Raw genomic sequence first — 115,343 nt, 5'->3', positions numbered from 1 at the left:
TCTATTATTACGGTTGGTAAACTGAAAGAAAAGTATTTGAAGCAGGGAATTGAGGAGTATTTAAAAAGATTATCGGCCTATGCGAAAGTAGAAGTCGTCGAGGTTGCCGATGAGAAGGCCCCGGAAGAATTAAGTGAGCTGGAAATGGTGCAGGTGAAACACAAAGAAGGTGAACGGATTTTGGGGAAAATTAGTCAGGATACATATGTGATTGCGTTGGCGATTCAAGGGAAAATGCAATCATCGGAAGAGCTGGCAGATACTTTGGATAAGCTTGCGACTTATGGAAAAAGTAAGCTTGCTTTCGTAATTGGCGGATCATTGGGGTTAAGTGATGAGGTGGTAAAAAGATCAAACGAGCAGCTGTCCTTTTCACGGATGACTTTTCCCCATCAGTTGATGAGGTTGATATTGGTTGAACAGATTTATCGGGCGTTTCGGATTAACCGGGGGGAACCTTATCATAAGTAAATGAGGATTGAGATATTAGGAGATAGTATACATAACGAAAAAGCCAATGTTCAAAACATTGGCCTTTTCGTTATGTGTTTACAATGAACCAGGCGTACTCTTATGCTGATTCCTGCTGAAAACAAGGGTCATTGAAGTATACAACTTCAGAAAGAACGTTATAGCCCTTCATTTTTTTGAGAGTCTCTCTTGCTTCTTGTTCTGTTTTAAATTCAAACATAGGAATATTTGAATCTAAATAACGAGTTATAATCCACATAAAAATTCCTCTCCTTATTTTTAAGTTATTTCTGTCCTGCAGACAGAGACTTTTATAAATATGCTCCGTTAAGTTAAACCTTGCTTTCTTAAGGTTTTAAGCCAAGGCTTAAGGAAGTAATTATCAATTGCTACAGACCAATCATAAGGCAATAATGAAAATAAATAAAATGCAAAAAATATATAATATGTTATAAAAAACTTTTATATGTAGAATTTTAAGGTAAATAGTGGATTATCTTGATTGGGTAATACTGAGGTCTACTGGATTTATAGGTGTACTCGGAATAGTTCATAATCTCAAAAGAAAGGCTTGGTAAAAACCAAGCCTTTGTCAGTCGTATAGTTTTGCCTTTTTGTTCATTTTGGAGGACTCCTCTGAAACTGCTGAAAGGACACCATCCGTCATTCGGTAGACTTTGTCGCAATATCCGACAAGCCGAATATCGTGCGTCACTACGATGGTTGTCGTTTGTTTCTGCTTCGTGACTTTTTTCAGCAGCTCCATGACTTCATAGGCACGGTCTGAGTCAAGGGAGGCTGTCGGCTCGTCAGCTAAAATAATCGAAGGGTTGCTGTACAGAGCCTTAGCGATGGCTACACGCTGGCGTTCCCCGCCGGATAAATCGGATGGATATTTCATGAGTAAGTCACTAATTCCCAACTCCTCGTACAGTTGATTCCGCTCCATTTTTGACATATTTCCCTTTTTCACTTTGTCTAATAGTTTCAATTGATTGGCCACGGAGAGGAATGGGACTAGGTTCGACGCTTGTAACACAAATCCGATTTCCTTGAGTCGGATTTGTGAACGGGCTTTTTCATTCAACGTGGTTAGGTTTTGGCCATTGATGACTACATCCCCTGAGGTTGGGGTTAATAACCCCCCGACAATAGTGAGAAAGGTACTTTTTCCAGACCCCGACGGGCCAATAATTGCTATCAACTCGCCTCGGTGGGCAAGAAATTCTGTTTCCTTTAAGGCTTCCACTTTCTTATGGCCGCTTCCAAAACTCTTCTTTACTTGATGTAACTCCAACACTGCCATAGTTTATCCTCCTATCGCTTTCAGCGGATCAATTCGTACAATCGTCAAGACCGAGAAGACAGCACCAGCGGTGGCAACAACCATTAGAATGAGGCCATAGAAGACCATCAAGGCCAGGTCAAATGAAACAGGAACCGCTGCCGGTAAAAAGGCTCCTGAAATGAGTGTGAAGGCAAACCCTGCTGTTGTTCCTATGAATGCTAAAATAAAGGTTTGGGCTATAACAGACCAAGATAAATAAGAGCTGGAAATACCTTGCGCCTTCATAACACCAAACATACTAATCTTCTGCACGGTCAACACATACAAGAAAATGGCGACAATGACGGAAGAAATAGCAAAGAGGAAGTAAATCATGAAATTTAAGGTGAGTTTTTGTTCAGTGTAACCCGGTAAATTTTGAATGAATGATTCAATTTCAATGGAATTTAGATCATCATTTTGGGTGAGATTTGAAATAGAAGCATCCTGAACAACAATTCCGTTAACTTGATCTTGTTTCTGATCGGCTGCTTCACCGAACTTGACTTGGTGGAAGGTTGCAAGATTTGCATATAGAACAGGTGCAGCATTAAATCGGGCATGGTCTGTAAATCCAACGATTGTTAATTGTTGATCACTGGACGACAGGGATAATGTATCACCTAATTTGAATCCCTTGTCTTTGAGTGAATCGTCAGCAATCACTTCATTTGCTTTTTTAAAAGCTCTGCCTTCCTCCACATTTGGCATTAGAAATTCCTCTTTGTTAATACCAAAGAGAGAGATATTTTGCTTGTTATCGCCGTTGCTGGCAATTGCATTTAGCTGACCGATTACCGCCGTTTTTTTCGCTTTAATGTCGTTTAGCTGATCGATTGACATGGATGATTGGTACAAGCTTTTATCTGATTCCTCGGTAAGGATAATCGCTGTCGCTCTCCATTTATCAACCGCCTCCCTATTCAGACTGGCGAGACCAGTTGCAAGTCCAGAGAGAAAAAAGACAAGATAGGAAACGAGCATTAAAATCCCTGTAATCAAAGTGAAACGAAGTTTATTTTTTTTAATTTCCTGCCAGGCTAAAAACACCCCGTCACTCCCTTTCTCGAAAGTATTAAATTCCAATTTTACTTAATTATTAACGGAGATAATCTTTTTGTCAAATGTTTGTATAATAAAATATAGAAAACATTATACAGGTGTTCCGGGGTTTTATAATAACTGAGGGGACTTTTTATCTTCAATCTTTGTATAATGTTTATGGGGTAACGTTGTACAAAGTATAGAGATTCGATATACTAAGTATGGCTATGGGGGACGGACCAGGTATTAAGGGGATGAAATGGATGTATCAATCTGATGAAAAAGGACTATTTGCAATTCAACAAGTTGCAGATATGACCGGATTATCAAAACAAGTGATTAGAAAATGGGAAGAGCGTTATGGGGTTATTCAACCGAAGCGATTGGAGAATGGTTATCGAATATATAGCCAACAGGATGTCAAAACGCTTTTAAAAATCAAACTACTTTCGGAACAAGGCCACTCGCTAAAACAAGCCGCCATGCTTGCAAAAGAGATTGATGAAGACCCAGTACCGGTACAAATGGAGAATTCCCCCCGTTATGAGCAATGGAATGAGTATGTCCTTCAGCTTCTGGAAAAAGGCAGGCACTGTGATGAAATAGAATTAAATTTTATCTTAAAACAAGCGCTTCATCATGTAGGGATAGAGCGTTTTCTAACCACTATCGTGGTACCTTTTTTAAAAGAGGTAGGAAGAAAGTGGGAGAGTCATGAGTGGGATGAATATCAGGAATCTGTATCGAGTCTGGTAGTACGAGATTTCTTGGTTCAAATTCGACGAAATTATCAATATCGGGAAAATGTTCCATTCGTTCTCGGAGCATGTCTGCCAACTGAACAACATGAAGTACCACTGCATCTGATCCTATTGCGTTTCATGATGAAGGGATGGAAAACTCAGTTAATCGGGGCTTCTCCTGCACCAGGTGCGATTGAATCATTGGTTTGCAAGTTAAAGCCGGATGTCGTTCTGTTGTCCGCTACAACCGCTATACCATTTGAAACAGATCCTCAACTGCTGCAGAGATTAGATCAATTTGCTGAAAAGCAAACCGACATTGCCTTTTACCTCGGCGGTCAAGGGGCAGTCACTTATCTCTCAGACTATAAACCACGGGCGATTCATGTGACAAATTCCATTGATGACATATTAAAATAAAACACTTTTTATTACCATGAAAAGGTAAAATCAGAGGCCCTATCCAAATAAAAACTGGATAGGGCCTTTGTTTTAGTGATTAATGTTTGATTAAAAACCGCTGCTTGCTTATCGCGTCTGAAGGAGTCTTTTGCCGAACAAATTTACTTATTATTTAATCAACTATTTTCGTTCTTTAGGCTATAGTGCTGCGCGCTTCTTTTATTGCCTTGTTGCATTTCAGCTTCCTTTTTTAGGCCTGTCAGCAAGGAGTAGCACATGGCGAGCATGATTATGGCAAATGGAAGTGCGGCTGCAATGGAAGCAGTTTGTAAAACCTCCAAACCGCCCGCGAGCAGCAGAACAGCAGCTAAAGCAGATTGGATGACACCCCATGTCATTTTTATTTTGTTAGAAGGATTAAACGTTCCACCTTCACTAAGCATCCCCAATACAAAGGTCGCGGTATCGGCAACAGTTATATAATAAATAGCTACTACCGCGAAACCTAAAATGCTTAACAAGGAACTTAATGGAAGGTGGTCGAAGAAAATAAATATGGACAAGGACACATTTTCGGCGATATGTTTTGCCAAATCATGGTTTCCAGAATGTTGAACAAGCTCAAGTGCTGAACCGCCAAAAACGGACATCCAAAGACAGGTTCCAAGTGTCGGAACAATCAAAACGCCAATAACAAATTCCCTTATTGTCCTCCCTCTGGACACCCGGGCGATAAACATGCCGACAAATGGCGCCCAGGCTATCCACCAAGCCCAGTAAAACAAGGTCCACGAAGCAATCCATTTCTCGCCTTTTCCAAAAGGACTTAACCGTAAACTCATATGTATAAAGTCACTTAAATACAGGCCTGTTGTATTAAAAAAGACTTTAATAACGGTTAGGGCTGGACCGACAAACATAATCAGCACAAGGATTGCCACTGAAAAGATGATGGCTGCATTGGATAAGTATTTAATTCCTCTTTCCAGGCCTGTATTAATGGAAATAATAAAAAGGACTGTTGCGACCACAATGACAATCAACTGGATAAATAATGTATTAGGAATGCCAAATATGTCATGCATACCTGCAGTAACCTGCATCGCCCCAAGCCCCAAGGAGGTTGCAATCCCAAAGACTGTTGCAAAGATGGACAGGATATCAATCGTTTTGCCAATCGGGCCGTAAATCCTGTCGCCCAAAATGGGATGGAATGCTGAACTGATCGCTGCAGGGAGCCTTTTATTATATTGAAAAAAAGCAAGGGCTAACCCAATAACAGTGTAAATGGCCCATGGGTGCAGGCCCCAATGGAAAAAAGTATATTTCATTGCGGTGTTGGCTGCGTCAATCGTATAACCTTTCCCGTACGGAGGAGCTGTGTAATGGGTTACTGGTTCAGCGACGCTCCAGTATACAATTCCGACCCCCATACCCGCACCGAACAGCATGGCCAGCCAAGAAGCGGTAGAGAAATCAGGCTTATCAGTTCTCCTTCCCAGCCGGATATTCCCATACTTTGAAAACAACAAGTAGATAGAAAAAAAGACAAAGAATAGAGTGGCACCGAGATAAACCCAACCCAGATAATCAATGGAGCCATTATAAACGGCGTTGGTAACTTTGGTAAGATTATCTGTAAAAAAAACTCCCCAGATAATAAAAATGAGGGTCAGCAATAAAGAGATAATAAATACACTATTTTCTTTAAACTTTTCCATGGAAACCTCCTGCAATTGATGAATACTTATTTAAATAGATTTAGCTCGGTCAGTTATTAAAAGGGTTGTATTGAAATTCCCACCTATCCGTATTCATCAACTCTTCATGCGGCACCTCTAACCCGCCGCCAAGATAAATGGTTTGCCCTTTAATCGCGATCACCATAGCCTCTATTAATACATCACTATCCTTCTTTTTATAAATGTCTCCCAACTGTGCCGATAACTCCCCATATGGATGAACAATTTGCGGGAGGGTGTCATCCAAGCCTTCTTCAAGATTTGCAATGTCTTTATAATCGATAGGATGACTGTCGGGTGCACGGCCAGGTACCATCAATAAATATTCGTTATGCTTGATACCATCTAAATCGCTTGTAATGACCCCTTTGTTATCAACAGTTTCAACCACTTCAATTTCATTTAAAGAGTAATGATCCAGGGTATCAGGGGCGGGATTATTAATTAAAATATAGTCTCCAACTTGAGGTCTTTGATTGTTCCGGAGTGTGTATACTTTATGATCAAAAATAAAACTGTCATTTTCCTTCGGTATATATCTCTCCACACTCGCTGCATTGGTTATATGCTGTGTTAAATCTCTTAGCTTTATAAGATGAACGGAGAATTTATACATTGGTTTTACACCATATACCTTGTGTAGCTCATTGTTATAGTACACAAATTGCCCTTTTCTTACTTGATACAGTTTCACAGCTAAATCTCCCTTCAATTGTAGGTAGTATAAGATTCATAAAAACACGGAACTTGGAAGCAGCGTTTTCTTCTTTAGGATGGCTTTTTTTAGAAAAAACTATTATCTATGTAAAATAGAAAAGGCTGAACTATGGGGGGAAAGAAGGGGAATGAATTGCACGGGGACGATTATTCTGCTTTGGGGCAGAATATCCGTCCCTTTGTTTTATTTATGAAGGGCCTTATTTTTTTAACCAGGATCACTTATGTGTCTTAATAAGTGCCTTTTCAAGTACCAATGAATAATACGAAAGTACCATATAAACCTTCTTAATATACCATTTGGACCTAGTCGAAAGTCTTAGTTAATTTAATTCAAACGAAACAGAAAGATTACCCTGCAGTGGGGCGAAAGTGTTTGTGGAAATAGTTAATATTGGAAGTGAGGAAAGGGATTAGCTGCAAATCAGCTGAGATTCAATTTCTATTGTTAGGTTGTTCTTAATTAAGAATTATATAACTCATGAAAAGAATGGTCCGACCTTTAAAGAGGATATTACCAAATCATTTAAAAACGAATGATTGGGAGTGAGAACAATCAGATTTACCAGAATGAGAAAGTTTAGAAAAAGACATAGAAAGCTTTTGATTATATGTAATGCAGGCCTTATCTGGTACCTTTTTATGTTTGCTTTGATAAACCTTACATCTAATACAAATGCAATATTCACATCACAAGCCAAAAACACCTCCACCTTTCAGGCAAAAGCCAGCTGGGTGTGGGATAAAAGTTCTTTAGCATTTACAAACAATTATGGTGGGGATTGCAGTGGAATTTTTGCTTATATCCAAAATGGGGGAACAGGTGATATGGCTATCCCCTCTAAGTACTACGTCTATTATGATCCAACTGAAAACCCAGTAAATCCGCAAGGCGTAAAAGGGGAACTGGTGTTCAATGAAGGGATTATCCCAAAAATGGCTTCAATGAGTTCACCCGTAAAACTAACCTACAAGCCTCAAAAAGCAGGTGTATATAAGTTCGTTGCATTCCAACACCCTCTCAAGCCTGGTGATAATGGATCGGAACTATCAATTGAAGGAATTCCGGTAACCTTTAGTAAGTCCATCATGGTTAATCAATGTACTAATAAATAGATTAAAAGGATGGTTGAGTGAATGAAAAGTACAAAAAAATGGATTAGTAGGATTTCGGGGATTTTTATCTATGGTGTTCTTCTTTGCATGATACTTATGGTGATTTCTTCGAAGATGGCTGGAGACGGAGGTACGCCTAAAGTTTTCGGACATGAATTTATGACTGTGCTATCAGGTTCAATGGAACCGGGGATTAAAACTGGTTCAATCATTTCAGTTACACCGGTAGCAGACCCCACCAAGTTTAAAAAGGGGGATATTATTACTTTTAAATCAAAAGATGATTCCAATAAATTGATTACTCACAGAATTATTGAAGTTCAAAAGGTACAATCATCTGTCCAGTACATTACCAAAGGGGATAACAACGATTCAAAAGATCCAGACCCAGTGACGGTTGGGAGAGTTGTAGCTCAATATGATAACTTCACTATTCCATTTGTAGGTTACGCGCTTAATTTCATGAAATCAAAAATGGGAGCTGTTTTATTGTTAATTATCCCTGGTGTTCTTATTGTTGGCTGGTCAATTCTATCAATTTGGAAAACTATTTCATCAATTGAAGCAAAAAATGAAAATCCATCTGCTTAACTGGTTGATTCTTTCTTGAATTTCAAGGAAGTTCAATATAAATTATTTTATTCCTGGTACATACCAAGGAAAAAAAGAGGAGGAAACATTCATGAGTCTTAAAAAGAAAATCGGGGGAGCAATTTTATCAACAGCATTGGGGGCAACATTAATTGGTGGTGGAACGTTTGCAATCTTTACTAGCTCTGCAAGCAATACTAATAACACATTTGCTGCGGGTACCCTAACAATAAACCTTGATCAACAGGATCCAACCGGTGCAGGATACTTTACTGTTAATAATATGGCTCCTGGGGATAAAAATGGTGTTTTTGATGCCACTAAACCAGATAATGGCTTAAAAAGGATTACTGTATCGAACAGCGGATCACTTGAACTTCGTTACGATATTGCAACTACTTTAACAGGAGCGCTTGCAGAACAAGATCCTGATGGAGATGGACCTACTACTGGTGATGGATATCCATTGACAATTACTATTTATGATAAGGATGGGAATGTTATAACTCCTAACACTGATAATAATCGAGTTCTAGCACCTAGTAGTTCGGAGGATTTATATGTAAAATATGAACTTCCAAAAGATGCAGGAAACGGTTACCAAGGTAAATCAGCTACTTTCGGAATCACTGTAAATGCAGAGCAAACTGCAAACAACTAATTTATTTAAGTAACCGACTAATTATAAGGGTGGCAGTATAGCCACCCTTATTAATTAAGGTAGGAAGGAGGCAAAAAGATGAACATTAAGAAAAAACTAGCTCTTCTATCGGCATCTGGAGTATTGGGTCTTAGCCTAATTGCTGGTGGAGCTACTTACGCTATCTTTACAAGTTCCGCTCAAAATACAAACAATTCATTCTCATCGGGGACCATTAGTATTACCGCTAAAAAAGATGATGTTCCAAATAATGGCCCAATGTTCTATACAAAATCACCAGATAATGGAGTGGTACTTGGCGGGATGCCAACGGGTTATTGGGCTCCAGGTGATAAGAATACACGCGGATTATTTTTAGAGAATACTGGAACACTTGATGCGAGGTTAAAAACATTATCAATTTTCCCAACTAACTCATCAGCAGTTGAAGTCTCCTCTGGAGATGATTACGATAATGCATTGCTATTTGCCAGACAATCGAAGGTAATTGTTTGGAATGTCAAAAAAATTGATGTCGATGGAACTGCCGGACCTATTAAGGCAGTAAATGCTACTTTTATGGATACTATTATGAATTATATTAATTTTGGCTATAGCCAGTGGAGAAATGATCATCCAGCAGCTAGTTTGGAAGATCAACAAACAGCAGCTGATTTGATGAACTATACTAATAGCTATTTAATAAGTCAAATGAATAATTTGCCAAGTGATGGGACAGATTCTTCAGGAAGATTTGAAGTTAAAAACATCTATGAAGCTGACCTGTCCTCTATGGTAAATAATCAAATCAATTTTAAAGCAGAAAATATTAAAATAGCAAAAGACGAAGCTGCTTTATTAGGTTTCACTGTTGAATTTTTGAAAGATCCACCTGCAGGATCAGGTATCAATCCTAATGATATGCAAGGAAAATCGGTATACTTCACTTTTAAAACTGATTGGGAACAAGATAAAAATAATCCGTAATTTTTGCCTAAACCGCGGTTTTATACTTCCGCGGTTTAGGTCCTGCGAGGGATTCATTTGAGAAAAAAAAAGATGTTTATTCCAATTGTAGTTATTATTCCTATTATTATCCTCTTGGTCTTTTTAATGAATATTAGAGGAACGGAAGCCGACCAAACCGTTTACAACGTAGATATTTCCACCTCCCCATCCAACGGATTCCTTATAGCCGATAACCTGGCTCCAGGAGACAAGAAAACCTCCGTTTTAAAGATATCCAATAATGGGAATTTGGATTTTAATTATACCGTTAGCTCACGTCAGGAATCCGGGGATTTAAATTTGTATAACCAAATTCAGTTATCGATTTATGATGGTCAGGGTAAGCTTTATGAAGGACCGCTTAATGGATTAAGTCAGTTTGCACTGGGTACTATTGCAAAAACCGATAGCAGAGATTTAACATTTACGGCACAACTTCCTTTATATGTCGGCAATGATGCTCAAGGGAAAACAACCTCGGTAGCTTTTGATTTTACAGCCATTGGCCATGAGGAGGAAATTCCCACCGACGGCTGTTTTGAACCGCCTTTCAGTAATCGGAACTATACGATGCAGCAAAAATCAACGACGCCAATAAAGTTCCATTTAAGGGATAGTGACGGTAATTTAGATGTAACTCAACATCAAAATGTAAAACTAATCATTTCCGGGTCTGGGATTAAAACCACTTCCGGAAGCTATATTTTCTCACCAGCCGATGGTACCTTAAAATTCCCCGAAAATATCGATGAACCTCATTATCAGGTCCGGTTTTCAACATGGGATTATCCTGTAGTAAGTGGGAATACTTACTCAGCAAACGTTTATGTTGAGGAAAATTTAGTTTGTAAAAAAGACTTTATAGTTTTAGATAATGGAAATAGATCAAATGCACCGTAGATATCGAATTATATGGTTAGTAAGTCGACTTAAAGAAGAAGAACGTTTATAGGCGTCTGGGCCAGTAGAACCCTTCACCTATAAACGTTTTAAAAAATTAACTTTGAAAAATCCTCTGTAACTTCCTTTTTTTCTTTCTAAGCACATTAAAAGTCCTTCTTCTCATTTTTCTATCAATAAATGGGTAAATCATTAGCGGCAGCCCTGGTACAATCGAAACAATGACCAATGCAAGCCAATAGCTTTTTTTGGCAAGGAAATAGATAAATGAAGAGGGTAAAAGTGGATAAAATATTCCAACTTTAATAGTTGATTTATATTTGCCGGGACTTTCAGCAGTTACTGTGTAGGTAGTATCAATCTGCTGTCCCTTTAAAATAGTCAATTTTTTATGGCTTAATTTTATTTGCTTGTCGTTGGTAGTGATTACTCCTATTAATGGAAAGATCCCCTCGTTTTTTATCTCAGATAATGGTCGGGAAACAGTGTCACCAACCTTGAGCATTCCAACATCACTGCCCATTATGACACCTTGACTCTGTTCAGATACTTCATAAGTTTGCTTTAATGTATTTCCGGAAGAAATCATTGTACCGCCCACTATAATAGAAATCGAGAACCCTCCTATAAAATAGATAAGCTGCAGCTCCATTCCGTTCCTTTGTTTTTTGCGTTTTTGTCCGGGCCGTAATTCTCCAATGGCTATAATAATCCCAAGAATTAGTGCAAAGCTGGGTAAAAGGAAAGGATTGCTTTGATATTTTTCCATCCATAATGATAAATAACCTATTTTCTTTAGAACAATTGGATTTTCTCCTATTTTCATAGCTCTTCCAGCTATCCATTTTTGCTCAATCGAGTCTGTGGAGTTTGAATCTTGGTCAGAAAATTTATTTGCATCACCTTTCGTAATGAAGCCTTCCTTTGCATTTCCACTGACTACTCGATGGGCAATCCAACCTTTTGAAGCAAGACTGCCTTTTTCAGCTTTAAAAAATACTATATCTCCTTTATAAATGTGCTCATCCTGATGAAGGTTATCAATAATCACCATGTCACCACGTTCCCAGACCGGGTACATACTATTTGATCTGATGACGGTTAGTAATACAGGTTTTTTCGTAATAGCAGAACCAACTGCAGCAATTAAAGTACATAAAACAAGAAAAACTAATATGACATTTAGAATCTTCGATAATACTTTCATAGCAATCCTCCTCACCCTTCATTTTATTGTAAATAGCGGATGGAATAAGCCTTCTAAAGTAGAATTCAAATGGTACAAAAGTATACCGCTCGTTATCAAAAAGTAGAACGATAGGGTGTAATAAGGCACACCAAGGAACTAGCAAAAAGTAGGATTTTAAGAGTAGACAAAGGATTATGTAAATGCACACTTGAGAGTGACGAAAAGAAATCAAAAACCTCCTATACTGAATTTATAAAGGGACGAACTAGCCAAAAAATAAAGGGAGGCTATATATTTGAAAACAAAAAGAGGATTATTAATGGTCGTGCTGCTACTTGCCATTTCCAGCGTAATGGCAGCTATGTCTTACAATAAGGCAACAGTAACAAATGCTGCAGAATTGAAAATTGTTAATACAGATCAAGCGCTCGTAACCCTTCAAGCGGATGCACCTTGGTCATGGGAAAATAAAATTGGGGCAAAAGATAAAACAACTGTGATGAGGAATGGTGAACTTTTCTTCCAGTTTGGTAAAGGAATTAATGGTGGAAATGGTCAAGAAGAATTTCACGGTCTTCAGCCGAATAGTGTATACCAATGGAACCATGTGTTTACGCTAAGAAACAAATCAGCTGAAACAGTTAAGGTAACCGTTCGTGCGACGGGAGAATATAAGCAATATATTACTTTTGGATCGGGAACTAGAAATACATCTGAACCAGTTTGGGGAACAAAGGGACAGTCCTTAGTGTTTGATAATGTAGGCCCAGAAGTTAAATCTGGTATGCAAAATGTAAGAAGTGTCGCAGTAAAAATTAGCCTTCCGAGTGGAGTTCAAGTGTCAAATAAGGAATTATTAGGATCCATCGTCGTTGAGTCTGAAGCAAAATAAGCAGAAATATAAGAGGAAGAATAAATGAACCACGATTATTCTTCCTTTTTCTATTTTAAAAAAACAGAAATATGAAGACGACAATTATATACAAAAATAGAGACGACTTAACATCATAAACTAACAAAATTATCCAATGCATATAGTTATAATAGACTATGCGAGTGAATATAAGTAATGGAACCTGTGATATACGTCCTATATCTGTCCATCTTTGACGTATGCAATTCTGGTGCTACTAGCCTGAATTAATTTAGACAGTTGTTTAGTTTAATTAGGCTTTCTTCCATGTAAGGAGGAAGTGATGAAATTAATCTATTCTTTATTCGCAATATTTTTTATGATATCTATCCATCTTATTCAGATAAATAGTTTTACAAAGGCTGAAATCTCGAACAAGGCAATTTTATCAATTAGCTCTGAGGAAAATGCACTTATTGCTATTTCCTATCGAAAAAATAATGTATTTGCGATTAAAAATAATACTGGAAATCCTATAGAAATAGAAAGCATTGTGAATCTTGAGCATACTTCTCAAAAAATATCTAATGCAAATGAAGGTTTCCCTAATCTAATACCTCCTGGTAAAGTAAAAGAATTTACTATTATTGGGGAACAAACGGAATTAATCGGAGGGATCTTGAAAATAAATATCCGCTGGGATGGAGGGAGTGCGGAGATTAGATCAAAAATACCCGATGTAAGTTGAGAAAGACAAGTGAGGTGTGAAAATTGCCAGGGACTTTAACGAATATGTTAAAGAGGTATAATAAAAAACTTTATACCATTATTGTAATCTTGTTGGTCTTATCTGTTGGATTAACAATATATACCTTTTTGCAGCCGGCAACTACTACTGTTCAAGTTAATGATAACACTTCACTAATTGAGACCGGGTATGATTATAAGGCTGAGATTATACCAAATATCCTTTATCCAAATGGCGGGACGGTTGATGCAGGGAAAACAATCTTTAAGAAAATTACAACTGCAATACCCTTCAGCTTAAAATCAACGATCCATTCCAAAAGACAAGTTACTGCAAAAGGAACACATGAAGTTCAATTAATAATTAAAGCAGGGGACGTCTGGGAGAGGAGTTTCCAATTAGAACCAAAGCGAAGATTTGAACAAAGTGGCACAGAAATTTCAGTAATTAATGATCCATATAAAATTGACTTAGCGCAAGTCGAAGCTTTCATTTCACAAGTAGAACAAGAAACGGGTATCACCCCGGATCAGTACACACTTGAAGTACTGCCAGATATCCAAGGAACGATTAAATATTCCGGGGTTGAAAAACCCTTTCAGGTGCAGGATAGGCTTATTTTTCAGTATTCTATGGAGGAAATTCCACTAGCCAGTGAAAAAGGTTTTACATCAATGGTCTCATTTACTTCTTCCCAAGTGATGACGAAGAAAATTGAAGCATTTGGCGTACAATTACCTTTACGTTTTGTTCGAATTAGCAGTGCCTTACTGTCAATTTTCCTATTAGTAACCTCCATTTATATGATAAAAAGGTTAAAAATTGATGTCCTCTCAACCGAAACATTAGAAATTGAAATAATCAATAAACGGTATGCAAGCAGAATTATTCCTGTTTCACAGAAAATAAATATCGCACAAAAATCAATTTTTAGCTTAGATTCTTTCAAATCCATCATAAAAATTTCTGATGAGAAGGAACTTCCCATTTTTTTTAATAAAGATCATAAAGAGGAAAGTGCTGTATTTTTTATTGTCGATGGGGACTATTTATATACCTATGAAACCCCTAAAACGAATAATTCAGATATGAAAAAAATAACAGGTAGTGATAAAGCATATGCTAGAGGTTAATAAATTTTATCAGTTTTTAAGAAGAGGCCCTTCCAGCATAGTGAATCTTGTGTTTGTCTTTCGATATATTTCGCTATCCTTAACTTCTATCTTTTGTTTAATAGGTCCACAATCCCCCTTTTATTTTAAAGTGGGAATGGTTGTATCACTATCTGTCGCTGCCTGGATTATTACAGATATACAAAGAAAATATGTTGAGAATATCACAATTATAAAATCGACTGTCCTGGTTGAAATCATTGGATTAACATTACTGCTGATTCCAACAGGTGGTATTTCAAGTCCATTTATCTGGTACGCTCTTAATCCGGTGTTAGTAGCAGCAAGCTTTCTAACGACATTTTTTTGTTGGGGATCTTTGGCCTTCTATCTAGGAAGTGCCACATTCATTACGAATCATCTCTATCACATTGATAATATCGTTATGATCGTGCAGGATAAATCTAACTTTTATCTAGTATGTCTGCTGATAACCATGCTTTTGAGATTATTCTCAGGACTGACCAAAGAATTGTATTTAAAAACATCCCTTTTAAAAGAGCAGCAGTCTGAATTATTAAACGTAAATACGATTCTTACGGATACAAATCAAAAGTATCAACAAACCTTAGAGCATGTTATGTCTCTTTACCATCTTATGGAGAACTTTAATTCCAAGATGAGTATTGAAAAGTTAGTGAAAGAAATAACAATTGCTTTAATGAAATGTACAGAAAGGGATGAAGTGTTCCTTTGGATTACAGATATTAACCAGCAGAATAGCTACATTGGAAATTTGACCAATAATCCACGATTAGAAAATGACCTCATCGACAATTGGCAAAATATTCGCATGAAAAGGAAGGCGTTTACCTGCAAGCTTAATAAGGATACCTATCAAATGAAAATTATTAGAAGCGCGAATAATGTTGGGATTATAGGAATAAAGGACGCTAATGGAAATAATGAGGAGAACACATTTCTTTTAAATCGCCCCTTTGAGTATTTGGCGGAATTAAGCGAAATCATGTTTGAAAAGCTACATATGGACCAGATGATGGATCAAATGATTATCATTGAAGAGCAGAATCGGATCGCTAATGAAATACATGACAGTGTTTCGCAAAGATTATTTGGTATTGTTTGTGCCATGCATAGCTTACAGGTAAAGGGCCAAAGCTTGAACAGGGATGAATTGAATCAAGAGTTTAAATTCCTTTCACAGTCTGCAAATACAACTATTAAAGAACTAAGGTCAGCGATCTATCGGTTAAGTTCGGTAAAGAAAGGAGAGAGGCCATTTCTTGTTCGTCTAAAAAAGTATTTGGACGAATATGCCCGTTTAAATGACATATGGATAAACTATCAAGTTTCTGGAGATGAATCATTAATTTCAGAAAGTTTAAAGCAGGCCCTTTATCGAATAATCTGTGAGGCTTGTGGAAATGCGGTTCGCCATGGGGAGTGCAATGGTATTGAATTAAAATTATCCTTATTGGATGAGAAAACAGTATTAGTTATCCAGGATGATGGTAAAGGGATTAATGTAACCCTTGATACAGATACAGATAAGAGAGAAAAAGGAATTGGCCTAATCAATATGAGGAATATAGTTAGCTCATTTACTGGAACAATCTCTATTAATGGGATAAATGGTGAAGGAACAGAGATTCACATAGAAATTCCAAACATTAGAGGGGGAGAGTTTCTGGAGGTGTCTGGGTAGTGAAAGTTGTGATTGTTGATGACCATCCTTTGGTCAGAAAAGGGCTAACCTCTATACTTGCTTTAGATGAAACAATGGAGGTTCTTGGAGAAGCAACGAATAGCAGGGAGGCAATGGAACTTTTTAATTCGTTAAAGCCTGATCTTGCTTTAGTGGACCTTCGTTTAGCAAATGAATCAGGGTTAGATTTAATCACGAAAGCAATGAAGCAAGGAATTGAATGTAAATTCGTTGTATTAACATCATCCATAGAAGAAAAAGACTTTATCCGGGCAAAAGAAACAGGAGTAGATGGATACGTTTTAAAAGAAGCATTCCCTGAAGAACTGATACATGCACTAAAAGTTGTGGGTAAAGGCCGGAAATACTATGACCCAGGAGTTTTGGATTTGGCTATGAGATCAGGCGAAGCTGTTGATAATGGAGAACTCGAACAGTTAACCCCGAAAGAAAGGGAAGTTTTAATTGAACTAGGCAAGGGGCACTCAAATAAAGAAATCTCAAAGACCTTGTTTATTACTGAATACACTGTTAAAAAACATGTAAGTCAAATACTGGCTAAACTTGGGCTTGTAGATCGGACACAAGCAGCATTATATGCCAATGCAAAAGGTTTGGTAACTTATATAGCTCACCCGAGTGGCTAAAAAAAGAGGTTGAAACTTAAACATTTCAACCTCTTTTTCTTATTTTACTTATTCTGCATCCATAAATGGATAAGCAACCTCTGCAGTTGGTGCAAAGTTTTCTTTGATGACACGAGGACTTGTCCAGCGGATCATGTTAAATACAGAACCTGCTTTATCGTTTGTACCAGATCCACGAGAACCGCCAAATGGCTGTTGATTAATCATCGCACCAGTTGGTTTATCATTGATATAGAAGTTTCCAGCTGCGCCGGATAAGCGGTTTTCTAAGTGAACAATGGCCCCGCGATCTTGGGCAAAGATCGAACCTGTTAAGGCATACATAGAAGCTGTATCAACTGCCTCCAATGTTTCCTCTAATTTATCATTTTCGTAAACATAGATTGTTAATACTGGTCCGAAAATTTCTTCTACCATTGTCTTGAAATTTGGATTTGTTGTCACAATGATGGTCGGTTGAACGAAATATCCAACAGAATCATCATAAGTACCGCCAGCAATAATTTCTGCTTCTTCAGAAGCTGCTGCGTAATCGATATAGCTTGTAATTGAATCAAATGCTGCTTTATCAATAACTGCACCCATGAAGTTCCTGAAGTCGCGGACATCCCCAACTTTAAGCTTAGCCGTCTCTGCCACTAAACCGTCTTTCACTTCTTCCCACAAACTTGCCGGGATGTAGGCACGAGAAGCGGCTGAACATTTTTGACCTTGGTATTCAAAAGCACCGCGAACAAGGTTCGCTACTACTTTGTCTGCTTGTGCCGTTTCATGAGCAAATACGAAGTCCTTACCACCTGTTTCCCCAATTAAACGAGGGTAAGATTTATAGCTTGCAATGTTTTCTCCGACTGTTTTCCAAATCGTTTGGAACGTACTTGTGGATCCAGTGAAATGGAATCCAGACATACGAGGGTCTGTTAATACAACTTCTGATACTTGTGAACCACGAGAAGGTACGAAGTTGATGACACCTTTTGGTAATCCTGCTTCTTCTAAAATACGCATAAAGTAATAGTTTGCTAGAATAGAAGTTGTTGCTGGTTTCCAAACGACTACGTTCCCCATCATCGCAGGAGCTGCTGGCAGATTTCCGCCAATGGCTGTGAAGTTAAATGGAGAAATCGCCAATACAAAACCGTCTAATGGACGGTAATCTGTACGATTCCATACATTCTTCATGCTACTTGGCTGAATTTGATAAACCTGATTTGCATAATCAACGCCAAAACGTAAGAAGTCTACTAATTCTTGGGCAGAATCAATTTCAGCTTGAACAGCTGTTTTGGACTGTCCTAACATTGTCGCTGCATTCATGACATCACGGTATGGTCCAGAGATTAAATCAGCAGCTTTTAAGAAAATAGCGGCGCGGTGTTCCCAAGCCATATTAGCCCATGCTTCTTTCGCAGCCATTGCAGCTTCAACAGCATCACGCAGCTCCTTTTCTCCGGCTTGCGAATAGTTTGCTAAAACATGTTGATGATCATGTGGCATAACCACTTGCTTCACTGTTTCTGTCTTTATATTTTCGCCATTAATAATCACAGGAATGTCGATTACGATACTAGATTGGCGTGTTAATTCTGCCTTTAATGTTTCCCGTTCTTTTGTCCCAGGAGCATAAGTATTGCCAGGTTCATTTGCAGGTGTTGGGATTTTGAAAACTCCGTTACTCATTCTTTCACGTTCCTTCCCGTTTATATATTCTGTTCCTTTATAGACAAAGCTACTTATTTCGACAATTATTATAACATACTTTTTCTGTTCTTTGGCTTTCTATTACAACTTAATGAAAGCGAATTCAAATTCTTATCTCTGGGGTTTAAATTAATTCCAGAGAGTCATTAAAATATTTAAGAGTCATTTATTGTTGACAAAGTAATTTAATACTACTAAAATTAAAAATTATTCAACAATATTATCTAAAAAACTTAATAATTAGCAAGCTATGATTGCTATGGATCACACTATAGCAGGAGCAGCTTCTGGAGAGACCGCGGATTCCGCGGCGCCGAAGGGTTCACAATCTCAGGCAAAAGGACAGAAGAGTACTGAATATATATTTGTCATGCTGACAATTGTCAGCTTAATAAGTATTATTTGTTATTCTTATGACCTAAGAGATTGGAGGACATCCAATCTCTTTTTTTATTGGGTTTTTTAAATTTTAAGGGGGAGTCAAGGTTGGCACAGCAAGAATTAAAGAGGAATTTAGCAAATCGGCACGTTCAACTTATCGCAATTGGCGGCACCATTGGTACCGGATTATTCCTGGGGTCGGGTAAAGCCATCCAACTGGCTGGCCCATCCATTATCTTTGCTTATTTAATCGTAGGTATTGCCTGTTTCTTTGTGATGAGGGCGCTGGGGGAACTCCTGCTGTCTAAGGCGGGCTATCAGTCTTTTACTGACATTGCCGAAGATTACCTTGGACCGCGAGTTGCGTTTGTAACGGGATGGACCTATTGGTTTTGCTGGATTATGACCGCTATGGCTGATGTGATTGCTGTTGGTGTATATGTACGATATTGGTTTGATATCCCACAGTGGATACCTGCAATTGTCTGTTTGGTTGTCTTATTGGGCCTCAATCTATTAACGGTAAAGCTTTTTGGAGAATTGGAGTTCTGGTTTGCCTTAATAAAGGTCATTACCATTCTTGCCTTAATCGGAATTGGGATCATTTTGCTAGTGATGGGATTCAAGACAGATGCAGGGGCGGTCTCTATTAAAAATCTTTGGGAACATGGCGGCCTTTTTCCAAATGGAATGACAGGCTTCTTGCTTTCATTCCAAATGGTCGTTTTTGCATTCGTTGGTGTGGAATTAGTGGGTGTATCGGCAGCGGAAACAGCCAATCCGGAAAAAAATATCCCATCGGCCATTAATAAAATTCCTTTACGGATTTTATTTTTCTACGTTGGCGCATTGATCGTTCTTCTATGTATTAATCCATGGACGGAACTGAATGCAGCTGAAAGTCCGTTTGTCAAAACGTTTAGTTTAGTCGGGATTCCGATTGCTGCAGGAATTATTAATTTTGTCGTTCTAACTTCAGCCGCTTCTGCTTGTAACAGTGGGATGTTTTCAACAAGCCGGATTTTATATAATTTAAGCAATAATAGCCAGGGACCAGCCCATTTTGCGAGACTGAATAAAAATCATGTGCCAAGTAATGCATTATTGATTTCGACTCTTGTCCTGACAGGGGGAGCGCTCCTTAGCAAACTTATTCCGGAGCAGGCTTTTGGAATCGTAACAACCATTAGTGCCATTTGTTTTATTTGGGTTTGGGGCGTCATTCTGATCTGTCATGTAAGGTATAAGAAAACTCGTCCGGACTTACAGGCAAAGTCAAAATTTAAAGCACCATTTACACCATTTGTTAATTATGCGGTCCTAACCTTGTTTGCGGCGATTCTCATTATCATGCTGTTCGCCGACGCTACCCGTCCGGCCCTATTGTTGACACCACTATGGTTTATTCTATTATTTGCTTTGTATTCTTATAGAAGGAAAAAAGAGAAAAAATTAAAATTATCAGCATAGAATCAAATTGGGTAAAAGAAATGGAGCCGGTATTGAAACCAGGCTCCATTTTCATGTAACTTAATTTTTCCTAATTAAATAATCCGAACTGTCACCATTCCAGGAATTTGTTTTACTTTTTCCTCTAATCCTGGAATAACATCACCGTTTACTTTATTATCAATGTCAATAATTGTATAGGCATAATCCCCGCGGCTTCTGTTGACCATATCAGCAATGTTTAAATGATAGCTGGATACTGCAGATGTAATCTGTCCAACCATATTTGGAACATTATGATGGAATGCCGCCACGCGCCGCTTACCAGTATAAGGAAGGCTGGTATTTGGGAAATTCACTGAGTTTTTGATATTTCCTGTTTCTAAAAATTCCTTCACCTGACGAGCTGCCATGATTGCACAATTTTCCTCTGATTCATTTGTGGAGGCGCCTAGGTGCGGAATTGGAACGGTATTTTTCATTTTGAGCACATGTTCATTTGGAAAATCGGTAATATACTTTCCAACTTTTCCGCTTTCGAGAGCGGCAGCCATGTCTGTTTCATTGACAAGTTCACCACGGGAGAAGTTTAAAATATGAACATCAGGCTTCATGATGCTGAAGGTTGCTTGGTTAAACATTCCTCTTGTGTCATCGGTTAGCGGTACGTGAACAGTGATATAGTCTGATTCTGCAAATAACTGTTCAATCGTCATGGCCCGCTGCACATTGCGGGACAAATTCCAAGCGGTATCAACAGAGATAAATGGATCAAATCCGATAACATCCATATCTAAATCCAGCGCATCATTGGCCACAAGTGCACCTATCGCTCCTAATCCAATAACACCCAACGTTTTCCCTTTAATTTCTTTTCCGACAAATTGCTTTTTGCCTGCTTCAACAAGCTTTGGAATTTGTTCGCCTTCACCATCTAACGACTTTGTCCAAGCTACACCAGCAAAAAGGTTACGTGAAGAAGCTATTAATGAGGTAAGGACCATTTCTTTGACAGCGTTGGCATTTGCCCCAGGGGTATTGAACACAACAATACCTTGCTCTGTACATCTATCGACCGGAATATTATTGACACCTGCTCCTGCTCTAGCGATTGCCTTTAAATTTTCACCGAATTCTAACGAGTGCATATTAAAGCTGCGAACAAGGATGGCATCAGGATTTTCACTGCCGTTATCAACCAGAAAGCCGTTCTTATTGAATACGTTTAGCCCTCTTTCCGCGATATTATTAAGGGTTTTGATGGTGTTCACTTTTTCTAAAGCGATCGTGCTCATTTTTCTTCCTCCTTTTATATGCAGAAAGAGGTAAGGGAGTTAATTCCCTTACCTCTGCCCAGGCGAACGGCTTCGACACCGTGTGCTCCCTCGCGGTTATCCGCGTTTCGCCAGTTACACACGGCCTTTTAAACTTATTTCATCGTATCACAAATTTTCATAATTTTCTACCCTAAATGATTTATGGGGACGGTTCTTTTGTTTTAAAGCAAAAGAACCGCCCCCAGGGTTCAGCCTATCGCAGGAAGAGCGTTAGGAGCCCACCAGTTGTGATGAGAATAATAATAATTTTTGCAATCAATGGAAGAGAATTGCTTCCCTTTTGATTAAGCTGTTCTTCCTGTTCGTTCACTACTTTCCGATAGTTTGGGTTACAGCAGCCCATTAGGCCACCTTGTTCCAGCCAGATATATCTTCTTCAAGAGGAAGATTATTGGCACGAGCCTTCTTAGCGGCATTAAAGAATAATGCGAGCAGGATTAATGTGCCGATGACGCCGCCAATCCATGAAACAGTTACGGATAATCCGAATCCGATTGGTGCGTTTAGAATATAAGTGATAACCATCAAAAGCATGAACGTTCCCGGAATCAGCGGAACAAAGTAGTTTTTCTTCGCAATATAGAGATACATAGCGCCGACAAACAAAGCAATGACCGCTGTTGATTGGTTGGCCCAGTTAAAGTATCTCCATAAAATATTAAAGTCGATTTGAGTTAATGCTGCTGAAATAACGAAAAGTGGAACAGCAATCCATAAACGGCTTGATAATTTCTTTTGTGCGATATTTAAGTATTCTGCAATGATCATCCGTGCGCTGCGGAAAGCGGTATCCCCGGAAGTGATCGGCAAGACAACTACCCCAAGGACAGCGAGTGTACCGCCGATTGCACCAAGCAGTGTTGTGGAGGCTTGACTGACCACTGCACCAGGTCCGCCGGCAGCAAGGACTTCCTGTAAGCCATTATAGCCATGGAACATGCTCATTCCGGCAGCAGCCCAAATCATCGCAATAATACCTTCGGTGATCATCATACCGTAGAAAATTTTACGGCCTTCTTTTTCATTTTGCGTTGTACGTGATATGATCGGTGTTTGTGTTGCATGGAATCCTGATAAAGCGCCGCATGAAATCGTGAAAAACAATAATGGAAAAATCGAAGCGCCAGCAGGGTGGAAATTTTTAAAGGAAAGTTCTGGAATTGGCTGGCCGGTAACGACTAAGCCTATTCCTACGCCGATGGCACTGATTAAAAGCAGCGCGCCGAAATAGGGATAAAGACGGCCGATAACTTTATCAACTGGTAAGAGTGTAGCCAAAATGTAATAGAGAAAAATAGCACCAATAATAACTGCTAAAGCCACCTTGCCATCCATCAAGACATTTAAAAGGGCGGCTGGTGTTGTCACAAATACAGTACCGACTAATAGAAGTAGCAAGACAGCAAAGCCATTGACAACGTGTCTCATTACTTTTCCTAAAAATCTACTGGCAAGCTCCGGCAGATGGGCGCCGCGGTTTCGGATGGAAATCATTCCAGTTAAGTAATCGTGGACAGCACCGGCAAAAATACAGCCAACCACAATCCAGATAAAGGCGACCGGCCCATATAAAGCACCTAAAATGGGTCCATAAACTGGTCCAGTTCCGGCAATGTTTAATAATTGAATTAAAGAGTTCTTTGGTGTACTCATTGGCAAGTAGTCAACACCATCATTATTGACAAAGGCCGGTGTTGCTCTGCTTTCTTTGACGCCAAACAATTTTTCAACGAATTTGCCATACGTGAAATAACCGATAATTAACAAGGCAATCCCTGCAAGAAATGTATACAAGTTTTTTCCCCCTCTTTACAAACGGATGAATGCGTTTACATAGTTAAGTATAAAAGAGAGAAATCGAGATATGGGTAATTTGCGACTAACAGGTAGGTTTTTGGGATTAACATGTTTTCTTTTAGGTCTAAGATGCTGAAAATTAAAATATTTGCTTATCTGTTTACATATTAAATTTCGAGTCTTGTTCTTAATGCCTTTACATAATTCCTGCTGACAGACAGCATTTCCTTTCTTCCTTCGATTTGCAGCTGATAGGCACCATTAAACCAAGGAGTCAAGCGAGTAACATAGTCAAGATTCACAAGGAAGCTTTTATGAATTCGGAAGAAGCCAAAAGCGGCCAGTCTAATCTCCAATTCCTTAAGCGGGATTTTCGTTTCAAACTCACCGTTGTTCGTGATCAGCCTTGTCCATTTGTCATCCCTGTAAATATAAAGGATATCCTTTGGTTCAATATAGAAGATTTCCCCTTCTGTTTCAATGGCCAGCTTTCCGGATTGTTTGCCTGCGTCCGCATCAGTATCCGAGGGGATGCTCCTAGATTTTAAAATACGGTTCACCGTCTCCTGTAATTGTTCCTCATCATAGGGCTTTAGTAAATAATCTACTGCATTAAAGCGAAAAGCTTCAACGGCAAATTGCGGGTAGGCCGTAGCAAACACGACTAACGGAGCCTTTTTTAATTCCATCAATGCTTTTGCGGTACTCATCCCATTCATTTTTGGCATTTCAACATCCAGAAAAACGACATCTGGCTGAAGCTGAATGGCCTTCATAATTGTCTCCTGGCCGGATTCTGCTTCCCCGACAATTTGAATAGCAGGGAAATTCCCTAACAGGTGTTTAAGTTCATCCCTGCTGTATAGTTCATCATCTACAATCAGGGTTCTAATCAATTGTTCCATTTAGCCCGCCTCCAAACAAGGAATAGAAAGGGAGATTTCTGTCCCGATATTAATTTCGCTTTTTACATTAAGGGCAGCTTCTTCACCAAACACCATCGTCAATCTGCGATTTACATTATAAAGGGCTAACCCGTTTCCAGATTCAGAAGCTATCGGTGCTTTGCTGATCTGCCCGGCCCGCTCCGTGCTCATTCCAACCCCGTTGTCCTCAATTTTTACGTATGCCGACTCTTGCAGTTTTAGAATTGTAATTTTAACAACACAATTACTGACCTTGTCTTTAATCCCGTGCTTTATGGCGTTTTCAACAATTGGCTGCAGAGTCAGGGGCGGAATCTGTTGCAGAAGGGCGTCTTCTTCTACTTCATAGATAACTTTCAATTTATTGATAAATCTTGCTTCTTCAATTGCTAAATAGGCTTTCACATGTCGCAATTCCTGTTCAAGTGTTGTCATGTTTTGAGTTGTGATGGATAGGTTCTGCCGTAAAAAATGCGACAGTGAGACAAGCAGCTCCCGCGCCTTGGCTGGATTGATACGGATAAGTGAGAGAATCGTATTTAACGAGTTAAATAGAAAATGCGGGCTTATTTGCGCTTGTAGGGCCTTAATTTCCGCCTCCTTTGCCAGCTGATAGGATTTATCGGCTTCAGCGATCTCAAGCTGGTTGCTTAATAGCAGGCTTAGTCCAGAAATCAATTCCATGATGACTGGGGTGATTTCTTTTTCTGAGCGGAAGAAAAATTGCAAGGTTCCAATCGTCTCTCTCCGTTGTTTTAAAGGTGCAATGACGACGGCGTCAAGCGGACATCCCTCAGTGTCACAAAGGGTACTTCGCCGTGAAGTGATAATTTCCCCCTTCTTTATAACGTCCTGTATGATGTTGGTTTGAATCGCTTGATGTGGTAAATGATGATCATGGCCTTGGCCGACATGGGCCAATATTTCCACTGAATTTGTCATGGTCACGGCACTCGTATTCATTTCATTATGGAGAATGTGGCAAACCACTTTGGCCGATTCAGTATTGAGCCCATTCCGGAGGAAGGCCAGAGTTTTGTCAGCGATACGCAGTGTTTTTTGGGCTTGCAGTGCCCCTGCTTTCTCTTCTTCATTTATAACACTTTTAATAATGAGAAGGAAAAGAGCACAGCCAATCCCATTTGCAATAATCATCGGCAGGCCAATAATTTCAACTAAATCCCACGCTCTTTCAAACGGCTGGGAGATTAATAGAATGACCAGCATTTGTACAGATTCTGCAAGGGCACCAAGCAGAAAAGAAGACTTTAGTTTTACATGCTTGTCTTTTTTATGGAAGAATCCTGCCAGTATTCCGGTGAGAATCGTGGCAAGCCCGCATGATATGGCTGTAAACCCACCTAATGTAAAGCGGTGCAGCCCGGCAATTAATCCGGCGCCAATGCCGACACGATAGCCGCCCAGAAGACCTCCTAAAACAACACCTATGACCCGGGAATTGGCAATCGCTTCATCCGAATTTAGCTCCGAGATCCAGCGATTAAATTGAAGACTATTTGTACTAAGTGTCAGTCCTGAATACGTGCCGATAATCCCAAAGAAGCCAAAGAAGACTATCGCAAGCACTTGCTGTTTTCGATTCAATTCCTCCCGATAAATCATGTCGCGAAAGAAAGGGAATCTTGTCAACACAAAGGCTATCATCACAAGGATTCCAAGCCGCTCTACCATCGTAACTAATAATTCAAACATGGAAATCCTCCTTTTTTGTGATTTCTAAGAATAACCACCTTTCTCCTATTGTAACAGTATTAATAATATTCGTAATTATTTTTAAAGGAAACTGCGAGACAACTGTCGATTTGTTATAAATACCTTTCCATCATTTTAAAGTAAAAATTTTTTCTATTAATTTTTCTTATAAATTCCCCTAGATTACTAGAATGAAAGCGTTTAACTATTTTTTCGAATAGAAATAAGATTCTAAAAATTCAGTGCAAAATCTTTACATTGAAATAATATTAGTATTTAATAGATATATATAACTAATTTTGTCGAAAAATAGGGGGAAAGAAGGACATGAGAAAAATCCTTAATAAGTCGTTTCTGCTTTTTACTGTTCTTTTACTTGTTATCTTAACAGCATGCAGTAATAATTCAGAAACTTCTGGCAAAAAGGGCGATGCGAAAGAAAGCGGCAAGGCCGTGGAAGCAAAAATCGGTGTTGTTTCCTATTTAACTGGACCTGGAGCAGCTTACGGTGAAGCTATTACTAACGGTTTTAATTTAGCGAAAAAAGAAATTAATGCAAAAGGCGATGTCAAAATTGACCTTGTTGTTGAAGACTCAGCAGGTAAACAGGAACAAGCTTTATCTGCAGCTCAAAAGTTAATGAGTGACGATAGTATTGTAGCCCTATTGGGACCTACTTTAAGTACAGAAATGAATGTTGTCGGCCCTGAGGCAGACTTGAATGGTATTCCAATTATGGGTACATCTACTACTGCTGAAGGAATCCCACAAATCGGTGACTATGTATTTAGAAACTCACTGCCAGAAGCACTAGCTATTCCTGCAGCAGTGAAAAAAGCAGTTGATAAATACAAAGTGAAGAAAGTAGCTATTCTTTACGGAAATGATGATGTGTTTACAAAATCCGGTTATGACACGATGAAAAAGACAGCTGAAAAAATGAAGCTTGATGTAGTAACAACTGAAACCTTCCAAAAGGGTCAGGCTGACTATAATGCACAATTAACAAAAATTAAGGGCCTTCAACCGGACTTAATTCTATGTTCAGCTCTCTATAATGAAGGTGCTGTTATTATGGACCAGGCCCGCAAATTGGGAATTGATGTACCATTTGTCGGCGGTAACGGATTTAACTCTCCACAGGTTATTCAAATTGCCGGACAGGCTGCTGATGGATTAATTGTGGCAACTCCTTGGTTTGGCGATAAGCAAGATCCAAAAGTTCAAGAGTTCGTTAAAAAGTATGAATCCGAATATGGCAAGAAACCAGACCAATTCGCAGCACAGGCTTATGATGCGCTTTATATCATGGCTGAAGCACTAAAAAATGCAGGCGAAGCGGACCGCGATGCACTGCGTGATTCTCTTGCTGAAATTAAGGATTTCCCTGGGATCCTTGGTAAATTCTCCTTTGACAAGGATGGAGACGTTGTGATGGATCCAACCGTTCTTATTATTAAGGATGGGAAGTTCCAAATTTTCGAATAAGCTTGAACGTTCGATAGTTTGAAGGATATCAAACAGAACAATGAATCACTACTATCAGCTGCTCCCCGCTACAGGCTGCCAAAGCCTAAAGGCGGGGGGCTTTAATTACTACTACTGGTTTTTGAAAAAATGGAGTTAGAGGGTGAGATGTTTTGCTATTAGAACAGCTAATAAACGGAATCACGCTAGGAAGCATCTATGCCATCGTTGCCCTTGGATTTACGCTGGTTTTTGGAGTTCTTGGCATCATTAATATGGCGCATGGCGAAATCTTTATGTTTGGCGCTTTTGTAGGCGTCATGGTCACAAGTACATTGGGTTGGCCGATTTGGATGGCATTTCTAGCTGCAATTATTGTCACCGCAATTTTAGGTTATATGCTTGAGCGATTTGCCTTAAGACCGCTTCGCGGAAAAAAGGGCGTATCGCACCTTGCCCCATTAATCAGCACAATCGGGGTATCAATTTTACTGGAAAATCTATCGCATCACTTATTTGGAGCCGGTAACCATCCATTTAAAAATGCGTTTGCTGAAATACATTTTACAATTGGTTCTATCACCATCTATGTGGTGCAAATCGTCATTTTTGTGATTTCAGTTGTGTTAATGATGGCTCTTTCGTATTGGCTGTCCAAAACAAGAGCAGGGAAAGCCCTTCGTGCGACAGCGGAAAATTTGGATACAGCTAGTATCCTTGGTGTCAATACGAGACAGATCATCACCTTAACAGTCGTGATGGCATCCGCGATGGGCGGAATTGCCGGTATTCTTGTTGGGATGGCGTTTAACTCCGTTAACCCGCAAATGGGCTTATCGATGGGGCTTAAAGGGCTTGCCATCATTATCCTTGGTGGAATGGGCAATGTGAAAGGCGCTATGGCTGGCGGATTGATTCTTGGATTAGCCGAAACGCTCATTGTCGCTTATGGAGATTCAGGATATCGGGATGCTATTGCATTCCTCGCAATCATCGTGATTCTTTTAATCCGGCCGCAGGGACTATTCGGCCAAAAGACATCTGAGGGAAGGCCGTGATGATATGCTTGGAGACTTTTTAAATCCATACTACCTTCAAGTCGCTTCGTTTATTATGATTAACATTATTTTAGGCTTAAGTATTTATGTTACCCTATCTTCCGGACAACTCTCTTTAGGGAATGCCGGATTTATGGGGATTGGAGCCTATACATCAGCATTATTAACCATTAACTACGATATGCCCATTGTTGTCAGTGTCATTGCAGGAGCTATCGTTGCAGGACTAGTCGGTATTCTAATCGGAATTCCGTCACTTCGGTTAACGGGGGTTTATTTGGCGATTGCCACCCTTGGTTTCGGTGAAGTCATTCGGGTGTTCCTTATTAATTGGGAATCTCTTACTAAGGGTGCAGTTGGTCTTTCAGGTATTCCGCAAATCGGCAGAGAACTGCTAAAGGTCTCCAGGGATGCTGGATTTAATCCGCTGGACATTGGCTTAAAAAATAATCAGTACGTTTATTTACTGGTACTAATCATATTGGTCATTATCAATATACTTTTAATCTGGTTCCTTGTTAGACAAAATAAATCCCGTGTCGGCCGTGCTTTTGCAGCTATTAAAATGGATGAGAAAGCGGCGGAGGCAATGGGAGTCAATATCACGTATTATAAAGTTTTATCTTTTGTTCAAGGGGCGGTTATATCAGGGTTTGCGGGCGCATTATTCGCCCATGTCATGGGCTATATCAGCCCTGCTGATTTTTCCTACCATCGCGCCGTTGAGATTTTGATTTTCGCGGTATTCGGCGGAAGCGAAGTTATTTGGGGCTCTATTTTTGGTGCCGCCTTTATGACCTTGATGCCAGAGGTATTGCGTTTTATCAGTGAATACCGTTATATGATTTATGGTGCCATTTTGATTTTAATGATGGCGTTCCGCCCGCAGGGAATTATTGATCTTCCCCTTTTACAGAAGCTACAGCTGTCAAAAAGGAGGGGTAAACATGGTTCTAAAAATTAACAACATCACGAAAAATTTTGGCGGTATTTCAGCGTTAACTGATGTTTCTTTTTCCATTAAGGAAGGAGAAATCTACGGTCTTATTGGTCCAAACGGTGCAGGGAAAACGACTATGTTTAATATGATTACGAATATGTTCCCTCCAACGTCGGGCGAAATTACCTTTTTAGATGAAAAAATTACCGGCTTTAAACCACATAAAATTACCAATAAGGGAATTTGCCGGACCTTCCAAAACATTCGTCTTTTCTCTCAAATGACGGTTCTGGAAAATGTGTTGGTTGGAGGGCACACCCGCAGTAAATCAGGTGTCTTTAGCGGTGTACTGAGGACAAAGGGACAGCGTGCTGAAGAAGAAAGATTACGTGTAACAGCGAAGGAGATTCTCGAATTAGTAGGCTTATTGGAGTTTGAGGATGCGATTGCGGAAAACCTAGCTTATGGCCAGCAAAGACGGCTGGAAATTGCGAGAGCCTTAGCAAGCAATCCAAAGCTGTTATTATTGGATGAACCCGCTGCCGGTATGAATGATACCGAAACAGCCGATTTATATCATTTGATTAAAAAGGTCCAGGAGCGAGGCATCACAACTCTCTTAATTGAACATGATATGCCGCTTGTCATGAGGCTGTGTGATCGAATTACCGTTTTAAACTTCGGTAAAAAGCTTGCTGAGGGAACACCGGATGAAATTCAAAATAACCAAGCTGTTATTGAAGCCTACCTCGGATCAGAGGGAGATGATGAAATTGCTTAAAGTATCTGGAATTGAGACGTTTTACGGAAAAATTCAGGCCCTAAAAGGAGTCAGCCTGGAAGTGGAACAAGGGAAAATTGTCACGATCCTAGGGGCGAACGGGGCCGGAAAAACAACAACGATGAAAACAATTGCCGGATTAATTAAGCCGAAGACCGGAACCATTGAGTTTCTTGGGGAAAATGTCACTGGCTTGAGACCGGACCAGCTAGTTAAAAAAGGGATTTCTCTTGTTCCTGAGGGAAGGGCCATATTGTCGGGAATGACTGTCATGGAAAACCTTGATATGGGGGCTTACCAAAGAAAAGATAAAGAGGTTGAAAAGGACCTGGAAGATGTCATGAAAAGATTCCCTATCTTAAAAGAGCGGAAGAATCAGCTTGGCGGAACACTTTCAGGCGGACAGCAGCAAATGCTTGCCATCGCCCGCGCATTGCTGGCACGTCCTAAATTATTATTGCTGGACGAGCCTTCAATGGGACTAGCCCCATTGATTGTGGCGGAAATTTTTAAAATCATCAAGGAAATCAAAGATGCCGGCACTACTGTGCTTGTCGTCGAACAAAATGCGAAACAGGCCTTGAAAATAGCTGACTATGGATACGTGTTGGAAACCGGGAAGGTTATCATTCACGGGAAGGCGAAGGAACTGTTGGAAGACCCAAGAATTGTCGAAGCATATCTTGGCAGAAAATCTAATTAATTTTATTAAAAAAAGGGCCCGACCTCCACTCTGCAAAAGTTTTACGCAGTGGGAGCGGCCCTTTTTCTGTTCCATTTTTCCAAAGTCCGCGGAAAATCTCCCCTACCATACAAAATTTTGGAATCCATCACCTTATTCAACAAAATCATTTTCACAATGCTACAAAATCTCTTAAAGGGAAATGCCCACTTTTTAAGAATTTATATTCTTTAGTAGTTAAGAAAAAAAGGCTAAAGGGGGAATAACGTTGAAATTTTTGAGACGGTTTAAACACATCGTTGGAGTTTCATTAGCTTTAGTTTTGTTATTTGCTGCAGCAATACCTATTCAGGCGGTTGTTAAATACGATGACCAGATTAATACAACAACAGACCAAAATAGTGATTACGCTTTTATTCAATTTGGGGATGCTCCGATTGCATCCTATGAGGGAACAATTAAAGGGTATGACCCTACCAAACCACAGAAGGGGAAGAAATTAGACCTTAATTCACCAGCTGCCAATAAATATGGAAACCGGCTTCAGGCCCAGCGGGAGAACTACAAAAAATGGCTGGCCAAACAGCTTCCACAGGTTAAGGTTGTGACGGAGTATGCGGTAACCTATAACGGACTTGGATTGAAGCTAAATGGTGCTTCTTTAAAGGATGTAAGCCAGGGACCTGGTGTAGTACAAGTAGGATATAGTGGTGATTATCGAAAAGCAATGAGTACGAGCACTGGATTAATCAATGCGGGTCCAATTTGGAATGCTCTTGGCGGGCAGGCAAATGCCGGGGCTGGAATTAAAGTGGGTGTCATCGATTCGGGGATTGACCAAAAGCATCCTTTCCTCCAGCCAAACGAAGGGATGAAAGTGCCGGAAGGGTTTCCGAAAGGTGATGCGAACTTAACAACTGCAAAGGTTATTGTAGCGAAGGTATTTACGCAAAATCCAAAATTAACTGCTCAAGCAGTGGGAAGCCATGGGACGCACGTTTCAGGGACAATCGCTGGGAAGGCCGGAACAACAGCGCCAATGGCAAAGGGTCCGCTTAGCGGTGTGGCACCAGGTGCATACCTAGGGAATTACAATGTATTCCCAGGTGATGTTGAGAACGCAAGCAGTTTGTTTATCGCCAAAGCGGTTGAAGAGGCTGTTAAGGATGGAATGGATGTCCTTAACCTTAGTCTGGGCGGAACGCCTCACAAGGGTGAAGATTTGTTAGACATGACTGTTAATGCAGCTGTTGATGCTGGCGTGGTAGTAGCCATTTCAGCGGGAAATGAGGGTCCGGGGAACTATACCGTCGGGTCACCGGGAACGGCTGATAAAGTTATTACGGTTGCTGCGACAACCAATAGTCATTCGTTTGCGATGTTCTTGGAGTCTAAAGCGTTGGATGGTGGACAGACCATTGCCACTACCGGTAGTAAGGAAGGAGAAGTGAAGGAGGAATTAAATGGTGAGTATGCAGTATGGCCAGGAGCTGATAAACTCGCTTGTACCCCAATCAGTGGAAAACCATTGGAAGGGAAACTTGCCCTCATTCAACGCGGATCATGTACATTCTCAGCAAAAATCAATAATGCAGCAGCTGCAGGAGCAGTGGGTGTAATTATTTACAATAATACTGATGCTGACCCAATTCCGATGGCGACTGATGGGGTTAAAATACCGGCGGTTATGGTTTCAAAGGCTGCAGGTGAAAAATTGTCAGCATGGGAAGGTACTCGTGAAGTTACCATCACCTATCCTCCCAAGGAAATTACAGCAACTCCAAATTTACTTGCTGACTTTAGTTCCTGGGGGCCAACTCCGAATTATACGTTAAAGCCTGATGTAGCGGCACCAGGTGTAAATATATATTCATCCGTGGTGGGCGGTGGATTTGAGGTATATCAAGGTACATCTATGGCAGCCCCTCATGTTGCAGGTGCGGCAGCCCTTTTATTAAAAAACAGTCAAGATAAAAAGCTTGGCTGGGGACCGGCAGAGGTGAAAGCCGCATTAATGGGCACAGCACATAATGTAGATGGAAGTGTTTTAAAAGATGATGATGATGATGTTAATAATCCGCTTAAGATTGGCGCCGGTATAATTGATTTGGGCCGTGCGATGAACCCGTCAGCACTGGCTTTGCCGTCTTCCTTAAGCTTTGGTCTAGTTCGTCCGGTTGGGAACCAGACATATCAGCTGACATTTACTTTAGTTAATCCAACTAATGCCGGTGTAACTTATAACTTAAGTAATGATGAAAACTTAGACTTAAGTCAAACCGAGGTAACCCTTCCTCCTAAGGGAAGCAAGGAGATTATTGTTTCTGTTCAAAATCGTGGCATCAAATTAAGCGGCCAGCAGGGAACACCAGATTTTAAACGTGGATATATTAACGTAACATCTGTTAAGGGAGATATTCGGATTCCATATCTATATGTAATAGACTATAATCGCTAAATGTTAAAAGGGGGATTGCTTGGTGCAATCTCCCTTTTAACAATATACGACTTATCGAACAGTTTTTAACGCGCCGCTCCAAGAATTAACTTGGTCAAGCATAGCATTTACGTTATCAAGGTGTAATGCTTGTGGTTTGAAAACAGATCCGTTTTCAAAATCAGTGAACAAGGATAATGTTGGATGTACGCGAACGTCAGCGATCATTAACTCGCCCATGATACCACGTAAATGTTCAGCCGCACGAGCGCCGCCTGTTGAACCATAGCTTACGATACCTGCAGCTTTGTTGTTCCATGCTTCACGAGCGAAATCAAGTGCATTTTTTAAAGCGCCAGTAATGCTGTGGTTGTATTCTTGAACGATAAATACGAAGCCATCCAAGTTAGCAAGCTTTTCATTCCATTTTGCGATTCCTGGTTCTGTTCCATCAGTTGTTCCTAAGAATGGTAAGTTGAAATCAGCGATATCTACGATTTCATAATTAGCATCGCCGCGTTTGTCAGCAATCCCTTTTACCCATTCGCCAACTTGCGGGCTTACACGTCCTTCACGAGTGCTTCCTAAGATAATACCGATATTTAATTTTTCAGTTGTCATTTTGTTTTCCTCCTTAGCTGAATTGCCAAATAATTTGTCTATAAAACCCATAGCTACTGCACCACCTTGTATTTTCTTGATGTTAGGCTTGTGACCTTATTTTTTTGCTTTATTGCAAAAAATAAAACCTAAATAAACAAAGGTAAATGAAGTGTATTAGGCGCCTTTACAAATCATTTTTCCTTGAATTAAAATATCTTTAATCTGAGATTTATGATAGAATAATGAATGGATATTGTCAAGTAATCAATACTATTAGTAAGTTTTGTTTGCTGCAGAACTTTGGGAGGATACCGCATATGAAGACAGATAATATAAATGAAAATAACGGTATGGAAATTGGCATATATACACTAGGAGACTTGGTACCAGACCCGCAAACAGGTAAAACCATTAGTGCCAGACAAAGGATGGCAGAAATTTTGGAAGCTGCAAAAATGGCTGATGAGGCGGGCCTCGATGTCTTTGGTGTCGGTGAACACCATCGACTTGACTATGCGGCCTCTTCACCACCTGTGATTCTTTCCGCCATTTCTCAAGGGACAAAACGGGTGAAACTGGCAAGTACAACTACTGTCTTAGGGACTGTTGATCCAGTGCGTTTATTTGAAGACTTCTCGACGCTGGACCTTTTGTCGGATGGACGGGCAGAAGTGATTGCAGGCCGCGGGGCCTTTGTGGAATCCTTTTCACTGTTTGGTTATGATTTGGATGATTATGATGGGCTGTTTGAGGAAAACATCGATTTATTTTTGAAGTTAAATTCAAATGAAAGAGTGACTTGGACAGGAAAATTTAGAACCCCATTAAGGGACGCGGAAATCGCCCCTAGGCCTGTCCAAAAGGGGATTCCGTTTTGGGTAGGAGTCGGCGGTTCGCCGGAAAGCGCGATCCGTGCCGGTAAATATGGAGCAGGTTTAACAATGGCGATCCTTGGCGGTGATCCAATGAGATTTAAGCAGATTGTGGAAGTATATCGCAAGACAGCAACAGAAGCTGGGTTTGCGCTTGATGATTTAAAGGTGGCCGTAACGGGACATGCGTTTCTTTCAGAGACGAGCCAACTGGCGAAAGACAATTATTTCCCTTATTACGCAAATTATCGTGGGTTTTTCAATCAGGAACACGGAGTAAATGCCATGGCGCGAGAGGAGTTTGATAAGCTTACTGGACCGGAAACTGCCCTTTTTGTCGGCAGTCCGCAGGAGATTACTGAAAAAATCCTCCGCCAATATGAGGTTTTCGGGCATCAACGTTTCATGGCGCAAATGGATATTGGTGGCATGCCATTTAAAAAGGTAGCAGAATCCATCGAACTTTTGGCGACCAAGGTGGCGCCGGTTGTTCGACGTGAAACAAACAAAGCAGTTAAACAGCCTGTTTCATTGTAAGCATCAGTAGTTGGAGTCCCAAAAAATGGGCTCCTTTTTTTGCGTTTATAAACCAAAAACAGTCATTTTTTACTCCTTGCTAAAGCAGTATAAATGGGAATTCTGGCCATGCTGCTAGCCATTGTGTTCCTAAGTATCTACAGGTCACCCAGTCCGTTGATAAAAATAAACCAGATGACCTACTGCTTGCCTAAAGCCAAAAAGAGAAGCCATGCATATTTTATTGATAGATATTACTATCACAGGATAGTAATTCAATCATTAGCATGATTTATTTTTGCAAAAGGAGGACAGGCTTTGGCACGTACACCATTAGCAGGTATTTTGCAGAAGTCTTTTGCTGTGGCCAGTGCCGCAGTGGAAAAGGAAAAAAGTACTGGACAAGCTAATTTAAAGGAATGTACCACATCACAAAATGCCAATGATATTCCAGAAAAGGAAAAGAAGCAGTTAATTACAAGTAGTGGTGGTTTTCATAAAGCACCAAGGGTAGTCATTGTGGGAGCAGGATTAGCGGGACTCACGAGCGCCTTTCGACTTAAACAAGAAGGAGTTATCTCAACAATTTATGAAGCAGCCAATCGTGTTGGGGGACGTTGTTGGACAAGAAGGGAGCATTTTAAAGACGGCCAAATCGTCGAACGCGGTGGGGAATTAATAGATACAGGTCATAAAGAGATTCAAGAATTGGGAAAAGAGCTTGGCTTGGAATTTGATAATGTAGTGATGGCAGAACCAAAAGGGACAATGCCATTTTATTTTTTTGATGGCTGCTCCTATACCTTTGAGGAAGTCACAAATGATTTTATGCATATTTTGCCTAAACTCAAAAAGGATTTAATAGAGGTTGGTGAGACCACACTTTACAATCATTATACTGAACGTGGGTATGAACTGGATCATCTGTCAGTGTTGGATTATATTAATGAAATTGTACCGGGAGGAATTCAATCAAAATTCGGTAAATTATTGGAAGTTGCCTATACCGTCGAAAATGGAGCAGATGCAAGTCTGCAGAGTGCATTAAATCTCCTCTATATGTTGGGCTTTGCTCAAAAGGATCATTTTCACATATATGGAGACTCAGATGAGTGCTTTCATATTAGAGGTGGAAATGATCAGCTCCCCACCTTATTAGCTGACAATCTTACAGGACAAATCGAGTTAAATTCCCCTCTTATAAAAATTGAACAAACCAGCCAAAATGAAATAAGACTTACCTTTCGAAATCGTATAAAGGAATGGGAGGTTTTGGCCGATAAAGTTATTCTGGCTATTCCTTTTAAGATTTTAAGAACAATAGATTTTGAGAATGCTAGCTTTCGAGACTTAAAGAAAATAGCGATTGAAGAATTGGGAATGGGGGTAAATACAAAGCTCCATGCACAGTTTGCCCATCGATTCTGGAATGACCTTGGGAATAATGGAGAAACCTTTACGGATACTGGCTACCAGCAGACCTTCGAATCCTCACGTACCCAACAAGGCACTTCAGGAATTTTGGTCAATTATACGGGAGGCGAAACAGCAGCCAAACTTTCTGCGTTAACAGTAACAGAAAAGAAGGAGATTGCTAAAAGTTTCTTGGACAAGTTAGATCCCGTGTTGCCAGGAAGTACAAGCAATTGGAATGGTTTAGCCACGGTTGATCACTGGCTTAGCAATCAATGGTCAAAAGGAGCCTATTCTTACTGGAAAGTAGGCCAATACACAAAATTTGCCGGAATAGTTGGAGAGCGGGAAGGCAATATCTTCTTCGCTGGTGAACACACCTCCATTAAGTATCCAGGCTATTTAAACGGAGCAGTGGAATCCGGGGAAAGGGCTGCGAAAGAAATAATGAATGACTTACTATAAAGTGATGCATGGGGACGGTTCTTTTGCATCAGAAGCAAAAGAACAGTCCCTGGTGATATGGATAAATGGATAAGGGGCTTTACCTACGTTAAAGTTAGGCGTCGTAACAATGAGGAGTCATTCTGCTACAGTTTAATGCAGTAAATCAGTGGGGTTCAGCTCTTTTTTTTTGCATTTTTTTATTTTTTCTAGCAAAATCCGACTATCTTTTTTTGGAAAAATAGGATAATCTTAATAATCGAAATAGGATAAAATTACTATATTAATAGTGTTATTAGGACTAAAGTTCTATTTGGAGAAGGGTGATAAAGGTTTATGAAGTCGGTAAAAAAAGTATTCGTAATGTTTACAGTAATCTTCACCTTAGTTATGACAATCATTCCACCAAGTTTTGCAATGGGGGTTCTACAGGATATCACAACAAAGGGTGATACACCCGCTAATTGGCCGGAGGGCTTTGCACCGTATACTAACAGTAGTGGAGTGCCTATTTTTGACCCAGCCTCTGATGTTCATCCGATTGACGTTGATATAACGAGCGGTGTGGACAGAGGAATTGGGAATTTACCGTCAATGTATGTGGCCTCAGATGATACGAATTTCTTTGTTAGGTTAAGACTTAAGGGTAATCCTTATGATCGTAAGGGAGGGTTTTTATCCTCTGTCTGGTTTGTAAAGGTTGCAGTAAATGGAGAAGCTAAAGCGACGATTGGGTTGGATGGGAAATCCCCTCACACCGATTATGTTTATATCGCGAATGCAGACGGAACGAATGTTCAGCCTATTTACAAAACTACAGCGGATGGCAGCACTGTCCCCGGTACGAGAATTACCCCTGCGGAGAATGGCCATTACTTTTTAGACTTTCAGGTGCCGATTAGTAGAATAACAGACATGGTTCCAAGTATTACGGCCTCTACCCCAGTCCAGTTCTTCTTCGGCTCCTCAAAGGCTGCCAATCTATCAGTTATTAATAAGGATTGGATGAACCCTAGTGATGGAACTGGAAACACCGAGGAGTATAGCGGACTAGCTTCAGTCAGTCTTAATACGCAGTATCTTACTGTTTCGATAGATGGTGGGAACAGTAAACAGTATAGTACCACAAATAATAAAGTAACCGGCAGGAGTTCATTAGCGTCCGGAACTGTATCACTTGTAGTAAATAATACACCGGCTGTTTCCGTTCCAATTTCCAACCACAGCTGGAGTTATGACCTTCCAAGTAGCATCACAGCAAACAATGGAATATATAAAGCGTCCGCTACTGTAACGGAGAGCGGAAAAAACTCAGCTGCCACACAGGACATTATGATTCTCGATAACTCTGATACATTGCTCATAAACGGGGGAGCAAATGCAATAACGAACAGCAAAACGCCTGTTTTATCCGGTATATATGCAGGCAGCCATAGCAATAATGTTAGAATTAGAGTTTATATTGATGGCAATGAAATTACCCCAAATACAGGGGCAGATAGAAATACAACTAATTTGACTTGGACGCAATCAGCCAATCTGGTCAGCCCTTATGATGGAAAGGCTTTTTCAGTTAGAGTCGACTGGACAGATACTGGAAATAAAGCCACCTTGTTTGCCACAGCCACTCAACAATTAACCTACAAGGAAGGGATTACACTTTCGCCGGTTTCAGTCAACATTTCTCCGATAACGGGCGATGCCAAACCAGTCATTTCTGGAACATCCGGTGGTTCGGATAAAGTGGAGGTTCGGGTTGATGGAAAAACTGTCGAAATAGCCCAGCCAGACAGCAGTGGCAATTGGAAAGTACCAGCGTTAGAGCAGCCATTATCGATTGGAAATCATATCGTTTCAGCCATTGTTAGGAACTCCGCTGGTAATACAGCGATCGATAGCGAACCGTATACTGTTAGCGGATCAGCCATTACAATTGATAATGGACTGACTACTGCGAGCAATGACCCCGCTCCAACAATAAGGGGAAATACAAATGCAGCTGACGGAAGTAAAGTAACCATTACAATTGATAATTCTAGCAAATATGAAGCAATTGTAAAAAATGGCAGATGGGAGATTCAAGTTCCTAACAATACTCCATTATTTGAAGGCATACATACTGTTGCGGCTGCAGTTAATAACGTGAGTGCATCGCAGCAGCTTACTATTGATACGACAACCATTGTTGAAATTTTAACACCAGACAGTACGACAAAAGATGGAAGACCGCTGTTTAGCGGAACAGCTGAACTTGGAGCAACAGTTGAATTATTGGTAGCTCAAGAAAGCGGCCAGCTAGTTTTTGTAAAAAACCTTCAGGCTGATTCTGACGGAAAATGGCAATTTACGCCGACGGACGAACTTCCAAAAGGTTCTTATCAGATAAGGGCAACCGCCTCTGATTTAAACGGAAACGATGCCGAAAAAACAAGTACATTTACGATTACTGAAGCAACCGTTAGTATTACTAAAATTGATAATATTACTAGAGTTGTAGATTATGGGACAAGCCTAGATGATGCCGTAAAGGCATTAGGTTCAGAAGTAATAGTTTACTTACAGGATGGAAAAACTTCAAAAGTGGGCATAACCTGGAGTAAAACAGCAGAACCAGAATATAAAGGCGATACTCCCGGATCCTATGTATTTAAAGGTGCATTAGGAATGTTACCGGTAGGTGTTGATAACAATAATCTGATTCCCGTACCAACCGGGACGGTTACGGTTAAGGAAAAACCGACTGTCAGCATTAAGTCGGTAACGCCGGTTGAGGCAACTGTAGCCAACGGTACCACTTTAGAAGCGGCTAAAAGCGCACTTGGAAGTACGGTTCCAGTGACTCTGGAAAATGGCGTAACAGTTGATGTTCCAATTACTTGGAGTCCGAAATCGACGCCTGCTTATGATGGAACCACAGCAGGGAAATATGTGTTTACAGGAACTTTTGGCTCACTGTCAAGCACAATAGATAATTTAAGAGATGTAGCCGCACCTTCAGGGACCGTTGAGGTGTTGACTCCTCAGACAGTCAGTATAGAAGGTGTACCCCCTATCACGAAAATCGTACCTATTGAGACAGGGATTGATGAAGCAAAAAAGGCTCTTGGAAACATGGTAGCGGTAAATTTGGCAGGTGGAGGGTCAATAGATATTCCAGTTACCTGGAGTGAAGTATCCGTGCCAAACTATGATGGCCATAATCGCGGTGAGTACGTCTTTGACGGAACGTTTGGGCCGTTGCCAATAGGAGTAGATAATCATAATCAAGTAGCTACCCCCAAAGGGACAATCAAAATTTATAGTAACGCAGCTGATATTACAGCGTTCAGTTTTGCTGAAGAAACCAAACCAGCTCAAATAAATGCCGTTGATAAAACCATACTGGCAGAGGTTAAAAACGGTACCAGTTTGGAACAGCTAAAGGCTTCTTTTACGTTGTCACAATATGCCCGAGGAGCAAATATTAGCGAGGATTCACAAGTAAGCGGAATAACTGCGAATAATTTTTCAACACCGGTGACGTATACCGTGACAGCTGAAGATGGAACAAAGCAAGACTAGGTTATCACTGTTGTTAAACAGGCGAAAACAGCAGCACCTGACGTGACAAGTACTGTTCGGGCAGGCAATCAGCTAATAAATGGTACTTCGGAGCCCGGTGCAGTTATTTCTGTGAAACGCGATGACGATGTGCTAGGTACGACAACCGCAAACGATACTGGAAATTGGTCAATTGAATTAAATAATGGGGTCATGATTTCAAAAGGTGACATTCTTAACTTTACTGCCGAGGTTTTTGGTAAAGCAGCAAGTGACACCCGACAAGTTATTGTTCTTAGTGCCGTTCAATTAGTTTTAGAAGCAAACCCAAGCAGCGTCGTGGGGGATGGAATTTCAACTGCAGTCTTAACTGCCGTGTTAAAAGACTTAGAAGGCAATCCAATCCCAAATGTAGAAGTCAACTTCAAAACAGAATTGGGGACATTATCAGCCTCTAAGGCAATCACGGATGATAAAGGTCAAGCACTTGTTACACTACTTTCTCCAAAAATAGAAGGAACCGAGCCGCTTGAAAAAACAGTCACAGCTTCCGTGGCTGATGCTGCAAGAGGGGTTTATGCGGAGGATGACATCACGATTCATTTTCATCCGCCAATTATTAAAGGTCAGGTCTTAGATGCCAAAGGTAATCCGATTGCCAATGCACGAGTTTGGATTGAGACTGAAAGCGGCAAAATCGAGGTGACAACGGATAGTCAAGGCAACTATAGCATTACTGTCCCTCGCGCCGGTGATTATTATGTTAACATTCAGGCAGTGTCCATGATTAACGGTGAAGAAGTTACTTCTATCTTTACGCAAAAAGCTCAAGTTCAGGCAAGTGGTCAAAGTGAAGAATACAAATCTGAACCAAAGGTTAGTGGCCAATTATTTGTAGGAACGAGAAACAAACAGATTAAATCTTTAAAGGAAATGTTCCCTAATGCCCAGATCAATGTAAGTGTTTTAAATGATCCAACAGGTAATGTGCAGGCGTCCATTGATTCAGAAGGAAAATATGAATTAACTGGATTTGAACTAAGCAAAACCTACGAGGTAGTGTTCAATATTGTAGTGAATGGAGACCGGTTAGCCGGGAAATTAGCTGAAGTGACTGTTGGAACTGACGGCCAAATGATCATTCAGAATGAGTTAATTGACCCATTTGGATTAATCAAGGATTCTGTCACAGGACAGCTACTTCCGGGAGTTAATTTGAAGCTATACTGGGCGGATACGGCATTAAACAAAGGAAATGGGCGCATCCCAAATACCCTTGTTCAATTGCCGGAATTGCCGAATTTCCATCCAAATAAAAATAACAATCCACAGCTTTCGACAGACATGCTGGATAATACGGAACAAGTTGGAAACTATGCATGGATGGTGTTTGCAAATGGTGATTATTATATTATTGGCGAAAAAGACGGCTATGTAACGTTTGACAGCCGTACAGATTTAAAAACCAATAATACACTTGGGGACAGCTGGGTTAAAGATGGCATTATCCACATCGGTCAAACGATGATGCGGTATGACTTTTCAATGGATCGGGTAGCAGCTTTGCCTTCGGAAACAGATGGTAATGGTTCAATACCGTCGAATCCTTCTGGGTTAGATGGTAATAACTCCAATACACCAGCTCCAACTAATACAGGTGAAAACAGTACAGCGGCAACTTCATCTACTGCAGATGAGGCAGACACTTTAAATGCAAAACAACAATCTGCAGAACCAAAGACGCAAAAGGAATCAAAGGTTTTGCCAACAGGTCTGTCTTTGCCTAAAACAGCAACAAATATGTATAATGCAATATTTTTAGGGTTTTTAATTATAGGATTAGGTATACTGCTTTTTTACAAAAATTTTAGAAAAAAAGAGCAAATATAAAACTAGGTGCCTGGTTCCCACTTTGCTAAATTTACGCAGCAAAGGTAGGGACCAGGCTCCTTTTTAATTATTTATTATTAGACAAGAAATTGAAAATATTAGCCTCCCCAGCTCCGTAAAGCGGGTCAACTCCAACTTTACCGAAATCAATGGCGCTTTGTCTGATGGCTGCGGCGACTTGTGCTGGTGAATATTCTGGATGAGCTGCCTTAATGACCCCGGCTACTCCGGCAACCTTTGGCGCCGCCATGGAAGTTCCATGTAAATAAGAGTATCCATGCCATTTTCCGTCACTGAATTGTGTTGTGGCATTACCTCCTCCAACTGGATAAGAAGGATAGGTTGATAATGTACGATACGTGTAATCACGTTTATCTAGATAATTCCCAGCAGGGTCTTGACGATACAGGCTATCATATAAAGGACCATTATCCCCGCCCGGACCGGCAACATCAATGGCATTGCCGTAGTTAGAATAGAAGGCGATGCTTTTATCTGACCACTCATTCGAAGATGAGACTGTAATAACCCCCGGAATTTGCGCAGGTGCTACACGAGATGGGCCTTTAATGTCTAAACCGTAAGTTGCCTTCCAATAGGCTTGCATATCATGCAGGTTGTTTAAATCCTTTGAGTCATTTCCCGCTGATACGACAACGGTAACACCCTTTTGAATGGCATATTGTGCTGCGCGGTGATAAGCAACCATTGAAGCAGAGTCACCTTTGTCCCCATAGTTATGGGCCATCCATCGCCAGCCGCCAATTGACATGTTAATGACCTCAACCCCATCATTAGCTGCGGCCACAATGGCATCGGTAATCCACGATTGCTGCGCTCCACCTGTTGCCCCAAACACACGATAGGCACGAACGGTTAACCCGGGTCCTACACCCTTTACCTTTCCATTTGCTGCAATCGAACCAGCAACGTGGGTACCGTGGCCATTTTTGTCCCAAGCATCTGTTGTGCCAGGAACAAAGGTTCTAGAGCCTGTCAGATCTGCATTATCCTTTAAATCAGGGTGGCTGAAATCAATGCCCGTATCGATAACAGCAACAACTGTATCATGATTTCCATCATTTAATTTATAAGAATCCCCATTATGTGTTAGGCGCTGCATATCCCATTGTTTATCCCAATAGCTTGGAGCATTTGGGTCAAGAGTTACCTTCTGCCCATTAGGTGTACCCGGGGTAAATTGAATAGCGTCATCGGGGTCTGTTTCCAAATAGGCTTCAAGCTCCCTTCCAGCCGATTGAATATTCGTATCCTGTGAAATTTTTGATAGAAAGTCCTGATTAGAGGAGGCAGCTTCAACGATTCCTATTTCTTCTACAACCCGTTCCACTTTTCCGCCAGCCTGTTCAATTTTTGCAGAGAAGTTTGCCGGAAGCTTTCCTTTATAAGCTAACACATAATGTTCTTGTCCCGCTTCTGCCTTAGGCTTGTCTGCCTGCACTCCGGCAAGCAATGAAATTGAAAGAACTGAACAAACCGATAGAACCGCTAATCTTTTTTTCAACCCAATTCCCCCTAGCAATCTGGTAAATTAACGTTTGAGACGTTATGAGTTGATTTTAGGACAAGGTCATAAAATAAAGTGTCGAACGAACAGTTGGACTGTTAAAAATTTATAGACAGATAGGTACAATATGCTTGTACCCTCGCTAAAAATTTTTCCATTTGACGAATACTGCGCTGTCCAATATAGTATTAATATAAAAATAGAATACCCGTATCGAACGGGAGAGGTTCATAGCTGTTACCCTCTATAAAAAACTATGGATTCATGTCAATAAAGCCATGTCCATAAGGATGTGGCTTTTCTGCTTTTATCCCCTTAGTTTGATTAGAATGGTGAAGGACCTCTCTTGTGAAAGTGCTGGGGCACATTTACAGGAGGTTTTTTTATGTCTGGACGTACAGATGAACAAGGTTTAAAGGATTTAACACTGCTCGGAAATCAGGGCACTAAATACTTATTTGAATATTCGCCGCAAGTTTTGGAGGCCGTCGACAACCTGCATCCAAACCGCGACTTTTTTGTAAAATTTAACTGCCCTGAGTTTACAAGCCTTTGCCCGCTGACGGGACAGCCGGATTTTGCAACGATGTATATTTCTTATATCCCCGATCAGAAAATCGTCGAAAGTAAGTCGCTGAAATTATATCTGTTCAGCTTCCGAAACCACGGCGATTTCCATGAAGACTGTGTCAACATCATCATGAATGATTTAATCAAGCTTCTGGATCCACGGTACATTGAGGTTTGGGGGAAATTTACACCGCGCGGCGGGATTTCAATTGATCCATGGTGCAACTACGGTAAACCGGGCACCAAGTATGAAGAAATGGCTCAATTCCGGTTGATGAATCATGACCTTTATCCTGAAAAAGTGGATAACCGATAAGATACAGCTAACAAGAAGATATACTCAGAAATTCCCTCCCTCCTTTGGTCCTAAGGCCATGGGAGGTTTTTTTATTAAAAAACCTTTACAATATTTTCACTTATGTTAGAGAAATAGAAATTTTACAAATTTACCGCTAAAATTTGACAAAATATTCCTCCTTTTCGTGGTACTTTATAATCATCAACAGAATTGGGGAGAGAAATATGAGGAAATTATCGTCTGCGGTTTTAATTTTTGTATTAACTTTCTTTTTCTTTTCAAGCCAATCAGAGGCTGCCACTTCTCAGTTAATTATTATTAATAAGAAGACAAATACCTTAGCATATTACGATGGAGGCACATTAGTAAGGACTTTTAAGGTGGCGACAGGGAGGTCAAGGGACTTAACTCCCGAAGGAAAATTTAGGATTGTTAATAAAATTGTAAATCGCCCTTATTATACAGGCCATATTGCCGGAGGGGACCCTCGTAACCCACTAGGCGACCGCTGGATGGGCCTTGAGGCAAGAGGAACCTATGGAACCACCTATGGCATCCATGGGAATAACAATGAAAGCTCCATCGGCCGGTACGTCAGCTCAGGCTGTGTGCGCATGCATAACTCGGAAATTCGATGGCTCTTTGACCGAATTCAAAATTATACGGAAGTGGTTATTACCCATTCCGGTGACAGTTTTGATACTATCGCCATGGCTAATGGATACGGAGTAACCGTACCGGTTAATGGAGAGAATCAAGGTACGCCGGCACCACAAATTCAAAACGGCTGGGTGCAAGCAGGTGGCAATAAGTATTATTATGAAAATGGAGCGGTAAAAACAGGCTGGCAGACGATAAACGGCAAAAGATATTTCTTTGATAAAAACGGAATAATGAAGACCGGCTGGCTGACGGAAAGCGGCAAGAAATATTATTTGGATAGCAGCGGTGTGTTGAAAACAGGCTGGCAAGAGATTAAAGGGAAGAAATATTATTTTTCAAATGATGGTGTGATGAAGAGCGGCTGGCTGGAAGATGGCGGTCAAAAATTCTATCTTGATAAAGACGGTGCAGCGAAAACGGGGTGGTTGGAAGACGGTGGCAATAAGTATTATTTTGATGCTGCCGGGGCAATGAAAACCGGCTGGATCGAGGATGGCGGAATGAAATATTTCCTTGACCCTGCCGGCGCGATGAAAACGGGTTGGCTGGAGGACGGTGGAAATAGATATTATTTAGATAATACCGGAGCCATGAAGACGGGCTGGCTTGAAGCGGGCGACAAGAAATATTACTTTGCTAGCGATGGTGTGATGAAAACCGGGTGGGTGAAGGACGGAGAAAAATGGTACTATCTTGACCAAATTGATGGCATGAAGACCGGTTGGATCAATTATAAAGGCAAATGGTATTACATTAACTCCAATGGCGTGATGGATAACACCGTCATCAGCAAGCTCGAGGACTTTGATCCTGTTGTTACGGAAAATACCGGCTGGACGGATATTGCCGGGTATAAATACTTTTTAAAGAAAAACCCTACTCTTGTCACTGGCTGGTTGAACTTCGAGAATAACTGGTACTATCTCTACGTTAATGCCGATATGGCAAAAAACTTCCTCAATGATAGTAATAAGCTTGTTCAAAATTAAGAATCGCAAGGAGAAGACACTTTATGAAGTGTCTTCTTTTTTATATGAAAGGTATGATAAGTCAAAGGAAAAGTTTAAAATGTTTGTAGGTGTATAGGAAAGGAAGGAAGTTCAATGTCAGTGCTAAAGAAGTTGCAGTTTAAGGACCAGGGACAGCCGGTGTTCATTGTCAACGCACCGCAGTCCTACGATGAGGCCATTCGAACATTTGAAGGTGAAGTCCACTGCGAGGCGGTAATGGAACGCTATGATTTCGTACAGGTATTTGGGACAAGCAATGAAGAATTGGGGGCTTTGGCAAAGAGCGCTGAGAAATTCGTAAAAGAAGACGGACTTTTCTGGCTATGCTATCCGAAAAAGTCCTCAAAGACCTATAAAGGTTCTGATTGCAGCCGCGACACTGTGATGTATTTATTGGCAGATGAAGGTTACGAACCTGTCCGGCAGATTGCCATTGACGACGATTGGTCAGCCTTAAGGTTTCGGAAGGCCGAGAATATTAAAACCATGAAGCGAAGTTTTGCTGTTACGGAAAAAGGAAAAGAGCGGACGGAAGATTAGGCAAATAAGTCGAACACACTCTTTCATTCCCATATATATTGAAAAGCTAAGAAATGGATTAGGTACTCAAGTTTGAGTATCTTCTTTTTAGTTTCACCTGGAATTTTGTAATAAACAACCCCATGTATACAATGCGTAAACACGTTTACTTTTCGTATACATTTTGTTTACAAATCCGTTTACACGTATACAAAGTTGTTTACATCCTGACGCCTAGCCATGTATACAGCTTTGTAATTTTCGTAAACATTGCCGTATACATTTTCATCTGCGTTTACTCCGGCCCGTGTCAATTTGATGGGAAGTTGAATGTCAGTTCTTAAAAAATTGTAACCAGCGTTCGCCAGTGTTAATTATCAACACATCAATTCTACGATGAGGTTATTGAAACATTTGAAGTTGAGGTCTACCACGTGCGAAAATGTTTGGCAATGATTTTGTGCCGGTAATTAGGACAAGTATAAAGTATTAGTGCCTCTAGCAAATATAGTGCTGAACGGTTCGTAAAACCAGCCGGGCTTTACTGGCTATGCTATCCGAAAAAGCCTTCTAAGACCTATAAAAGTTCAGATTTGCAGCCACGACATGGGGGTGTATTTACAGGTTGATTAAGACTATGAACCTGTCCTTCAGATCACTATCGACTATGATTGGTCTGCATTAAGGCTTCGGAAGGCAGAGTATAGTAAAACTATGTAGTGAAGCTTTGCTGTAACGGAAATTTAAGAACCACCCTATCGCACTTTGTAACCGGATTGAGAGCGATTCGATAATGCAGGTAAAAACGAAAGGAAATAGATTTTAGGGTCCCTAAAAATGGGTCCCCTTTTTTAGTTTCTCTGAAATATTTGTAATAATCTACTATTGTTTACAATCTGTAAACGTGTTTACTTTTTGTATACGTTTTGTATACAAACGTGTTTACATGTATACAAAGTTGTACGCATTCAGTTATTCCGCCATGTATACAGATTTGTTATTTTTGTAAACATTCACGTTTACAAATTTCCCCATGTTTACATCCTGTTTACAATTTTACACTTGTGTTTCTTTTCGGCCAGCCTCATTGAAGAAACTAGTAATCTTCTATACGCTTATAGAAAGTACTAGATTGCAATCCTATTAAATGAAAAGGAATGATGAACATGACTAAATCCAGAATTGCAGCTATCGATGTAGGTAATGACTCCATCAAGGCTATTTTTGGTGAATTAGAATATGAATTAAATATTCCTAACATTATCGCAAGAGACACCGAGGACCGCCCTGTCATAGGCATTGAAGAACTGGACAGCAAAGACCCATTAGATGGGATACATATTAAAGTGCACTCCCCTGCCCTAAAGGAAAATAATATTATCTATCGTGTCGGAAATTTGGCGACAAAAAGCAATAACACTACCGAGCTGGACCCTGGCAGCAGCAAGTCTGAGGAAGACCAGACATTAATTATGCTATTTGCGACATTGGCAATGGATGCCGTAAAAGCCGAATTCCCGCGCACGAAAAACATTATTGATGCCAATTACACATTAGGAACGGGCCTGCCGCTGCGTGAAGTAAAGGAAGGCAAGGATGCCGGCTATCGTTCGAAATTGCTTGGTAATGTCCATCAGGTTGAATTTCTTGTAACTCCAAAATACCAAGGCATTAAAGTTAATATTAGGTTCAATGAAGTAAAGGTTTATCCTGAAGGCTTTGCGGCCTATATCAACCTTGTCATGGATAATAATTTAAAAGTAATTAATAAGGACTTAATCGATAAACGCATTTTAATTCAAGACATCGGCGGCCTCTCCACGGACATCGCCGTCATTAAAAACCGCAATGTCGACGATGACAAGGCGCAAGGGTTTAATCTAGGGGTATCCGAATCGCTAGAAATGATTCGTGAAGAAATTCGCAAAAAACACGGTGTGGAGCTCGACAGCCGCCGCGATGTCGTAGAAATTATTACGAAGAAAAACGACCGCAATCACATTATGGTAAAAGGAAGCCGGACAAGTGTCCATGACATCACCGACCGCATCCTGCTAGACCTTGCGAAAAAGCAATACCGCTTGCTGCGTAATGTCTGGTCTAAGAACTCGCAGACGGAAATCTGCTACTTTGTCGGCGGCGGATCCATCATTTTAAAGGAATATTTAAAAGCGTTGAATAACGGTTTAGATGGTTTTAATATTGATTTCTTTGAGGACGAGAAGGAAAGCATTTGGATGATGTCGAATGCTTATTATAAGTTAATTACGGATTTTGTTCGTAAAACTGAGAGGCAAAAGGCTCCCCAAGATAAAGCACCAGTAAAAAGCTAATTTTAGGGTGATTCTATGAAAAAGGCATCCGAAAACGAAATCAAGAGGGGCCAGGCTTTATCTTTCCGCATCCCTTCTGATACTCCGGATCACATATTAAAACAGCTTCAAAAAATTAAGGAAACAGAACGCCGGAATTTTTCCAGCAAGATTGCTTCATTTGTTATGGAGGGTGTCAGCCAGTCCTTTTCCCGGGAAAAGGAAACGGTAACCATCCCCCTCCCCAAGGGGCTAACGAAAGCACAGCGTGATTGGCTGAAGCACGAGCATTCCGAAGCACTGCTGGGAAGCATTCTTTATCAGTTGATTTCCGACCCAGTAAGGTCGACCGCACTGCTGGCCTCGTTGAACAGCAAGGCTGTAGATATTGATGAGGCGTTGTACCTGCAGGAGACTACGGCCTTCCCTGCCCCAGAGACACATTCTTTTTCGGAGAGCCCTTTTGAAGAAGAAATAGCTGCAGGAATCGACTTGGTTGATGATGATTTGGACGAGTTTGCTTTCGAGACCATCTACCAGGCCATGTCCCCTACTGAGGATGAAGCCGACGAGAAGGACCTTGATGCCGATGACCTGCTGGGCGGGTTTTTGGCGAGTATGAATAAATAAGGATTAAGATGAGGCACCTTGGTGATGAGGTGCCTTTTGCTATGGTTTAGTATCCAATATTACCGGTATTTTATAATTTTAATAGGGTTATAGCTTAAAAGAATAGAAATTAAGTAGATTAGGAGGGATGAAGATTCATATGAAGGTGTGTATACAGGTAATTATGGGGATTATTATTGGCTGGCTCCTGTTCTATGTCATGGGGCTTGAACAGGAGGAATTGTTTAAGTTCGTGTATCAATACATAAATTCGACGGTGTTTTACTTTAGTGTTGTGGTGGGAGTGCTTGTTATTTGCTTTACTGTTCTTCGTAAATTTAAGGTTTTTGGGGTTGCTGTTGCGGTTACGATGGTGGGGGTGTTTATGGTGGTTTATGTAGCGCTGAATACAGGAAGTATTGGGTTTTAGGCATATAAAGGGGTGAAGAAACCACCCCATTTGAATCTAATGGAACAATTTTGAAAAAATGCCTTTTAGCGAATTCCCTTTTTTAAAATAAATATCTTCTCGCACCTTTTCGTTGATAGCCTGCCAAAGCATGATTTCTACGTCCGAGAGCTGCTTGGATTCCTCCTCTTTTAGGAAAGCGGCAAAATAGTCTAACGGCACTCCGTAAAATCTTGAAATATCCGCCATGATCTCAAACGAAACAGACTTACGATCCCCTTTTTCAAGCATGCTTAAATATTGAAGGGTGATCCCGGTCCCCTTTGCAACTTCTTCGAGTCGTAAATTTCTTTCTAATCTTAATCTTCTTAACTCCTGCCCCAATGGAGTGGCCATAGTATACCTCCTTCCCCTACTCAATTTCCGAGCTGTATTTAATCGTTATGATATAGTACCAGCTAACTGCAGCTTCAAATAATGTGATAATAAGTTCTTCTGATTTTCTTGGAATTTTAAAATATCTTTGTATTTGATAGTGAAGCAGCTCGTGAAAAATAGTTTGTAATTGCTCAGGGTAATCCATTTTGTCGTCAATGATAATCATTGTTTTCTCAGGATAATAAACACCTTTTATATCTTTCAAATCCATAAAAACAATAGGGATTTTATATTTTCTTGCTATCTTCTTCGTTAATAAATTGATCTGGGATTGATTAATCGACATAAACTGCTTATGGAGGTATCCAATAATAGTATAGTAGGTAAGAAATAGAATAAGAACTAGATTAACTTCAAGCCGATTGAAGAAAGATAGTATAGGAAATATAACCGCCACTTCAAACATCATTGGCCCAAATCGATCCAAAAATAGCTTACTGGATACTACTCCAGTTTCAAGATAAACATAGACATATTTCAGAACGATGCTTAGAGTCAACATAAGCAGCATAGTAAGATACCTAGCTAAATAAGACTTGTCACTATATTCATTATATATCTCGTTGCAGATAATGATAATAATAATATACATGGAGAGCAAGGATATCCTAGCATGGATGCTACCTTTTTTTAGAATAAAACTGGCAACTAAACAATCAACAAGCAGATAAATGAAACCGTAAACAATGGAGAAACGATCAAATATTAGTAAAGATAATATTACATGAAAAAAGGAATAGCCAAAACCGGAAAAAACCTTCAAATTAATTTGGTCAAACAGGACCATAATGCAAAGAAAGAAAACAATATTCCATTCCAGCTCTTCGGGGAAAACAATAAATAAATCTGTCAAAGCTATAGAAGGAATAAGGAAAAACAAATAGATATGCTGCCGCCTGAAATGATTCATGACGATTCTCCTGTTAATCAGTACTTTTATACCATTTTTAATTATGTTACTTGAGAAAATTTACAATTTAAATAATTATTTTTCTACAAAAAATTAAAATTTTGACGGATTTTGTCTTTCGAAAGTTATTTAATTCCACTATTGTTTAATATATTCTTAATATAGAACTTTGTAAGATTCTAACTTTATTTTCCTCCTATTTTTTAAACGCACTAACAAAGGTTAGTGCTCTTTTTTTATGAATGGGAATGAAATTTGCAAAACTAACATGAATTATGTCGGAGGAAAAAACCACCATTAAACTATAGTTTAATCTATAATGAATTCATAGAAACGATATTTTTATATTAAAGTGGCCACGCAATATTACAAAATGTCGTGAATTTAAGGATGTAATGATAGTTTTTAAACCGAATTTACATCCTTAACTCGGGGAAGCTTTGAAGTATAGCCTTAAATTGGACACTTGGGCTATATGGAGCTAGTAGTGTAACCGGCCCTCTTAGGTTTTAAAAATTATTTTTCTAAGAGGAGAGAGGACTATGAAGAAGATTTTATCAGGGGTAGCAGCAGGAGCTTTAGCTCTAGGAATTATGGCAAGTTCAGCTTTTGCGGCAGTAACCATCGACCCGTCAACAGGAAAAGGGTTTGTGGGTAAAGGTGATGTCCAAACTGCGCTAGGGTACAATAATGCTAAAATGCAGGCTGAAGCTAATAATCTTGTTTTCACGTATAAATCAGAAGAAACTTATGCAATTACGGTCACATGGGATACTGGTGAGGGTACAAGAGGAGAGGAAACTCATTACGTAGCACATGAAAGGACCTCTTCTGTTGATAGCAACGTTTCATATGATCCAAGAAAAGCAAACCAATATACTGGTTTTAATCTGATAGGATATGAAGGCATTTTAACGGAGGTTGGTAACATTCCTGCGGTTGGAGAAGAGTTCCCAGGAAATTCAGGGCATACTGTAACTGCTGTTGAGTTAGTTTCATCTACCGGCGGTTTATATGTGAATGGGGTTGCACTTCAGTAATACGTTGATTATGTTTGCCGATTTCGTAAGCTCAAGAAGGTGCTCTTAAGGGGGACCTTCTTTTTTGGATTTATTGTGAATTCTACAATTGTTTAATAATTCCCTAAAGTTTTGTTGAAATTTGCCGAAAATTAGTTGGAACATGTCGAAGGGAAAAAATACCTATAAACTATAGTTTAAATTATAATATTTTCATAGATATATAGTTCTATAAACAGAACACACCCTATGAAGTTGATATCGATTTGGGGAGTAATGGGAAGAGGGTGAGCTATGAAATTATCATTTCAGGCAATTCTTTTATTTTTTGGGAAGCGATGATATATAACCGGCAATCTGGACACTTAGGTTATATGGAGTTAGTAGTGTAACCGGCCCTCTTAGGTAGTTTGAAAAATGGATCTAGGAGGTAAATTATGAAGAAAAAAGTTTTACGAAAATACATTAATATAATGTTGATAGTTATATTAATGGGATCATTAAGTTCACCTGGGTTTGTACATGCCGATCCCGGAAATGGGAATCCTGGTAATTGTGATAACACACCAAGTAACCCTAACTGCGCTAAAGTAGATAAGACAGCCCCTTCATCACCTACGATTAACTTAAGCCCTAATATAACAGATTGGACCAATCAAAATGTTACTTTTACACTTACTCCTGGAAAAGATAATCAGGGTGGAAGTGGAGTTGTTAAAACTGAATATAAAATTGGGGATAATGGAGTCTGGCAACTGTATTCCGGACAGACTGTCATAGTTCCTGGTGAGGGTGAAATAACAATTATTGCTACATCGACAGATAATTCAGGTAATACAAGTGTTGAAGCAACGGCTGTTGTAAAATTAGATAAAACGGCTCCTTCAAGCCCAATTTTAACAGCTTCACCAAATGATTGGACAAACCAAGATAAAGTTACAGTTACTCTTTCATCAGGAACTGATAGTCTAAGTGGTGTTTTCAAAAACCAATATAAAATAGGTAATGGAACATGGACCGATTACTTGAATAGCCCAGTTGAAATTACCTCAGAAGGTATAACAACCATTTATGGACGAACCATTGACATAGCAGGGAATATTAGTAATCAAGGTCAAACAGAGGTGAAAATTGATAGATCTGGTCCAACACTGCCTACAATTATTCCAAGTGCCTCTAGTTGGACAAACCAAGATGTCACTTTTACCATAACTTCAGGTGCCGACAGTGGCAGTGGAGTTCAAAAGACACAATATAAAATTGGGACGGATAATGAAAATTGGATTGATTATTCAAATGATGCACTGGTAAAAGTAACGAATGAAGGGGAAACAAGGGTCTATGCCAGAACCTTGGATAATGTAAATAACCCGAGTACAGTTGCCGAGGCAACTATTAAAATTGATAGGACAGGTTCGACTAGTCCATCCATAATATTAACACCATCAACATGGACGAATGGTACAGTAACCTTTTCAGTTCAAAATGGTGAAAAAATCAGCGGTAGTCCAGTTGTAAAAAGCCAATATAAAATAAATGATGGTGATTGGCAAGATTACGAGGTACCAAGTGTAATTGATACAGAGGGACTCACAAAAATAACTGCACGGACAATTGATGAGGCAGGAAACTACAGTCATGAAACAAATGAATATGCAAAAATTGATACACATGCACCAACATCTCCAGAAATTATTCCTAGCACGACTGATTGGACTAATCAAAATGTAACTTTCACACTTACCCCTGGGGTTGATGAAGTCAATGGAAGTGGTGTTAGGGAGACTCAATATAAAATTGGTGAAAATGGTACTTATATTAAATATGAAGGTAAAGTAACCATTGAGTCAGAAGGACAGACTGTTATATTTGCTAGAACGGTTGATGATGCAGGGAACACTAGTGAATCTGTAAGTGTAACTGTAAAATTTGATAAGACTGCTCCAAGCGAGCCAGGTATATCTTCTAACCATCCTGATTGGACAAAGGAAAATGTAATTGTAACCCTTACCGATGGTCTGGATGAACAGAATGGCAGTGGTTATAAAAAGACACAATATAAAATTGATGATGGAGATTGGCAAGATTATACGTCACCTATTGATTTTGATCAAGCAGGTGAGTATAAAGTTTATGCTCGTTCAGTTGATATTGCTGGGAACAAAACAGTAACAACTCCAATCGATGTAAAAATAGACAGAACAGGCCCAACACAACCAACAGTTAATGCAAATACAGAATGGACTAACGGGGATTCGGTAACAGTTACTATTGATGAAGGAACTGACTCGGATAGTGGCGTTGAGAAAACAGAATACAGTTTTGGCAATTCTGATGAATGGGTTGTCTATAATTCACCATTCCAAGTAACTACTGAAGGAATCACAACGATTCATGCACGCTCAATTGACTATGTGGGTAATACAGGGGAGGAAAGAGAAATTCAAGTAAGAATTGATCGTACAGCACCTGATGAACCAACAATTCATTTAAGCAGAACAGATTGGACGAACCAAGCAGTTACCTTTACTATTGAGAATATTAATGATGATCGCAGCGGTGTTTCCAAAGTAATGTACAAAATTGGTGATGATGGTGAATGGTTAGATTACACTCCTGGTGATATAATTACCGTTGAAAAGGAAGGTATTACCCCAATTTACGTTAAGGTAGTTGATAATGCAGGGAATATAAATGACGAAGCTACCGAAGATGTTAAATACGATATAACACCACCGACTAAACCTACGTTTGATGTGAGTCCTGTTGATGTCGAATGGGCGAAAGAGGATGTTACTGTGACTATTAATGAGGGTGAAGAACTGACTAATGTGAATGAAGATATAAGTGGCGTCAATCAAACTGAGTACAGACTTGAGGAGTCTAATGAATGGATTAAATATATTGATCCTATTCAAATTTCTAGGAACGGAACAACCACAATATATTCACGCACTATAGACATTGCAGGAAATGTAAGTGAAACTAATCAAGTTACTGTAAAAATCGATAAGGAAAGCCCATCCGAACCTAAAATAACTTTAAGTAAAGAAGGTTGGACAAACCAAGATGTGACCATTTCAATTGAAGAAGGTCGAGACCAAGAAGGTTTAAGTGGGGTTGCAAAAACAGAATATAAAGTTGGCGACGGTCAATGGGAACCTTACAATGAACCATTTACAATCAGTGAGCAAGGAAGCAAAACAATTCTTGCTAGAACAATAGACAATGCCGGTAATGTTAGTGATAACGAAGCGGCCACAGTTAATATTGATAAGACAGGACCACAAATAACTGTGAGTGGAAACCAAGAAATCTATCAGGTTGACCAATTAATTCAAATCAAGTGTCTGTCTAACGATACTGAGTCTGGACTAGCCTCTCCTTGCCAAGACTACTCAGCTAATGCTTATGAGTTGGGACTGGGTGACAAAAAGGTTACATTTACTGCAACCGATAACGCTGGAAATCCAAACAGTGTTGATGTGACCTTTAAAGTTGTAGTGACCTATAGTAGTTTAGAAAAATTAACTACCCTATTAATTACTAATCAGGACATTGCCCATTCATTAATAGTGAAATTAGAGGCAGCTCAGGAATCACTTAAGCGAGGAAACATTAAAACTGCAAATAACCAAAAGAATGCTTACAAAAATGAAGTTCTAGCACAACGTGGGAAGACATTAACAGCGGATCAAGCTACAACATTACTAAAATTATTAGAAGAATTATAAGAATAGGATTTAATCTAAAGAAAAAAGGGAGATTCTCTAAAATAGTGGAGCTCCCTTTTTTTTTTTTATATTTGGATCAATGCGTCTTATTAGGCAATTTTTTAGCAGGCGTATCACTGCCCTGATTCTGTCTATTTTTTAAATCCTTTTCCTGTTTTTCATGAATCCTTTCTACAAATTCATGCGTGCTGCCTTCAAGATTTTTATCCATTATTCGAACCTCCTATTTAAACTGAACAATGGTTAATGTAACCAACCACACCCAAAAACATGCAGGCACAAAAAAATCCCCTCACAAAAAGGGGATTTTTCAAAAATCTTATATAACGCCCTGCACGATCATCGCGTCAGCGACTTTAGTGAATCCGGCAATATTGGCACCAACCACCAAGTTGCCAGGGAAGCCGTACTCTTCGGATGCTTTCACAGCGTTTTGGTATATGTTAATCATGATTTGATGCAGTTTAGCATCAACTTCTTCAAACGTCCAAGACAAGCGCTGGCTGTTTTGTGCCATTTCTAGTGCGGAAACTGCCACACCGCCGGCATTGGCTGCTTTACCAGGGCCAAACAGAACATCGTTGTTTAAGAATACATCGACTGCTTCAAGAGTGGATGGCATGTTAGCGCCCTCGGCAACAGCTTTCACGCCGTTTGCCACCAGCATTCTTGCAGACTCTTCATTGATTTCATTTTGTGTTGCACAAGGAAGAGCGATATCGCATGGAATCGACCAGATGCCGGAGCAGCCTTCATAGTACTGCGCTTCCGGATGGTACTTCACATACTCGCTGATGCGCTTGCGGTCCACTTCCTTAATTTGTTTCACAGTCTCGACATTAATGCCGTTTTCATCATAGATATAGCCGCATGAATCGCTGCAGGCTACAACTTTAGCGCCAAGCTGGGTAGCTTTTTCGATCGCATAGATGGAAACATTGCCGGATCCAGAGACAACGACGGTGCTGCCGGTGATGCTTAGGCCTTGATCTTTCAGCATTTCCTGTACGAAATAAACGGTACCGTAGCCGGTCGCTTCGGTTCTTGTTAAGCTTCCGCCGTAGCCGAGGCCTTTTCCGGTTAAAACGCCGGCCTCATTGCCGCCGCGGATTTTTTTATAGTAACCGAAAAGATAGCCGATTTCTCTGCCGCCGACACCGATATCCCCTGCAGGTACGTCAACGTCTGGGCCGATGTGGCGATAAAGCTCTGCCATAAAGCTTTGACAGAAGCGCATGATTTCGCGGTCTGATTTACCCTTAGGGTCGAAGTCGGAGCCGCCTTTGCCGCCGCCAATTGGCTGGCCAGTTAATGAGTTTTTGAAAATTTGCTCAAAGCCCAAGAATTTAATGATGCTGGCGTTAACTGATGGATGAAAGCGCAGGCCGCCTTTGTATGGTCCGATTGCGCTGTTATACTGGACACGGAAGCCACGGTTCACGTGCACCTTGCCTGAATCATCCACCCATGGAACACGGAAAGTAATAACCCTCTCAGGTTCAACGATTCTTTCGAGAATTCCTTCCTGCATATATTTTGGGTGTTTCGCAAATACAGGCACAAGCGAATCGAAAATTTCCTTAACGGCCTGATGAAATTCACTCTCGAATGGATTGCGGCTTTTCACCGTTTCATAAACTTCACTTACATATTCCCTTGCTGCCTGTGATCCTGACTGTTTTACATGCTCAATAGTTTGCATGAAATCACCCCTTTTTAAAAATAATAAATTTGTCCTAAATACTGAATATTTTATTTTTTCTCATCAATTAATTTTATTATGTAAAATTAATCTAATCAATACTAATAATAGATATAATTAATATAAGAATGAGATTGATTGGAAGGGTCGTGAAAAAATGGAGCTCAGGCAGATCAAATATTTTATTGAAGTGGCTAAACGGGAGCATGTGACAGAGGCGGCGTATCGGCTCCATGTTGCGCAATCTGCAGTCAGCAGGCAGATTTCCAACCTGGAGGAGGAGCTTGGGGTTAGCTTATTTATCCGTGAAGGGCGCAATGTTAAACTGACGCCGATTGGTGAAATGTTTTTAAAGCATATGGAGCAGGCGGTCAAGCTAATTGACGATGCCACAAGTGAGGTAGAGGAATTCCTCGACCCTGAGAAAGGGACAATCCGTATTGGGTTTCCCAGCAGTCTTGCGGGGTATACGCTGCCAACAACGATTTCAGCCTTCAGAGAACGGTATCCTAATGTAAAGTTTCATTTAAATCAGGGATCCTATGCCTATTTAATAGAAGGGGTAATAAAGGGAGAGTTTAATATGGCGCTAATGGGCCCGGTGCCAAAGAAGGAAAAGAAAATTACTGGGAAAACGCTTTTTACCGAAAACATTGTGGCCTTACTGCCCGAGTCCCACCCACTAGCTAGTAAACGAGTATTGAAGTTAAGCGACTTGCGGGATGAACCCTTTATCGTGTTTCCTCAGGGCTTTATTTTGCGTAAGATCATCGTGGATGCCTGCGCACAGCTTGGCTTTGAGCCTATGGTGGCCTTCGAGGGAGAGGATATTGATGCCATTAAAGGCTTGGTTTCTGCGGGTCTTGGGATTACGCTGATTCCTGAAATCACGCTCATCGACAGCCTTCCCCGCTCAACAGTTAAGATTGCTATTACAGAACCTAACGTCAGCCGCACGGTCGGCGTCATCATCCCGGCAGAACGCAGCCTTCTGCCAACCGAAAAACTGTTTTATGAGTTTTTGAGCGAGTTTTTTGGCATGCTGGACCGATTTCAAATTTAATTTTAAAAAAATGACGCTAATAGACAGTCGATGGATATTACCATAACCATCATACATATGTATTAAGGATGGCCTTGTTACTTTTGGACTGTACATCTGCAAATGCCAAATAAATAAGGAGGCTTTTGATAGTGTTATGGACAATTTTGACTGTTCTATTGGTAGTCTTCATCGGCGGGCCGTTTTGCTTCTTCCTGTGGCTGCGTAATTTGGCAAAAAAGCCGCAGCACTCGATTATCCGGGCCTATCCCTATTTCGGCTGGATCCGCTATTTGCTGGAAATGCTGGGTCCGAAGCTGAGGCAGTATTGGTTTGATGATGAAAATGGTGCAAGACCGTTTTCCCGTGCCGATTATTTAGGAGTTGTTTTTTCCGCGAAATATCGGACTGACTTAATCAGCTTTGGCTCGAAGCGGGACTTTCAGCAGCCCGGCTACTATATTGCCAACGGCCTGTTTCCCCTTTTAAAGGATGAATTAAGGGTCGACAATCAAGAAAAGGTCGAGGGGATGAAATACAAAATTGACCATGAGGGTTTATTTTTCCGCAAGGAGCACTTAGCGGAAGATCAGATTCCACGCTGGCTATTTCATGGGGAGGAGGCTGTTGTGGTCGGCGTTGAGCGGAGGGAGCCATGGAAGCTCTACGGCCCATTTGGTGCATCGGCCACCTCCTATGGCTCCGTTGGTGAGAACTATATTCTTTCTACTGGGTATGGCTGTCAAATGGCTGGGGGCTCCTGGTTAAATACAGGTGAAGGCGGGATTGCTCCGGAACACTTGGCAGGCGGGGCTGATGTCGTGGCACAGATTGGACCTGGCTTGTTTGGCTTTCGCGATCATGAGGGCAATTTTTCAATGGAGGCATTTAGAAAAATTGCCTCGGAACCGGCTATTAAAGCCTTTGAACTGAAGTTTGGCCAAGGGGCAAAAATTCAGGGCGGCCACCTTGAGGGCGCGAAGGTGACGTCCAAGGTAGCAAGCATTCGCAAGGTGAAAGAGGGCGAGACGATTATTTCCCCAAACCGCTTTTCGTTTTTGCGTAACGCCGAGGCAGCCTTGGAGTTTATTAAACGATTGCAGGATGAAGGCGGGAAACCGGTTGGCATAAAAATTGTTGTGGGGTATCAGTTGGTTTTGGATGAGTTTTTTGGAGCGATGAAGAGACTTCAGATTTATCCTGATTTTATTACGGTGGACGGCAGTGAGGGCGGATCGGGCGCAACGTACAAAGCGATGGCTGATACAATGGGGCTGCCGCTTTACCCGGCGCTGCTTGCTGTGGTTGACAAGGCCCATGAATACGGCATCCGCGACCGGTTTAAGATATTTGCTTCCGGAAAGCTGATTGCGGCTGATAAAATAGCAATTGCCCTCGCGATTGGCGCCGATGCGGTGAACTCTGCAAGGGGCTTTATGATGGCGAACGGCTGCATTATGGCACTGCAATGCCATACCGGCAAATGCCCCGCCGGCGTCACCACGACCGACCCTAAGCAGCAGGAGGCTCTCGTGCCTGAGGAGAAGAAATGGCGGGTCATGAACTATATTATCAGCATCCGGCAGGGGCTGTTTGCCCTCGCGGCGGCGTGCGGTCTTGATTCGCCTAGAAAATTTACCCGTGAGCATATTGTTTTTATGGGAGCGGATGGCCAGGTTAGGCGATTATCGGAGCTATTTCCCCTTCCAGAAGAAGGTCCCGCTGTCGTGGATAAATAACTTGCCAAATTATGGGATTGGCATTATATTCATAGTGAAAACCTACTAAAAAGGTTGTGGGGCTATGGCGCTGCCAAACGATATCGTCCATGAGGATGGGAGTTTAAATGCCAGTTTGATAGTAAAAAAGGAACGCCTTTATCAGGGCATGAACGGCAGGTTCGTTGAGCGGTTTTATTTGTCTCCTAAGGAAAGCTACATTTTTAAACCGCTGACGAATAACGCCCAGATGGGTAAAGAGACCTGGATTCATGAGCATGTACTCAGCCGGTTCCCGGCCATTTTTCCAAAAATTTTGGCTTACTCCAAGCATGATAACCCTGATTTAAGCTGGATGATTCTCGAGGACCTCGGCCCGCTTTCGCATGAGTTTACGGAGGAAACGGTCCTTGCTGTGGCCAAGTGGATGGCCTGGTGGCACTCCCTTCCGTTGAAGTCGTTTGCGGATGTTCCGTTGACCGGGTTGAAGCCTCGGATTGAGGCGGTGGTGGAGGAGGTCTGTGAGAATAAGGATACCCTCCTTGGGATGCTTCCGCGATTGGGGCTCACTGGAAAACATGTTCTTCATGTGTTTAAACAGCTTGATAGTTTCCTATTTTCAAAGCTTCAGGTATTATCACACGGGGATTTGCATTTGGGGAATTACGCTGTCGTGAAGGGGAAATTGATCATTCTGGACTGGGAGCACGCCCATTTGAATACGCCCTTCTGGGATTTATATCATTTGCTGGATATGTCACATCCGATTTTTCCCAAAAAGGTAACTAAGGGGTTTCGGGATCAGGTGCTAGGGTTTTATCTTGATGCTGTCGACCTGGAACTGGAAGGTGTCGCGTTTATTCGGGAATACTATGTATTTTCTGCCGTGTATTCAATGTGGATGATTTTGTTGATTCAAAAAGATTTGTTGGCTGACGCTGGCAAGTGGCCGAAGGAGCAACTGAAGAGGCAATTGCAGGAGACGGTTTCGAGTTTAAGGCAGTGCGCGGAGGCGCTTGCTGATTTATAGACAAAAAAGCTAACCTAAGGCGGTTAGCTTTCTTTTTTTAAGCTTTTTTTTCAAAAAGCTTAATGACTTCAATGATGGTTTCGGTTGCTTTCACCATGTTTTGCACGGAAATGAATTCGTATTTGCCGTGGAAGTTTTCGCCGCCGGTAAAGATATTTGGCGTCGGCAGACCCATGAATGATAGCTGGGAACCGTCTGTACCGCCGCGAATTGGCTTAATAAGCGGCTTGATATCCAAGCTTTCCATCGCTTCCTGGGCAATATCGACGATTTGCTTAACCGGTTCGATTTTTTCGCGCATGTTATAGTATTGGTCTTTCATCTCAAGCTGGACGGTGTCACTGCCGTATTTTTCGTTTAGCTGTTGGACAATGCTTTCCATCTTCGCTTTTCTTTTATTAAAAATTTCTCTGTCATGGTCGCGGATGATGTAGTTGAGCTTGGTTTGCTCGACATCGCCGTTAAAGGACAGCAGATGGAAGAAGCCTTCGTACCCTTCTGTGTACTCCGGTGCCTCCTGCGTCGGCAGCTGGCTATGTAATTCCATCGCGATTTTCATCGAGTTAACCATTTTGTCTTTAGCGGAACCAGGATGAATATTGTTACCTTTTATCGTGATTTTTGCACCCGCGGCATTGAAGCTCTCATATTCAAGCTCGCCTAGCGGACCGCCGTCAACAGTGTAAGCATACTTCGCATTGAAGGCCGCAACGTCAAACTTATGTGGCCCCCTGCCGATTTCCTCATCAGGCGTGAACGCAACGCGGACCTTACCGTGCATAATATCTGGGTTTTGAATTAGATGCGCCATCGCTGTCATTATTTCGGTGACGCCAGCTTTGTTATCGGCCCCAAGCAGCGTGGTGCCGTCGGTTGTGATAAGCGTGTGGCCTTTATAGTCTTTGAGGTTCGGGAAGTCCTTTGGCGACATTATGACGTTTAGGGCTTCGTTTAGGACGATTTCCCCGCCTTGATAGCTTTCAAGAATTTGCGGATTGACGTTTTTGCCAGTAAAATCAGTCGCTGTGTCTACGTGGGCAAGGAAGCCGATGGTTGGCACATCTTTATCGGTATTGGATGGCAGCGTCGCCATCACATATCCGTTCTCGTCGATGGTCACCTCTTGCATGCCGATTTGGTTAAGTTCTTCAACAAGCAAGCGCAGCAGCGTCCACTGCCCTTCTGTTGATGGACAAGTCTCACTGCTTTCGTTGGATTGCGTATCCACTTTCACATAGGAAGTAAATCGTTGAATCAATTCCTCTTTCAAGTTAGCACACTCCCTTTTTATATATTTTCATGATTATCATATCACTTTATGGGAGCGGATACACGTATTTGAAGGGGGTGGGCTGCTGGTCGGTTTTGGTTTACTGTCGTATAGGGCTCTGTTACTGTCGGATGAGCCCTGTTTACTGTCGTATAGGTACTAATTACTGTCGGATAAATCCCAGTAACTGTCGTATAGCCGAACTATACTGTCGTCCCTATCTAGGTCTGTTCGGAATATAGATTCCTCCTTTGTTTTGATGAAAACAGCTGCTACTCAGATCCATAAAATATGACCTATTTCGAAATGTACCCTCGCTTTGCAAATTCATACTTTGCAAAATCCGTTTCGCGACCTGAATATCCACCCCCAAAAACTCCCGGCACTCCCGGTTCGTAATGGTCCTACTCACCACCAAAAACCACTCCAATAATGTCCTTTGATGGGCCAAATGGTCTGTTGCACCGCAAAAAGGGCAAATCCATGTGCGAGGTGCCTTCACCATTCCGAACCTACCGCATACACCACAACGGACGCCATTTTTAAAATCACCCCGCGGGATTTTGTAGGACTCTGAGATCGGCTTTGGAATAAAAGGCTGGTGGCTCTTGAGGAGCTCTAAAGAAAGCCAATGGAAGGTTTCTGGGTCCAACTTAAAGTCTGGCTGCGGGATATTTCGAATGAATGAGGGAATCAAGTTGGGGAATAAAAGCCGCGTTTTCGCTGGGGGAACTGCAACAATCTGCTTCGGATAGGCAAGAACAACGGAACCGTAAATAGGAATGCGGATATTGTGCTTCCGTAACCAATCACTCAATAATTCGTAATTGCGTTCCAATTGTACGACCGGACTTTCGAAGCCGTCCTTGTGTCCATCATCACGGGTTCGGATTAATTGGGGTGGATTATCCTTAAATTCAAGGACCCCAGCGATGTTTTTGACCTCAAGAATATTGCCAAACCAGGGAGTCAGTCCAAAGGAGTCGATTTGAAATTTTTCATCTGAGGAAGGCCGTAAATCGTGGTAAGCGTGGTGCGGAAAGGAAAATGAAGTTTTTCGAAAAATCTCTGCCACCCGCTCTTCTCCGGCAATACCGGCCTCAACGGAAGCCTGCTTTCCGGATAATACAGGAATCATTGGGTGATTAGTTGGCAGCCTATTTTGGGCGGCTATCAAACCTTCTAACGGTAATGATCGATCTCTGTCTTTCATGAGCACCTCCATTAAAGTTTTGTCGTACATCCGCATCGTACCACACACCAAATCCCCATACTATCGCCATCAATATATGTTCATTTTTTTGTAAAAATTTATAGGGTTGACCACTATTGACCAAAATGGTCAATAGGAATAAAATGTAATTGACCAATACGGTCAACGCCTTAAACCAAAGGAGTGGGAACACCCAAATGTTTTCGAAATTCCTCAACCTAGATCAAGAAAAACAAGACCGAATAATAAATGCAGCCATCAAAGAATTTGCCCAGAAAGGCTATGATAAGGCATCCACCAACGAAATTGTAAAGGAAGCGGGAATCTCGAAGGGACTGTTGTTTCATTATTTTCAGAACAAAAAGCAACTGTATCTATTTCTGTTTGAATATTGCTATGAACTCATTGCAGATGAATTTTATAAAAAAATTAATCTTGCTGAATCGGACTTTTTCGCGAGAATTAGACAATCCATCAAGATTAAGATGGACCTGCTGATGCAATATCCGGACCTTTTTGATTTTATGCAAATAGCGATGATGGAGGATTCTACAGAAATCAAGGTGGAAATGGAAAAAAAGAAGAAGGAACTACTCGATTTGAATTTCGGAAAAATTTACGAGGGTATTGATTTTTCCAAGTTTCGGGATGATGTCGACATTCAAAAAATCTTAAAAATTATTACCTGGACCTTTGAAAAAATGAGCGATGAGGAGCTTTACAAAGCAAAGATGCAGCCTGGCCACAAAATTGATTACCAAAAGGTCAGCCGAGAAGCAGAAGAATATTTCGAGGTTTTAATTAAATGCTTTTATAAATGAAGACTTGCCGACTGAGAAGCCGATAGGCGTCGGCGCAGGCTTAGTCGAATTTATGCGTATTAGCCAAATAGAGGGAGGCCTCAAACATGAACGTAATAGAAATTAAAAACCTAACCAAGACCTACGGCAAAGCACGGGGAATCACCGACATCAGCTTTAACGTGGAGGAAGGTGAGATTTTCGGCTTCATCGGGCCTAACGGGGCGGGCAAATCGACAACGATTCGCACACTGCTGTCGCTTATTTATCCAACCAGCGGGAGCGCAACTATTTTCGGAAAGGACTGCATCAAATTTGCCCCAGAAATCAAAAAGGAAATCGGCTATCTTCCGTCGGAAGTGTTCTATTACGACAATATGAAGGTAAAGGACCTTTTGAAGTATTCGGCCAGTTTTTACAAAAAGGACTGCAGCAAGCGGATCAAGGAATTGGCGGACATTATGGACCTGGACCTGAATAAAAAAATCGATGACCTTTCCTTGGGAAATAAAAAGAAAGTCGGCATTGTCCAGGGGCTGCTTCACGAACCGAAGCTTATCATTCTCGATGAACCAACGAGCGGCCTCGACCCGCTGATGCAGCAGAAATTCTTTGAACTTCTTGAGGAAGAGAATAAGAAAGGAGCTACTATCCTCTTTTCGTCGCACATTCTCAGTGAGGTTCAGAGGTTATGTAACCGGGTCGCTATCATTAAAGAAGGTAAGATTGTAACAGTTGAAAAGATTAGTACATTAAAAGAAAACAATTATAAAAAGTTTAAGGTCGAAATAAAGGTGCCGCTTGATCGAAACTATTTTAATATAAACGGAGTTAACAACTTGGCAACTAAGGGCAACGTGACGAGTTTTCTATTTCGAGGCGATATCAATGCGGTCCTGGGGAAAATCGCAGAAATCGAAATAACCAACCTCTGGATTGAAGAGCCAGACCTTGAAGAGATTTTCCTCCATTATTACGAAAAGGAGGCATAGGAAACTATGAATATCTTTTTGCATGAATTAAAGGCCTACCGGAAGTCGACGATCATCTGGACGATTTCGCTAATTGCCGTATTTGCGCTGTTTATGTCCATGTTTCCGGCCTTCTCAAAAGATGCCGATGAATTCAAAAAGCTGCTGGAAGGCTATCCGGAAGCTTTAAGGAAAGCCATCGGACTTAACCTCGGCAATTTATTTACGATTCTAGGATTCTATTGTTATGCGCTCACGTTTATCATCCTGTGCGGGGCGATTCAGGCGATGAATCTGGGGACTTCGATTGTCAGCAAGGAGGTCCGGGAAAAAACGGCGGATTTTCTATTGACCAAACCAGTTACCCGAAACCAGGTGTTAACCGCCAAGCTGTTGGCAGCCTTCACTTCACTCGTCATCACGAATGTTGTATATATTGCAGCTGCAACGGTAATCACCGCTCAGATGAAAATAGCCGATTTTAGCATGAAACAATTCATCCTGCTTTCGCTGACGATGTTTTTCATTCAGCTGATGTTTCTGGCTATCGGCATCATTGTTTCGGTAATCTCACACAAAATAAAATCCGTGCTGCCCGTGTCACTTGGGACAGTCTTTGCGTTCTATTTTATCGGCGCAATCAGCGCCACAACGGATGATGAAGCGAAACGCTACTTTTCACCGTTCAAATATTTTAATAACGATTATATTTTAAAACATTCAAGCTATGAAGCCTCATTTATGATTGTGGGTGCAGTGATTATTTTGCTGGCAGTGGCGGCGAGCTATTTCGTTTATACAAAAAAAGATATCCATGCTGTGTAAGAGGGGGCTCGGACAAGTGAATATTTATGTAAGAGAACTGAAGTCCCATCGGAAATCGCTTATCATTTGGTGCATTGGCGTCTTTCTGATGGTGGTTTCCGGGATGCAAAAATACGCTGGGTTATCATCTTCAGGCCAATCGCTGAATGGCCTGTTTCAAGATATGCCGAAGTCCCTACAGGTGGTGATGGGTGTTGGTGCGCTTGACATCAATAAGGTCAGCGGCTACTACGGGATGCTGTTTATCTATCTATTATTGATGGCAACCATTCATGCGGCCATGCTCGGGGCAACCATCATTTCCAAGGAGGAGCGGGATAAGACGTCGGAATTCCTGTTTGTCAAACCGGTTTCACGGACAAAGATCATTATCGCCAAGCTGCTCGCGGCCCTTACGAATATCTTAATCTTTAACCTCGTTACCTGGGGATCGTCAATTGTCATCGTTGGGAAATACGCTGATGGAGAGTCGGTGAATGGTGATATTGCCATCACCATGATGGGGATGTTCATCCTGCAGCTTTTGTTTATGGCCATTGGCAGTGCCATCTCCGCTTTAAAAAGAAAACCAAAAAAGGCCGCATCACTGGCGGCAGGAATCCTGTTGCTTACCTTTGTATTATCAGTTGTCATTGATTTAAATAAAAGCATCGAGTTCCTGAAATACGTGACGCCGTTTAAATACTTTGAGGCAAAAAATATGATGTATGGGGGTGGATTGGACACCGGATTTGTCCTATTATCCATAGTTTTGTTTGCTGCATTAACGGCTGTTACCTTTGTCTTTTATAAAAAGAAAGATTTGAATATATAAATGGAAACTCGCCGATTGGCGAGTCCGTTAGGACGAAGACAGAGACGTAGTTGAATTTATACTTATTAGCAAAATGAAGGACCTGGCAGATTGGTTACCAGGTCCTTTTCCCAATTCTATTTTTCGTTTGCCATTTTAACTAATGTGATAATATCGCTTGATAGCTTGCTATAGGATGGTGATGGTGCTTTGATATTGGCTTTGATGCCATCGATTAGCGTTAGTGCATTTGGATTGGTAATGGAAAGAACCTGAACTTGGCCGTTAAAGGCTTTGTTCATTAAATCCTTGGCCTTTGCCAAATTATCATCAGTATTCAGCTTATTGACATCGACACCGTCAAGGGTCCCTTTTCCGGATAAACCGGAAGTGTTCTTTAATACTTTATTTTGCATTTCATCGTAAGTGGTGGAGGTTGTTGCTGGCTCCGCCCTTGCCAATATCACTGTGTCATCAAGGACAAACACCTTGATGCCAGTAATCCCCTGCCCCGCAAGCCTGGATTCTAAATGGGATGAGATACCGCCGTCATGCAGGCTTGAGCTTCCAATTAAACTGTAAACATTTTCCCCAAGGCCCGCTGTTTGATTGTTTGTACCTGTCGTGTGTTTCTTCGATCTATCGACGCTTGGAATCACGTCAACATTATTTTGGCCATGAACGTGACCATTTCCTTTTTCATTTAAAGATTGTTGATGAAGATCTTCGGCATTTCCTTTCAATTCCTGATGGGCTGAGCATGCGCCAAGAATTAAAAGCACAGCAATCATCGGCACATACCACATGTTACTAATTTTTTTCATTTTATTTCCTCCTTTTTAACAAATAAATTCCCCTGATTTTTTGTGCGTATACATGCTTTATTTTGGGAACATTATCAAGCAATAGCGGCCCTGCCGTATTTTTCAAATAATGTTGTCTATTTCCTTGGAGGTGTGTTCCATGGCTGAAGAAAACAAAGAAAAGCAAGAAACATTATCGAGAAGAAGATTTCTCCGCAATACCGGTTTTACCGTAGGGGGACTCGCTGTTGGCGGGATCTTGGGAAGTTTGGTCCCAAGGGGAAAGGATGATAACAAAAACAATCCGCCGGCGCCTCAAGACCAAGATTTCAATCAAGCGCTGATGTACTTTACTCCGGAACAATTTAGGATTACCGAAGCTGCCACCGAACGAATATTTCCTGAAGATGATAACGGACCGGGGGCAAAGGCATTGGGCGTTGCCTATTTTATTGATCACCAGTTAGCAGGTGATTGGGGCTTCAATGCCAGGGACTATATGCAGGCGCCCTTTTTTCCTGGTGAAAAAGTTCAGGGCTATCAGGGGCGCTTGAAACGAAGAGATATTTTTGATATAGGACTGCGTGAGCTGCAAAATTACAGTAACACAGTAGGTAAGAAAAATTTCGAAGAACTATCGGGTGAGGAGCAGGACAAAATTTTGAAAGATTTTGAAGAGGATAAGGTGAATTTAACGACCATATCTCCTAGCGGCTTTTTCCAGCTGCTGAGAAGTGCAACCTTAGAGGGAGTTTACAGCGATCCATTATATGGAGGAAATAAAAATATGGGTGGCTGGAAAATGCGAAACTACCCTGGCAGCCAAATGGCCTATGCCGAGATTATCGAGAAGGACTTCCAGAAGATTAAACCGCAAAGCCTGCAAAGCCATATGAAGCATTAAAACAAAAGGCTCAAGTACCGATAATAATAGATTTTATTTTTAAAAAAGAAGGTGGAAAAATGGCGAGAAAATTACCGAAAGCTGACGTCGTTCTGGTGGGAGTTGGCTGGACTGGCGGAATTATTGCCTCTGAACTGACGAAAAAGGGCCTGAAGGTGGTCGGCTTGGAACGAGGCAAGGAAAGAAAGACCGAAGATTATTTCATGGTTCATGATGAACTTAGATACGCACTTCGCTATGATCTATTCCAGGATCTTTCCAAAGAAACGATTACCTTCAGAGGTAACGAAAGAATCCGCGCACTGCCGATGAGGCAGTATGGTTCATTTCTGCTCGGGGACGGTTTAGGCGGCGCTGGTGTTCACTGGAACGGACAGACCTACCGGTTCCTCCCTTATGATTTTGAAATTCGCAGCAAAACGATTGAAAAATATGGGCAAAACAAAATCCCTGCGGAAATGTCCATCCAGGATTGGGGCATTACCTATGACCAGCTGGAGCCTTATTACGACAAATTTGAGAAAACCTGCGGGATTTCCGGTGAGGAGAACCCGCATCCTGGTGCCGGAAAGAGGTCGGATAAATTCCCAACCCCGCCGATGAAGAAATCACCGGCTATTAAAATGTTTGAGACAGCGGCAAAGAACTTGAAGCTGCATCCTTATATGATGCCGTCAGCTAACTTATCGGAATCGTATAAAAACCCGGACGGCATCTCAAGGGCTGCATGTCAGTACTGCGGCTACTGCGAGCGGTTTGGCTGCGAATACGGGGCAAAGGCAGACCCAGTCGTCACGGTTATTCCGGTTGCCAAGAAAACGGGGAATTTTGAGATTCGGACTCATTCCCATGTCAGAAGGATTTTACATACGGGGGGAAAGGCGACTGGGGTTATCTATGTCGACACCACAACAGGTGAGGAAATTGAACAGCCAGCCGATATTGTGGTGCTGACAAGCTATGTATTTAGTAATGTCCGCTTGCTGCTAATGTCGGGGCTTGGCAGACCGTATGATCCGACTACAGGAACTGGTGTGATAGGGAAAAATTATGCTTATCAAGTGATGAAAGGAAATGCCATCGGCTTTTTCAATGATAAGGAATTCAGTACCTTTGCCGGCGCCGGGTCACTCGGAATGGTCCTTGATGATTACAACGGCGACAATTTTGATCATTCAAACCTGGGCTTTATCCATGGGGGGAGCATATCACTCACCCAAACAGGGTTAAGGCCGATTCAAAATAATCCTGTTCCGAAGGGCACGCCAGCTTGGGGCAAAGAGTTCAAACAGCAGTCGCTCAAATATGCCAACCGTTTTCTGTCAGTCGGCGGTCAAGGCTCATCCATGCCGTTTAAGCATCACTATCTCGATTTGGACCCTACTTATAAGGATGCATTCGGCGACCCGTTAATCCGGATTACCTTTGATTTCGAGGATCAGGACCGGAAGTTGGCTTTGTTCCTAGCTGAAAAATCCGCACAAATCTTGAAGGAAATGGGCGCAAACCATATTGATTCACTGAAGGAGTTAGGCCCGTACGATATTACAACCTATCAGTCCACTCATAATACAGGCGGTGTCATTATGGGGGCAGACCCGTCCACATCTGCCGTCAATAATTATTTACAAATGTGGGATGTGGACAATTTATTTGTGGTGGGCGCGGCTAACTTTGCCCACAATTCCGGGTACAACCCGACTGGAACCGTCGGCGCCCTCGCTTACCGTTGCGCAGAAGGCATCGACAAATACCGGCAAACCGGCGGGCAGGTAGTCTAATTCACGGCCTCCTCTTTGCTTTTTTCAGTTCGTTTTTATTACAATAGCAATAGTGTTAAAATAAATAACTGAATTGGAAAAAGGAGGATATTAAAAATGACTCAACATGAAAACAATACATTACCACCAAAAACTTGTTCCGTTGACCGATTGGTAACAATGGAGGAAGACGTTAAAAAGGTACTTGCCGGTGAAAAAACAGCAACCCGCCGCAATGGCCGCTATGCAGACCCAGGCGAAATTATGACCCTGGAAGGCCGCCAGTTTGTGGTGGATAAGGTCTATTCTCAAGGCCTTGGCGAGCTGACCGATGATGATGCCCGCCGCGAAGGCTTTAACAATGTGGAAGAATACAAACAATCAATTCTTTCCATTCATCCAGGAATGCCGTGGCTTCCGCAAATGCGCGTCTGGGTTCATGAATTCAGCCCGGTGAAATAAAATCAATGAAAAGGGCCTGTCCCCCGCCGCTTTAATGCGATAAGCGAAAGCAATGCGGGGGCAGGCCCCTTTGCTTGTCTATTTTAAGAGCCCGAATTTATAATAGGTTTATTACATTTGTCTGGCAGTTTAGGAGCAGGGGGAGACCTCATGAAGCATTTTGCAAAGTACATAAAAAAGTATTGGAAGTCCTTTTGTATTGCGGTTCTATTCCTCACCTTTGAGGCAATTTGCGATTTGCTGCAGCCGACCGTGATGGCGAAAATTATTGATGAGGGTGTTGCCAACAGAGACATCGATTATGTCCTAAAAATGGGCGGCCTGATGCTCCTGATTACCGCTATTGGGGCCGTGGCCGCTTCCACCAGAAGCATCATGGCCAGCATCGTTTCGCAAAATTTCGGAACAGAGCTGCGATCTGACCTGTTTCGCAAAATTCAATCTCTTTCATTTAGAAACCTGAACAACTTCGACCGCGCGTCCCTCATCACTAGGCTTACAAATGATGTGACCCAGGTCCAAGTGTTTGTAAACGGTACGATGCGGATTTTCGTAAAAGCTCCGCTGCTGGCGATTGGCGGTCTGGTCATGGCCACGCGCCTTAACCTTCACCTCGCGGTCGTCCTTGCGGTGGTGGTGCCGATTGTGGCATTGTTTATCATCATTAACTTAAAGCTTGGCTTTCCTCTGTTTTCCAAGGTTCAGAATGCCATGGACCGGGTGAACGGTGTGCTTCGTGAATATTTATCCGGTGTCCGGGTTGTCAAAGCTTTTAACCGTTTTGAAGTAGAAACAGCTAAATTCTCAAAAGCTAACGAGCATTTCCAGAAGCAATCGATTGCCGCCAACCGACTGATGGCTGTTTTCAGCCCGGCGATTATGCTGACAGTTAACATCGGGATTGTCGTTGTCCTCTGGATGGGCGGCCTTGGGGTTGAGTCGGGAAAGATACAGGTTGGCCATATTATTGCTTTTATCAACTACATGACGCAGATCTTATTTTCCCTCATGATGATTTCCATGGTGTTTACCATGTTTGTCAGGGCGAAGGCCTCAGCAGAAAGAATTGCTGAAGTATTCTCTGAGGAAGTCAACATTACGTGGGAAAACAATCAAATGACATCCCAAACCGGTGAAAAAGGAAGAATTGATTTTGAAAATGTCTCCTTTTCCTATGATGAGGCTGCTGGCGAGCCGGTGCTTAAAGACATTTCGCTTACCATTCTTCCCGGGGAAACCGTCGGCATCATCGGCTCTACCGGTTCTGGGAAAACGACGCTCGTCAGCCTGATTCCCCGCTTTTATGATGCATCAAGCGGGTCGATAAAGGTAAATGGCGCGAACATTAAGGACATAGACCCGAAAAATCTAAGGGAGAAAATTGCCTTTGTTCCACAAAAAAATATTTTGTTTACCGGGACAATCGCCGAGAATATTCGCTGGGGAAAGGAAAATGCCTCTCAGCAGGAAATTGAAACAGCGGCAGCCGTAGCCAGTGCAACGGAGTTTATCGAGGCCTCACCAGAAGGCTATGACACTAAAATCGGCCAGGGCGGTGTCAATTTTTCCGGCGGGCAGAAGCAGCGGCTTTCCATTGCCAGGGCATTGGTGAAGCAGCCGGAAATTCTCATTTTGGATGACAGCACAAGCGCGGTCGACGCCGCCACTGAAGCCAAAATGAAAACTGCCTTAAAAAAATTTGCCAGCGGACTGACCTGTTTATTGATTGCCCAACGGATATCCTCGATTATCGATGCCGATAAAATCATTGTCCTCGACCAGGGGGAAGTGGCGGGTATTGGCAAACATCAAGATCTGATTAAGGATTGTCTGGTATATCAAGAAATCTATCGCTCACAAATGGGCAGGGAGGGTCTGCAAAATGGCAAATAACGTGAATCAGCCGCAAAGAACCACCCCTCCCGGTCCGCCGCCGTTTAGACCTGGCGGGGGTGCCCACCACCGCGGTCCCGTGGTTAAGCCAAAGAACTTTAAAGGAACCTTAAAACGTCTCTGGCATTATTTTGGCCGCGAAAAGGGAATGCTTTCCCTCATTTTCTTGTTCATCACGGTTGATGCAGCTTTAATGCTGCTTAACCCTTTTCTCATCGGTAAAGCCATTGATGCCATGACCCTAAAGTCTGGGAAGGTGGATTTCAGTTTTCTTGAGGTCATGATTGTCGTTCTTATCAGCGCCTATGTCGGCGATGCCGTCCTCACATTCTTGCAGGGCTGGCTGATGGCTGGGGTAGCCCAACGGATAGTCAAAGGATTACGAGCATCCCTTTTTCAAAAACTGCAAAAGCTCCCTGTTGCCTTCTTTGATTCTCGGACACATGGGGAACTGATGAGCAGGCTCTCAAATGATGTTGATAATATCAGCAATACGATATCCCAATCGACGACACAGTTAATGTCCGGTGTCATTATCATCGCCGGCTCACTGATCATGATGTTAATACTGAGCCCGATTCTCACGCTGGCCAGCCTGATTACCGTGCCGCTTGTCTTTTTGCTAACAAAAACGATTGCCAAAAGAACGGGCGTCTTGTTTAAAAACCAGCAGGTTCAGCTGGGAAAATTAAATGGACATATTGAGGAATCGATTTCTGGCATTGAGGTTGTTAAAGCGTTTAATCACGAGGAAAAAGTCATTGAGGAATTTGAAAAGGTTAATGCCAAGCTTCGCGAGGTCGGCCTCAAGGCGCAGATTTGGTCGGGTTTCTTAATGCCGATTATGAACGTCATCAATAACCTTGGCTTTGCGGTCGTCGCTATTGTCGGCGGCATCCTTGCTGTCAAAGGGCATATCACGGTTGGAGCGATCGCCAGCTTCATCACCTATTCAAGACAGTTTGTCCGGCCGCTCAATGATCTGGCCAATATTTTTAACATTCTTCAATCAGGTGTCGCCGGAGCAGAGCGGGTCTTTGAAGTCATTGATGAAAAGGAGGAACCTGCGGATTCCCCTGGCGCGGTGCCGCTTGAGAATCCGAAAGGCCATGTTGTGTTTGAAAATGTCAGCTTTGGGTACCGCCCTGATGTGCCGATTCTAAAAAACGTCAGCTTTGAGGCGGCGGCAGGAACCAGCACCGCCCTGATTGGTCCGACCGGTGCTGGAAAAACGACCATTGTTAATCTTTTGACAAGATTTTATGATGTAACAGGGGGCCGGATCCTCCTGGATGGCCGCGATGTTCGCGACTACACAAGGGACAGCCTGCGGCGCAGCTTTGGCTTTGTGCTCCAGGATACCTACCTTTTTACGGGGACAATCAAAGAAAACATCATGTACGGAAATCCCGCCGCGACGCAGGAAGAAGTGGAAACGGCGGCACGGATGGCAGGTGCCGAGGGCTTTATCAAACGTCTGCCCAAGCAATATGACACCCTCCTATCGGAAAACGGAGGTAACCTCAGTCAGGGAGAACGCCAGCTGCTGGCCATTGCCAGGGTTATTTTGGCACGACCGTCGCTGCTGATTTTGGATGAAGCGACGAGCAGCATTGATACAAGAACGGAACTGCACATTCAGCGGGCATTGTTGTCATTGATGGAAAATCGCACCAGTTTTATTATTGCTCACCGCCTCAACACCATTCGTGATGCCGATACCATCATGGTCATTGACCACGGGGAAATCGTAGAAACAGGCAGCCATGAGGAACTGATGGCCAAAAAGGAGAAATATTTTTCCTTGTTTTCAAATCAATTTAAAAATGCGGAAGCCAATGAAGCGTAGCTTGAGAAAATTTCAAACTGAGATTTTCTCTTTTTTTGCTGACTGGTGTAAAGACATCTGTTAGAATTATGTCAGGACAGGGACTTAAACAGTTCTTTCTTAAAAAGAAACGGATTGGGGAATAATATCAGAAACTCTGAAAATAGAGGGGGGCTTATGATGGCTAACACAAATAGTGTTTCTGGCAGTGATTTTATTAAGATGAAATCAGGAAAGAAACAGGAATTATCAAACACGAAACTGCTCGGTATTGCCGGGATGGGCTGGATGTTTGATGCCATGGATGTAGGGATGCTTTCCTTCATCATTGCGGCATTGGCGGCAGAATGGAGTTTAACTCCCGGGCAAATGGGCTGGATTGGCAGCATCAACTCGATTGGAATGGCGGTTGGCGCACTTATTTTCGGCTTAATGGCTGACCGAATCGGGCGGAAAAATGTTTTTATCATTACCTTATTATTATTTTCGATAGGAAGCGGTGCATCGGCATTTGCAGGCTCCTTGACTGTCTTTTTAATTTTCCGGTTCTTAGTTGGAATGGGCTTAGGAGGAGAGCTGCCGGTTGCTTCAACGCTTGTCTCCGAAAGTGTCCCGGCTGAAAAACGCGGCCGGATCGTTGTTCTATTGGAAAGCTTTTGGGCAGGCGGCTGGCTGATTGCGGCGGTCATTTCCTATTTCGTCATCCCATCGATTGGCTGGCAGGCCGCGTTGCTAATCAGTGCGATTCCTGCCCTATATGCCTTATATTTGCGGATAGGGCTTCCTGACTCACCACGTTTTGCAGCAGTTAAAACGAAGGACAAGAGCTCCGTCCTCCATAACCTCACGCAGCTTTGGTCAAAAGAGTATAGCAGACAGACTGCGATGCTTTGGGTTGTTTGGTTCTGTGTCGTGTTCTCCTATTATGGCATGTTCCTATGGCTGCCGAGTGTCATGGTGATGAAGGGCTTCAGTTTGATTAAAAGCTTCGAGTATGTGTTGATTATGACGCTGGCTCAATTGCCAGGTTATTTTACAGCGGCGTGGTGCATTGAAAGGTTTGGCCGGAAGTTTGTCTTGGTTGTCTACCTAACCGGAACGGCTGCCAGCGCTTATTTCTTTGGAACCGCAGACTCTACGGCACTGTTAATGACAGCAGGAATTCTATTATCATTTTTCAACCTTGGTGCTTGGGGCGGGCTCTACGCCTATACCCCGGAGCAGTATCCAACGGTAATCCGCGGTACGGGTGCCGGAATGGCTGCTGCCATCGGCCGTATCGGTGGTGTCCTCGGCCCATTATTGGTTGGCTACTTAGTGGCTCAAAAATATGCTGTCTCGACCATTTTTACAATCTTTTGTATATCCGTTTTAATTGGTGCTTTGGCAGTGTTTCTTTTGGGAAAAGAAACGAAAAAACAAGAATTGGTATAATGATTTATTGGAGGACCCTTTTTCAAGGGTCCTTTATTTCTGGAAAATCGAGGAAGTCATCCATATTTAGACAAAATAATTTAAAAATAGTTTGCTTTTTAAAGTATAAACAAATACTGTTCTGCTTTAGCGGAATAACGCATAAAAACGCCCAGAAATCAGCCTTTTTTATTATTTTCAAAATTATTTTAAAATAGTGGATGCAGGTACTAGACGAACCCCTAATTATTATGTACAATGTTTTCAGAATATTATATGTTTTGGGAAGAGTTGCACAACGATTTTGGAAACTTTTAAAAAACAGGGGGTAATTTCGTGAGAAAAAGAAAATTAGCAGGCGTGTTTGCTTCATTTATGCTAGCTGCAGGCGTAATGGCCGGCTGTGGATCATCCACATCCACTAGTTCAGGCGGCGGGGATGAAAAGGGCGGCGAAATCAAAATCGGTGCCAACCTTGAGCTTTCCGGCGGGGTAGCATCCTATGGCCAGTCCATTAAAGAGGGTATTGACCTGGCACTTGAGGAAATCAATAAAGAGGGAATTGACGGCAAGAAATTGAAGCTTGTTGTCGTTGATAATAAGTCTGAAGCACCTGAGGCGATTAATGGTGCAACAAAGCTGATCAGCCAAGACAAGGTTTCAGCCATTATCGGGGCAGCAACAAGCGGAAACACAAAAGCACAGATTGAAATTGCGCAAAGCAACAATGTTCCAATCATTACGCCGACTGGTACGGCTGCTGACGTAACAGTTAAAGACGGCAAATTAAATGATTTTGTCTTCCGTACCTGCTTCATTGACCCATTCCAGGGTACTGTCGCAGCAAACTTTGCAGCGAAAGAATTAAAGGTTAAAACTGCTGCTGTATTCATTGACAGCTCAAGTGACTATTCTAAAGGCTTGGCAGCATCTTTTAAAGAAAAGTTTGAAAAAGAAGGCGGCAAGGTTGTCACTCAAGAAGCATATGTGGCGAAGGATACAGACTTCCATGCCCAATTAACGAATATTAAAGGGAAAAACCCAGAGTTCGTCTTTGTCCCTGGCTATTATGAAGAGGTTGGTTTAATTGTCAAGCAGGCTCGTGAAGTAGGTCTTGACGCTCCAATGATGGGTGCTGACGGCTGGGATTCTCCAAAACTAGTAGAACTTGCCGGCAAGGATGCTTTGAATAACACCTTTATTACAAACCACTATTCTTCTGGTGACTCCGACCAAAAGGTTCAAGAGTTTGTAAAAGCCTTTAAAGCAAAATACAAGGACAAATCTCCAGATGCTTTCAATGCTTTAGGTTATGATTCTGCTTATTTCCTTGCTGATGCCATCAAACGTGCTGGCGGCGGCGATTCTAAGAAAATTCAAAAGGCTCTTGCAGAAACAAGCGGCCTTGAACTAGTAACAGGACAAATGAAGCTTGATAAAGACCACAACCCAATCAAATCAGCTGTTATCTTAGAGTACAAAGATGGCGAACAAACATTCAAAACAAAGGTTAATCCGTAATTGGAAAAGCGTAAGCGCCTTGACCAGGGGCGACAGGCATAAGACGAGCCGGCGAGAAGGCTGTACTTTAGCCTTCTTGACGGATCGGCTTATGACCCCGAGCCCCTAGGCGCTGGAGCTAGACAAATTTTATAACGATCAAATGAATAGGGAGCATGTCCATGTTCCCTATTCCAATTTATAAGGATTAGGAAAAATTTCCTATTCCCACTGGAAGGAGTTGCGACATGGAACAACTAATACAGCAGCTAGTCAACGGCATTTCATTGGGAAGTATTTACGCATTGATTGCCCTTGGGTACACAATGGTATATGGTATCGTCAAGTTAATCAACTTCGCACATGGGGACGTCTTCATGGTCGGCGCTTTTATAGGTTTTTATTCTATTACTGTTCTCCATTTAGGATTTTTCCCAGCATTATTGATTTCAATGGTGGCCTGCGCAATTTTCGGCGTATTGATTGAGCGGATTGCCTACAAGCCGCTTCGGAATGCAACAAGGATTGCGGCATTGATTACCGCTATCGGAGTTTCGCTTTTTATCGAATATGGCACCATCTATATCCGCGGCGCCCAGCCTGAAGCCTATCCAGGCAATATCGTTCCATTGAAAAGCCTGGAGGTCTTCGGTGTTAAGATTAGCGGTCAGTCCATTCTAATTTTGGCCGTATCCCTTTGTTTAATGATTATTCTTCAATTTATTGTCCATAAGACTAAGATTGGTAAGGCGATGCGCGCCGTTTCCCACGACCAGGATGCGGCCAAATTGATGGGAATTAACGTCAATAACACCATCTCTGCCACCTTTGCAATCGGATCTGCCCTTGCCGGTGCAGCCGGAGTGGTATTTGGAATGTACTATACAAAAATTGAGCCATTGATGGGAATCATTCCGGGTCTGAAGGCTTTCGTTGCTGCTGTTCTGGGGGGAATTGGAATTATCCCTGGAGCAATGGCCGGAGGATTATTATTGGGTGTCATTGAAGCCCTTGTCAGCGCGGCCGGAGGCTCGCTATTCCGAGACGCTGTTGCCTTTGTCGTGTTAATTCTAATCCTAATTTTCCGCCCTGCTGGTCTTTTTGGCAAAAACGTCAGGGAAAAGGTCTAGGGGGTGCTTGGTAGATGAAAAAGTTAAATAACGCAAAAGGCTTTTGGGGTTCCATTGTTTTAGCGGTTATTTTTGCCGTTGTCGTCCAATTCCTGATCAATGGCGGTACGTTAAACCCCTTTTATGTAAATGCTCTATTTTCAATCGGCATTAATATCATCCTTGCCGCTTCGCTTCATCTGATCATCGGTATTACCGGGCAGTTTTCAATCGGCCATTCCGGTTTCCTTGCCGTGGGGGCATATGTTTCAGCAATTATCACAATGAAATTGGGATTGCCCTTCCCGGTCGCGCTGCTGGCTGCCGGTGCGGCCGCTGCTGTTGCCGGCTTAGTGATCGGGGTTCCTACCTTAAGGCTCCGAGGCGACTATCTTGCCATCGCTACTCTAGGTTTTGCGGAAATCATGCGAATTGTCTTCTTGAATATTGATTATGTTGGCGGCGCTTCCGGGATGACGGTCTCCCACCTGATTACCTGGCCATGGCTGATTGCCTGTGTGGTCATCACCATTGTCGTCATTGTCAACTTTACGAATTCTACCCACGGCCGCGCCTGCATTTCGATTCGCGAAAACGAAATCGCTGCCGATGCGATGGGGATTAATACGACTTATTATAAAGTAATGGCGTTTATCATTGGTGCCTTTTTTGCCGGCGTGGCAGGTGCCTTGCATGCCCATAACTTTTACATTATCCAGCCGACAAACTTTGGCTTCTTAAAATCCTTTGATATTTTGATTTTTGTTGTGCTGGGCGGACTTGGAAGTATGTCCGGTTCTGTGCTTGCAGCGATTTTATTAACGATCATTTCAACATTCCTAGCCAATTATCCGGAAGTCCGAATGGTGATCTACAGCCTTGTACTAATTGCAATGATGCTGTTCCGTCCGCAAGGATTGATGGGAACAAAGGAAATTACGTCTTTCTTCAAGCTGGGAAAATCCGCGCAAGGAGGGCCTCATGATGCGAACAAAAACACAGTTGCTTAAAGTAGAGAACGCAGGCATCCGATTTGGCGGTTTAAAGGCTGTATCCGGGGTCAACCTAGAGCTTTTGCAGGGAGAACTCGTCGGACTGATCGGGCCAAATGGTGCCGGCAAGACGACCTTCTTCAACCTGTTAACAGGTGTTTATGTTCCAACCGAGGGATCAATTTCTTTGGCCGGTGAAAAATTAAACGGGCATGCGCCTTATAAGATTACCAAAAAAGGAATCAGCCGTACCTTCCAAAACATCCGCTTGTTTGGGGAATTATCGGTACTCGATAATGTTAAGGTTGCCTATCATTCCCTTGCGAAGCATTCCATTCTCAGTTCAATCTTCCGCCTTCCTTCTCATTTTTCCGGTGAAAGGGAAATGGAAGAAAAGGCAATTGAGTTTTTAAAAATCTTTAAGCTTGATAATGTCCAGCATGAAATGGCGAAGAACCTGCCATACGGGCAGCAGCGCCGCTTGGAAATTGCCCGGGCATTAGCAGCAAATCCTAAGCTATTGCTTTTGGACGAGCCGGCAGCAGGGATGAATCCGCAGGAAACTGATGAACTGATGAACCTGATTGCGTTAATTCGCGAAAAATTCTCGTTAACCATTCTTTTAATCGAGCACGATATGAATCTTGTCATGGGTGTTTGTGAAAGAATCTATGTACTGGACCATGGACAGCTAATTGCCGATGGTACTCCGGAAGAAATCCGCAACAATCCAAAAGTCATCGAAGCGTACCTTGGCGAGGAGGTCTCTTAGTATGCTTAAAGTCAACGATATTAATGTCTATTACGGAAATATCCATGCATTAAAAGGAGTATCCCTCGATATTAACCAGGGTGAAATTGTGACGCTGATCGGTGCGAATGGTGCCGGTAAAAGTACGCTATTAAAGACCCTTTCCGGGCTTTTGAGGCCGAAGACTGGCGAGATTGTGTTTGAAGGCGAACATGTTGCCGGCAAGGTGCCGCAATTGATTGTGAAGCGCGGGATCTCCCAGGTTCCAGAGGGCCGCCGCGTATTTGCCAATATGTCGGTTGAGGAAAATTTGGAGCTTGGCGCCTATTTGCGCAAGGATAGAAAGGGTATCCAGGAGGATTTTGAAAAAATCTATCAGCTCTTTCCGCGCCTGCTGGAGCGCAAAAAGCAGCTGTCTGGTACACTTTCAGGCGGTGAGCAGCAGATGCTCGCAATGGGCCGGGCGCTGATGGCACGACCTAGGCTGCTTTTATTGGACGAGCCTTCCATGGGTCTTGCACCGCTGCTGGTCAAAACAATCTTCCAGATTATTGAGGAAATCAATAAAACGGGAACAACGATCCTGCTGGTTGAACAGAATGCGAACATGGCGTTATCCATCGCTGACCGCGCCTACGTCATTGAAACAGGAAAAATAGTCGCCTCTGGCTTAGCTGAAGAACTCAGTGCAAGTGACCAAATTAGAAAAGCCTACCTCGGTGGGCATTAAAAAAGGTATCGGAGTGAACTCCGGTACCTTTAAACTTTTTGCTGGTCGGAATCAAGTGTAAATTGAAAACGATGTTTCGGCTGGAATGAGTGCTTGATTTTGCTTTTGGATTCGACATACAATTGCTCGAGCCCCACTAACGCAAGCGAGAAGAAATTAGCATAATTCTTCTGGACCTCCCACTTTAGCTCGTTCTTGCCGCAAATGCTGTAATAGTTTAGTTCCTCAATTTCTTTGGCAAGCTTAGCCAGCTCTTCAGTTTGTTTTTCTGTCGGAAGGGCTAGAATTTGGTCGATTTTTTCAATATAGGCCTTCGATTTTTCAATTTTCCCTTTAATATCCTTGTAGCCGGCTAAATCAATTAGCTGGTATTTTAATTTGAATTCGTTCAGCCGTTGTGCGGCCTCATAGGTGGCCCTAACAATGTCATCACGCGTCATATCCTTCGTTTCGTAGCTGAGCATATGCTTCCAGGACGGCCGGGTAATGGCCTTGCGATGGTCTTCGAGTGTCTGGCACAATTTTTTATAGCCATGGATTTCCGGGTGCTCAAACGCCGGGCTCGCCGGATCCAAAAATGGTGCGAGCGGGGCAACGAAGTAAAAGATTCTTGGGTCCTTCTGGCAGGCCAGGTGGATGGTTTCACAAAATTCAATGTTTTCGACAGCACTTTCATACGTCTGCCCAGGGATTCCAACCATAAAGAACAGGTCAATTTTTTTACAGCCATTTTTGAGCGCGAGCTGCAGTGTTTCGATCACCTTTTCATTTGAGCAGCTGAATTTCCCATTATATTTCCTTATTTTTTCGTCATGGGTTTCGAGGGTAATTTCAATGCTGTAATGAGGAACGCTTTCATTCATCAGCCGGAAAAATTCTTCATCCGCATATTGAAATAACTCAAAGACGACTTCGTTTTTCAGCTTCAATTTTTTCAACCGGCTAAAAAATTCCTCAACATATTCTTGTCCGCCCTGTCTTAGATCATGGAGGATAAAAATCGGCGCGCGGCTGAACCGGGAAATAAATTGAATATCCTCGACGAGCTTTTTCGGTGACCGCAATGCTAGCGTATGACGGTTGCAGTTTTGCCCATAAGCCTCTCTTGAACCGCCGCAAATCAGGCAGTTTTGCGTGCAGCCGCGTGCGGTCAACAGTGCGGTGTTCGGATATTGCAGCCAGCCGTTGTATGGCAGCGGGTCGAGGAAATTTCGGTATTTAAAAACGGACCGAATGGTGTAGCGGTACCCCGGAACATCAATATCATCGAGATCCTTTGGCACGTACGTTAACGGATTATAGCCAGTCTCGGTGCCCTTTTTCCACGTTAAATTAGGGATATCTGCAAAATGCGTATTTTCAGTCTCCAGCTTATTCATCAACAGCAGCATCAGCTTTTCTGTCGAGTCCCCGCGCATCACGAAATCAATAAATGGATATTGGATTAGCTCCTTGTGATAATACGTGGCCGACAATCCGCCAAAAATAATTGGGGTGTCCGGATGCAGCTGTTTGACGATTTTCGCCAGCTCAATGCTGCCGTGGGCATGTGGCAGCCAGTGCAGGTCAATGCCAAACGCACTTGCCCTGATCGATTTTAATTTTTTTTCTACATCAAAGTTTGGGTTCATGAGCATTCGGTTGGCGATATTGATGATTTTGACGCTGAGCCCATAACGCTCCAAATAGTCGGCGATGCTAGTCAGGCCGATGGGGTACATTTCAAAAACGGGCGAAGATGGAACAACATCACTGATCGGTCCGGCAAGCAAAGGATTTTTTCGGAAATCGTAAACACTTGGAGCATGAAGCAGTACCAAATCGTATTTCATGGGAAACACCTCTTTGATTTGTAGTGTAATAACTCCTTTTGGGGTATATATATAAAAGTTTTTTCAAGAAAGGATTTGTGAGGGAATTTACAAGGCTTTTTAATGTTATTATCGCTGTTTATTTTAGTTTACTATAATAGTTGTTTGCTAGAGTGACAAACAGGTGACAAATTTTGGGTGGTTTTGTGCCGAATTTACTACAAAGGTAGTAGGCAAGAATAATCCTTTAGCCAAATAGAAATCGGATAGCCGTTTATGACATAATAGTGGATATCAAACCAATCTGGTTTGCCGAGGGCCTAGTCCGGTCAGTGTGATTCATTAGACCGGGTTGGGTCCTTATTTTTTGAGGGCGTTTGGCCGACTGAACAATCATTCATATTGTTTTCAATCTATAAATACATTACACTAGAATAAACAGAAAATTAAGTAAATCGTCACAGAATTTGGGGGGGAAGCTTTGGGCAATATCGGCATTTTGCAAAAAAAAGAGAAGCTATCAAGGCAATTCCTACTATTTATCTCTGTCTTTGGAGTGTTAATTTATTTTCAATATGGCTTGTTTAATTTAATGGTACCGCGCGAGCCAATGATTTTGGCACTGCTGGTGTTGTTTCTCTTTATTGTGGAGCTATTTCCTGTTCCTGTCTGGAAAGGGCATATTACCATCTCTTTTCCATTGGTCTATGCCATATATCTCATGGATGGATTAGCCTATACGATTGTTTTTTATGGGATTATCATTGCAGCGACCAACATTATGAATAGACGACCGCTACGAATTATATTTTTTAATCCGGCCATGCAGGTCATTAGCTTTTTTATTGCCCATCTGCTTTGCCAGTGGCTGTATCCGCAAATGCCAATCGAAGGGCTGTCAAGGGTGCTGAAGGGAATTATCCATTTTAATTTGCTCATCATCCCCTTTTATTTCATGAATAATCTCATTGTGGATCTTGTTTTTGCTATCAGGCCACAAACGTATAATCTGAAAATCTGGAAGATGAAAGCGCTCTTTGAGGTTTATAGTTTTCTTATTTCCTATGGTTATATTGTTTTGTTGCATGTTTTGGGAAATCAAAAGCGAGGAACGATTGATGTTTTTTCTTTTTTCTTCTTTTTTATCCCGTTGGTCTGTGTGGCCCTGCTAAGCTCGATTATTGCTAATTTAAAAAAGGAAAAGGCGAAGCTGAAAGCGTTGTTCAGCATTTCATCCGAGCTCAATAAAAAAATTGCGAGGTCTGATTGGTTAACTTTTTTAAAAGATAATCTTCAAGAATTTATCGATGTTGATGCATGGATTTTGTGGAAACGTCCACCGGAAGGCTGGTTGTTCCGATTTGCGGCTGGCCCTGTCAAGGAAGATTTAAAGATGTCGGAGGAAACGGCTGCCGCCTTGGATAAAATGACAAAATTAACCGTTTATCATAATGCCAAAAGAGACCCGAGTCCGGCTGGGATTTTTTTTAAGGAGGATATAGGGTCAATACTTTATGCCCCCTTAATTTTAGAAAAAGAGCTGGTTGGGATGTTTGTTTTTGGTAGAAGCCGGATCAACAGTTTTAGCGAGGAGGATATGCGTTCTGCGGCTACCCTTGCTAATCAGCTGGCTGTCCTGATTAAAACAAGATGGCTGTTTGCCGAGCAGGAGAAGCGGTTGATTTTAGAAGAAAGGAATCGGATTGCCCGGGATATCCATGATGGGGTGGCCCAGTCGCTCGCCGGCGCGATTATGAATCTTGAAACGGCGCAGCGGAAATTTGCGAAAATGCCGGACGATTCACTTCGGTTAATGGGCGAAAGCACCGAGAAGCTGAGGCGCAGCCTGAAAGAGGTGCGGGAATCCATCTATGCGTTAAGACCTTATCCGACTGAGCGGGTGGGATTATTGTTGGCAATTTCTGCAAAAATTAATGCGGTCAAGCGGGAGCATAATTTGGATATCAATTTGGAGACAAGAGGTCCGGAATTCCACCTGAGCTCGATGGTTGAAAAAATTATTTTCGATATTTGTCAGGAAAGTGTGCAGAATGCCGTTAAACATGCAGAAGCCTCGAAAATTGACATTCTGTTAAGCTATCAAAAAGAAAATGTGCTTTTGAAGGTGAAGGATAATGGCAAGGGGTTTTCGCTTTTTCAGGCCATGATCAAGGCCCGGGAGCATCCGCATTTTGGAATATTACATATGAATGAATCGGCTGATAAAATTCAGGCCTCGCTGCAGGTAGACAGCCGCGAAGGAGCCGGAACAGAGATAACCTTAACGGTGCCAAGAATGGGGATTGAAGGGAGTGATTTGCGTGATCAAGCTTATGCTAGTCGATGATCATGCCGTTTTACGGGATGGGTTGAAAAATATTTTGGAATTGGAAACCGATATTGAGGTGATTGCGGAAGCCATCAATGGCAATGACGCAATTGAAAAGGTAAAAGAGGCAATGCCGGATGTGATATTGATGGATATTAACATTCCAGAGAAGAATGGCATTGAAGCAACGAGCATTATAAAAAAGATGTACCCGGCTATTAAAATTCTGATTCTGACGATGTTTGACCATGATGAGTACTTTATGTCGGCGATTCGCGAAGGGGCCGACGGTTATTTGCTGAAGGATGCCCCTTCCCAGCATGTAATCGATGCGATTCGCGCGGTGGCAAACGGGCAGTCGGTCATCCACCCATCAATGACGAAGAAGTTTTTGGGCTTTTTCCAGCCTCCGGCTAAGCCGGAGCCAGCTGAGGAAGAAAAGTCTGCGGAATCGACGCTGACTGAGCGGGAGAAGGATGTGCTTCTCTGCTTGGTCAAGGGCATGAATAACAAGGAAATTGCCCAAACACTGTTCATCAGTGACAAAACGGTCAAAATCCACGTGTCCAACATATTCAAAAAACTCGGCGTCAAAAGCAGGTCCCAGGTTGTCATTTATGCTGTCCAGAATCAGCTTGTGCCGTTGACGTAGGAGTGACTTGAATAGTTTCTGAGAACCAAGCCGTGGGGCTTGGTTCTCTTTTGTGGGGTGTGTTCATCCCGAAAAGACAAATGTCTTTTTGCAGTGCCTGGCACCCTTTTCTTTGTATCTGCTATTTCTAACGGACTAATAAATATTACTTTAGTAGGAAGGGAAAATAGTACTTCTATTTAGTTGAAATAGACCCTTTGCTGAATAGTGTTTTGGTCCGGTTTCTTAGACAATGGACTCATACTATAGCAGAAAAGGGGAATGGGTTGTGAAAAGGTGGTTTTCGGGTTTATTAACTCTTATCATTCTTTTGTCATTAGTTATACCAAATTTACCGGCAGCGAAGGCCGATACAACGTCCGCTGTACTTGACCCCCAGTTGGTAAAGGCACTGGCCACAGCAGTTGAACCGCTTCAGGTGATCGTTACGTTTGATGGCCAAGGAGCGCCGACAGAGGATAATCTTACTCTATTAAAAACTCTGGGAATTTCCAAGGGCATTTCATTGAAGTCTCTGCCGATTACGGGAATTCTTGCAACAAAGGATCAGATTAATAAACTGGCGGAGCAGCCAGGTGTAAAATCTATCTATTTAAATCGGAAACTGGAATATTATAATGCCGATGCCACCGCATTAACAGGCGTGGATAAGGCGCGCACAGATGCGGCGATGCAAAAAGCAAACGGCGGCATGCCGGTAACTGGCAAAGGTGTCGGAGTTGTCATTAACGACAGCGGTGTCGATGGAACTCACAAGGATATCGAGTTTGGCAGCCATCTTGTGCAGAACGTTTTGGCCAGCATTAATTTGGCTAGCCTTGCACCGGGAATACTTCCCATCACTTATGCTGAAAATGTACCGAACACGGATTCCAACTCCGGGCACGGAACACATGTAGCCGGTACAGTCGGCGGAACTGGGGCCATGTCCAGTGGAAAATATGAAGGCGTTGCCCCTGGTGCCAATTTAATTGGTTATGGTTCAGGTGCTGCATTGTTTGTCCTTGACGGACTAGGCGGCTTTGACTACTCCATTACCCACCAATTTGACTACAATATTCGCGTTATAACTAACTCCTGGGGTTCATCAGGGGACTTTGATCCCAATGATCCTATTAATATAGCTTCTAAAGCGGCTCATGACCGCGGCATCACTGTATTATTTGCAGCCGGAAATGAAGGCCCGGGCGAAAACACACACAACCCATATGCGAAAGCCCCTTGGGTGATCTCGGTTGCAGCTGGTGAAAAAGATGGTTCTTTAGCAGATTTCTCGTCAAGAGGAACAAAGGGTGTCGGCGGAACATTTGAAATGGACGGCGAAACCTATACATGGAAGGATGAGCCGACGATTACCGCCCCTGGGGTAGATATTATATCGACTAGAGTGCTGGCCCCTGTATCTTCACTGGCGATTCAGGATGACGCTGCAGCCATTGAGCCGGCCTATCTGCCGTATTATACGATGATGAGCGGCACCTCGATGGCAACACCGCACGTTGCCGGTATCACGGCCCTTTTATTAGAGGCAGACCCAACCTTGTCTCCGGATGAAATCAAGCAGGTATTGCAGAATACGGCTACAAATATGCCAGGCTATGAAACATGGGAAGTCGGTGCCGGCTATGTGAATGCTTATGATGCACTGGATGCGGTTATGTTTGGAAAAACGTATGGGAAAACACTGAATGCCGGGCAAAAATTTAATAGCAATGTCAACTCGACAGTTGATCGATCAGAGTTTACTGTTGACTATAATCCTGTCCTTGCCGAATCCAATACGTACTCCTTTACGGTTGCAGAGGGAGTATCCAATGTATCAGCCAGAATCGATGCCTACGGGTTATTGGGGCAGACCGGGAACCCAGTTAATTTGATGTTAATCTCTCCAGACGGTACGGAATACAGCTCGGGGGTTAGCTTATTGTTCCCGCTTTATCCAGATCGTACGGTGGCCGTGAATTCACCTAAAGCAGGTGAATGGAAGGTGAAAATTGAAGGGCTTCACGGTGATCCTTCTAATCCGCTTGGGATTGGTCTCCCGGAAACCATTACTGGAATGATTTCCACGACAAAAGTCAACGGCTTTTCCGGCCTAAACGATATCACGGGCGATCCTGCTGCTTCCGCTATCCAAATGGCAGTCAGTGAAAGACTTGTTGACGGCTATGCGGACGGAACCTTCAAACCGCAGCAAAACCTTTTGCGTAAAGATTTAGCCCGCTTCCTCGTGATGGGTGTCGGCATCCGTCAAAGCCAGGCACCTTTGTTAAAGGATGTTGCTACGGGTGATTTGCCATTTGTCAAAGCTGTCGTCGCTAAGAGCGCAGCCATTCGCGATGGCGTTTGGGTGCAGGGCGGAGTCATGCAGCTTGATGCGAACGGCAATTTTAATCCAAACGGTGAGGTCAACCGCGCGGAACTGGCTTTTACCCTTGTCCAAGCGCTTGGGCTAGAAAACCAGGCCAAGGAATTCACCGGGGATGTAACGGTTCAATACAAGGATGAGCGGATTAAGCTTAAGGACGGTGCTTCCATTCCGGATTCCCTCAAAGGGTATGTGCAGTTGGCCCTCGATCTGAACATCCTAAATGCTACTTTTGCGGTAAAACAAGGACCGTATGATTTAGTGCCGACTGTTGAAGCCAGCTTCGAGCCGGCGAAAAAAGTATCTAGAGGCGATTACGCGGTCGCCGTAACGCGCTACTTCCAGGCGTGGCTGCAATAGTTTTTGTAAGGAGAGAGCTCGTGCTAATGTGCAGGCTCTCTTTTTATTTGAATTTACTTTTCTATTTTTAGGTAAACCCTCCAAAAGCCATGCGGACAGCCTGGATTAGGTAAATTCCCCCTTTTTTAAGGTTGCTTTTTTCATTTACACGTCACTTTGCCCGGTTTACTGGTCTAAAATAAAAATTTACTCGTCAACTTTTTGATTTTACTCGCATAATTGTGCAACTTACTCGCCAATATCTTGAATTTACTCGTCATCCGTCAATTTTTGCTAAAATAAAAGAAAAATCAGAAGGATGATTAGGATGGCACAGGCCAAAACCAATGCAATGCGCATTTTGGACGCGCAAAAGATTCATTATGAGGTGCTTACATACGAAAATAAGGATGGAAAAATTGATGGGGTGTCGGTTGCCGAGAAAGTTGGCAAAGAACTGAAAGAGGTCTATAAGACGCTTGTCACCCAAGGGACCAGCAAAAACCTTTATGTGTTCGTCATTCCTGTTGCTGAGGAATTAAACCTGAAAAAAGCGGCTAAAGCGGCCGGAGAAAAAAGCGTCGAGATGATTCCGGTGAAGGATATTCAAAAATGGACCGGTTACATCCGCGGCGGCTGCTCGCCCGTCGGCATGAAAAAGCAATACCGGACCTTCATCGACCAAAGCAGCTCAGAAATTGAGGCAATCGTCGTCAGTGCGGGAAAAATAGGCATGCAAATCGTGCTCGCGCCCGACCAATTAAAAGAAATAACCAATGCAGAATTGGCTGATGTTATAAAGTAAACTTCGTACCGCCCGCGGAAAGCGAGCCCCTGGAGCGGAAATCGACACCCATATAAAAAAATCAGTTTTTCGCATAGGCATTCACCTATAAACAACAAAAGCATAAGATATGGTGAACTTAATCTTTGTGATTGAAATTGCCTAATGGCAATGTTGATTTTTAAAAAGGGAGTGTTAATGGATGGCAGGGAAAATTAAAAACTATTTTGCCGGCGGTAACACAGCCAGGGGATTTCATAATTTGTACGATTCCAACCTGCAGGGACTTGACCGTTTGTTTATCTTAAAAGGCGGGCCTGGTACGGGCAAATCGTCGCTCATGAAAAAAATCGGCCAGGAATGGGTGGAAAAAGGCTATGACATCGAGCTGCTCCACTGTTCATCTGATAATAATTCTATTGATGGCGTACTAATTCCGGCATTAAAGGTAGGAATTGTTGACGGAACTGCTCCGCACGTCATTGAGCCGAAAGCGCCGGGCGCGGTGGAAGAATATATTAATCTAGGCGAGGCTTGGGATGCGAAGGCGCTAAGTGCGCAAAAAAACACAATCAAAAAGTTGACCAACCAAATTAGTGAGGCCTTTGCGACAGCCTACGCTACTTTTAAAGAAGCACTTGAAATTCATGATGATTGGGAAAAAATCTATATAAACAGCATGAACTTTCAAAAAGCGGACCAACTGACCAAAAAGCTGATTGAAACCTTTTTTGGAAAAATGAAGTTAAGCAAACAAGCCGATGTCCGCCACCGTTTCCTTGGGGCTGCCACACCAAAAGGAGCAGTTGATTTTGTCCCTAATTTAACGGAAGACATTCAAAAACGCTATTTTATTAAGGGCCGACCAGGTTCCGGCAAGTCCACAATGCTGAAAAAGCTGGCTGCTGCAGCAGAGGAGCGCGGCGTCGATGTAGAAATCTATCATTGCGGCTTTGACCCGCATAGCCTTGATATGTGTATTTTTAGAGAGCTGGGGATTGCCATTTTCGACAGCACCGCACCGCACGAGTACTTCCCAAGCCGCGACGGTGATGAAATCATTGATATGTATGAAATTTTAATCGAGCAGGGAACAGATGAGATCTTTGCCGATTTTATCAGCAAAATTTCCACCAAGTATAGAAACAAAATGACAGAGGCCACAAGCTATCTCGCCAAAGCGAAAGTGCTTCACGACGAGCTTGAAGCCATTTACATTTCCGCAATGGATTTCACCGTGGTCGAAAAAATTCAAAATAATATTGCTGCAGAAATCAATGCATTAGCTGGGGTAAACGCTTAGAACCAAGGGGCCTGATTCCCTTGGTTCCTTTTCTTATTAGTGCGTAAAGCTGCAGGGGTCAGGCCCTATTTCCGTTATGCGTGTGGTTTTGGTTTGTTTTGCTCTTCTGGTCTTTGTTGCGTTTATTTCCTTTGCTGTTATCACCGCTTACGAATTCTGCGGCGAATTCAGCTTCAGCGTGACCAGCACGCGCTGAATTTTGATTGTTGCTGCCTTTATTAAATTTCTTCGTCATCATCATCCCTCCTTCTGCACCTGTTAGTTTGTCGTCTGCCTAATAGTTTATACACGAGTTTCTTCGCCAAAAATAAGGTAAAAAGAAAGGATGACGTTTATTGAAAGAGATCGCACTCTTAACCGAACTGTTTGAGGAGAACCGAAATGAAGAAAATGCCGGGCCAATGGAAAAATATATGAAAGGGCATTTCCCGTTTCTCGGCATAAAAAAACCTTTACGAAGCGAGCTGGAAAAGCAATTTTTTAAAGAAACTGGGATTTTGAAGGAGCCATTTAATCAAGATTTTGTTTGGGGATTGTGGGAAAAGAAAGAACGGGAATATCAGTATACCGCGCTTGTTTATATGGAAAAATTGCTAAGCAAACTAGACAAGGACGACTTGCCATTCATGGAGCGCCTGATCATGACGAAATCCTGGTGGGACACGGTCGATGCGATTGCCCCAAAGCCGGTTGGAACAATTGCACAGGTCTTCCCTAAGGTGATTGAAGAAACAATTAACGGCTGGGCAGTCAACGAATATCTCTGGCTAAGAAGAGCGGCGATTCTTTTTCAAATGAAATATAAAGAAAAAACGGATGAGGAGCTGCTTTATCAATACATACGTGAGAACGCCTCAAGCAAGGAATTTTTTATCCAAAAGGCAATTGGCTGGGCATTACGGGAATATTCGAAGACAAATCCTGGGTCTGTCGGGAGGTTTATCAAGGGGCACCAATTAGCACCTCTAAGCATTCGGGAAGGCAGCAAGTATGTAAAATGAGCCAATTAGGAGAAAATCCCATTTGTTCATGGTAGAATGGCGATAATGAAAAGATGAAGGAGAACATCATGATGAAATGTATTGCTACAGATATGGATGGCACATTATTGAATTCCATGCAGGTTATTACCCAGGAAAATAAACAGGCGATCTTAAAGGCACAGGAAGCCGGAGTGGAAGTGGTGGTTGCTACCGGCAGATCCTATCAGGAAGCCACTTATGTGTTAGATGCTGCTGGATTGAAATGTCCAGTTATTTGTGTGAACGGGGCTGAGGTCCGTTCAAAAGAAGGCGAGCTTATTTCTGCTTCTCCAATTGCCAAACAAATGGCCAAGGATGCGGCGGCGGTATTGTACGAAAAGGATATCTATTTCGAGGTATACACGAATAAGGGAGCTTTTTCCGTCGATACCGACAAGGCTGTTTCCATTCTCGTGGACATTGTGATGAGCGCCAATCCTGAAGCCGACCGGGACTATGTCGTTCATGCGGCGGGAGGAAGAATCAGAGATGGCTTGATTCATCCAATTGAAAATTATGAACTTCTTTTTGAAAGTGATGAGTATCAGATTTATAAGTTTTTAGTTTTCTCCTTTGATTTGGACAAACTTGGTGAAGCAGCAGGCGCGCTCAAAGGCTTTACGGAGCTTGAGGTCACCAAATCTGGCATTGAAAATATTGAAATAACCCATAAAAATGCGCAAAAAGGGATTGCCCTTGAGGCCTTCGTCAACGCAAAAGGGATAGATTTGTCAGAAACGATGGCGATTGGCGATAATTTTAATGACGTGTCAATGTTTGAAAAGGCAGGCCGTGCGGTTGCGATGGGCAATGCCAGTCCGCACATTAAGTCGCTGTGCGATTGGATTACCGATACAAATGAAAATAGCGGTGTAGGAAAGGCGATACTCGAAGTTTTATAAAAAGGAGGCTTTAAATGTACAAAGCCGGGTCTATTTTGGTTGTCTTGATTTTGCTGCTTTCAGGCTGTTCTTTTTTTGAAAAAAAAGAGGAGGAGCAAGCGGGCGATGAAGTCATTGTCCTCCAGCCTGATGTTGAGGTTGTCGCTGAAAATTTGTCTGTCCCATGGTCGATTGATATGGTGAATGGAACATTCTACATCAGTGAGCGCACAGGAAGTATCGCAAAAATCGAAAACGGCCAAATGGAACGGCAGCAGGTCGTTTTACGGAAACCGCTCGCTGAAGCGGCAGAAGCCGGGCTGCTCGGCCTTGTACTGGATCCTCAGTTTGCAGAAAATCATCAGGCCTACGCCTATTACACGTATTCGGAAGAGGGTCAGTTTAACAGGGTTGTTGTGTTAACTTGGAACGGTGCTGATGAATGGGTTGAGGGGCGGATCCTGTTGGACCGCATCCCGAGTGCGGCCTACCATCATGGCGGCCGGATCAAAATTGGCCCTGACGGCAAGCTTTATATTACCACGGGCGATGCCACCGTTCCGGAATCGGCGCAAAAAAGGAACTCCATCAATGGGAAAATATTGCGCATGAATTTGGACGGGTCTGTACCAGTTGATAATCCATTTGCGAACTCTTTTGTGTACAGCTACGGCCACCGGAATCCGCAGGGACTTGTCTGGATTGGTGAGACGCTTTATGCAAGTGAACACGGGCAATCGGCGCACGATGAAATCAATCGGATCAAGCCCGGGGCGAATTATGGCTGGCCGGTGATTCAAGGGACGGAACGGAAGGCGGGAATGGTGACGCCGCTCTTTCAGTCCGGGAATGAAACATGGGCGCCGTCCGGGATGGCCGCCCATAATGGAAAACTTTATATGGCTGCACTGCGCGGGAATGCGGTCCGCGAGTTTGACCTCGAGGTCGGCCGCACCACGGCAGTCATCACTGGATTGGGCCGGATCCGCGATGTTTTTGTAGATGGCAACTCCCTTTATTTCGTTAGCAACAACACCGACGGGCGCGGTACCCCGGATGAAAAAGATGATAAACTATACCGGGTTTTGTTGAGGGATTTGAAATAAATGAAAAAAGGTGTCAGGCACCAAGTGAATAATTCATCTGGTCCCTGACACCTTTTTAAGAGGCTATAAGATTTCAATCTTAAGTGAGTTAATTTGTGATACCAGCAGGTCTTCGTATTTCTTTTGGGCTTGGTAGTAAACTTCTTGGTCGCCAGCCTTTGGGTTTTCTTTTTTTGCTTGGTCAACTAAATCCTTTTGGACCATTTGGGCCAAAACAATCATTTTGTATTGCTGCTTTTCAACAGTCCAAAATTTTTCTTCACCATATTGCTTGATTAACGCTTGAGCTGATGGGAATTGTGCGTATTGTCCGCGCGCTTTTTCGACCGCTGCATCCACCTCAGCAGCCTCGGCCTTATGGCCTTTTTCCTCAGCTAGCATCGCCATCGAGCGGAGGCGGATAATCTGTGTTAATAGCTGGTTTTTGTCCTCAGCTAATTTCTCCTGAGAATCCAAATAGGCCAGCTCCTCGTCTAATTGCGCCCCGCTGTAGTTCTTCTTGGCTGCCTCCCGGTTTATCTCAAGCTGGAGCCGGTTGATTAACTTATAAAAAGTAACATCCTCATTGGTAATCCATTTTCCGTTTACCTTGGCTACACCTTCAGGCTTTGCCGCCTCGATGGAGATCACCTTTTCAGTCTTTTTCCCGTCTTTCTCCAAGGTGAAAACCGCTTCATATTTGCCGTTCATCGGCACCTTTACGTCAGCTGAGTAAGTGCCGCCCTTGCCCTCGGCAAACTTGGCCTTTACGGTGCCGTGGTCCATGTTGGACATCGATAATTCGACGGATACAGAAAGCCCTGTTACCGCCTTTCCGTTCTCGGTCACCTTAATTTCAAACGGCGATGCCTTTTCCTTTTGGTAATAAAGCTCCTTGGTCACGTCAATTTTATAATCAGGTCCCGAGCTGCAGCCAGCCATGACAGCCGCAAAAGCTACTATCATGACAAACAACAGCACCGCGGGCATAAACCTTTTCCTCATGATCCCAAACCTCCTAATTGATGTGTGTCTAAAAACTCTCTAACTGTATATTTTTCAATTTTCCCTTCGTTTAAAAAAGCAACGTGGGTGCAAACCTGGTGGATTTCATCCAAATGGTGTGACGAGAGCAGGATCGTTTTGTCCTTCAGTCCCTTCAGCACCTCCAAAATTTCCTTGCGGCCCATTGGGTCAATTCCGCTCGTCGGTTCATCGAGAATCAGAATGCTCGACTCCTGATACAGGGTAATGGCAAGACCCAGCCTTTGCAGCATTCCTTTGGAATACTTCTTTACCTGCTCATCGCGGTCATCCCAAAGCCGGACAGCCCGCAGTACCTCTTCCATCCGCCTGGCATCCGCCTTTCCTGAGGCCGCTTCGGCAAAGAAGGTCAGATTTTCAAGGCCGGTCAGCATCGGGTAGAGCATGAACTTTTCCGGCAGGTAAGCAATTGCCTTTTTCCATTCACTGTTTTTCTTTGAGACAGGATGATCGTTAATTTCAATCTCGCCTTGCTTGACCGGCAATAGTCCAAGCAAACTATTAATCAGCGTCGATTTTCCGGCACCGTTGCGGCCGACAAGGGCACAGATTTCATATTGGCCGATTTCGAGATTGACAGAGTCTAATACTAGTTTCTTCCCAAATGATTGATTTAAATTCGTGACTTTAATCATTCATAGCCCTCCTTGCGGTTAAACAATAGTGCGCTCGCAAACGAGACGATGAGCCAAACCAGCAAATTCCCGAATAAGAAAAATACCGGTTTTGTCCACATGAATGCTTCCAAAAGCCGTGACATATGGCCGAAGGAGTAAACGCCCATGCCTGTTTCCAAAAACATTCGGACCGCCTGAAGCGGATTTAAAAAATAGACTAGCGAAAAGAATTTCACATTTTCATAGGTGACATCCGGCAAAAACGACAGCAGGATAAAATCGTGCAGAAAGAAAAAATAAAACCAGACAAAAATCGTGAAGCCGATAATCTGCATCCGCGAGCGGGCAAAACTGCCAATCGCCGTCCCCATTTGCAGGAAGATCAGCACCATAACTAAAATACTAAAAAGAAAAATAAAATAACTGCCAAAATCAAGCTGGAATTGGAACTTTAACAAAAGTGCATATAGTAGAAACCAGGCAAAAAGAGGCACCAGGACCACCGTATAAAGCCCCATGTTTTTTCTTAGCAAAAAGCTGCCATAGCTGTCCTGCTTCGTCAACAGCATGATTAAGGTCTTTTGTTCTTTTTCTTGAAAAATCGAAAACGCACCGATAAATAAACATAATATCGGAATGAAATAAATAATTGTATCAAACAAATTGATTAGCAGAATATAAAAGCCTTTATCGAACGAAAGGTCAGCGGAACGGAATAAAATACTGATTGAAATCAGCACTATGATACTTAAGCTTAGCCATAGGCCTTTACCCCTTATATTTTCCTTCCATTCTTTCCAAATGTAATGCATATTCGCTGTCTCCCCTTTATCAAGACCAGCACGGCGGCAAGTGCGATTCCCAAACCGAAGAAAATGGCGGAAGTGGAACGCCTGCCTTTTTTCGGCACGAGCGGGTGCGGGTCCTTAAACATAACTTCATCTTCATTAAGGCTGGCGTTGATTTTTTCATAGATGGCAATCGCCGGGCTTTTTAAAAAGAAATTTGTTAATTCCTGATCCTCAATCAACTGATGGAGGGCTGAACGGTAGGTTATTGGAAAATCCCCAATTCTGTCTTGGTTTAAATCGGTGAGCGGGAAGGCGGAACCCCAATCATTGCCTTTGCCCTTTTGGCTCCAGACATTGTGCTCGCCTTTGCCGCCAATCGTGACAGCAGGGATTGTATTTTCAGAGATTTGGTTTAATGTGAAAATCTGGTCATTGGAACTTGACCACAGTTCAATGCCAATTTGGTTGCGAATGATTTTATTGTCTTTAATCAGATTCCGCGTTGCTTGGTCAATGTACAAGCCGCGTTGGTTCATATAAAACGTATTTTGTTCAATCTGGTTATCATTGGCCTGCATTAGCAATAAACCAAATGATTTGTTTCCATAGTTGACGATAAATCGGTTGTCTGTAAGGGTAAGGCCGTTGGAATTCATAATGGCGGCGCCGCCCTCATTCATTGTAAAGGTATTTCGTTTAAATGTATTTTCATCGGAGTACATATAATGCAAGCCGTACCGGGTATTGCTGATGTTATTGTCGAAGCTTTTATTGTGGCTGGAATAATCAAAGAACATGCCGTCCCGGGTGCCATCAATTGTATTATGAGATAGCAAATTATTTTCGGCGTACCAAACATGGAGCCCGTTTCCCTGGGCAGCAATTTCTCCCTTTCCCATACCCTTAATATTGTTATAGCGTACAATATTGTGGTGAGCTTTGCTTAAATAAATACCGTGAAAGGAATGGCGGATGGTAATGTGCTCAATCACGTTGTTATTGGTATAAACCTTAATGGCCGCGTATTCCTCGGAGGAGTTGCGGTCCATGCTACTGCCAGACACGGTAAGGTTTTTCAAGCTGACATGAGCCGCTTTAACGGAAATCACGTTGCCGGTTCCGACTCCTTTGATCACGGTGTTTTTCGAACCAATGATCGTCATTGGTTTCTTGATGACGATATTGCCCGTATAGGTTTGATTGTCAAGCTTCAATACCGCCCCCTCTTTCATGGAGTCGATTTTTGCCTGCAAATTATCGGCTGCCATCTTTCCCTCAGGTTTGAAAAATAACACTAGAGAAAAAACAAGAAACAGGAGCGCTGTTTTTTTCATCTTTTTCGATCCTTCCATACCGGAATTAGTAATAAAATAAACGCGGCAATCACGAAGTAAACGCCTGTACCTAAGATGCTATGGGTAGTAAAGTTTGCCACTGTGTTTTGGCCGATAATCGGCGGAACAAACGGGTCCATATGGATCGGTGCTTTAGGGTCCAAATTGGTTCCATACTTTTTTAAGGCAGAATGGAGGTCCAATACCCCGGCAAGTCCGCCGATCACAAATACACTAATTAATCCGTAAAGAACTTTTTTATTGCGGAGGATGGCTGTAATCAGAGTGAGCAGCGCTAATCCGCTAATAAGGTAAATCAAGTATCCCAGTTCTGGGAAATTTTCTGCGCTGAAATTGGACATGCCAATATAGTGGTTAAGCCCATTAATAATATCAATTTCACCTTTCAGCTTATTGGGATAGACAATAATATTCAAACCTTCGGGATATTGCGGCGCATAAAACAGCATCTTCCACCACGGGAAAAATATCGAGATGACAATTAATACGGCTGAAAGTCCGATTAGCAATGAAGATGTAATCGATAATTTATTGCCTTTTTTACTATCATTCAAGTTAACCATTCCTTTTATGCTTAATAAGACGGAGAGGCCGCCTCCTTCAAGGCCGGCCCTCACATAAAGAGGGGCCGGCGCTTTTCTTGAGACAGCCTCGCCCAAAAGTTGAAAGTTACTAGCTTTTTAAGTGAAAGCCTGTGCCTCGCGGTAGTCCGTTAATTTTTTGGTTTTACCAAGAAGTAGCCGTTCATTTCTTGGTGCAGAGCCGAGCAGAAGTTTGTGCAATAAAGCGGGAAGGTACCTGCTTTATCAGCGGTAAACTCCATTGTATTGGTTTGGCCAGGCTGAACTTCCATGTTTAAGTCATAGCTGTTAATCGCAAAACCGTGGGTAATATCTTCATCGAAATCGATATTCGTCAAATGGATGAAGACATGGTCACCTTGGTTTACTTCAATGACGTCAGGTCGTTTTGACTTACTGTCGAAGATGAATCTCGAGCGCATCGCAATTCCGTACACATGGACTTCATTGCCGTTGCGGACAATTTTGGTGTCACTTTGTTTATAGACTGCATCCTTATTGTTTGGATCCTTCGGATAAACGTTAATCGTTTTGATTTTGTCGGCTTTGATCATCTGTGCATAGTGCGGCTCAGGGTCAACCGGTGCTGATTGAACGACTTTCATTTTGCCGCTGATGTCGATTAGCTGCATCGATTCTGGATGAGAAGGTCCGACCGATAAATAGGTGTCTTTGGCAATCTTGTTCAAGGCAATCAGCCATTTTCCATCAGGTGCAACGGTGTCGCCTTCAGCAGCAACAGAGTGGCCTGGGGAATACTGAACAGGCACGCGGTCCAAAGTTTTACCGGTTTTTGGATCCCATTTTACAATTTCTGAAGAAATGAACATGGTTGTATATGCCATGCCTTTGTCATCAAATTGTGTATGAAGTGGTCCAAGTGCGTTTTCTGGGTTCACTTCACGTTCCATTACGGATTCATATTTTAAGATTGGAATACCGTTGCGGTCGCCGGCAAATTCTTTCTTTTCGATGGCCTTAAAGGCTTTTTCGAATGAGAATACAGTCATCGCAGGAGCAAGCTTGCCGGAAGCGATGAAATATTTGCCGTCTGGGGTTACGTCAACACCGTGCGGCGATTTGGCAACCGGCACTAAATAAATGCCGCCTTTTTCTTTTTCAGGGAAAATCATTTTTTGACCGCCAACATCCTCGTACTTGCCTTCCTTGACCATCTTCTCAAGCTCTTTCCAGTTGAACAGAACGATGTAGTCACGGTCAGCCTGTGAGGCATTGACCTCCATTGTAGTTGTTGCTTCTTCCGTATTGTAGGTTGTCATCACAGCCCAGTCTTTTGAACTCTTTTTCCCAGCATCGGAAAGGTCATAGGACCAAGGTGGAAGGGCCACCTGATAAGCGATATTAAGCTTTACATTCTTTTCGTCAAAGGTTACGGCTGACATCACACCGCGGTATTTCTGGCTGTAATCATCGAGAGATTCATATTGTTGTCCAAGCGGCACGGCGAAACGTGTAGGCAGGAACATGTACTCGGTATTCTCAGTTACAAACGCGGCACAGTGCGGGCCGGCTGTGTTTGGAACATTAAGGATGTCTTTTGTTGTAAAGGTTTTTAAATCAACGACTGCAGCACGGCTGTTGCCGACATCAGTGGCAAACATCCATTTGCCGTCATAGTCGCCGTTTGTTTCCGAGAAAGCAGGGTGGTGAAGGTCACCCCAAGTATAGTCACCCATCATTTTCTTGGAATGCTCATCAAAGCCATAGCCAGTAGCGGAATCCGGAGAAAAGACCGGAATTGTTCTGATTTTGCGCATCGAAGGCACACCGTAGATAAACATTTGCCCGGAGTGGCCGCCGGATGCGAATAAATAGTAATCATCTTTTTTGCCAAATGGTACATAAACCTTTTCGGCATTGCTCTTGTTGCTGGCGTTTGCGGCCTCAGTCTTCGTGTTGTTCGACGAAAAATCAGCGAACGACAGTGTTGCTGCAGCAAACCCGGCTAGCAGGCCGGATGCGATTGGAACCCATTTTTTCATTCGGTTAACACCACCTTATTTTTCAGATGCCTGCTTGAGCAGGTCTAGTACTTGCTTTTCTTCTTCTTCGGTTAATGGATTTTTGCCGATAACACCTGACATAACAGCGGATGTAGGCTGTTTTAAGAATTCCTCAATTGGTTTGCCGTGCTTGCCTTCAACGTTTACAAAGGCTTGGGAAAGATCCGGTCCGACTGCACCGCCTTTTATGTTGAGCGCTTCCACGCTATGGCAGCCAAGGCAACCCTTTTTATTAAGGATGTTATCGTCATTCGCACTGGAAGTTGCGGCTGTTTCCTTAGGTTTGCTGGAATCATCCGCTGCTTTTTCCTTCGAAACAGCCTGGGCGGTCTGCGGTGCCTTTCCTGAGTCACTGGAGTTCCCCATGATGACATCAAATACTAGATATCCAAGCCCGAAGCCGAGCACAAGGCTAATGGCAAAACTAATAAGAGCTTTTTTCAAATTTGTTCCCCCTCCTTTTAGTCAATTGAACAGTTTCATCCTAATCGTTTGCATTTTCTAAAATTGTGACGTTCATCACACGAAATGAAGGGTTTTTGAACGTTCTGTGAAAGGACCCCAAAAGCATATATCTAAAGCGTTTTAAAAAAAATGAACGTTCTGTGAAAAACATTTTTCCCATGTGTTATTTGTGATTTATAGTATTGTGACCCTTTTCACTTCTATAACGTGAGAAATAGCTTACAATTAGAGGAAAATAAGCTAGGTAAAGGTGGTGGGAAGGTTGGAGCGCATCAAAAAATTACTGGAGCCGAACTTATCAGTGATTCAGGAAGTCGACAAAGAAGGCTTACTTCGAAAAATTGAGATTTTTAAAGACTTATCCCCGAAATCGCTAAATATCATTGAAAGGCGGATTCAAACGCTTGAAGTGAAAAAAGGGATGCGGATTATCAAAGAGGATGAGAAGGCAAAAGGGGTCTTCTTCATTCATTCCGGGTCGGTTAAGCTCGCCAAACAGGATGAGAACGGGAATGAAATTATCGTTTGTGTGAAGCAGCAAGGGGACATTTTCGCCGAAGCATGTTTATTCACACGGAAGGAAGAATGTTACCCGGCGACAGCAACGATGCTTGAGGATGGCCGGCTGTTCTTTTTGGATAAGCAAGAGCTCGAGCAGGATCTTTACCAATATCCGGAGCTTTCTATGCAAATGATCCGCTATATGAGCGATGCTTTAAGAGAAATGACCTCACAGTTAAGGGATGTGGTTTTGCTCGATGTTTATGCAAAAACGGTAAAGATGCTGGAGCGGCTCGGACGGAAGTTTAACCCAGACTTCAAACGCTGGGAAGTTGAAATACCATTAACCGTACAGGAATTTGCCACCGTCGTCGGCACCTCGCGTGAAAGCATCAGCCGTGTCTTCTCCAAACTTAAAAAAGAGGAAATGATTGATTTGAAATCGCGGAAAATCATCATCCTTGACTGGTGCAAATTCTGCACGCTGCTCCATAAAGAATATTAAAAGGAAAGGGACCTGTCACCATTCTAAAAGTGGAGATGACGGGTCCCTTTATATATTTAATCAAATTTGTACGTCCAAAAGCGCTCGTTGTTGATCCAGACCATAATTTGTGGGTCTTGGTTTTTTAGTTTTTCGGACACGTCGGCAAACATTTGCTCCGTTTGCGAGCGGTGTGCCTTGATGGCGGCAAGCTTTATTTCGGCGACAGGGCTGATATTATTAATGATGTCAGCTTCACCAAGTTTTTCAATACAATCGTTCGAGAAGGCAACGCAGTGTAAGGTTGGCCGTGCGGCTTCAGGAAGCCTTTCGACAGCGCGGACGACGGCCGCGCCGGTGGCGTCATGGTCGGGATGCACAGCATAGCCGGGATAAAAGGTGATAACCAAAGAAGGATTCAGTTCATCAATCAAGGCGGACATAACGTCGGCCAGCTTTTCTTCATCCTCAAATTCTACAGTTTTATCGCGGTAGCCGAGCATGCGTAAATCTTGGATGCCTAAAGCACGGGCAGCTTCCTTTAGTTCCGCTTTTCTGATTTTCGGGAGATTTTCCCGATTGGTAAATGGTGGATTCCCCATATTGCGGCCCATTTCCCCAAGGGTTAAGCAGGCGTAAGTAACAGGGGTGCCATTTTTGATATGGGTGGCTATTGTCCCGGATACTCCAAATGCCTCATCATCCGGATGTGGAAAGACAACTAGGACATGGCGTTCTTTTTCCATTTTACATTCTCCTTTCAGGACTGACGCATGAAACCACTATTCAAAGGGAATCGGGCTGATTTCCAATGCGACGGCTAGTTTCCCTTCATTGTCATGGCCGGCAAGCAGCAACCGTCCCAGTTCATCGATTTCAAAATGAGTGATGCCCTCAGCGTAAATCCAGCCAAGGTTTATTTTTAAGCCCACCCGGTAAGGACCTTTTCCGGTGATTTTCCCTATTTCATATTGGACTTTGGCGTTTCGGATATAAGCGCCTGCCGAAAAGAATGATTGATCGCGATGTGATGCGTAGGCACCGTTTGTGGTTTCAAGGTGAATATATACTTCTTTATTTACGAAGCTATTAATGGCTTCCTGTACTTGTTTGGTGTTCACTAGTTCCAAGCTGATTCCTCCCTTCCCGTTATTTCTTATAAAAAATAGGATTTAGTCTACGAGATATTTTTCTTTAAGAATGTAACTATCATACTAAAATTGGATAAAAAATGCGAAATGAATGCTCGGTTAAATATTTGTTGATTTTCGCTCCAATCAACTGGTTTAGCATCACTCTAATTTTAATGAAAAAAGAAGAGCCGAACGTCGTGTTCAGCTCTTTAGGAAATTATTCTGCGCAGTCTTCGCAGTATTCGGTTTTGCTTTTTGAGCCGCGGTAGGCGCCGTGCCAGGTTGGGCCGACGTATTCGTTTAGGCGGAAGCCCTGTTCGATGGCTGCGGCGATAAAGTCTTTCGCCACTTCGACTGCTTCAAAGACGGATTTCCCTTTCGCAAGTTCAGCTGTGACCGCGGATGAGTAGGTGCAGCCGGCGCCGTGCGTAAAGGTTGTATTATATTTTGGCGATTCGTAAATTCTGAATTCCTTCCCATCATATAGAAGGTCGACGGCATTTTCCTCAGATTGAAGCTTGCTGCCGCCTTTGATTAGGACATTTTTTGCCCCTAGGTCGAAAATTTTTACAGCAGCTTCCTTCATTTCTTCCACTGTCTTCGGCGTTTTCATGCCGGCAAGCTGTCCAGCCTCAAACAGATTTGGTGTCACTACTAAACAGCGCGGCAATAAAAGCTCACGCATCGCATCGGTCGTTTCCGGGTTTAACACCTCGTCCTCGCCTTTACACACCATGACAGGGTCAATCACAACCCGCTCCAATTTGTGCGCATCGATTGTTTTCGCGGCAATCTCAATCAGTTCAACTGTGCCCAGCATCCCTGTTTTCATCGCATCGATGCCAACAGAAAGGACGGTTTCCAGTTGCTTTTCAAGAACATCTGCCGCAATTGGGAACACATTATGATGCCAGTTATCTTTTGGATCCATTGTGACGATGCAAGTCAAAGCAGTCATGCCGTATACGCCAAGCTCCTGGAATGTTTTCAAATCCGCTTGAATTCCGGCCCCGCCGCTCGTATCTGAACCGGCAATTGTCATTACCTTCTTAATGCTCATTATGTACTCCTCCTAAAAAAGGCTTAATAATCACCCTATTATTATAATTCAACAGCAAAAAAACAACCAAAATAAACTTTTACAATGGTGCAAATGATTTTTTTCGCCTGTCGAAAGAGTTTGACAAAAAAGTGAAATATCCAACTTTTTTACTATTTTAATCAATTTATAGTGATAAAAATTACTTTCAAAAAACTCCTCCAAAATTACTCTATTAATGAGAAATACTCTTCAAAGGTGGTGGGAAAACAATGAACCACAAAAGTTGTCCCGACGAATATCCCATTTCATTAATAATTAATGGATACGAAATGGCGATTTTCCAATTGACAAAATTTGATCTCGAGGATTGGACATATGGCTATTTGTTTTCTGAAGGATTTATTCAGGCAGCAAATGATATTGAGTCCATCGTCATCAATGAAGATATGGGGAGCATCCATGTCACTTTAAGCGCAGCCTTTGATGAAGAGCAAGTCTTTTCAAAGAAGAAGCATTACACAGCAGGCTGCGGCAGGGGCGTCACATTTTTTTCAATGACTGATGTAAAGAACTTCGATAAGGTTACATCAAATCAAATCTATCAGCTTAGCTATCTTTTAAAAAAACGCAGCGAATTTGCTCAGAACTCCCGTTTTTATTTGGAAACAGGCGGCATGCACGGCGCCTGCATTGTGGATGAAGAGGGAAATATCACCATTCGCGAGGATATCGGCAGGCATAATGCCGTCGATAAGATTATCGGACACGCCTTGAGAAACCGCTTACGCCCCGACCGGCTTGTACTTCTTACAACCGGCAGGGTTTCATATGAAATGCTCTCAAAAGCAGCTAAATTCGGCTTTCCTGTTATCGGCTCGCGGACAGCCGCAACCAAGCAGGCTATCCAGCTGGCGCGGTACTTAAATATAGAAGTAATCGGCTATTTAAGAGGGAAAATGGCGATGATCTATACCGCTGCAGGACGGGTCGAAAACGATGTAAATCCAGAGCCGCTCTTGGAGAGAAGCTTTGAAGGGGGGAATCAGCCGGTAGAACTATATAGATAAACATAAAAAATGGGATGTTCTATTCATTACTCTTGGGAAGGAGATTGAAAATGGTTGAAATGAACTTAAATCGCCGGCAATTTTTAAAGCTATCCGGTGCAACCGCTGCCACTTTAGCGGTTGTCGAACTGGGCTTTAATGAGCAAAAAGCCTATGCGAAATCAAAGGAATTCAAAATTGCCAAAGCTACTGTAACACCAACCATTTGCTGTTTTTGCGGCGTCGGCTGCGGGATCTTAGTCCATACAAAGGACAACACAGTGGTTTATACGGAGGGGGACCCGGATAACCCGATTAATGAAGGCAAGCTATGCAGCAAAGGAACGACACTTAGACAGTTATACACTTCTGAAAAGCGGATGACGAAACCTCTTTATCGGGCTCCTGGCAGCGATAAATGGGAAGAAAAAGACTGGGAATGGATGCTCGATACCATTGCCAAACGTACAAAAGAAAGCCGCGATAAGTCGTTTATCGTTTCGGAAAACGGCGTTACGGTAAATAGAACTGAAAAGATTGCAAGCCTTGGCGGTGCAGCACTTGATAATGAAGAAACGTATTTGGTTTCAAAATTAATGAGAGGGCTTGGCGTTGTTTACTTAGAACACCAGGCACGAATATGACACAGTTCAACGGTTGCCGGTCTGGCACCATCGTTTGGACGTGGAGCAATGACAAATCATTGGAATGACCTGCAGCATACAGATGCAGCGCTAATTATGGGCGCAAACCCTGCTGAGAATCATCCAATCAGCTTCAGATGGCTGACAAAAGCAAAAGAAAACGGCGGTAAAATTATCAGTGTTGACCCGCGTTATACTCGGACATCAGCAGTATCTGATATTTACGCTCCTCTTCGTTCCGGAACAGACATTGCGTTCCTGGGCGGAATGATAAAATATGCACTCGAAAATAATCTTATTCACAAAGAATATGTTATTAACTATACAAACGCTTCCTTTATCGTAGCGGATGGCTATGATTTCAAAGATGGCTTATTCTCTGGTTATGACCAAGCAAAACGCACTTATGATAAAACAAAATGGGCTCTTGCTGCGGGACCAGATGGAAAACCGGTAACGGATCCAACCTTGGAGAACCCTCGTACTGTTTTCCAATTACTGAAGAAGCATTATTCGCGCTATGATTTGGATACGGTTTCATCTGTAACAGGTACACCAAAAGAAGATTTATTAAAGGTTTACAAGACATTCTGTGAAACCAGCAAAGTCGGTAAAGCGGGAACAATCCTCTATGCAATGGGTACAACCCAGCATACAGTCGGTTCGCAAAACGTCCGTGCTTATGCGATTATCCAGATGCTCTTGGGCAACATTGGCCTGCCAGGCGGCGGAATTAACGCGATGCGCGGCGAATCAAACGTACAAGGCTCCACTGACTTTGGATTATTATGGGATAACCTGACAGGTTACCTGGCTATTCCTAAAGCATCAGTACCTGAGCACGCGACACTTGACGGCTACTTAAAGAAAGAAACACCTCCATCAGGCTATTGGAGCAACAGACCAAAATTCGTGGTCAGCTTACTAAAGTCTTGGTACGCGCAAAATGCAACAGCCGAGAACGAATTTGGCTATCAATATTTACCTAAACCGGGGGCAAAGAACTACTCGCACATTTTCTTATTCAAAGCAATGTACAATAAGGAGCTTGACGGTGCTTTCCTATGGGGCACAAACCCGGTTGTCGGCGGACCGAATGCCGGCAAGGAAAAAGAAGCACTTGGCAACTTAAAATGGCTGGTTGCCGTTGACCTTTGGGAAACAGAAACAGCGGCCTTCTGGAAAAAAGAAGCGGGCAGCGACCCATCGAAAATCAATACAGAAGTATTCCTGCTCCCAGCATCCGCTTCATTTGAAAAAGAAGGAAGTATTTCCAACAGCTCACGCTGGATGCAATATCGTTGGAAAGCCATTGATTCAAAAGGCGAAGCAAGACCAGACCTTGATATCATCCATGAGCTGGCACTTAAGCTTAAAAAGCTCTATGCCGGTGACTTGAGTGCACAAGCTGCTCCATTCCTGGCGCTTGATTGGAATTTTGGCAAAGGTGAGGAATGTGACATTGATCTAGTTGCCAAGGAAATCAATGGTTATGACCTGACAACAGGCAAGCTGCTTCCTGGTTTCGGTGCCTTAAAAGCTGATGGAACAACTACCAGCGGAAACTGGATTTATAGCGGCTTCTATCCTGAAGAAGGCAAGAACAAATCAAAAAGTCGCGACAATAAAGACACGGGTGGACATAACTATCTAAATTGGTCATTTGCTTGGCCGATGAACCGCCGCGTTCTATACAACCGTGCTGCAGCAGATGCAAACGGCAATCCTTGGAGCAAGGAAAAAGCCATCATCTGGTGGGATGCCATCCAGAATAAATGGGTGGGCAACGACGTTCCTGACTTTAATGCTACATTAGCGCCAACAGCACCAGGAGGTACAGGGGCAATCATGATGAATAAAGACGGAGTAGGGCTGCTTTATGCACCAACGATGAATGAAGGTCCTTTCCCTGAACATTATGAGCCGTTTGAAAGCCCGGTTCCAAATGCCTTCTCATCTGTGGAATTAAACCCGGCCGTTGTGATTCATGAAGGCGACTTCAACAAGAAAGGCTCAAAAGGAACTTACCCAATCATAGCGACCACCTACCGGGTATCTGAACACTGGCAGTCCGGTTCGATGACCCGCAACCAAGAATGGCTGTCGGAAATCGCCGGTTACATGTTTGTTGAAATAAGTGAAGAACTCGCAAAAGAAAAAGGCATTAAAAACAAAGATAAAATCACGGTCAGCTCAGCACGCGGTGAAATCACTGCATACGCAATGGTTACAAAACGTTATAAACCTTTCAAAGTAAGAGGCAAAGTCGTGCACCAAGTGGGAATGCCATGGCATTTTGGCTATAAGGGATATGTTACAGGAGATACAGCTAACCGCCTGACTCCGCACATTGGAGATGCTAACACGCAAATTCCTGAATACAAAGCATTCCTCTGTGATGTTAGGAGGGCTGACTAATGGCTAAAGAATATGTGAAATTCGTTGATGTGACCAAATGTGACGGCTGTAAAGCCTGCATGGTGGCCTGTAAAAACTGGAACGACCTGCCTGTTGAAGAGACAGCATTCCAGGGCAGTGCTCAGTCCCATCCAAAAACAACCGCCGATACCTGGAACGTCCTTCAGTACATTGAGCATGAGAATTCCAAAGGCGGTCTGGATTACTTGTTCCGCCACTCCTCCTGCTTCCATTGTACGGATGCGGCGTGTGAAAAAGTATGTCCAGAGAATGCCATCAGCTATACCGATTTTGGTTCCGTTGTTATCGATCAAGACAAGTGTGTAGGATGCGGCTATTGCGTCCAAAACTGTCCGTTCGAAGTGATTTCTCTAAAGGAATACAAAGATAAAAACGGTAAAGAGTACCGTAAAGCTCACAAATGTACAATGTGTACCGACCGTTTGGAAGAAGGCTTGCAGCCTGCCTGTGTAACGACCTGCCATACTGGAGCAATGGAATTTGGCGATAAAGATGCGATGATCAGAAAAGCTGAAAAGCGTGTCCAAGAAATCAAAGACCGTTATCCTAATGCCCAGGTGTACAATCCGCAAGGCGTTGGCGGCACACACACCGTTTATGTTTTAGCAGAAAAGCCGTCAGTTTACGGGCTTCCGGAAAATCCAAAAGTTCCAACCTCCGCAGTGGCTTGGAAGGATTACGCACAGCCAATCGGCAAGATGATGCTGGGTGCCACCACGATGGCTCTTGTCGGTGCGTTTGTGACAAGCAAGCTATTCAATAAAGAAGGCAAGGAGCAAGACGGAGGTGGAAGCAATGAGTAATCAGACAAAACCTGATGTAAAAGTTCGCCGCTTTCCAAAGGCGTTTGTTTGGGCCCATGCAATCAATGGGATTTCCTTCTTCGCGTTGTACATTACGGCACTGCCGATGTATACCGAATTCTTTGACTGGTTGTATCCGGTGTTTGGCGGCCCGGCAAATGCCCGGCTGCTGCACCGAATTTTTGCGGTCACATTCATCACGCCTACCTTCATCCTGCTGATTTTTAGCCCGAAGTTCTTGATGCTTTGGCTGAAAGAATTAATCACATGGAAAAAGCGCGACCTTGAATTTTTCGGCAGTTTCGTTAAAGAATTGTTCGGCTTTAAGTTTAAGCATATAAAACAAACCTTCTTCAACGCCGGGGAAAAAATTAACTCGATTCTGCAGATGTTCTGTGCAATTTTGGTTATTTGTTCAGGCTTCACAATGTGGTTCCCTGAGTATTTCCCGAGAGCTCTTGTGCAATGGGGCTACTTATTCCACAACGTCGGCTTCGCTCTTGGAATTGCCGTTATTGTCGGCCACATATACTTGAGCGTGATTCATAAAAACTCACGTCCAGGCTACTCCGGCGTCATCACTGGCGAGGTTCCTGCACGGTGGGCAAAGGATCATTACCAAGAATGGTATGAAGAAGAGGTCAAAAAGGGTAACTTCCCTGAGTTGGATGATCCGAAACATAAAAAAGGCGCTTAATTTTATGAGGAAAGGGGCTGGCTGTCTGTCAAAGGCAGCCATTCCCATTAAAAAGTTGACTCTTTAGTGGGAGTACTGTCATTTTATTAGCGAATTCACATGGTCTATTAGCGAATTTTAAGAGTTTATTAGCGAATTTCAGGATTCTATTAGCGAATCGAGTTTCATCCGCCAATTTTTAGAGCGAAAAACAAGGAGTTCCGTACTCAATCGGCGAATTTCAGGCTTCTATCGGCGAATTTCACAGTTCTATCGGCGGATTGTAGCCATCTATCGGCGAATCCAAAAATATCACAAAAAAAGAGGTGCAACAACGATGATTAAATCCGTTGTTTCAAAGGAATACCAGAGCCTGCAAAAGGAAATTGTTCAGCTTCAGGAAAAATGGAAGCAGATGATTAATCCGGATACGGTCAGGCCTAATCTGGACAAAGCGGCGCTTGCTGCAGGGGTACCTGCTGCCGCGTTAACGGCGATTGATTTTGAAATTTCACTATTCTTACAGTGGGTAGAGGAAATAACAGTCCTACTCACAGAAAGCAGCCCCAACCTGAAACCAAAGCTCGCCGATATTGGCAGTTTGCTTAATGAAGAAACGGCCATCCGCTGGATAGAGGAGGCATATTCCTTCAATAGCGTCTACTTTGAAAGGTTTGCTGAGGAAAATGGACTGGAACCATGGATTCCGCAATTTTTAGCAGAAACCGCGCTCCGTCCGTATCTTCAACTAGTGGCTGAAAAAGTCCAGCCGGAAATCGACCGTGCCGTACCGGGTTCAGGCTGCCCTGTCTGCGGCGAGCCTGTAAGACTGGCAGTTTTGGAGGATGAGGGTAAAAAGGTCTGCCAATGTCCTCGCTGCCTCGCCCATTGGAATGCCAAGCGCCTGGAGTGCTCGCATTGCGGCAATGAAGACTACCAAAAAATCAAATTTTTAACCATTGAAGGGGACGCCGTTTCGCAAATACAGGTTTGCGAGGAGTGCAACGGCTATATTAAAATTATTGATACAAGGCAATATATAGAAAAGCCGTCCGCTGCCATGATCGATTTAAATTCGATTCATCTCGATTTTGTTGCACAGGAAAACGGATTTAGCTCAGTAGGAGAGAAAAAAGTAACGAATTAAGAGGTGCTGTCGATGAACGCTTCAGCAATTATTTTATCCGGCGGAAAATCCAGCCGAATGGGCACCAACAAAGCTCTATTAAAAATAAATGAGAAAACTAATATTGAAAGAATTAGAGACACACTTAAGCACCGTTTTAATGGTATAATTCTGGTAACCAATCATTTTGATGATTATGAATTTTTAGAACTAAAAATGGTCGCAGATGACTATCCCGGTATGGGGCCGCTGGCCGGACTTCATGCCGGTTTGAAAGCTTCCGAAAGCGATGTTAATTTTCTCGTCGCTTGCGACATGCCGTTTGTGTCCGGGAAACTCGCCGAGACAATGGTAAAGCTATGCGGCGATTATGATGCGGTTATCCCGGTTATCAACGGGAATCAGCATCCGTTATTTGCCGTTTTTAAAAAATCAGTCGCAGCTGTGGCGGAAAGCTGTATTGCGGCGGGGAATCTCCGCATGAAACAGCTGCTGAACCGTCTTAATGTCCTTTATGTAACAGAAAAAGAGCTAGCAGGCTTTAGCCAAACAGAATTGGAGCGGGTCTTCTTCAACATGAACCGCCCGGAGGAATACGAAGACGCGAAAAAGTGGGCCGAAAGCGAACATTAGGGGGAGAAAGAGAACCATGCAATTTTTCAAAGTAAAAACAGTGGAAGAAACATTTGCCTTGATAGATGAAATGATCCCGGCAACCCAACAAACAGAAGTAAGAGAGCTTTCCGAAGCCCTTCATTATATACTAGCCGAGCCGGTGACTGCGAAGGAGAATGTTCCCGGCTTTGACCGCTCGACGGTCGACGGATATGCTGTCCGTGCGAAAGATACGTATGGTTCTTCCGAGTCCATGCCCGGCTTCCTGAACGTTGCCGGGGAAGTCAAAATGGGCGAGGGCCCCGATGTAAAAGTCGGCCTTGGACAAGCTGTTTACGTTCCGACTGGCGGGATGCTTCCGGTTGGCAGTGACAGCGTGATGATGATTGAACATTGTGAGGATGTCGAGGGACTCCTCAATACATATAAACAAGTGGCGCCCGGGGAAAATGTCATCCGGGCCGGCGAGGATATCCGCGAGGGCGAGATTCTCCTTGAAAAAGGGGTGAAACTCCGCGCACAGGAATTGGGTGCCCTTGCCTCCTTGGGGATTACTCATGTCACCGTTTTTCGAAAAATAAAAGCCGGCTACCTGTCTTCCGGCGATGAGATTGTTCCTTATCAAACGGAGAACTTGGCGGTCGGACAAATCCGTGATATTAACGGGCTGACGATTGCTGGCTTGGCGAGCGATTGGAATGTCGAGGTTGTGTACGGCGGCATTGTCCGCGATGACTATGAGGAATTCAGTCAAAAGGCCCGCGAACTTTACGAACAAGTAGACTGCTTGATTATGTCAGGCGGCAGCTCTGTTGGGGCGAAGGATTATACGACGGAGGTTATCCAATCGTTGGGTGAGCCTGGCGTGTTTGTCCACGGGATTTCGATCAAGCCCGGCAAACCGACGATTTTAGCGGTGGCGGACGGCAAACCGGTGATTGGACTGCCTGGCCATCCGGCGTCGGCGATGATTATCTTCAAGCTGTTTGGCGAGCGGATTTTGAAGAGGTTGTCCGGCGAACATCTCGTGCCGAAGCCTGGGCATATTTTTGCAAAAATAACGAAAAACATCCCGTCAAGCCCGGGCCGGTCGGATTATATCAGAGTCCGGCTTGAGGAAAAGGACGGCGAATGGTGGGCGGAGCCGATTATCGGCAAGTCCGGGTTGATTACGACGCTGGTGAAGAGCGACGGGATTGTGGAAATCAGTTCAGAAAAAGAAGGAGTTTCGCAGGGCGAGTATGTTCCTGTGATTCTGTCCAGGTAAGGGGAGCGGCAGTTATGTATAAACGGAAAATTTACTTGGAAGATAAACCACGTTTCGAGGCGCGAGATGAAATTCTCGCTGCTTTTGAGAGTACTCCGGAAAAGGAACTGATTCCGACAGTGGATGCATTAGGGCGTGTGACGGCTGAACCGATTTTTGCGCCTGTGTCGACGCCGCACTATCATGCCTCGGCGATGGACGGTGTGGCGGTTGTGGCGGAAAGCACGTATACGGCGCATGAGCAGAACCCGCTTCATTTAAAGCTTGGTGAGCAGTTTGTTCATGTGGATACGGGAAATGCGATACCATCGCCGTTTAATGCGGTGATTATGATTGAGCATGTGCAGGTGTTGGACGAGGAGACGATTGAAATCATCGAACCCGCGACGCCTTGGCAGCACATCCGTCCGATTGGCGAGGATATCGTTCAGGAGGAAATGCTGTTTCCGCAGGGTCATGCATTAAGGCCTGCTGATTTGGGCGTGCTGATTGCTTCGGGGTTGCTCGAGATTCCAGTTGTGAAAAAACCGGTTGTGGCGGTTATTCCGACTGGGAATGAATTAGTCGAGCCCGGGCAGGAGATGGCACCGGGAAAAATTGTTGAATTTAACGGGACGGTGTTTGCCAATTTTATTAAAGAGTGGGGCGGCGAGCCGCGCTTGCACCGGATTGTCAAGGATGAGCCGGAGAAGATTAAAGAAGCGCTTTTGGAGGCTTCTGAGACTTCGGACTTTATCGTCATCAATGCGGGGTCGTCGGCAGGGCGCAAGGATTATACCGTTCATATCATTCAAGAGCTTGGTACGGTTTATACTCACGGCGTTGCGGCACGTCCTGGGAAGCCGGTTATTTTGGGTATGATTAATGGTACGGTTGTGATTGGCGTACCGGGATATCCGGTTTCGGCTTATCTGGCGCTGGAATGGTTCGCACGGCCGCTTGTCTGCAAGTACTTAGGTGTGCCGGAGCCAGAGCGGCAGAAGGTTACCGTCAAGCTTGGCCGGCGCATCGTTTCGTCGATGGGCGCTGAGGATTTTGTGCGAATGAATATCGGCTATGTGAATGGCCAATTTGTCGCTAATCCGCTGACAAGAGCGGCTGGGGTGACGATGTCATATGTGCGGGCAGATGGGTTATTGGTGGTGCCGCCAGATGTGATCGGCTATGAACAAGGCGAGCTGGCGGAAGTGGAGTTGCTGCGGCCGCTTGAGGAAATCCGGAATGCGATCATGTTTACGGGCAGCCACGATTTGACGATTGACCTATTGTCGTCGGCGCTGAAGCGGGTGCGGACCGAGATGAAAATTGTCTCCTCGCATGTCGGCAGCATGGCCGGCATTATGGCAATCCGAAAAGGCGAGGCCCATGTAGCGGGGATTCATTTGCTTGACCCTGAGACAAAACAAAATAATATATCATATGTACGCCGGTTGTTAGCCGGGCAGGAGGTTGTCCTGTATCCATTTTTGAAGCGTAAGCAGGGCTGGATTTTACCGGCCGGCAATCCGCTTGAAATCCGTGACGTGCGTGATTTGGTGGAAAAGGGAGCGAACTTTGTGAACCGCCAAAAAGGCGCCGGCACGAGGATTTTGTTTGATATGCTGCTGGAGGAAGCAGGGCTTGAGCCGGAGCGAATAGCGGGCTATGACCGCGAAATGTTCTCGC

At 42.8% G+C, this 115,343-nt stretch carries 98 protein-coding genes and 5 riboswitches (2 of these 103 running past the window's edge); of the genes, 66 read left to right on the top strand and 32 right to left on the bottom strand.

Annotation, left to right across the window (positions count from 1 at the left end; translation table 11 throughout):
- Positions 1–471 carry the 3' portion of a 23S rRNA (pseudouridine(1915)-N(3))-methyltransferase RlmH gene (gene rlmH / locus V5M37_RS28715; protein ID WP_423800244.1) on the top strand. The gene continues 9 nt to the left of window position 1, outside the view, so 471 of the gene's 480 nt are visible here — the last part of the coding sequence; its start codon lies off the left edge, out of view; its stop codon occupies positions 469–471.
- A gap of 100 nt (positions 472–571) precedes the next feature.
- Here the strand turns inward: rlmH and V5M37_RS28710 are convergent, their stop codons facing one another.
- From V5M37_RS28710 to V5M37_RS28700, 3 genes are all read right to left on the bottom strand, one after another.
- Positions 572–730, bottom strand: a complete 159-nt coding sequence (locus V5M37_RS28710; protein WP_423800243.1) for a hypothetical protein — start codon at positions 728–730, stop codon at positions 572–574.
- A gap of 333 nt (positions 731–1,063) precedes the next feature.
- Complete coding sequence (locus V5M37_RS28705) at positions 1,064–1,777, bottom strand: ABC transporter ATP-binding protein (RefSeq protein ID WP_423800242.1); 714 nt, start codon at positions 1,775–1,777, stop codon at positions 1,064–1,066.
- Between the two features lie 3 nt (positions 1,778–1,780).
- A complete protein-coding gene (locus V5M37_RS28700) occupies positions 1,781–2,848 on the bottom strand; it encodes an ABC transporter permease (RefSeq protein ID WP_423800241.1) in 1,068 nt (355 codons plus the stop codon).
- Positions 2,849–3,105: 257 nt separating this feature from the next.
- Here V5M37_RS28700 and V5M37_RS28695 point away from each other — a divergent pair, with 257 nt between their 5' ends.
- The gene (locus V5M37_RS28695; RefSeq protein ID WP_423800240.1) at positions 3,106–4,005 is read left to right on the top strand and encodes a MerR family transcriptional regulator; all 900 of its coding nucleotides are present in this window, start codon (positions 3,106–3,108) and stop codon (positions 4,003–4,005) included.
- Between the two features lie 158 nt (positions 4,006–4,163).
- On the opposite strand, the gene V5M37_RS28690 is transcribed toward V5M37_RS28695, so the two are convergent.
- Positions 4,164–5,708: a glycine betaine uptake BCCT transporter gene (locus V5M37_RS28690; RefSeq protein ID WP_423800239.1), complete on the bottom strand. Its 1,545-nt coding sequence runs from the start codon at positions 5,706–5,708 to the stop codon at positions 4,164–4,166.
- 49 nt (positions 5,709–5,757) lie between these two features.
- On the bottom strand, positions 5,758–6,423 hold the full coding sequence (locus V5M37_RS28685; protein WP_423800238.1) for a hypothetical protein: 666 nt from the start codon (positions 6,421–6,423) through the stop codon (positions 5,758–5,760).
- A gap of 593 nt (positions 6,424–7,016) precedes the next feature.
- Here V5M37_RS28685 and tapA point away from each other — a divergent pair.
- From tapA to V5M37_RS28660, 5 genes are all read left to right on the top strand, one after another.
- A complete protein-coding gene (tapA, locus tag V5M37_RS28680; RefSeq protein WP_423800237.1) occupies positions 7,017–7,562 on the top strand; it encodes an amyloid fiber anchoring/assembly protein TapA in 546 nt (181 codons plus the stop codon).
- Between the two features lie 21 nt (positions 7,563–7,583).
- On the top strand, positions 7,584–8,153 hold the full coding sequence (gene sipW / locus V5M37_RS28675; RefSeq protein ID WP_423800236.1) for a signal peptidase I SipW: 570 nt from the start codon (positions 7,584–7,586) through the stop codon (positions 8,151–8,153).
- A gap of 91 nt (positions 8,154–8,244) precedes the next feature.
- Complete coding sequence (locus V5M37_RS28670; RefSeq protein WP_423800235.1) at positions 8,245–8,814, top strand: TasA family protein; 570 nt, start codon at positions 8,245–8,247, stop codon at positions 8,812–8,814.
- 78 nt (positions 8,815–8,892) lie between these two features.
- On the top strand, positions 8,893–9,780 hold the full coding sequence (locus V5M37_RS28665) for a TasA family protein (protein WP_423800234.1): 888 nt from the start codon (positions 8,893–8,895) through the stop codon (positions 9,778–9,780).
- A gap of 57 nt (positions 9,781–9,837) precedes the next feature.
- The gene (locus V5M37_RS28660; protein WP_423800233.1) at positions 9,838–10,701 is read left to right on the top strand and encodes a hypothetical protein; all 864 of its coding nucleotides are present in this window, start codon (positions 9,838–9,840) and stop codon (positions 10,699–10,701) included.
- A 97-nt stretch (positions 10,702–10,798) separates the two neighbouring features.
- On the opposite strand, the gene V5M37_RS28655 is transcribed toward V5M37_RS28660, so the two are convergent.
- Positions 10,799–11,908 (bottom strand): signal peptidase I, encoded by a 1,110-nt coding sequence (locus V5M37_RS28655; protein ID WP_423800232.1) that lies wholly within the window; start codon positions 11,906–11,908, stop codon positions 10,799–10,801.
- 277 nt (positions 11,909–12,185) lie between these two features.
- On the opposite strand from V5M37_RS28655, the gene V5M37_RS28650 reads away from it, so the two are divergent.
- From V5M37_RS28650 to V5M37_RS28630, 5 genes are all read left to right on the top strand, one after another.
- Positions 12,186–12,782, top strand: coding sequence for a hypothetical protein (locus V5M37_RS28650; RefSeq protein ID WP_423800231.1), 597 nt, complete (start codon positions 12,186–12,188; stop codon positions 12,780–12,782).
- Positions 12,783–13,086: 304 nt separating this feature from the next.
- Entirely contained in the window at positions 13,087–13,491 is a 405-nt protein-coding gene (locus V5M37_RS28645; protein ID WP_423800230.1) for a hypothetical protein, read from the top strand.
- A 23-nt stretch (positions 13,492–13,514) separates the two neighbouring features.
- Positions 13,515–14,624 carry a DUF5305 family protein gene (locus V5M37_RS28640; protein WP_423800229.1) on the top strand — a complete coding sequence of 370 codons (1,110 nt, stop codon included), beginning with the start codon at positions 13,515–13,517 and terminating at the stop codon, positions 14,622–14,624.
- A 136-nt stretch (positions 14,625–14,760) separates the two neighbouring features.
- The gene (locus tag V5M37_RS28635) at positions 14,761–16,329 is read left to right on the top strand and encodes a sensor histidine kinase (RefSeq protein ID WP_423800228.1); all 1,569 of its coding nucleotides are present in this window, start codon (positions 14,761–14,763) and stop codon (positions 16,327–16,329) included.
- On the top strand, positions 16,329–16,976 hold the full coding sequence (locus tag V5M37_RS28630) for a response regulator (protein ID WP_423800227.1): 648 nt from the start codon (positions 16,329–16,331) through the stop codon (positions 16,974–16,976). The genes V5M37_RS28635 and V5M37_RS28630 overlap by 1 nt, the downstream gene beginning before the upstream one ends.
- Positions 16,977–17,024: 48 nt before the next feature.
- Here the strand turns inward: V5M37_RS28630 and pruA are convergent, their stop codons facing one another.
- Complete coding sequence (gene pruA, locus V5M37_RS28625; protein WP_423800226.1) at positions 17,025–18,656, bottom strand: L-glutamate gamma-semialdehyde dehydrogenase; 1,632 nt, start codon at positions 18,654–18,656, stop codon at positions 17,025–17,027.
- Positions 18,657–18,954: 298 nt separating this feature from the next.
- Positions 18,955–19,033, top strand: a riboswitch (glycine riboswitch).
- 130 nt (positions 19,034–19,163) lie between these two features.
- Between pruA and V5M37_RS28620 the strand changes: the two genes are divergently transcribed.
- Complete coding sequence (locus V5M37_RS28620) at positions 19,164–20,528, top strand: amino acid permease (RefSeq protein WP_423800225.1); 1,365 nt, start codon at positions 19,164–19,166, stop codon at positions 20,526–20,528.
- Between the two features lie 74 nt (positions 20,529–20,602).
- Here the strand turns inward: V5M37_RS28620 and V5M37_RS28615 are convergent, their stop codons facing one another.
- From V5M37_RS28615 to V5M37_RS28600, 4 genes are all read right to left on the bottom strand, one after another.
- Complete coding sequence (locus V5M37_RS28615; RefSeq protein WP_423800224.1) at positions 20,603–21,802, bottom strand: phosphoglycerate dehydrogenase; 1,200 nt, start codon at positions 21,800–21,802, stop codon at positions 20,603–20,605.
- 49 nt (positions 21,803–21,851) lie between these two features.
- Positions 21,852–21,930: riboswitch (ZMP/ZTP riboswitch) on the bottom strand.
- Between the two features lie 256 nt (positions 21,931–22,186).
- Complete coding sequence (locus V5M37_RS28610) at positions 22,187–23,638, bottom strand: carbon starvation CstA family protein (protein ID WP_423800223.1); 1,452 nt, start codon at positions 23,636–23,638, stop codon at positions 22,187–22,189.
- Between the two features lie 170 nt (positions 23,639–23,808).
- A complete protein-coding gene (locus tag V5M37_RS28605) occupies positions 23,809–24,546 on the bottom strand; it encodes a LytR/AlgR family response regulator transcription factor (RefSeq protein ID WP_423800222.1) in 738 nt (245 codons plus the stop codon).
- The gene (locus tag V5M37_RS28600; protein ID WP_423800221.1) at positions 24,547–26,280 is read right to left on the bottom strand and encodes a LytS/YhcK type 5TM receptor domain-containing protein; all 1,734 of its coding nucleotides are present in this window, start codon (positions 26,278–26,280) and stop codon (positions 24,547–24,549) included.
- Positions 26,281–26,607: 327 nt separating this feature from the next.
- Between V5M37_RS28600 and V5M37_RS28595 the strand changes: the two genes are divergently transcribed.
- The 6 genes from V5M37_RS28595 (at position 26,608) to V5M37_RS28570 (ending at position 33,666) form a co-directional block, all read left to right on the top strand.
- Positions 26,608–27,768: an ABC transporter substrate-binding protein gene (locus V5M37_RS28595; RefSeq protein WP_423800220.1), complete on the top strand. Its 1,161-nt coding sequence runs from the start codon at positions 26,608–26,610 to the stop codon at positions 27,766–27,768.
- A gap of 152 nt (positions 27,769–27,920) precedes the next feature.
- A complete protein-coding gene (locus V5M37_RS28590) occupies positions 27,921–28,805 on the top strand; it encodes a branched-chain amino acid ABC transporter permease (protein ID WP_213117017.1) in 885 nt (294 codons plus the stop codon).
- 4 nt (positions 28,806–28,809) lie between these two features.
- Positions 28,810–29,769: a branched-chain amino acid ABC transporter permease gene (locus tag V5M37_RS28585; protein WP_423800219.1), complete on the top strand. Its 960-nt coding sequence runs from the start codon at positions 28,810–28,812 to the stop codon at positions 29,767–29,769.
- Positions 29,753–30,526, top strand: coding sequence for an ABC transporter ATP-binding protein (locus V5M37_RS28580; protein WP_378586379.1), 774 nt, complete (start codon positions 29,753–29,755; stop codon positions 30,524–30,526). Before V5M37_RS28585 ends, V5M37_RS28580 begins: the two co-directional genes overlap by 17 nt.
- Positions 30,519–31,229 (top strand): ABC transporter ATP-binding protein, encoded by a 711-nt coding sequence (locus tag V5M37_RS28575; protein WP_423802699.1) that lies wholly within the window; start codon positions 30,519–30,521, stop codon positions 31,227–31,229. Before V5M37_RS28580 ends, V5M37_RS28575 begins: the two co-directional genes overlap by 8 nt.
- Before the next feature lie 247 nt (positions 31,230–31,476).
- The gene (locus V5M37_RS28570; RefSeq protein ID WP_423800218.1) at positions 31,477–33,666 is read left to right on the top strand and encodes a S8 family serine peptidase; all 2,190 of its coding nucleotides are present in this window, start codon (positions 31,477–31,479) and stop codon (positions 33,664–33,666) included.
- A 51-nt stretch (positions 33,667–33,717) separates the two neighbouring features.
- Here V5M37_RS28570 and V5M37_RS28565 read toward each other — a convergent pair whose 3' ends face one another.
- Complete coding sequence (locus tag V5M37_RS28565; RefSeq protein WP_423800217.1) at positions 33,718–34,317, bottom strand: NADPH-dependent FMN reductase; 600 nt, start codon at positions 34,315–34,317, stop codon at positions 33,718–33,720.
- A gap of 248 nt (positions 34,318–34,565) precedes the next feature.
- On the opposite strand from V5M37_RS28565, the gene V5M37_RS28560 reads away from it, so the two are divergent.
- From V5M37_RS28560 to V5M37_RS28545, 4 genes are all read left to right on the top strand, one after another.
- Positions 34,566–35,657, top strand: coding sequence for an LLM class flavin-dependent oxidoreductase (locus V5M37_RS28560; RefSeq protein ID WP_423800216.1), 1,092 nt, complete (start codon positions 34,566–34,568; stop codon positions 35,655–35,657).
- A 297-nt stretch (positions 35,658–35,954) separates the two neighbouring features.
- A complete protein-coding gene (locus tag V5M37_RS28555) occupies positions 35,955–37,514 on the top strand; it encodes an FAD-dependent oxidoreductase (protein ID WP_423800215.1) in 1,560 nt (519 codons plus the stop codon).
- 315 nt (positions 37,515–37,829) lie between these two features.
- Positions 37,830–41,054: an Ig-like domain-containing protein gene (locus tag V5M37_RS28550; protein ID WP_423800214.1), complete on the top strand. Its 3,225-nt coding sequence runs from the start codon at positions 37,830–37,832 to the stop codon at positions 41,052–41,054.
- Positions 41,055–41,096: 42 nt separating this feature from the next.
- The gene (locus V5M37_RS28545; protein ID WP_423800213.1) at positions 41,097–42,923 is read left to right on the top strand and encodes a carboxypeptidase regulatory-like domain-containing protein; all 1,827 of its coding nucleotides are present in this window, start codon (positions 41,097–41,099) and stop codon (positions 42,921–42,923) included.
- Between the two features lie 67 nt (positions 42,924–42,990).
- Here V5M37_RS28545 and V5M37_RS28540 read toward each other — a convergent pair whose 3' ends face one another.
- On the bottom strand, positions 42,991–44,448 hold the full coding sequence (locus V5M37_RS28540) for a S8 family serine peptidase (RefSeq protein ID WP_423800212.1): 1,458 nt from the start codon (positions 44,446–44,448) through the stop codon (positions 42,991–42,993).
- Positions 44,449–44,668: 220 nt separating this feature from the next.
- A riboswitch (PreQ1 riboswitch) is annotated at positions 44,669–44,715 on the top strand.
- Between the two features lie 121 nt (positions 44,716–44,836).
- On the opposite strand from V5M37_RS28540, the gene queF reads away from it, so the two are divergent.
- The 6 genes from queF (at position 44,837) to V5M37_RS28510 (ending at position 50,862) form a co-directional block, all read left to right on the top strand.
- Complete coding sequence (gene queF, locus V5M37_RS28535; RefSeq protein ID WP_423800211.1) at positions 44,837–45,337, top strand: preQ(1) synthase; 501 nt, start codon at positions 44,837–44,839, stop codon at positions 45,335–45,337.
- Positions 45,338–45,543: 206 nt separating this feature from the next.
- Positions 45,544–46,971 carry a L,D-transpeptidase family protein gene (locus V5M37_RS28530; protein ID WP_423800210.1) on the top strand — a complete coding sequence of 476 codons (1,428 nt, stop codon included), beginning with the start codon at positions 45,544–45,546 and terminating at the stop codon, positions 46,969–46,971.
- Between the two features lie 114 nt (positions 46,972–47,085).
- Positions 47,086–47,532, top strand: a complete 447-nt coding sequence (locus tag V5M37_RS28525) for a DUF3052 domain-containing protein (protein WP_423800209.1) — start codon at positions 47,086–47,088, stop codon at positions 47,530–47,532.
- A 1,145-nt stretch (positions 47,533–48,677) separates the two neighbouring features.
- The gene (locus tag V5M37_RS28520) at positions 48,678–49,844 is read left to right on the top strand and encodes a ParM/StbA family protein (RefSeq protein ID WP_423800208.1); all 1,167 of its coding nucleotides are present in this window, start codon (positions 48,678–48,680) and stop codon (positions 49,842–49,844) included.
- 15 nt (positions 49,845–49,859) lie between these two features.
- On the top strand, positions 49,860–50,453 hold the full coding sequence (locus V5M37_RS28515; RefSeq protein WP_423800207.1) for a hypothetical protein: 594 nt from the start codon (positions 49,860–49,862) through the stop codon (positions 50,451–50,453).
- A 139-nt stretch (positions 50,454–50,592) separates the two neighbouring features.
- The gene (locus V5M37_RS28510; RefSeq protein WP_423800206.1) at positions 50,593–50,862 is read left to right on the top strand and encodes a hypothetical protein; all 270 of its coding nucleotides are present in this window, start codon (positions 50,593–50,595) and stop codon (positions 50,860–50,862) included.
- A 36-nt stretch (positions 50,863–50,898) separates the two neighbouring features.
- Here the strand turns inward: V5M37_RS28510 and V5M37_RS28505 are convergent, their stop codons facing one another.
- Together V5M37_RS28505 and V5M37_RS28500 are read right to left on the bottom strand one after the other, a co-directional pair.
- Entirely contained in the window at positions 50,899–51,237 is a 339-nt protein-coding gene (locus tag V5M37_RS28505; RefSeq protein WP_423800205.1) for a helix-turn-helix domain-containing protein, read from the bottom strand.
- Positions 51,238–51,253: 16 nt separating this feature from the next.
- Entirely contained in the window at positions 51,254–52,189 is a 936-nt protein-coding gene (locus V5M37_RS28500) for a hypothetical protein (RefSeq protein ID WP_423800204.1), read from the bottom strand.
- A 424-nt stretch (positions 52,190–52,613) separates the two neighbouring features.
- Positions 52,614–52,695, top strand: a riboswitch (cyclic di-GMP riboswitch).
- 36 nt (positions 52,696–52,731) lie between these two features.
- Between V5M37_RS28500 and V5M37_RS28495 the strand changes: the two genes are divergently transcribed.
- Positions 52,732–53,229 carry a hypothetical protein gene (locus V5M37_RS28495; protein ID WP_423800203.1) on the top strand — a complete coding sequence of 166 codons (498 nt, stop codon included), beginning with the start codon at positions 52,732–52,734 and terminating at the stop codon, positions 53,227–53,229.
- Positions 53,230–53,530: 301 nt separating this feature from the next.
- Positions 53,531–53,615: riboswitch (cyclic di-GMP riboswitch) on the top strand.
- Between the two features lie 30 nt (positions 53,616–53,645).
- Entirely contained in the window at positions 53,646–56,942 is a 3,297-nt protein-coding gene (locus V5M37_RS28490) for an OmpL47-type beta-barrel domain-containing protein (protein ID WP_423800202.1), read from the top strand.
- A 76-nt stretch (positions 56,943–57,018) separates the two neighbouring features.
- Here V5M37_RS28490 and V5M37_RS28485 read toward each other — a convergent pair whose 3' ends face one another.
- Together V5M37_RS28485 and gdhA are read right to left on the bottom strand one after the other, a co-directional pair.
- Positions 57,019–57,153, bottom strand: a complete 135-nt coding sequence (locus tag V5M37_RS28485) for a DUF4023 domain-containing protein (RefSeq protein WP_423800201.1) — start codon at positions 57,151–57,153, stop codon at positions 57,019–57,021.
- A 108-nt stretch (positions 57,154–57,261) separates the two neighbouring features.
- Positions 57,262–58,644, bottom strand: coding sequence for an NADP-specific glutamate dehydrogenase (gene gdhA / locus V5M37_RS28480; protein ID WP_423800200.1), 1,383 nt, complete (start codon positions 58,642–58,644; stop codon positions 57,262–57,264).
- A 157-nt stretch (positions 58,645–58,801) separates the two neighbouring features.
- Here gdhA and V5M37_RS28475 point away from each other — a divergent pair, with 157 nt between their 5' ends.
- The 3 genes from V5M37_RS28475 to V5M37_RS28465 all read left to right on the top strand — a co-directional run bounded on the left by V5M37_RS28475 (position 58,802) and on the right by V5M37_RS28465 (position 62,434).
- Positions 58,802–59,707: a LysR family transcriptional regulator gene (locus V5M37_RS28475; protein ID WP_423800199.1), complete on the top strand. Its 906-nt coding sequence runs from the start codon at positions 58,802–58,804 to the stop codon at positions 59,705–59,707.
- Positions 59,708–59,838: 131 nt separating this feature from the next.
- Positions 59,839–61,425 (top strand): glutamate synthase-related protein, encoded by a 1,587-nt coding sequence (locus V5M37_RS28470; protein ID WP_423800198.1) that lies wholly within the window; start codon positions 59,839–59,841, stop codon positions 61,423–61,425.
- Between the two features lie 64 nt (positions 61,426–61,489).
- Positions 61,490–62,434, top strand: coding sequence for a phosphotransferase (locus V5M37_RS28465; protein ID WP_423800197.1), 945 nt, complete (start codon positions 61,490–61,492; stop codon positions 62,432–62,434).
- A gap of 37 nt (positions 62,435–62,471) precedes the next feature.
- Here the strand turns inward: V5M37_RS28465 and pepT are convergent, their stop codons facing one another.
- Positions 62,472–63,704 (bottom strand): peptidase T, encoded by a 1,233-nt coding sequence (gene pepT / locus V5M37_RS28460; RefSeq protein WP_423800196.1) that lies wholly within the window; start codon positions 63,702–63,704, stop codon positions 62,472–62,474.
- 217 nt (positions 63,705–63,921) lie between these two features.
- Positions 63,922–64,917: a nuclease-related domain-containing protein gene (locus V5M37_RS28455; protein ID WP_423800195.1), complete on the bottom strand. Its 996-nt coding sequence runs from the start codon at positions 64,915–64,917 to the stop codon at positions 63,922–63,924.
- Positions 64,918–65,114: 197 nt separating this feature from the next.
- Here V5M37_RS28455 and V5M37_RS28450 point away from each other — a divergent pair, with 197 nt between their 5' ends.
- The 4 genes from V5M37_RS28450 to V5M37_RS28435 all read left to right on the top strand — a co-directional run bounded on the left by V5M37_RS28450 (position 65,115) and on the right by V5M37_RS28435 (position 68,327).
- Complete coding sequence (locus tag V5M37_RS28450; RefSeq protein ID WP_423800194.1) at positions 65,115–65,738, top strand: TetR/AcrR family transcriptional regulator; 624 nt, start codon at positions 65,115–65,117, stop codon at positions 65,736–65,738.
- Between the two features lie 86 nt (positions 65,739–65,824).
- Positions 65,825–66,709, top strand: coding sequence for an ABC transporter ATP-binding protein (locus tag V5M37_RS28445; protein ID WP_423800193.1), 885 nt, complete (start codon positions 65,825–65,827; stop codon positions 66,707–66,709).
- 6 nt (positions 66,710–66,715) lie between these two features.
- Positions 66,716–67,513, top strand: a complete 798-nt coding sequence (locus tag V5M37_RS28440) for an ABC transporter permease subunit (RefSeq protein ID WP_423800192.1) — start codon at positions 66,716–66,718, stop codon at positions 67,511–67,513.
- Positions 67,514–67,529: 16 nt separating this feature from the next.
- Positions 67,530–68,327, top strand: coding sequence for an ABC transporter permease subunit (locus tag V5M37_RS28435; protein ID WP_423800191.1), 798 nt, complete (start codon positions 67,530–67,532; stop codon positions 68,325–68,327).
- A gap of 116 nt (positions 68,328–68,443) precedes the next feature.
- Here the strand turns inward: V5M37_RS28435 and V5M37_RS28430 are convergent, their stop codons facing one another.
- The gene (locus tag V5M37_RS28430) at positions 68,444–69,130 is read right to left on the bottom strand and encodes a hypothetical protein (RefSeq protein WP_423800190.1); all 687 of its coding nucleotides are present in this window, start codon (positions 69,128–69,130) and stop codon (positions 68,444–68,446) included.
- Between the two features lie 139 nt (positions 69,131–69,269).
- Here V5M37_RS28430 and V5M37_RS28425 point away from each other — a divergent pair, with 139 nt between their 5' ends.
- The 11 genes from V5M37_RS28425 to V5M37_RS28375 all read left to right on the top strand — a co-directional run bounded on the left by V5M37_RS28425 (position 69,270) and on the right by V5M37_RS28375 (position 82,451).
- Positions 69,270–70,013, top strand: a complete 744-nt coding sequence (locus V5M37_RS28425) for a gluconate 2-dehydrogenase subunit 3 family protein (protein ID WP_423800189.1) — start codon at positions 69,270–69,272, stop codon at positions 70,011–70,013.
- Between the two features lie 59 nt (positions 70,014–70,072).
- The gene (locus V5M37_RS28420) at positions 70,073–71,794 is read left to right on the top strand and encodes a GMC family oxidoreductase (RefSeq protein ID WP_423800188.1); all 1,722 of its coding nucleotides are present in this window, start codon (positions 70,073–70,075) and stop codon (positions 71,792–71,794) included.
- A gap of 96 nt (positions 71,795–71,890) precedes the next feature.
- On the top strand, positions 71,891–72,235 hold the full coding sequence (locus V5M37_RS28415) for an ASCH domain-containing protein (RefSeq protein ID WP_423800187.1): 345 nt from the start codon (positions 71,891–71,893) through the stop codon (positions 72,233–72,235).
- Positions 72,236–72,385: 150 nt separating this feature from the next.
- On the top strand, positions 72,386–74,128 hold the full coding sequence (locus V5M37_RS28410; RefSeq protein ID WP_423800186.1) for an ABC transporter ATP-binding protein: 1,743 nt from the start codon (positions 72,386–72,388) through the stop codon (positions 74,126–74,128).
- Complete coding sequence (locus tag V5M37_RS28405; RefSeq protein ID WP_423800185.1) at positions 74,118–75,977, top strand: ABC transporter ATP-binding protein; 1,860 nt, start codon at positions 74,118–74,120, stop codon at positions 75,975–75,977. The genes V5M37_RS28410 and V5M37_RS28405 overlap by 11 nt, the downstream gene beginning before the upstream one ends.
- A gap of 201 nt (positions 75,978–76,178) precedes the next feature.
- A complete protein-coding gene (locus tag V5M37_RS28400; protein ID WP_423802698.1) occupies positions 76,179–77,390 on the top strand; it encodes an MFS transporter in 1,212 nt (403 codons plus the stop codon).
- Between the two features lie 315 nt (positions 77,391–77,705).
- Complete coding sequence (locus V5M37_RS28395; RefSeq protein WP_213147901.1) at positions 77,706–78,890, top strand: ABC transporter substrate-binding protein; 1,185 nt, start codon at positions 77,706–77,708, stop codon at positions 78,888–78,890.
- A gap of 227 nt (positions 78,891–79,117) precedes the next feature.
- Positions 79,118–79,999, top strand: a complete 882-nt coding sequence (locus V5M37_RS28390; protein WP_213147902.1) for a branched-chain amino acid ABC transporter permease — start codon at positions 79,118–79,120, stop codon at positions 79,997–79,999.
- Positions 80,000–80,013: 14 nt separating this feature from the next.
- On the top strand, positions 80,014–80,988 hold the full coding sequence (locus tag V5M37_RS28385; RefSeq protein ID WP_423800184.1) for a branched-chain amino acid ABC transporter permease: 975 nt from the start codon (positions 80,014–80,016) through the stop codon (positions 80,986–80,988).
- On the top strand, positions 80,963–81,742 hold the full coding sequence (locus V5M37_RS28380) for an ABC transporter ATP-binding protein (protein ID WP_213148105.1): 780 nt from the start codon (positions 80,963–80,965) through the stop codon (positions 81,740–81,742). Before V5M37_RS28385 ends, V5M37_RS28380 begins: the two co-directional genes overlap by 26 nt.
- A gap of 1 nt (position 81,743) precedes the next feature.
- Positions 81,744–82,451 (top strand): ABC transporter ATP-binding protein, encoded by a 708-nt coding sequence (locus V5M37_RS28375; protein ID WP_423800183.1) that lies wholly within the window; start codon positions 81,744–81,746, stop codon positions 82,449–82,451.
- A gap of 29 nt (positions 82,452–82,480) precedes the next feature.
- On the opposite strand, the gene V5M37_RS28370 is transcribed toward V5M37_RS28375, so the two are convergent.
- Positions 82,481–84,283 carry a TIGR04190 family B12-binding domain/radical SAM domain protein gene (locus V5M37_RS28370; protein ID WP_423800182.1) on the bottom strand — a complete coding sequence of 601 codons (1,803 nt, stop codon included), beginning with the start codon at positions 84,281–84,283 and terminating at the stop codon, positions 82,481–82,483.
- A 460-nt stretch (positions 84,284–84,743) separates the two neighbouring features.
- Between V5M37_RS28370 and V5M37_RS28365 the strand changes: the two genes are divergently transcribed.
- From V5M37_RS28365 to V5M37_RS28345, 5 genes are all read left to right on the top strand, one after another.
- Positions 84,744–86,609 carry a GAF domain-containing sensor histidine kinase gene (locus tag V5M37_RS28365; RefSeq protein ID WP_423800181.1) on the top strand — a complete coding sequence of 622 codons (1,866 nt, stop codon included), beginning with the start codon at positions 84,744–84,746 and terminating at the stop codon, positions 86,607–86,609.
- On the top strand, positions 86,584–87,243 hold the full coding sequence (locus tag V5M37_RS28360; protein ID WP_423800180.1) for a response regulator: 660 nt from the start codon (positions 86,584–86,586) through the stop codon (positions 87,241–87,243). The genes V5M37_RS28365 and V5M37_RS28360 overlap by 26 nt, the downstream gene beginning before the upstream one ends.
- A 268-nt stretch (positions 87,244–87,511) precedes the next feature.
- Positions 87,512–89,971: a S8 family serine peptidase gene (locus V5M37_RS28355; RefSeq protein ID WP_423800179.1), complete on the top strand. Its 2,460-nt coding sequence runs from the start codon at positions 87,512–87,514 to the stop codon at positions 89,969–89,971.
- Positions 89,972–90,278: 307 nt separating this feature from the next.
- Positions 90,279–90,755: a Cys-tRNA(Pro) deacylase gene (ybaK, locus tag V5M37_RS28350; RefSeq protein ID WP_423800178.1), complete on the top strand. Its 477-nt coding sequence runs from the start codon at positions 90,279–90,281 to the stop codon at positions 90,753–90,755.
- Positions 90,756–90,936: 181 nt separating this feature from the next.
- Positions 90,937–92,037, top strand: a complete 1,101-nt coding sequence (locus V5M37_RS28345) for a PRK06851 family protein (RefSeq protein ID WP_423800177.1) — start codon at positions 90,937–90,939, stop codon at positions 92,035–92,037.
- Between the two features lie 58 nt (positions 92,038–92,095).
- On the opposite strand, the gene V5M37_RS28340 is transcribed toward V5M37_RS28345, so the two are convergent.
- Positions 92,096–92,272 carry a hypothetical protein gene (locus tag V5M37_RS28340; protein ID WP_423800176.1) on the bottom strand — a complete coding sequence of 59 codons (177 nt, stop codon included), beginning with the start codon at positions 92,270–92,272 and terminating at the stop codon, positions 92,096–92,098.
- 100 nt (positions 92,273–92,372) lie between these two features.
- Here V5M37_RS28340 and V5M37_RS28335 point away from each other — a divergent pair, with 100 nt between their 5' ends.
- From V5M37_RS28335 to V5M37_RS28325, 3 genes are all read left to right on the top strand, one after another.
- Entirely contained in the window at positions 92,373–93,038 is a 666-nt protein-coding gene (locus V5M37_RS28335) for a DNA alkylation repair protein (RefSeq protein ID WP_423800175.1), read from the top strand.
- Between the two features lie 71 nt (positions 93,039–93,109).
- Positions 93,110–93,961, top strand: coding sequence for a Cof-type HAD-IIB family hydrolase (locus V5M37_RS28330; RefSeq protein ID WP_423800174.1), 852 nt, complete (start codon positions 93,110–93,112; stop codon positions 93,959–93,961).
- A gap of 14 nt (positions 93,962–93,975) precedes the next feature.
- Positions 93,976–95,046 (top strand): PQQ-dependent sugar dehydrogenase, encoded by a 1,071-nt coding sequence (locus V5M37_RS28325; RefSeq protein WP_423800173.1) that lies wholly within the window; start codon positions 93,976–93,978, stop codon positions 95,044–95,046.
- Positions 95,047–95,109: 63 nt separating this feature from the next.
- Here V5M37_RS28325 and V5M37_RS28320 read toward each other — a convergent pair whose 3' ends face one another.
- From V5M37_RS28320 to V5M37_RS28290, 7 genes are all read right to left on the bottom strand, one after another.
- Positions 95,110–96,030 carry a FixH family protein gene (locus V5M37_RS28320; RefSeq protein WP_423800172.1) on the bottom strand — a complete coding sequence of 307 codons (921 nt, stop codon included), beginning with the start codon at positions 96,028–96,030 and terminating at the stop codon, positions 95,110–95,112.
- The gene (locus V5M37_RS28315) at positions 96,027–96,704 is read right to left on the bottom strand and encodes an ABC transporter ATP-binding protein (RefSeq protein ID WP_423800171.1); all 678 of its coding nucleotides are present in this window, start codon (positions 96,702–96,704) and stop codon (positions 96,027–96,029) included. Before V5M37_RS28315 ends, V5M37_RS28320 begins: the two co-directional genes overlap by 4 nt.
- Entirely contained in the window at positions 96,701–97,498 is a 798-nt protein-coding gene (locus V5M37_RS28310; protein WP_423800170.1) for an ABC transporter permease, read from the bottom strand. The genes V5M37_RS28315 and V5M37_RS28310 overlap by 4 nt, the downstream gene beginning before the upstream one ends.
- On the bottom strand, positions 97,462–98,811 hold the full coding sequence (nosD, locus tag V5M37_RS28305; RefSeq protein ID WP_423800169.1) for a nitrous oxide reductase family maturation protein NosD: 1,350 nt from the start codon (positions 98,809–98,811) through the stop codon (positions 97,462–97,464). Before nosD ends, V5M37_RS28310 begins: the two co-directional genes overlap by 37 nt.
- Positions 98,808–99,386 (bottom strand): hypothetical protein, encoded by a 579-nt coding sequence (locus tag V5M37_RS28300; protein ID WP_423800168.1) that lies wholly within the window; start codon positions 99,384–99,386, stop codon positions 98,808–98,810. Before V5M37_RS28300 ends, nosD begins: the two co-directional genes overlap by 4 nt.
- 158 nt (positions 99,387–99,544) lie before the next feature.
- Positions 99,545–101,416 carry a Sec-dependent nitrous-oxide reductase gene (nosZ, locus tag V5M37_RS28295; RefSeq protein ID WP_423800167.1) on the bottom strand — a complete coding sequence of 624 codons (1,872 nt, stop codon included), beginning with the start codon at positions 101,414–101,416 and terminating at the stop codon, positions 99,545–99,547.
- A 15-nt stretch (positions 101,417–101,431) separates the two neighbouring features.
- Positions 101,432–101,881: a cytochrome C gene (locus tag V5M37_RS28290; protein WP_423800166.1), complete on the bottom strand. Its 450-nt coding sequence runs from the start codon at positions 101,879–101,881 to the stop codon at positions 101,432–101,434.
- Between the two features lie 283 nt (positions 101,882–102,164).
- On the opposite strand from V5M37_RS28290, the gene V5M37_RS28285 reads away from it, so the two are divergent.
- Entirely contained in the window at positions 102,165–102,908 is a 744-nt protein-coding gene (locus tag V5M37_RS28285) for a Crp/Fnr family transcriptional regulator (protein ID WP_241114172.1), read from the top strand.
- A 56-nt stretch (positions 102,909–102,964) separates the two neighbouring features.
- Here the strand turns inward: V5M37_RS28285 and bshB2 are convergent, their stop codons facing one another.
- The 3 genes from bshB2 to pdxK all read right to left on the bottom strand — a co-directional run bounded on the left by bshB2 (position 102,965) and on the right by pdxK (position 105,080).
- Positions 102,965–103,633, bottom strand: coding sequence for a bacillithiol biosynthesis deacetylase BshB2 (gene bshB2 / locus V5M37_RS28280; protein ID WP_423800165.1), 669 nt, complete (start codon positions 103,631–103,633; stop codon positions 102,965–102,967).
- 36 nt (positions 103,634–103,669) lie between these two features.
- On the bottom strand, positions 103,670–104,017 hold the full coding sequence (locus tag V5M37_RS28275; RefSeq protein WP_423800164.1) for a YojF family protein: 348 nt from the start codon (positions 104,015–104,017) through the stop codon (positions 103,670–103,672).
- Positions 104,018–104,237: 220 nt separating this feature from the next.
- Positions 104,238–105,080: a pyridoxine/pyridoxal/pyridoxamine kinase gene (gene pdxK / locus V5M37_RS28270; RefSeq protein ID WP_423800163.1), complete on the bottom strand. Its 843-nt coding sequence runs from the start codon at positions 105,078–105,080 to the stop codon at positions 104,238–104,240.
- Between the two features lie 251 nt (positions 105,081–105,331).
- On the opposite strand from pdxK, the gene fdhD reads away from it, so the two are divergent.
- From fdhD to V5M37_RS28230, 8 genes are all read left to right on the top strand, one after another.
- Positions 105,332–106,129 carry a formate dehydrogenase accessory sulfurtransferase FdhD gene (gene fdhD, locus V5M37_RS28265; RefSeq protein ID WP_423800162.1) on the top strand — a complete coding sequence of 266 codons (798 nt, stop codon included), beginning with the start codon at positions 105,332–105,334 and terminating at the stop codon, positions 106,127–106,129.
- 59 nt (positions 106,130–106,188) lie between these two features.
- Complete coding sequence (gene fdnG / locus V5M37_RS28260) at positions 106,189–109,170, top strand: formate dehydrogenase-N subunit alpha (RefSeq protein ID WP_423802697.1); 2,982 nt, start codon at positions 106,189–106,191, stop codon at positions 109,168–109,170.
- A complete protein-coding gene (locus V5M37_RS28255; RefSeq protein ID WP_423800161.1) occupies positions 109,170–109,994 on the top strand; it encodes a 4Fe-4S dicluster domain-containing protein in 825 nt (274 codons plus the stop codon). Before fdnG ends, V5M37_RS28255 begins: the two co-directional genes overlap by 1 nt.
- Positions 109,987–110,691 (top strand): formate dehydrogenase subunit gamma, encoded by a 705-nt coding sequence (locus V5M37_RS28250; RefSeq protein ID WP_423800160.1) that lies wholly within the window; start codon positions 109,987–109,989, stop codon positions 110,689–110,691. Before V5M37_RS28255 ends, V5M37_RS28250 begins: the two co-directional genes overlap by 8 nt.
- Positions 110,692–111,007: 316 nt before the next feature.
- On the top strand, positions 111,008–111,817 hold the full coding sequence (locus V5M37_RS28245) for a formate dehydrogenase accessory protein FdhE (protein ID WP_423800159.1): 810 nt from the start codon (positions 111,008–111,010) through the stop codon (positions 111,815–111,817).
- Positions 111,818–111,829: 12 nt separating this feature from the next.
- Positions 111,830–112,429 carry a molybdenum cofactor guanylyltransferase gene (gene mobA, locus V5M37_RS28240; protein WP_423800158.1) on the top strand — a complete coding sequence of 200 codons (600 nt, stop codon included), beginning with the start codon at positions 111,830–111,832 and terminating at the stop codon, positions 112,427–112,429.
- A gap of 16 nt (positions 112,430–112,445) precedes the next feature.
- Positions 112,446–113,678, top strand: a complete 1,233-nt coding sequence (gene glp, locus V5M37_RS28235) for a gephyrin-like molybdotransferase Glp (RefSeq protein WP_423800157.1) — start codon at positions 112,446–112,448, stop codon at positions 113,676–113,678.
- 14 nt (positions 113,679–113,692) lie between these two features.
- On the top strand, positions 113,693–115,343 hold the 5' portion of the coding sequence (locus tag V5M37_RS28230) for a molybdopterin biosynthesis protein (protein ID WP_423802696.1). 272 nt of this gene lie beyond the right edge of the window; the window shows 1,651 of its 1,923 coding nt (coding positions 1–1,651); the start codon lies at positions 113,693–113,695; its stop codon lies off the right edge, out of view.

This window comes from Neobacillus sp. SAB-20_R2A (genome assembly GCF_049568635.1).
GTDB lineage: Bacteria > Bacillota > Bacilli > Bacillales > Cytobacillaceae > Neobacillus > Neobacillus citreus.
The sequence above is the reverse complement of the archived record's forward strand: the minus strand, read 5'-3'. Positions and strand labels throughout refer to the sequence as shown.

What these genes read in the sequence shown, in the direction of transcription:
- V5M37_RS28375 (WP_423800183.1), top strand. Translation starts at nt 81,744, where the DNA reads ATGCTTAAAGTCAACGATATTAATGTCTATTACGGAAATATCCATGCA.
- V5M37_RS28600 (WP_423800221.1), bottom strand. Translation starts at nt 26,280, where the DNA reads ATGTTTGAATTATTAGTTACGATGGTAGAGCGGCTTGGAATCCTTGTG.
- V5M37_RS28565 (WP_423800217.1), bottom strand. Translation starts at nt 34,317, where the DNA reads ATGGGTTTTATAGACAAATTATTTGGCAATTCAGCTAAGGAGGAAAAC.
- queF (WP_423800211.1), top strand. Translation starts at nt 44,837, where the DNA reads ATGTCTGGACGTACAGATGAACAAGGTTTAAAGGATTTAACACTGCTC.
- V5M37_RS28420 (WP_423800188.1), top strand. Translation starts at nt 70,073, where the DNA reads ATGGCGAGAAAATTACCGAAAGCTGACGTCGTTCTGGTGGGAGTTGGC.
- pruA (WP_423800226.1), bottom strand. Translation starts at nt 18,656, where the DNA reads ATGAGTAACGGAGTTTTCAAAATCCCAACACCTGCAAATGAACCTGGC.
- bshB2 (WP_423800165.1), bottom strand. Translation starts at nt 103,633, where the DNA reads ATGGAAAAAGAACGCCATGTCCTAGTTGTCTTTCCACATCCGGATGAT.
- gdhA (WP_423800200.1), bottom strand. Translation starts at nt 58,644, where the DNA reads ATGCAAACTATTGAGCATGTAAAACAGTCAGGATCACAGGCAGCAAGG.
- V5M37_RS28585 (WP_423800219.1), top strand. Translation starts at nt 28,810, where the DNA reads ATGCTTGGAGACTTTTTAAATCCATACTACCTTCAAGTCGCTTCGTTT.
- V5M37_RS28520 (WP_423800208.1), top strand. Translation starts at nt 48,678, where the DNA reads ATGACTAAATCCAGAATTGCAGCTATCGATGTAGGTAATGACTCCATC.
- V5M37_RS28340 (WP_423800176.1), bottom strand. Translation starts at nt 92,272, where the DNA reads ATGACGAAGAAATTTAATAAAGGCAGCAACAATCAAAATTCAGCGCGT.
- V5M37_RS28500 (WP_423800204.1), bottom strand. Translation starts at nt 52,189, where the DNA reads ATGAATCATTTCAGGCGGCAGCATATCTATTTGTTTTTCCTTATTCCT.
- V5M37_RS28255 (WP_423800161.1), top strand. Translation starts at nt 109,170, where the DNA reads ATGGCTAAAGAATATGTGAAATTCGTTGATGTGACCAAATGTGACGGC.
- nosD (WP_423800169.1), bottom strand. Translation starts at nt 98,811, where the DNA reads ATGAAAAAAACAGCGCTCCTGTTTCTTGTTTTTTCTCTAGTGTTATTT.
- V5M37_RS28635 (WP_423800228.1), top strand. Translation starts at nt 14,761, where the DNA reads ATGGTTGTATCACTATCTGTCGCTGCCTGGATTATTACAGATATACAA.
- V5M37_RS28615 (WP_423800224.1), bottom strand. Translation starts at nt 21,802, where the DNA reads ATGAGCACGATCGCTTTAGAAAAAGTGAACACCATCAAAACCCTTAAT.
- V5M37_RS28465 (WP_423800197.1), top strand. Translation starts at nt 61,490, where the DNA reads ATGGCGCTGCCAAACGATATCGTCCATGAGGATGGGAGTTTAAATGCC.
- glp (WP_423800157.1), top strand. Translation starts at nt 112,446, where the DNA reads ATGCAATTTTTCAAAGTAAAAACAGTGGAAGAAACATTTGCCTTGATA.
- V5M37_RS28245 (WP_423800159.1), top strand. Translation starts at nt 111,008, where the DNA reads ATGATTAAATCCGTTGTTTCAAAGGAATACCAGAGCCTGCAAAAGGAA.
- V5M37_RS28495 (WP_423800203.1), top strand. Translation starts at nt 52,732, where the DNA reads ATGAAGAAGATTTTATCAGGGGTAGCAGCAGGAGCTTTAGCTCTAGGA.
- fdhD (WP_423800162.1), top strand. Translation starts at nt 105,332, where the DNA reads ATGAACCACAAAAGTTGTCCCGACGAATATCCCATTTCATTAATAATT.
- V5M37_RS28695 (WP_423800240.1), top strand. Translation starts at nt 3,106, where the DNA reads ATGTATCAATCTGATGAAAAAGGACTATTTGCAATTCAACAAGTTGCA.
- V5M37_RS28645 (WP_423800230.1), top strand. Translation starts at nt 13,087, where the DNA reads ATGAAATTAATCTATTCTTTATTCGCAATATTTTTTATGATATCTATC.
- V5M37_RS28710 (WP_423800243.1), bottom strand. Translation starts at nt 730, where the DNA reads ATGTGGATTATAACTCGTTATTTAGATTCAAATATTCCTATGTTTGAA.
- sipW (WP_423800236.1), top strand. Translation starts at nt 7,584, where the DNA reads ATGAAAAGTACAAAAAAATGGATTAGTAGGATTTCGGGGATTTTTATC.
- V5M37_RS28250 (WP_423800160.1), top strand. Translation starts at nt 109,987, where the DNA reads ATGAGTAATCAGACAAAACCTGATGTAAAAGTTCGCCGCTTTCCAAAG.
- V5M37_RS28370 (WP_423800182.1), bottom strand. Translation starts at nt 84,283, where the DNA reads ATGAAATACGATTTGGTACTGCTTCATGCTCCAAGTGTTTACGATTTC.
- V5M37_RS28605 (WP_423800222.1), bottom strand. Translation starts at nt 24,546, where the DNA reads ATGGAACAATTGATTAGAACCCTGATTGTAGATGATGAACTATACAGC.
- pdxK (WP_423800163.1), bottom strand. Translation starts at nt 105,080, where the DNA reads ATGAGCATTAAGAAGGTAATGACAATTGCCGGTTCAGATACGAGCGGC.
- V5M37_RS28550 (WP_423800214.1), top strand. Translation starts at nt 37,830, where the DNA reads ATGAAGTCGGTAAAAAAAGTATTCGTAATGTTTACAGTAATCTTCACC.
- V5M37_RS28655 (WP_423800232.1), bottom strand. Translation starts at nt 11,908, where the DNA reads ATGAAAGTATTATCGAAGATTCTAAATGTCATATTAGTTTTTCTTGTT.
- nosZ (WP_423800167.1), bottom strand. Translation starts at nt 101,416, where the DNA reads ATGAAAAAATGGGTTCCAATCGCATCCGGCCTGCTAGCCGGGTTTGCT.
- V5M37_RS28515 (WP_423800207.1), top strand. Translation starts at nt 49,860, where the DNA reads ATGAAAAAGGCATCCGAAAACGAAATCAAGAGGGGCCAGGCTTTATCT.
- V5M37_RS28325 (WP_423800173.1), top strand. Translation starts at nt 93,976, where the DNA reads ATGTACAAAGCCGGGTCTATTTTGGTTGTCTTGATTTTGCTGCTTTCA.
- V5M37_RS28485 (WP_423800201.1), bottom strand. Translation starts at nt 57,153, where the DNA reads ATGGATAAAAATCTTGAAGGCAGCACGCATGAATTTGTAGAAAGGATT.
- V5M37_RS28405 (WP_423800185.1), top strand. Translation starts at nt 74,118, where the DNA reads ATGGCAAATAACGTGAATCAGCCGCAAAGAACCACCCCTCCCGGTCCG.
- V5M37_RS28445 (WP_423800193.1), top strand. Translation starts at nt 65,825, where the DNA reads ATGAACGTAATAGAAATTAAAAACCTAACCAAGACCTACGGCAAAGCA.
- V5M37_RS28490 (WP_423800202.1), top strand. Translation starts at nt 53,646, where the DNA reads ATGAAGAAAAAAGTTTTACGAAAATACATTAATATAATGTTGATAGTT.
- tapA (WP_423800237.1), top strand. Translation starts at nt 7,017, where the DNA reads ATGAGAAAGTTTAGAAAAAGACATAGAAAGCTTTTGATTATATGTAAT.
- V5M37_RS28450 (WP_423800194.1), top strand. Translation starts at nt 65,115, where the DNA reads ATGTTTTCGAAATTCCTCAACCTAGATCAAGAAAAACAAGACCGAATA.
- V5M37_RS28345 (WP_423800177.1), top strand. Translation starts at nt 90,937, where the DNA reads ATGGCAGGGAAAATTAAAAACTATTTTGCCGGCGGTAACACAGCCAGG.
- V5M37_RS28330 (WP_423800174.1), top strand. Translation starts at nt 93,110, where the DNA reads ATGAAATGTATTGCTACAGATATGGATGGCACATTATTGAATTCCATG.
- V5M37_RS28390 (WP_213147902.1), top strand. Translation starts at nt 79,118, where the DNA reads ATGGAACAACTAATACAGCAGCTAGTCAACGGCATTTCATTGGGAAGT.
- V5M37_RS28385 (WP_423800184.1), top strand. Translation starts at nt 80,014, where the DNA reads ATGAAAAAGTTAAATAACGCAAAAGGCTTTTGGGGTTCCATTGTTTTA.
- V5M37_RS28670 (WP_423800235.1), top strand. Translation starts at nt 8,245, where the DNA reads ATGAGTCTTAAAAAGAAAATCGGGGGAGCAATTTTATCAACAGCATTG.
- mobA (WP_423800158.1), top strand. Translation starts at nt 111,830, where the DNA reads ATGAACGCTTCAGCAATTATTTTATCCGGCGGAAAATCCAGCCGAATG.
- V5M37_RS28690 (WP_423800239.1), bottom strand. Translation starts at nt 5,708, where the DNA reads ATGGAAAAGTTTAAAGAAAATAGTGTATTTATTATCTCTTTATTGCTG.
- V5M37_RS28310 (WP_423800170.1), bottom strand. Translation starts at nt 97,498, where the DNA reads ATGCATTACATTTGGAAAGAATGGAAGGAAAATATAAGGGGTAAAGGC.
- V5M37_RS28595 (WP_423800220.1), top strand. Translation starts at nt 26,608, where the DNA reads ATGAGAAAAATCCTTAATAAGTCGTTTCTGCTTTTTACTGTTCTTTTA.
- V5M37_RS28505 (WP_423800205.1), bottom strand. Translation starts at nt 51,237, where the DNA reads ATGGCCACTCCATTGGGGCAGGAGTTAAGAAGATTAAGATTAGAAAGA.
- V5M37_RS28580 (WP_378586379.1), top strand. Translation starts at nt 29,753, where the DNA reads ATGGTTCTAAAAATTAACAACATCACGAAAAATTTTGGCGGTATTTCA.
- V5M37_RS28380 (WP_213148105.1), top strand. Translation starts at nt 80,963, where the DNA reads ATGCGAACAAAAACACAGTTGCTTAAAGTAGAGAACGCAGGCATCCGA.
- V5M37_RS28510 (WP_423800206.1), top strand. Translation starts at nt 50,593, where the DNA reads ATGAAGGTGTGTATACAGGTAATTATGGGGATTATTATTGGCTGGCTC.
- V5M37_RS28315 (WP_423800171.1), bottom strand. Translation starts at nt 96,704, where the DNA reads ATGATTAAAGTCACGAATTTAAATCAATCATTTGGGAAGAAACTAGTA.
- ybaK (WP_423800178.1), top strand. Translation starts at nt 90,279, where the DNA reads ATGGCACAGGCCAAAACCAATGCAATGCGCATTTTGGACGCGCAAAAG.
- V5M37_RS28410 (WP_423800186.1), top strand. Translation starts at nt 72,386, where the DNA reads ATGAAGCATTTTGCAAAGTACATAAAAAAGTATTGGAAGTCCTTTTGT.
- V5M37_RS28425 (WP_423800189.1), top strand. Translation starts at nt 69,270, where the DNA reads ATGGCTGAAGAAAACAAAGAAAAGCAAGAAACATTATCGAGAAGAAGA.
- V5M37_RS28475 (WP_423800199.1), top strand. Translation starts at nt 58,802, where the DNA reads ATGGAGCTCAGGCAGATCAAATATTTTATTGAAGTGGCTAAACGGGAG.
- V5M37_RS28400 (WP_423802698.1), top strand. Translation starts at nt 76,179, where the DNA reads ATGAAATCAGGAAAGAAACAGGAATTATCAAACACGAAACTGCTCGGT.
- V5M37_RS28440 (WP_423800192.1), top strand. Translation starts at nt 66,716, where the DNA reads ATGAATATCTTTTTGCATGAATTAAAGGCCTACCGGAAGTCGACGATC.
- V5M37_RS28665 (WP_423800234.1), top strand. Translation starts at nt 8,893, where the DNA reads ATGAACATTAAGAAAAAACTAGCTCTTCTATCGGCATCTGGAGTATTG.
- V5M37_RS28415 (WP_423800187.1), top strand. Translation starts at nt 71,891, where the DNA reads ATGACTCAACATGAAAACAATACATTACCACCAAAAACTTGTTCCGTT.
- V5M37_RS28430 (WP_423800190.1), bottom strand. Translation starts at nt 69,130, where the DNA reads ATGAAAAAAATTAGTAACATGTGGTATGTGCCGATGATTGCTGTGCTT.
- V5M37_RS28320 (WP_423800172.1), bottom strand. Translation starts at nt 96,030, where the DNA reads ATGAGGAAAAGGTTTATGCCCGCGGTGCTGTTGTTTGTCATGATAGTA.
- V5M37_RS28525 (WP_423800209.1), top strand. Translation starts at nt 47,086, where the DNA reads ATGTCAGTGCTAAAGAAGTTGCAGTTTAAGGACCAGGGACAGCCGGTG.
- V5M37_RS28530 (WP_423800210.1), top strand. Translation starts at nt 45,544, where the DNA reads ATGAGGAAATTATCGTCTGCGGTTTTAATTTTTGTATTAACTTTCTTT.
- V5M37_RS28455 (WP_423800195.1), bottom strand. Translation starts at nt 64,917, where the DNA reads ATGAAAGACAGAGATCGATCATTACCGTTAGAAGGTTTGATAGCCGCC.
- V5M37_RS28560 (WP_423800216.1), top strand. Translation starts at nt 34,566, where the DNA reads ATGAAGACAGATAATATAAATGAAAATAACGGTATGGAAATTGGCATA.
- V5M37_RS28705 (WP_423800242.1), bottom strand. Translation starts at nt 1,777, where the DNA reads ATGGCAGTGTTGGAGTTACATCAAGTAAAGAAGAGTTTTGGAAGCGGC.